Below are 92,217 nucleotides of genomic sequence, written 5' to 3' on the forward strand. Positions count from 1 at the left end.
TCAGGGAGCGGCGTCTGGTGCCGTGGATCGCAAGGCGGAGGAGGGAGTCCATGCGGAGCATCGGCGACCGACGACAACGCGGCGAGGCGCGGTGCCAGGCGTCGCGAGCCCGGCATGATCGGCGAGACACCCCCTAGGGCCGAGGGGCCCGGGGCCTCGGATCTCCCGGCAGGCCGGCCTCAGGTTTCCGGCTGGCCTCGTTCCGGCCGGCTCGGGTTTCCCGGCCGGCGTCCAGGGTCCCGTCAGGAGGCGTCCAGGACCCCGGTCCGGTAGATCGTGCCCGCGCAGGCGCGCGGGATGGTCGCCGTCGCCACCGGGCCGCCCGGGTCGGCGGTGTGGGTCACCTCGACGCTGCCGTCCGCCGGGGTGCCCTCGCTCGCGAGCTGGGGGGACACGCCGTCCGGGCTGGTGCCGGTCGAGCCGGTGGCGCCGCCGCTGGACGGCGAGCCGCCGTCCGGTGTCGGGGTCGGGGTCGGCGTCGGGTCGGGGCCCGTCGTGGGGCAGGTCTCGCTGGGGACCCAGGCGAAGCGCACCTCGTACGCGTTGTCCGGGGTGAGCAGCAGCGAGGACGATTCCTGCGAGGGGTCGGGCAGACCGCTCGCCGCGTCGCCGGCGGCGTGCTCGACGACCGTGATCTTCGACTGGTCGGCCGCACCGCGCGCCTCGAAGCCGACCAGGCCGTCGCCGCCGACGAGACACTCGCGTCCGGAGACGTTGGCGATGCGGAAGGTGCCGTAGACCTTGCCCGTGGCGTCGGGCGCGCCCGTCTGCACGGCGCTGACGGCGAGCTGGTCGGCCGCGCAGACCGGCCGGGCGTCCAGCGAGCCGGACGGAGCCGTGCTGCCCCCGTCACCGCCGTCGGGGCCCTCGGCGGAGGCGGTCGGCCTGCCGGCCCCCTCGGCCTCGCCCTCGCGGGGCTCGGCCGTGCCGGACGGCGGGGTGGCGCTCTGCCGGCCGCCCTCGATGCCGGTCTCGGTGCCCGTGCCGCCCTGGGCCTGCTCGCCGTGGCCGGCGTTGACCGGCTGGTCGGCGGAGATCCCGCCGGACGAGGCGACGTGCACCAGGGCCGGGACGGCCGTGCCGACGAGGACGATCGCGGCCGCCATGCCGACCACCGCCTGCCGCTTGCGGGCCCGGCGGGCGGGCACGGCGCGGCGGAGGTGGTCGAGCGCGCCCTCGGAGGGCTCGAGACCGGCCACCGCGCCCTGGAGCAGCCGCCGCAGCGCCAGCTCGTCCGGCGTGCCGTTCTCCGGCGCTTCGTTCACCATCCCGCGTCCACTCAGGTCGTCCAGGTCGTCGCCGTGCCGATCGCGCTGGTCGCGCCGATCGCCCCGGCCGTGCTCGTTCCGCGCGTCGCGCGCGGCAGGCCCCTCGTGCGCGGAGCGCTCGCCGGTCCCGTCGTTCACCGCGTACGCGTCGCGCGCGGCAGCGCCGTCGTGCGCGTCGGGCCCGTCCTGCGCGGCGTACGCACCGCGCGCGGCCGGCGGCCCCTCACGCCCCTCGCGCACGCCGTGCACACCGCGCACCGCAGCCCCATCCTGCACCACGAGCCCCTCGTGCCCGTCGCGCGCACCGCCCACGCCAGGCCCCTCGTGCCCGTCGCGCGCACCGCCCACGCCAGGCCCCTCGCGCCCCTCGTGCCCGTCGCGCGCACCGCCCACGCCAGGCCCCTCGTGCCCGTCGTGCCCGTCGCGCGCACCGCCCACGGCAGGCCCCTCGTGCCGGCGGTCCTGCCCGTCCCGTTCGGCGGGTCTTTCGTGACCGCCCAGTGGCCCGCTCATGAGGTGGCCTCCATGGCGATGCGGAGTGCCGCGATGCCGCGGGAGCCGTACGCCTTGACGGAACCGAGCGAGATCCCGAGGGTCTCGGCGACCTGCGCCTCGGTCATGTCCGCGAAGTAGCGCAGCACCAGCACCTCGCGCTGGCGTCGCTGGAGCCCGCGCATGGCCTTGATCAGCGCGTCCCGCTCCAGTTGGTCGTAGGCGCCCTCTTCGGCACTGGCCATGTCGGGCATGGGCTTGGAGAGCAGCTTGAGGCCGAGGATGCGCCGGCGCAGGGCGGAGCGCGAGAGGTTGACGACGGTCTGCCGCAGGTAGGCCAGGGTCTTCTCGGGGTCGCGCACGCGGTTGCGCGCCGAGTGGACGCGGATGAACGCCTCCTGCACGACGTCCTCGCAGGAGGCCGTGTCGTCGAGGAGCAGCGCGGCGAGTCCGAGCAGCGAGCGGTAGTGGGCGCGGTAGGTCTCGGTGAGGTGGTCGACGGTGGTGCCGGCAGCCATCGTGCCGTCAGCGCCGTCGCGCGGCGCCGGGATGCCGCTCACGGCGGCCGGTCGGGTCCTGAGGGGCATGGGCGCGATCACCGGCATGCCACTGACCGGGCGCGGCCGCCTGAGCGGTCGCACCGCGGTGCCGTGCAACGGGATGACCGCCGCGATGTCGAGTACCTCTGCCACGCCTGTTGGACACGCTTCCCCCCGTCAGGGTTGTACGCGTACGCCACCGTTTTCGACGGTGCGTGGTTTGCCCTCATGCGTACCCGTTCTCCCCCGATGCCCCGGTTGTGCGGCGTGCTCCGCGTCGCCTGCTCCTGGGTGCACGCGAAGACGCTCCCGCCCGACCACTGGTTGCAGAGGGAGGGAAGAGCATCGTCGTCCAGGACATCTGACCTGATCAAGAGGCATTCGACGCCGATTTGCTCACAGGGCCTTCACAGAGCCTACAAAGCCGGCCGGTGAGGCGATGCCGATTTCCGGACACCCGCGGGCGGAATCGCGGCCACCACCGCCTCGGCGATCTGTACGGCGTTCAGCGCGGCGCCCTTGCGCAGGTTGTCCGCGCACACGAAGAACTCCAGGGCCCGCTCGTCGTCCATCGACCGCCGCACGCGCCCCACCCACGTCGGGTCGGTGCCCGCCACGTCCGCCGGCGTCGGGAAGTCGCCCGTGCCGGGATCGTCGTAGAGCACCACGCCGGGCGAGGTCGCCAGGATCTCGTGGGCGCGGGCCACGGTGAGCGGCCGCTCGAAGCGGGCGTGCACGGAGACCGAGTGCCCGGTCAGGACGGGCACCCGGACACAGGTGGCCGCGACCCGCAGCCCCGGCAGGTCCAGGATCTTGCGGGTCTCCTCGCGGATGCCCAGCTCCTCCGAGGACCAGCCGTCCGCCCCGGGAGCGCCCGACCAGGGCAGCACGTTGAGGGCGAGCGGGCCGGGGAAGGGGCCGGTGTCGTCGCCGACCGCCCGCCGCACGTCTCCGGGGTGGGTGCCGAGGGTGCCGAGGACGCCGTGCTCGCCGCCGGCGACCAGGGCCAACTGCCGCCGCAGGGCCTCCGTGCCCGGGCCTCCGGCGGCGCTGGCGGCCTGCTGGGCGGTGACGACGAGCTCGGTGAGCCCGAACTCGGCGTGCAGGGCGCCCACGGCGACGATCAGCGTCAGCGTGGAGCAGCCGGGGCTCGCGAGGATGCCGCTCGGCCGGAGCCGTACGGCGTGCGGATTGATCTCGGGCACGACCAGCGGCACGTCCGGGTCGGCCCGGAACGCCGCCGAGGTGTCCACGACCACCGCGCCCTTGGCGGCCGCGATCGGCGCCCAGCGCGCCGCCACGGCCTCGGGCACGAGGAAGAGGGCCAGGTCGACGCCCTCCAGGGCCTCCTCGTCCAGGGCGAGGACCTCGCACTCCTCCCCCCGTACGGCCAGCTTGCGGCCGGCCGAGCGGGGGGAGGCGAGCAGACGGATCTCGCCCCAGACGTCCGCGTGGTGCGTGAGCGTCTGGAGCAGCACCGCGCCGACGGCCCCGGTCGCTCCCACGACCGCGAGCGTCGGCCCGCGGCTCGTCAAGATGTCACCACGAGGTCACCACGAGGATGCGGCCACGAGGATGCGGCCACGAGGTCAGCGGCCGGTGCCGCCGTAGACGACGGCCTCGTCGGAGTCGCTGTCCAGACCGAAGGCGGTGTGGACGGCGCGCACCGCCTCGTTGACGTCGTCGGCGCGGGTGACCACCGAGATGCGGATCTCGGAGGTGGAGATCAGCTCGATGTTGACGCCCGCGTCGGACAGCGCGCGGAAGAAGTCCGCGGTGACGCCCGGGTTGGTCTTCATGCCGGCGCCGACGAGCGAGATCTTGCCGATCTGGTCGTCGTAGCGCAGCGAGTCGAAGCCGATCGCGCCCTTCGCCTTCTCCAGGGCGTCGATGGCCTTGTGGCCCTCGGCCTTGGGGAGGGTGAAGGAGATGTCCGTCAGACCGGTGGAGGCCGCCGACACGTTCTGCACGATCATGTCGATGTTGATCTCGGCGTCCGCGACGGCCCGGAAGATCGCCGCGGCCTCGCCCGGCTTGTCCGGCACGCCGACGACGGTGATCTTCGCCTCGGAGGTGTCGTGGGCGACACCGGAGATGATGGCCTGCTCCACCTTGGAGTCCCCTGTCGGTTCGTTGCTGACCCACGTGCCCTGCAGCCCCGAGAAGGAGGAGCGGACGTGGATCGGGATGTTGTAGCGGCGTGCGTACTCGACGCACCGGTGCAGCAGCACCTTGGAGCCGGAGGCGGCGAGCTCCAGCATGTCCTCGAAGGAGATCCAGTCGATCTTCTTCGCCTTCTTCACCACGCGCGGGTCGGCGGTGAAGACGCCGTCGACGTCCGTGTAGATCTCGCAGACCTCGGCGTCGAGCGCGGCGGCCAGGGCGACGGCGGTCGTGTCGGAGCCGCCGCGGCCCAGCGTGGTGATGTCCTTCTTGTCCTGGGACACGCCCTGGAAGCCGGCGACGATGGCGATGTTGCCCTCGTCGAGCGCGGTGCGGATGCGGCCCGGCGTGACATCGATGATGCGCGCTTTGTTGTGGACCGAGTCGGTGATGACTCCCGCCTGGCTGCCCGTGAACGACTGGGCCTCGTGGCCCAGGTTTTTGATCGCCATGGCCAGCAGGGCCATGGCGATCCGCTCTCCCGCGGTCAGCAGCATGTCGAATTCACGCCCGGCAGGGATCGGGGATACCTGCTCGGCGAGATCGATCAACTCGTCCGTCGTGTCGCCCATCGCGGAAACCACGACGACCACCTGGTGGCCGTTCTTCTTGGCGTCCACGATCCGCTTGGCGACGCGCTTGATGCCTTCGGCATCGGCAACGGAGGAGCCTCCGTACTTCTGCACGACAAGGCCCACGTGCGCTCCTCGCTCAGTCCTTCGCCACAGTCGGCACTGCGGTCGGTTCAGTCTAACGAGGGACCGGAAAACGCCACCGTGATATCGCATCGTGAGATTCGCCGCTCAAAGACCGGATGCGAGCGGATACGGGAGCGAGCCGGCGACCCGCGTCTGCCCGAGCCCCGCACCCCCGCCGACCAGCGGCGGAGGCCCGGCAACACGCCCTTCACAAACGTCCGCCATACGAGACCACATGCGCGTGACCTGGACACCTTCCCGCCCCGGGTGCGAATCTCCCGCCATGCGTCATCCGTCTCCCCTCGCCGCCCTCGCCGCGGCCTCCGCGCTCGTCGCCCTCGCCGTGTCCGGCTGCGCGCCGCAGCCCGAGAACGGCGGCGGCTCCGGCCCGTCCGGGGCCGCGTCCGGATCCGCCACGGCCGCCGGCACGCCCGCGTCCTGCGCCGCGGACACGCTCGCCACCAAGGCGAAGGGGAAGCTGACCGTCGGCACCGACACGCCCGCCTACGCGCCCTGGTTCCAGGACGACGACCCGGCCAACGGCAAGGGCTACGAGTCCGCCGTCGCGTACGCGGTCGCCCGGAAGCTCGGCTTCGCGAAGGAGGACGTCGTCTGGCAGAAGGTCGCCTTCAACAACGCCTTCGCGCCCGGCGAGAAGACCTTCGACTTCGACATCAACCAGGTCTCCATCAACGAGGACCGCCGCAAGGCCGTGGATCTGTCCACCGGCTACTACGACGTCCGCCAGGCCGTCATCGCGCTCAAGGACTCCCCGGCCGCCAAGGCGACCACCCTCGCCGAGCTCAAGGGCGCCAAGCTCGGCGCCCAGGTCGGCACGACCAGCCTCGACGTGATCGACGAGCAGATCAAGCCGCGGCAGCGGCCCTCCGTCTTCCAGAAGAACGACCTCGCCAAGGCCGCCCTCAAGAACGGCCAGGTCGACGCGATCGTCGTGGACCTGCCCACCGCGTTCTACATCACCGGCGCCGAGGTGCCCGAGGCCAAGGTCGTCGGCCAGTTCGCGACCACGCCCGGCGCCGGCGCCAAGGAGCAGTTCGGCCTCGTCCTCGACAAGGGCTCCGCCCTGACCTCCTGCGTCTCCCAGGCCGTGGACGCCCTGCGCGCGGACGGCACCCTCGCCGCCATCGAGAAGCAGTGGCTGTCCGACGCGGCGGGCGCGCCGGTGCTGAAGTGACGACCCTCGCCAAGGAGGCCACGCCCGGCGGGGACGACGCCGCCGAATCCGCCGACGCCGCCTACCGGCCGTCCGCGCGGCGGATCGCCCGGGAGCGCTACAAGCGCTCCCGCACCCGCCGCGCGACGGCCGTCGCCGCGCTCAGCACCGCCGTCACCCTGGCCGTCCTCTACGTCGTCGTCACGGGCTCGCCCGGCTGGCCGCGCACCAAGGAGACCTTCTTCGACGGGGAGTACGCGCGCCAGGCGCTCCCCCTGGTCCTCGACGGCCTGTGGCTCAACCTCCGCCTGCTGCTCGTCTGCGGCGCCGTCACCCTCGTCCTCGGGCTGCTCCTCGCCGTCGCCCGCACCCTGCGCGGCCCGGCGCTCTTCCCGCTGCGCGCCCTGGCCACCGCGTACGTCGACTTCTTCCGCGGCCTGCCGCTCATCATCTGCCTGCTCGCGGTGATCTTCGGCCTGCCCGCGCTGCGCCTCCAGGGCGTCCCCACCGACCCGGTCGTGCTCGGCGGCATCGCGCTGTCGCTGACCTACTCGGCGTACATGGCCGAGGTGTTCCGGGCCGGCATCGAGAGCGTCCACCCCAGCCAGCGGGCCGCCGCCCGCTCGCTCGGCCTGTCCAGCGCGCAGACCATGCGCTTCGTGGTGCTGCCGCAGGCCGTACGGCGCGTGGTGCCGCCGCTCCTCAACGACCTGGTATCGCTCCAGAAGGACACCGGCCTGGTCTCCATCGCGGGCGCGGTCGACGCCGTCTACGCGGCGCAGATCCTGTCCAGCAAGACCTTCAACTACACGCCGTACGTCGTCGCGGGCCTGGTGTTCGTCGTGCTCACCATCCCCATGACCCGGTTCACCGACTGGGTGACGGCGCGCATGAACCGGCGCCAGTCGCAGGGAGGCACCGTATGAGGGAGAACCCCGCCCCCGTCCTCCGGCTGGAATCGGTCCGCAAGACGTACGGCTCCGGTGCGGGCGCCACCGTCGTCCTGCGGGACGTCGACCTGGAGGTCCCGCAGCACACCGTCACCGTGCTCATCGGCGCCTCCGGCTCCGGCAAGTCGACGCTGCTGCGCTGCTCGAACCTCCTGGAGGAGATCGACGACGGCGCGATCTTCCTGGACGGCGAGGAGATCACCGACCCGCGCACGGACCCCGATGCCGTACGGCGCCGGATCGGCGTCGTCTTCCAGGCGTACAACCTGTTCCCGCACATGAGCGTGCTCGACAACATCACGCTCGCCCCGCGCCGCGTCCACCGGACCGAGCGCCGGGAGGCCGAGGAGCGGGCCCGCGAGCTGCTCGACCGGCTCGGGCTCGCGGGCAAGGCCGGCGAGTACCCGGACCGGCTCAGCGGCGGCCAGCAGCAGCGCGTGGCCATCGCGCGCGCCCTCGCGAACCGGCCGCGGCTGCTGCTGCTCGACGAGGTGACGGCGGCCCTCGACCCGGAGCTCGTCGGCGAGGTCCTGAACGTGGTGCGGGACCTCAAGGAGGAGGGCATGACGATGGTCATCGCCACCCACGAGATGGGCTTCGCCCGGGAGGTCGCCGACCAGGTCTGCTTCCTGGAGAACGGCGTGATCCTGGAGCGCGGCACCTCCGCCGACGTCTTCGGCGCGCCCGCCCACGAGCGCACGCGGCAGTTCCTCAGCCGCATCGTGCAGGCGGGCCGGCTGTAGGGGCGCGTCGGCCCCGGGCCCGGACCGGCCCGGACCCGGCCGGAGCTAGACCTTGCGGCGCACGAGCCCCAGCGGTCCCGCGATCTCCTGGACCATCACGCGCCCCGCCTCCTCCGCGAGGTCCTCCTCCGCGAGGTCCTCGTCCGTGTCCAGACCGTCGAGCTCGGCGAGCGGCTGGTCGAGGCGGATGTGGGCGATCAGGGACTGCAGGGCCCGCAGGGTGGCGGAGGCGGTCGGCCCCCAGTTGGAGAAGTACGAGAACTGCCACCACCACAGCGCCTCGCTGGTCCGGCCCGCCCGGTAGTGCGCGAGGCCGTGCCGCAGGTCCGTGATGACGTCGGCGAGGTTGTCGGAGATCCGGGCCGGGACCGGCGCCTTGCGCGGCTCGTACGGGTCGAAGACCTCCGAGAAGACGTCCACCGGCTCCAGGAGCGCCGCGAACCGCTCGCGCAGCTCGTCCACGTCCATGTCGGGCCCGGTGTCCGTCTCGTACTGCTCCTCCGGGACGAAGTCCTCGTGCGCGCCGAGCCGCCCGCCCGCCAGCAGGAGCTGGGAGAGCTCCAGGAGCAGGAAGGGCACGGCGCTGCCCGGCTCGTCGCCCCTGGCGACCTCGGTCGTGGCGACGATGAAGCTCTCGATCGAGTCCGCGACCTGGACGGCGAAGTCGTCCGGGTCCTGCGTGATGGAGTGCAGTGTGGGATCAGACATCGAGGAGCCTCCCTGCGAGTGCGCCGTCGCGCGCACGGACCCGGTCGTCGTCATACATCTAGCAGCCGCCGCCCCTCGAAGGCACGCCCCAGGGTGACCTCGTCGGCGTATTCCAGGTCACCGCCGACCGGCAGACCGCTGGCCAGACGGGTCACCCTCAGCCCCATGGGCTTGATCATCCGCGCCAGGTACGTCGCGGTGGCCTCGCCCTCCAGGTTGGGGTCGGTGGCCAGGATCAGCTCCGTGACCGTGCCGTCCGCGAGGCGCGCGAGGAGCTCGCGGATGCGCAGGTCGTCCGGGCCGACGCCCTCGATGGGACTGATCGCGCCGCCGAGCACGTGGTAGCGCCCGCGGAACTCCCGGGTCCGCTCGATCGCCACGACGTCCTTCGGCTCCTCGACCACACAGATGACGGTCTGGTCCCGGCGCGGGTCGCGGCAGATGTTGCACTGCTCCTGCTGCGCCACGTTGCCGCAGACCGCGCAGAACCTGACCTTCTCCTTGACCTCCAGGAGCGCCTGGGCGAGCCGCCGCACATCGGTCGGCTCGGCCTGGAGGACGTGGAAGGCGATCCGCTGGGCGCTCTTGGGACCGACGCCGGGCAGCCTGCCCAGTTCGTCGATGAGGTCCTGAACCACGCCTTCGTACAACGGAACGCCCTTCGGGAGTGCTTGATTCTTACGGTAATGGCTGGAAACCGGCCGCAGAAGCCGTACGGGTCAGAAGACGGCGTACGGGTCAGAAGCCCAGGCCCGGCATGCCGCCGAGGCCCTGCGCCAGCGGGCCCAGCTTGGCCTGCTGGAGCTGCTGCGCGTTGTCGTTGGCGGCCTGGACCGCCGCCAGGATCAGATCGGCGAGCGTCTCGGTGTCCTCCGGGTCGACCGCCTTGGGGTCGATCACCAGGCCGCGCAGCTCGCCCGAGCCGGTCACGGTCGCCTTGACCAGACCGCCGCCCGCCTGACCCTCGACCTCGGTCGCCGCGAGCTCCTCCTGGGCGCGGGCGAGGTCCTGCTGCATCTTCTGGGCCTGCTGGAGGAGCTGCTGCATGTTGGGCTGGCCACCACCGGGGATCACGGTCACTCCAAACGTTCGACGTCTCGGGGTCTCGGTGAACCGAGCCTACGTGCTCACGGACCGGGGTGCCGACACAACTCTTTCGAGTGAGAAACTGCGTGCTCCTCTACCTGATCAACACCCTCTTGCGGGCGGAAATCCCGGGATTCCGGGCCCACAGCCCACCATTCGGCGGTAGGAAGGGCAGGCACCACGTGCACCGCACGTCCCAGAAGGACACGAGCGCTGAGCTGAACAGAGGAGTTCCCCGGTGAGCCAGCAGCCGGACATGCAGCCGCAGCCGGGGAACCCCGAAGGCCCGGGGACGCCCGGCGGCCCGGGGAAGCCCGGACGTCCGGCCGCCCACCGCGATCTGACCGGGTCGCCCTTCCCGCTCGGCGACTGGGGCGAGCCCGCCGAACGCCTCGACGAGCTCTACCGCTGGGTCGAGTCGAACGCCCTGCGCACCGCCGAGTGGTATCTCTCCGACCGGGTCCGGAAGCGCCGCTGCGCCCGCGCGCTGCGCGTCGGCACGGCCCTCGGCGTGATCGCCGGCGCCGCCCTGCCGCTCCTGGACCTCACCGGGGCCGCCGAGGGGACGGCCGGCTGGGGCTATCTCTCCCTGCTCCTCGGCGCCGCCTGCCTGGCCTGCGACCGCTACTTCGGTCTGACCTCCGGCTGGATCAGGGACATGGCCACCGCGCAGGCGGTCCAGCGGCGACTGCAGGCGCTCCAGTTCGACTGGGCGTCGGAGAGCGTGCGCGAGGTCCTCGGCCCCACGGAGGGCACGGCGAGCGAGGCCGCCGAACGCTGTCTGGGCGTGCTGCGCCGCTTCTCGGAGGACGTGACCGAGCTCGTACGGGCGGAGACCGCGGACTGGATGGTCGAGTTCCGCTCGGGCCCCGCGCCGCTGGCCCTGCAGTCGGTCGGCACGGCTCCGGCCCGGCCGGAGCCCAGCCACCCCTCGGGCCGGTTCCCGCTGCCGCCGGGCACCCGGCCCAACATGCCGCGCCAGCGCCCGCCGGAGCCGCGCTGACGGCCGGCCAGGGCCGGCCGGCTACGGCTACGGCTACGGCTAGCTCAGGATGATCATGGAGCCCTGGCCGAGGCTCCGGGTCGCCGCCGCGTGCAGGCCGAGCCACACGTGGCGCTCACGGGCGAAGGGACTGTCGTCCTGGTACGGGACCGGGGCGGCGGGCTCCTCCAGGGCGGTGGGCCGGTCGGGGGGCCGCGGTGCGGCGGGCGGGTTGGCCGGGTCGATGCCGATCGCGGGCGCCACGAACTCCAGCTCGCGCAGCAGTCCGTGCGAGGAGCCGAGCGGACCGCCGCCCTCCAGGAGCCGGTCGTTGGACAGCGGCACCGGGAAGTCGACCGGCACGTAGGCACCGGCGTGGTCGTAGTGCCACACCAGGTGGGACTGCTGGGCGGTCGCCTCGAACATCTCCAGGAGCTGCTCGTAGTCCCCGCCGAGCTCGCCGACCGGCTCCACCGGCAGGCCGCACATCTGGAGCAGGTAGGCGCGGCGCAGGAAGTGCAGGGCCTCGTAGTCGAAGCCGGCGACGGGGGCGACGTCCCCGGAGAGCCCCGGCATGTACGCGTAGACGGGCACGGTGGGCAGACCGGCCGCGGTCAGGGCGTGGTCGTAGGAGGCGATCTCTTCGGCGAAGGGGTTGTCGGGGCTGTGGCACAGCACGTCGACGAGGGGGACCAGCCACAGGTCACAGGCCAAGGGACGCTCGCTCTCCGTCAGTTGCGCGGGTCGGCCGCGCGGGTCCTTCGCGGGATCCCTGTGCGGGATCGTTCGTGGGGACGGCCAGCGTAGTCCGGCCGTGTCGTACGGGGGGACTGCCCCCGGAAGGGCCGCCTCAACCCGCGCGGGCGTCCAGCCGGTCCGCCCATTCCAGGGACCGCGTGTTGTACTCCCGTACGACCGCGACGGCCCCCTCCGCGTCGCCGCGCGTGATCGCGTCCACCAGGTCGACGTGGCCGCTCCACAGCCAGCCGAGCAGCTCGCGGTCGGAGCGCAGGTAGGGCACGGAGAACACCCATGCCTGGACGCGCAGCCGGTGCAGGAAGTCGGCGATGTAGTCGTTGGCGGAGACCAGCCGGCCGAGCTCGCGCCAGTAGCGGATGTCGTAGCCGATGAGGACGTCCAGGTCACCGGCGCGGGCCGCGCGGGCGGCCGCCTCGCCCCGGCGCCGTATCGACACCAGCGCGACCCCCACGGAGACGTCGGGGTCGGCGGGAGGGGCGGGCTGGGCGGGATCGGCGCCCGGCGGGGCCTGCCGGGGCGGCGGCGTGGTGCGCGGGGCGTGGCGGCGGAAGATGCCGTCGACGACGAGCATGCGGGCCTCCACCATGCCGCGGTAGTCGTCGACCGAGAACTGGTGGACGCGGAAGCCGCGGTGCTGGTCGGAGTCGAGGAGTCCTTGGGCGCAGAGGTCGACGAGGGCCTCGCGGACGGGGGTCGCCGACACCCCGTACTGCTCGGCGATCTGCTTGACGGTGAACTCCTCGCCGGGCTGGAGACGCCCTGCGAGGACCTCGTCACGGAGCGCGTCCGCGATCTGCCGCCGCAGGGTGTTGCGGGTGACAGCTCCGCTCGCGGGCATGTGTGCGGCCCCCTCCGTCCGGTTCCCGGACACCCTAGTCGAGACCACGGAGGGGGCCGATCACGTCACCCGCCGTGCGGGGAGGGTGGTGACGGCGGGCGTCAGACCGTGTGCCGGTCCGCCACGGTCAGCGCCGCGTCGAGGGCGGCGAGGCCCTCCTTGGCCTCCGCCTCGCTGATGTTGCAGGCGGGGACGGCGTGGGTGCGGTTCATGTTCACGAAGGGCCACAGGCCGTTCTTCTTGGCCTCGGCGGCGAAGGCGGCCATCGGCGCGTTGGCCTCGCCGGCCGCGTTGTACGGGACGAGCGGCTCGCGGGTCTCCTTGTTCCTGACCAGGTCGAGCGCCCAGAAGACGCCGAGTCCGCGCACCTCGCCGACGGAGGGGTGGCGCTCGGCGAGCTCGCGCAGGCCGGGCCCGAGGACGGTCTCGCCGATGCGGGCGGCGTGCTCGACGACCTTCTCGTCCTCCATCACCTGGATGGTGGCGACGGCGGCGGCGCAGGCCAGCGGGTGACCGGAGTAGGTCAGGCCGCCCGGGTAGGGCCGCTTGTCGAAGGTGGCGGCGATCTCCTCGCTGATGGCGACGCCGCCGAGCGGCACGTAACCGGAGTTGACGCCCTTGGCGAAGGTCAGCAGGTCGGGCACGACGTCGAAGTGCTCGGCGGCGAACCACTTTCCGGTGCGGCCGAAGCCGGCCATGACCTCGTCGAGGATGAGGACGATGCCGTACCTGTCGCAGATCTCGCGCACGCCGGCGAGGTAGCCGGGCGGCGGGGTCATGATGCCGGCGGTGCCCGGGACCGTCTCCAGGATGATCGCGGCGACGGTCTGCGGGCCCTCGAAGGCGAGGGTGTCCTCGAGGTGCTGGAGGGCGCGGGCGCACTCCTCCGCCTCGGTGGTGGCGTAGAAGGGCGAGCGGTAGAGGAACGGCGCCCAGAAGTGCACGACGCCGGCGGAGGCGGTGTCGGAGGCCCAGCGGCGCGGGTCGCCGGTCAGGTTGATCGCGGTGGAGGTGGCGCCGTGGTACGAGCGGTAGGCGGAGAGCAGCTTGGGACGGCCCGTGTGCAGCCGGGCCATGCGGACGGCGTTCTCGACGGCCTCGGCGCCGCCGTTGGTGAAGAAGATCTTGTTCAGGTCGCCGGGGGTGCGCTCGGCGATGAGGCGTGCGGCCTCGGAGCGGACGTCCACGGCGAAGGCGGGCGCGAAGGTCGCGAGCTTCCCGGCCTGCTCCTGGATGGCGGCGACGACGGTGGGGTGCTGGTAGCCGATGTTGGTGTAGACGAGGCCGCTGGTGAAGTCGAGGTAGCGGTTCCCGTCGTAGTCCCAGAAGTACGAACCCTCGGCGCCGGCGACGGCGAGCGGGTCGATCAGGCCCTGGGCGGACCAGGAGTGGAAGACGTGCGCGCGGTCGGCGGCTTTGACGGCCGCACCGGCCTGGGGGTCGGGTTCGACATGAGGGGTCATGCGTCGAGCGTAGGTATGCGCAGGTGGGAGGGGCCATGACCATCTTGTCCACCGAGACGGGGGCGGACCCGACACGTTGACTCCCCCGCCGGATCCCGAGAACCATGGACAGCGGACATTGACAGCATGCTGTCGAAATGACAGCCTGCTGTCACAGGGATTCGTCCCACGGAGCCAGGGAGGCCGCCATGACCAGCACCGCCCGCACGACCGACGCCCGCACCACCGTCCATCTCGCCGTCTACGACACGCTCGCCGACTGGGAGACGGGCCACGCCACCGCCTGGCTCGCCCGCGCCGGCTACACGGTCCGGACCGTGGGCCCGGTCGCCGGGGAGCCCGTGACGACGATCGCCGGCATGCGGATCGTCCCGGACCTCTCCCTCGCCGAGCTCGACCCCGAGGACAGCGCGCTGCTGATCCTCCCCGGCGCCGAGAAGTACGACGAGGGCGACGAGCTCGCCCCCTTCACCGCCAAGGCCCGCGCCTTCCTCGACGCCGGCGTGCCCGTCGCCGCGATCTGCGGCGCCACCGCCGGGCTCGCCAAGGAGGGCCTGCTCGACGACCGCCCGCACACCAGCGCCGCCTCCTTCTACCTGGCCGCCACCGGCTACCGGGGCGGCGAGCGGTACGTGGAGGCGGACGCCGTCCGGGACGGGGACCTGATCACCGCCGGCCCGACCGAGCCGGTCGCCTTCGCCCGCGAGATCTTCGCCCGCCTCGGCGCGTACGAGGGCAAGCGGGACGCCTGGTACCGGCTCTTCCACCACTCCGACCCGGCGGCCTTCGCCGAGCTGAACGCGGACGAGGACTGACCGCGTGAGCCGCGAGCAGCAGGAGGCCCTGTCCCGGACCGCGCTGGGCGTCTTCCGGCTCAACGGCCAGTTCCTGGCCGCCTCCGAGCGCCTCGCCGGACCGGCCGGCCTGACCGCCGCGCGGTGGCAGGTCCTCGGGGCGGTGCTGCGCGCGCCGCTGCCGGTCGCCGGGATCGCCCGCGCCATGGGCATCACCCGCCAGAGCGTCCAGCGCGTCGCCGACCTGCTCGTACGGGACGGCCTGGCCGCCTACGAGCCGAACCCGGCCCACCGCCGCGCCAAGCTCCTCGCCCCGACGGAGGCCGGGCTCGCCGCGATCCGGCGGATCGACCCGGGCCACGCGGAACTGGCCGCCCGCCTCACGCGGGAGCTCGGCGGCCAGGAGGCGTTCGACGAGACCGTACGGGTCCTGGAACGGCTCTCGAAGGCGATGGAGGCGCTGGAGGCGGGCGAGGAGGACTGACCCCTCCTCGAGCCGGCCGCCGGCGAGGGGCTTTGGCCAAAGCTTGGCCGGTTCCGTCGCTGTCGGAGGGACGGTTGGCGCCTAGTCTGCCCGTCTGTCCTACGACCGTACGGACACCGCGGGGGAGACCGGATGGCAGGCGACGACGGCGCCACGGCACGGTACGAGCGGACCTGCGTGGGCTTCGCGGTGGACGAGGCGTACGCGCTGCCGATGGCCGTCGCGGGGCGCTCGCTCATCGACCACTACGCCGGCGCCGCGCCCCTGGAGATCGTGGTCCTCGACCTCGGCATCACCGCGCCCACCCGCGCCCGCGTCCTCGCCTCCTGGCCGCCGGGCACGCGGGTCCGCTTCGTCCCGCTCCCCCGCGAGAACCTCGACGGACTCCCGCTCTCGGACCACGCGTTCGTGCTCCACCTCAACCGCAACGTCTACGGCCGCTGGTTCCTCCCCGAGCTCCTCCCCGCCGCCTACCGGCGCCTGATCTACCTCGACGCCGACATCCTGGTGCTCCGCGACCTGTCCCCGCTGTGGCGGATCGGCCTCGGCGGGAAACCGTTCGCCGTCGCGCAGGACAAGGGCATCCCGTACGTCTCCTCGGAGCTGGGCGTGCCGGACTACCGCGAGCTCGGACTCCCGGCGCGCACCAAGTACTTCAACGCCGGCGTCATGGTCATCGACCTCGACCGCTGGCGGACCGCACGCATCCGCGAACGCGCCCTGCACTACGCGCGGAGCCACCCGGACATGCGCTTCGCCGACCAGGAAGCGCTCAACGCCGTGAGCGGCGGCGCGTGGACCGAGCTCCCGCCGGAATGGAACTGCCCGGTCGACGAGGAACTCCTCGGCCCCCGCCACGACGCCGCCCCCAGGATCATCCACTTCCTCGGCCCCGACAAACCCTGGCTCACCGACGTCACCTGGGCCCCCCACTGCCAGGCCGCCTACACGACGTACCTGCGCCGGACGGCCTGGGCGCGGCAGCTCCCGGCCTGACGACCGTCAAGGCAGCAGCTCCCTCACGGCACTGCGCAGCAGCAGCGGGTGGACGAAGCGGTCCGGGGCGGTCGGGGGGAAGCGCCAGGCGAGCGGCCAGGTCCTGCCCGTCAGCGCGGGCACCGGCACGTAACTCACATGGGCGGGCCCGGCGTTGAACCGCGTCACCCCACGCGGCCACGACCGGTGCGCCGTCGTACCGGGCGGAAGGAGGAAGTAGACCCCGCGCCGCCCGTTCTCCTCCACGACGACCGGCCCGGGCTCCCCTCCGGTGAGGACCGCCATCCACTCGGCGAGGCGGCGCCCGTCGTCCCCGTCGACGCGGATGGCGTCGAATTGCACACCGGCCTTGCGGAGCTGGAAACCGGAATGGGGAATCCAATCACACGGGACCGAATCCCGCTCAGATTTCGAGGCATTCACAGGGACATGTTCCCGCGCCGACGCTAGCGTTTTCCACGACTGCGAGGGCGCGTCGGCAACCCGTTGACCTGCGCCAACGCGCCTTGCAGGCAGTCGAATTCGGCGGGGAGCAGTTGAGACCGGTTGAGATCGGTCGAGACCGAATGGGGACGCGAATGGCGCGATCGGAAAACAAGGAAACGGCGGGCCCGGCGGCACGCATGGCCGCGGTGCTGGCCAAGCGAATGCGCCAGCGCGCAGGACTGACGCAGGAGCAGTTGGGGGCGCGCATGGGGTACAGCGGCGCGGCGGTGAGCGCGATGGAGACGCTGGCGCAGCCGGTGAGCGACGAGATGCTGGTGAAGCTGGAGGAGGTGCTGGGAGACGGGACGGGGGTGTTCGAGGAGCTGCGAGAGCTCGTGCGGCTGGAGAGGTTGCCGGAGCAGTTCCGGAGGTACGCCCCGATCGAGCAGAAGGCGGTGGCGCTGTGGTTGTACGCGAACCACGTCGTACACGGCCTCTTCCAGACGGAGGAGTACGCGCGAGCGCTCATCGCGGGCGGCTATCCCGAGCCGACGCCGGAGCGGGTCGAGGAGCTGGTGACTGCCCGGATGGCACGGAAGGCCCTGTTCGACCGGAGGCCGACATGCGAGATCGAACTCGTACTCGACGAGTCCGTTCTCCTGCGTCCGATCGGAAGCGAAGAGATCATGCGTGAGCAGTTGCGGCACTTGGCAGAGTGCGCGCGGCGGAGGAACGTGAACCTGCAAGTGCTCCCTCTGAGCGCCGCTTTGGGCGGTGAGTACGCGGGTGACCGGGGTGACTTGAACGTGGTCGAGACCCCGGACGACGGCCTGGTGACGTTCCTGGAGATCCAGGGCGAGAGTCTGCTGGTCACCGACCGAGTTAAGGTGCGGACGCACATGCAGCGGTATGCGAAGATCCGGGCACAGGCCCTGGACCCGCGCGAGTCGCTGGGCCTCATCGAACGGTTGGCGGGAGTACAGAGATGAGCGACACCCTGCACTGGTTCAAGTCCAGCTACAGCGACAGCGGTGGCGGCAACTGCGTCGAGGTCGCCTTCGACCGGCACCGGTCCTCGCACGGCAGCGACGCCGTCCACGTCCGTGACTCCAAGGTGCAGGACGGCCCGACGTTCGCCGTCGAGCCGTCCGCGTGGTCCTCGTTCGTCGCCTGGCAGGGCTGACCGGCCCGGCCTAGCAGTAGAGGTTGGAACCGGTCGGGACGCCCAGGATCTGGGTGAACTGCTGGTACTTGGTGACCCGGCTCTGCACCTGGGCCGGGCTGCCGCCGTTGCATTCCAGGGCGCCGTTGATGGAGCGGATGGTCTCGCCGAAGCCGGCGCCGTTGACCATGGCGTGGTGGGCGGTCATGGTGCCGGGGCCGTTCTGGGTGTTCCAGTACCAGAGGCCGGTCTTCCAGGCGACGGCCGGCTCGCGCTCGACGCGGTAGGGGTCGCTCAGCAGGTTGATGCCGAGGGCGTCGCCGGCCGCCTTGTAGTTGAAGTTCCAGGAGAGCTGGATGGGGCCGCGGCCGTAGTACGCGGCCTGGCCGGCGGGGCAGCCGTAGGGCTGGGTGGCGTCGCAGTAGTGCGGGTAGTTGGCGGTGTTCTGCTCGACGACGTGGACCAGGCCGCCGGTCTCGTGGTGGACGTTGGCGAGGAAGGCGGCGGCCTCCTGCTTCTTCACGGTGTCGCTGCCGGTGGTGGCGAAGCCCGGGTACGCGCCGAGGGCGGCGGTGAGGCCGGCGTACGTGTAGAACGGGTTCCGGCTCGGGAACATCTGGTTGAACTGGGCCTCGGAGACGACGAATCCGGACGGGGTGGGCGGCGGAGTGGTGCCACCGCCGCCGCAGGCGCCCTCGTCGCGCCAGACGTCGGCGGAGCCGGGACGCTCGTTCTGGGTCCACCACTTGGCGTACCAGTTGCGGCCGTTGTACGAGGCGGTCATGCCGCCGGTGTAGACGCTGGAGGAGTTCCAGGCGGCGACACACGCGGGGGCCGCGCCGGCCTGGGCGGCGGGGAGGAGTACGGCGAGGCCGACGACCGTACAGATCGCGGCGAGGACAGTGAGCAGACGTCGCAGCATGCGCTCGTCCTTCCGGTGGGGGAAGGCCAGCGAAGCGCGATTGGTCTGAACCTGTCAATGGTCTGGACCGGACCGAACCGGTCCGCACGCGGCCGCACTTTTCCACTCAGCGCCGACGCGGAACACAGGGGCCATGAAGAAGCCGCCCGCACCGGCCGTACGAGCCGGAGCGGGCGGCGAAGCGCCCGGTGCGTGGGTGCCGGGTCAGATCAGCAGGACGATCCGGCCCGGCCGGCGGCCCGCCTCCGCGCGGCGGTGGGCCTCGGCGACCTCTTCCAGGGGCATGACGTCGGCCACCCGGGTGATGAGCTCGCGGTCCGCGACCTGCCGGAGGATGGTCGTCAGCGCGCGGGGGTCGGGCTCGGCGAGGACGGTCTCCACGCGGATGTCCCGCTCCGGGTGCGGGGCGCGGTCGGGGGCGAGGGCGGCGAAGACGCCGCCGTCCTTGACCGCGGCGAGCATCGGCGGGCCGACCAGGGCGCCGTCGAAGACGCCGTCCACCCGGTCCGGGACGTGGTCGAGGAGCTGCCTGAGCACGTCGGCCGGTTCGCCGCGGGTGACGCAGTGCTTCGCGCCCAGGACCTTCAGCTCGCTCTCGTCGCCCTCGTAGCCGACGGCCACCACCTCCAGGCCGGCCGTCGCCGCCATCTGGACCGCGAAGCGGCCGACGACACCGCTGGCGCCGGTGACGAGCAGCGTCGCCCCGGGGGTCAGCAGGAGCCGGTCCAGGGCCTGGCGGGCGGTGACGGCGGCGAGGGGGACGGAGGCGGCCGCCGTGAAGTCGACGTCGTCCGGGACCGGTGCCAGCCATTCCGGGTCGACCTGGACGACCTCGGCGTAGGTGCCGTGGCCGGTCAGCTCCCGGAGCCAGGGGATGAAGCCCGCCACCCGGGTGCCGGCCGGAAGGCTGCCCTCGGGGCCGGGGGCGGGATCGAGGAGCTTGCCCGCGAAGTCCGTGCCCAGGACGAAGGGGGGCCGGAGATCACCGGTCTCGTGGACGTAGAGGCCAGCCCGGATGCGGAGGTCCGCGACGGTCACACCGGCCGCGTTCAGCCTCACCCGGACCTTGCCCGGGGCCTCCCCGGCCTCGGGCTCGGGGCGGCGGGCCATCCTCAGCACCTCGGGTCCGCCGTAGGCGGTCACTTCGACGACACGCATGGGGTTCTCCTCCTGCGGCAGCCCCCTCGTCGCCATTACACCCAGGCCCGCCACCCCCGGCAACAGATGACGGCAGCCCGCACTCCAGGTGGCGGTGTGCCACCCACGGCCGTCTGCCCTGCTCCGCCCCCCGGGGCCGGCGGATCCGCGGCGAGGGACGAGCCGCCGGCCGGCGGCCGGGCGCCGGACGGCCGATCCCCCCGGGAAGCGCGTCTGGCATCCTCTTTCGACGTGGATCCCTTGAACGCGGAAGACCCGGTCACCATCGGACCGTTCCGGCTGCTCGGCCGGCTCGGCGTGGGCGGCATGGGCCGGGTGTATCTGGCCCGGTCGGCGGGCGGCCGTGCCGTCGCCGTGAAGGTCGTGCACCCGGAGCTGGCCGCCCAGGACGAGTTCCGGCGCCGCTTCGCCCGCGAGGTGTCCGCACTGGAACGGGTCGGCGGCACCGGCACCGCGCCCGTGCTCGGCGCGGACACCGACGCCGAACTCCCCTGGGTCGCCGTCGGATACGTCCCCGGCCCCTCGCTGCGCACGGTGGTCAACGACGAGTACGGGCCGCTGCCGCCCGCCAGCGTCCGCACCCTCGCCGCCGGCCTCGCCCGCGCGCTCACCCACATCCACGCCTCCGGCCTGGTCCACCGCGACCTGAAGCCGTCCAACGTGCTGCTGACCGTCGACGGCCCGCAGATCATCGACTTCGGCATCGCCCGCGCCGTCGACACCGTCACCGACGGCGGCCTCACCAGCACCGGCGCGGTCGTCGGCTCGCCCGGCTTCATGTCCCCCGAACAGGTGCGCGGCGAGAAGCTGACGCCCGCCTCGGACATCTTCTGCCTGGGTTCGGTCCTGGCGTACGCGGCGACCGGCCGTTCCCCGTTCGGCGGGTCCGACAGCGGCGTCCACGCGACGATGTTCCGCATCGCCCACGACGAGCCCGACCTGACCGGGCTCGCCCCCGAACTGGCCGGTCTCATCCGGGCCTGCCTCGCCAAGGACCCGGCGGCGCGCCCCTCGGCCACCGAGCTGGTCGACACCCTCCAGGTCACCGACCCCTGGCTGCCCGCCGACGTCCTCGCCCGGCTCGGCCGCCATGCCGCCCGGCTCCTGGAGGCCGAGAACGGCGCACCCGACGAGGCCGGCGACCCCACCCCGGCGCCGCCCCTGCCGCAGACCCCCGAGACCGGCCCGCGCCGCCGCCGCACGGGCCTGGTGGCCGTCGTCACGGCCCTCGCCGTGGCCGCGGCGGCCGGTTTCGCGTACGTCGGGTGGCCCGGCTGGTCCGGCGGCTCCGGCGGCGGTGCCGACGGGCAGGAGGGCAAGGGGCGCGGCACCACCGGCTCGGCCTCGGCCCGGCCGGCTCCCGGGATCGTCCCGAACGCCTTCCTCGGCGCCTGGGAGGGCGTCCTGCGGGGCACGGCGAACAACCCGTACGAGACCAGCCGGATCGAGATCTCCCAGGGCCCCGCGGGCGCCAGGACGGCCGTCTACACCCATGTCACCGGCGAGCGGCTGTGCATCGGCCGGGCGGTGCTGCTGTCCGCCACCGACAGCGAACTCGTCCTCGGCGAGGCCGAGATCACCGAGAGCGTCCCTGCCCAGCGCTGCACCCCGGCCGCCCGGCAGACGCTCCGGCTGCGGTCCACCGATGTCGTCGAGTGGACCTCCGGCGTCGCCAAGAGCACCTTCCAGCGGGTCAAGGCCGGCGCGGACGTCGTCCCCGCCGCCCTCGTCGGCTCCTGGAAGCAGACCCCGCTGCACGCGATCCCGCCGGACATGGTCGACCGCTACGTCTACCGGGTCACCATCAACCAGGGCCCGGTCGGCGCGCCCCTGGTGCGCTTCGAGCAGTCCTATCCGCGCACCGACAACGAGGGCAACCCGACGTCCGAGGACATCACCTGCGCCACCACGGCCGTCGTCGCCGGCGCCGGCTCCCTCCTCGTCATCGGCCCGGAGACCCGCGACCCGGACGTCTGGGACCCGGACTGCGTCGAGAACGGCTCCGGCAACTTCCGCATCGTCCGCTACCAGGGCAAGGAGCTGCTCCACCTCTACGGGATGTCGGCGGACGGGGAGCCGGGCGAGTACGTGCGCGACTAGTCGGGGTCTCGCCGGGCTCCCCGCCCGCGGGGTCAGCCCTCGTCGCGCAGCCGGGCCGCGAGCGCGGTCAGCGGCTCGGTCTCCTCGGTGCGGCCCAGGGCGGTCAGGCGGGAGACCGCCGCGTCGAGGCGGGTGAGGGCGGCGGTGGGGCGTTCCAGGTAGATGCCCTCCACGGCGGCCGCGAGGCGGACGCACTCGGCCCACTCGCCGGCGCGGTCGGGGTCCTCCGGTCCCGGCTCGCCGAGCAGGGCGAGGGCCTTCTCCAGCGCGGCCAGGGCGTCCTCGTACGCGCCGGCGTGGGCGTTCACCCGCCCGTACTCGTAGGCCAGGGCGGTGTCCAGGGAGCGGCCGTGGGCCTCGTACCCGGCGGCGCGGGCCTCGTCGGCGACCGTGCCGGCGTCGGTGAGGAAGGCGAGGGCGGACGGCAGGCCGTCGGAGCCCTGCTGCTGGGCCTGGAGGCGGGCGAGTTCGCGCAGGCAGCCGCTGAGCTGCTCGTAGCGCGGGGAGCGGGCGTGGGCGGCGATCGCCTGGTCGGCGGCCTCGCGGGCCCGGTCGAAGTCGCCGGACTCCCCGAGGAGTACGGCCGTCTCCGCGGCGATCATGGCGTGGCTGCCCGGGTCGTCGTCCCAGCCGGCCGACTCGGCGGCGAGGGCGACGAACTCCGCCGTGGCGGCCTTGAGGTCGTCGCCGGCGTGCAGCGCGCGGGCGCGGATCAGGCGCAGTTGGGCGACGAGCCGGTCGTCGAGCTCTCCGGCGGCGACGTCCGGTTCGGCCAGCAGGGAGTCGAGCAGGGCGATGCAGTCCTCGACGCGGCCGAGGTCCAGGCTGAGCTGGGCCGCGTTGCTGTAGGCGCAGAACGCGTCCGTACGGCTGCCGTGGCGCAGGTCCGCCTCCGCCGAGCGCGTCAGGTGCCGCAGCGCCTCCTCGGGGCGGCCCAGGTGCATGCACGCCTCGGCCAGATCGCCGTGGAGGCGGCCGGTGTCCATGGTGTCGGCCGGCCAGTCGGCGGCCAGGCGCAGGCCCTCGGCCAGATCCGCGTACGCGGCCTGCGCGTCCCGCAGGCCGAGCCGGAGCCTGCCCCGCAGGCCCAGCGCGTGGGGCAGGTGCCAGGCGGGGCCGTGGGCCTTCAGCCGGTCGAGGAGGGCGTCGAGCTCGGTGACCGCGGCGGGCAGGTCGCCGGAGAGGGCGTACGCGCTGGCGCGCATCCGCAGGGCGCTGGAGATCTGCCCGGTGAGGTCGTGCCGGGTGGCGAAGGCGTGCATCAGGTCGACCTCGGCGAAGACCGGCGCGATGTGCTCCTCGCGGCGCGAGGTCTGCAGGCGCAGGGCGAGCGCGGTCACCCGCAGCCGGAGCAGGCGGGCCTGCTGGTACGGGGCGAGGCCGGGGGTCTCCTCGTGGAGGCGGACGAGGGCCGCGTGGGCGGCGGTCAGGGCGGCGACCTTGGCGTCCTCGGGCCCGCGCGCGCCGTCTCCGGTGCCGTCCGCGCCGTCTCCCGTCCCGTCCGCGCCGGCTCCGGTCCCGTCCGCGCCGGCTCCGGTCCCGTCCGCGCCGTCTCCGGTCCCGTCCGCGCCCTCTCGTCCCTCTGCCGTCTCTCCGGTCTCAGCGGCCTCGCCGGCCTCCCGGGCCTCTCCCGCCTCGCCCGGGAGCTCGACGGCGGCCAGCAGGGCGCAGGCGCGGGCGAGCGCCGCGTGGCCCGGCAGGCCGGCGTCGTCGTACAGGCCCGCCGCCTCCTCGTGGAGGGCGAAGGCATCCGCGTACTCCTCCTTCCCCGCGGCCTCGCCGGCCTCGTCGTCCAGCAGGTCGGCGCGCAGCCGTACGAGCGGGCCGACGGCCGGGTCGTCGGGGTGGGCGTAGTCGCGCGCGGCGACGAGGGTGCGCAGGCGCGCCCAGCACGCCTGCGCCTCCGGGTGGCCCTGCTCCTCCAGGTCCCGTGCGCGGATGATGAGTTCGGGCAGCGACTCGGGGACGGCGGCGGCCGTACGGGACGGGGGCGCCGTGACCGGGGCGGCGGGGGCGGCCGGGGCCACCTCGTCGAGGCGCCGGGGGCGCAGGGTGAGTTCCAGCGCGTCCAGGATCGGGGCGCGGTCCAGGCGGGCCGCACGGCGGTCGGCGAGGGCCGTGGTGCCGTTGCGGGCGTCGAAGCGGGCGGCGAGGTCGTCGGCGCGGCGGCGCACCTCGGCGCGCAGGCCGGCCACCGTCCAGGCGCGGCCCGCGAACCCGGCGGCGGGCAGGTCGCCGTGGCCGAGGAGCTCGACGCGCTGGAGGAGCACCTCCACGCCGGTGAGGAAGGTGAGCTGGTCCAGCGGCGAGTCGACCTCGTCGAACAGGCCGCGGTTCTCGGCGAGCAGCTCCAGGCCGCGGGCCTCGTTGCCGGTCAGGGCGCAGAACTCCAGGTGCCGGCCGACCTCCCCGGACATCGAGGGGTTGCGGCGGCAGGCGCGGTAGCCGGCGAGGTGCGCCTCGCGGGCCTCGTCGACGCGGCCCGTGCGCAGCAGCGGCAGCAGCGCGTACGAGACGGAGCGGGCGGGCTCCTCCTTGCAGGACTCCTGGCCGGCGAGGACGGGCGCCCAGGTGCGCAGGGCCCGCTCGTCGTCGCCCGCCGCGAGGTGGTGGCGGGCGCGCCGGCAGGTCTCGCACGCCTCGCAGTCGCTCAGCCGGGTGCGGGTGCGGGCCGCCCACAGCTCGTAGGGGACCGTGGTGTCCTCGCCGACGTGGGCGGCGAGGACGTACGCCTGGGCGTAGTAGGGCTGGAGGCCGAGTCCGGCCTTCTCGTACCGGTCGCGCATCTCCGTCAGCCACTGGCGCAGGCTGGTCAGCGGGACCTCGGGCAGGGCGAGGAGCGCGCTCGCCACCCACTTGAACCGCCAGAACAACTGGTGGCGCAGCCGCTCGTCGAAGACGTCGGGCTGCTCGTCGAAGAGGGTGAGCAGGCGGGCGAAGACGACGGGCGACTTCCGGGGCTCGGAGCCGTAGGTGTACGCCTCCTGGAGGGCGAGGAGCGCGTGGACGAGCGGGACGGGCTGCTCGAACTGCTCGGCGGCGTCGACGAGTTCCTCGGCGGTGACGGTGCGGGCGCGGCCGTAGGGGCGCTCGTCGTTCTCCTGGAGCGCCTGGTACAGCTCGTCCGTGCTCTGGGGAAGGGGTGCGGTGGGCATCGTCAGCGGTCCTTGCGGAGGGCGTGGGCGAGGAGGTCGAGGAAGGAGCGGTTGATGAGGCTCGACTCGGCGGGCCTGAGCGGGCGCCGGGACAGCAGCGCGGCCTGGCCGTAGAGGGCTTCGGCGCTGGTGCGGGCCAGTTCGGGCTCGTCGATGGCGACGGCGGTGCGGACCAGCGGGTTGAGCTGGTTGAGGATGAGCTGGGCCCGGGGGGCCTCCTGGCGCAGGGCGCCGAGGATGTCGCCCCACAGGCCGCCCTCCTGCTCGCGGGCGAGCTGGGAGCGGGTGCGCTCGTGCCGGGCCTCGCGGCTGTCGACGAGGAGGGCGGGGGCGGAGGCCGGCTGGAAGGTGCGCAGGGCGACGTCGCAGTCGAAGACGGCGAGGGCGTCGCGGGCCTGGGCGAGATAGGCCGCGGCGGCGAGTTCCGTCTCCCGGTCGACGGGGTCGAGGTGGGCGGTGAGGGTGGCCGGGTCGAGGTCGGCGACGGCGGCCTCGGGCCTGATCTCGGGCAGCCGGTGGACCAGTTCGCGGTCGTAGGTGTAGCCGCCGTTGACGACGCCGAGTCCGGCGGCGGAGGCGATCGCCGCGACCTGCCGGAACTCCTCCACGCTCGACGTGACGAGGACGGTGCGGTGGGTGCGGGCCAACTCGTCGAGGGTGGTGTGCCCGTCGGTGGTCTCGAACGGCAGCCAGGGCAGCAGCATCCGCAGGATCTCGTCGTCGTGCACGGCGAGCGACTTCACGGCCAGGTGGTGCGTCTGGAGGAAGCGGGCGAGCAGATCGGGGTCGCTGGCGGCGGCCCGGGCGATCCAGGCGCGCAGCCGCTCGGCGAGGGCCTCGCGGACGGCGGCGAGGGTGTCGTCCTCGTACAGCGACTCGCGGGAGGCGGTCGGGCGCAGGCTCTCGGCGTCGACGACGCAGCGCACGAAGAACGCCCACTCGGGCAGGATCTCCTCCGCCTGCTCCGACAGCAGCATGCCCTTGACGTGCACGCGGTGGCCGTGGCGGCGCCCGGCCGGGACCGCCTCGGGCAGGACGCACGCGATGCCCTTGAGGCCGACGGCCGGCAGGTCCAGCTCGATGGTGTCCAGCGGGGTGAAGCCGAAGACCTCCTCGCCGTACGCGGCCAGGGCGCGGGCGCGGGTGCCCGGCGTCGGGTACGTACGGGCCCAGGGGGCGGGCTCGGGGTTGACGGCCACGCCCGGGCCGGCCGTGCCGTCGGAGAAGGTCACGGGGTGGCGCAGCAGGGACCCGAAGTGCCGGGCGAGCGCGTGCACCCGCGCCGGGCGGGTCCACTCGCCCGCGTCGACGCGCGGCGTCAGCGTGACGGTGGTGCCGGGGCGGGGGCGGGCGGAGGCGGGCAGGGTGCGGACGGTGTAGCTGCCGTCGCCGCGGCCCCGCCACTCCACGGCGGGCGCGTCGGGGGTGCGGGCGGAGCGGCTCAGGACGTGGATCTCGTCCGCGACCAGGAAGCAGGAGAGCAGGCCGATGCCGAACTGGCCGATGAAGTCGCCGCGCTGCTCGGCGATCCGGTCGGCGCGCTTGCTGCTGCGGCCGATGGTGGCGAGGAAGGTGTGCACGTCGGCCTCGGTCAGACCGACGCCGTCGTCCTCGACGCGGACGACGGAGCCGTCGGCGAAGAGGCGGATGCCGAAGGCGTCGGCGGAGGCGCCGGCGGAGGTGCCTGCGGGGGCGTCCGGCTCCAGGGCGTGCCGGGCGGTCAGCGCGTCCACCGCGTTCTGGAGGAGTTCGCGCAGGTAGACGCGGGGGCTGGAGTAGAGGTGGTGGGAGAGGAGGTCGACGAGGCCGCGCAGATCCACCTGGAAGGTGCGGTCGGCGCCGGCCGGGTTCGCGGCGGTGTCGGGCTGAGTCATCGGGCTGTCCGGGGTGGGAAGGGCGGCGGGTGGACGGGCGAGCCGGGCCGGGGCCGGGTCCGGCGTCGGGGCCGGGGCTCGGGTGCCTGGAGTGGCGACGGCGTCGGGGGCCGGGGGCCAGGGCGGCTCGGGCGCGGCGGTGGTGGTGCTGGTGCTGGTGCCGGCGGCTCGGGCGCGGTGGTGCCGGCGGTTCAGGCGCGGCGGTGGCGGCGGGCGAACTCCTGCTCGGGCTCCGCGAAGTAGGTCCACGGCCACCTGGTGTAGGCGCCGTCGAGGGCCTGGAACACCCGCCGGACCGTGTGCCGCTCATCCGCGAGCGACAGGGCCATGGCGAACATGTTGAAGTCGTTCTGCCAGCCCAGGCGCCGCACATAGGCGGGGTGGAGGATGCTGTGGTCGGCCGCGGCCCGCAGCTCGGCCTGGATCGCCGGATCCACGAGGCAGTCCTCGTCGTCCGACTCCACCCAGTTCTCGATGTGCGCCATGGCGACCACACAGCCGAGCCGGTGACCCTGCGGGGCGCGGGCGAGCGCCTCACGGGCGAACGCCATGGCCTCGCCGGGCTCGCCGCCCCAGCGGGGCTGGAGCTGCGAGAGCCACTCCAGGTGGGTCTCCACGTCCAGCGGGTCGCGGCGCAGGGCGGCGTCGAGCCGGGTCTCGTTGACGGCGGCGCCCAGCGACATGCCGCGCCCGGAGGTGAGGAGACGGCGCCAGGGCGTGACCCACTCCGGCCGCAGCTCGGCGGCCTCCAGGAGCTGCTCCTCGGCGATGTGCAGCCGCTCGTGGAAGATCCGCCACTGCTCCTGCGTGACGTCGACGGCCCGCGCGGAGGTACGCGCCTCCCAGCCCCACATGATGTGGCGCGCCCCGGATATCAGCAGCGCGGTCGCCCGGTGCTCCTTGTCCTCCTCGACGGCCCGGCCGATCCACTCCTCCACGCCGTCCACGTCCGCGACCACACCGAGGACATCGTGCTCGCGGCCGAGGTCGAAGGGTGCGAGGGCCGCCTTGACGGCCTCCCAGTCCCCCGCGTCGGCCGCCTCCACGAGCGCGAGCACCCGCGTGTCCCCGAGGGCCCGCAGGACGTACATCCCGTTCTTGCGCCTGCGCGGGACGGGAAGGGCGTACGGATCCGCCGCCGGTCCCTCCGTATCCCTGCCGAACAGCCTGCCGAACATGGCCGCGCCCTCCCCTGGTCCGCGTGTGAGTCCGGTGCAGCATAGGCGGGACCACCGACACCGCTGCCACCGGGTTTCCGCCGGTGCCTCACCCGACGGGCCCCGCCCGTCCGGGCGCCGGGGCGCGCGTCACGCGGGCCGCCGCGCGGGCGTAGTCGCGGACCTCCGGACGGGTGTCGCCGGCGCGCCAGGCGAGGGCGAAGCGGGACGGCGGGACGCCGTCGACCGGGCGGGTGACGACGCCGCCGCGGGTGAGGAGCGGGGCGTTGCCGGTGGCGACCAGGCAGATGCCGAGACCGTCGACGAGCGCCTCGTAGGTCTCGTCGGCGGAGGCGATCTCCGCGCCGATACGGGGCGGGCGGCCGTCGCGCGCGTCCAGAGCGAGCCAGTGGTCGCGGAGTTCGGGGGCGGCGGCGGGCAGCGCGAGGAAGGATTCGTCGAGGAGTTCGGCGAAGGCGATCCGGTCCCGGCCGGCCAGCGGGTGGGTCTCGGGCAGGGCGATCAGCCGGGGCTCGGTGGCGACCACGACCCAGCGGTAGCGCTCGGCGCCGGCCAGCGGCAGCCAGACGAAGGCGAGGTCGCTGGCCCCGTCGGCGAGTCCGGCGGTCGGGTCCTCCCAGCCGACCTGGCGCAGCCGGAGCCGGACGCCGGGGTGGTGCTCGGTGAAGCGGGAGCGGATCGCGGGGAGCAGGCCGCCGCGGCCGGGGCTGGTGGACATGCCGATGACGAGGGTGGCGTCCTGCGCGGAGCGGGCGGCCCGGACCGCGCCCGCCGCCTCCGCCCACGCGGCGAGCACGGCGCGGGCGTGCGGGACCAGGGCGGTGCCGACGGGGGTGAGGCGGACGCCGTGGCGGTCCCGGTCGAAGAGGGGGGCGCCGAGCTGCCGTTCCAGGGCCCGTATCCGCTTGCTGAGCGCGGGCTGCGAGACGTACAGCCGCTCGGCGGCGCGGGTGAAGTGCAGTTCCTCGGCGACGGCGAGGAAGTAGCGGAGGTCCCGGCCGTGCACATCCGTGACTGTCATGCCCTTTGGTTATCACGACGGATCTTGGACGCCCAACGGGCTTGTGCGGCAGGGTTGTTGGCACGAGGAACCGAGCGAGAAGAACGGGGACGAGAACATGGGCAAGGTCTGGCTGATCACCGGTGCCAACAGCGGCTTCGGGCGCGCCTTCACCGAGGCGGCGGTCGCCGCCGGTGACGTCGTGGTCGCCGCGGCCCGCCGCGCGGGCACCCTGGACGAGCTGGTCGCCGCCCACCCGGACCAGGTGGAGGCGGTCACGCTGGACGTCACCGACCACGCCGCCGTGGAGCGGGTGGTCGGCCAGGTCGCCGAGCGGCACGGCCGCATCGACGTCCTGGTCAACAACGCGGGCCGCACCCACGTGGGTTCGGTGGAGGAGACCGGCGACGCCGAGCTGCGCTCGCTCTTCGACGTGCACGTCTTCGGCCCGGCGGCCCTGACCCGGGCCGTGCTGCCGCACATGCGGGCCCGCCGCTCCGGCGCGATCGTCCAGCTCAGCAGTGTCGGCGGCCAGATGTCGATGGCCGGCTTCGGTGCGTACAGCGCGACGAAGTTCGCCCTGGAGGGCATGTCGGAGGCGCTGGCCGCCGAGGTGGGCCCGCTCGGCATCCGGGTCCTGATCGTGGAGCCCGGCGCCTTCCGCACCAGCCTCTTCGGCAACCACAGCCTCAGCGAGGGCACCATCGCCGACTACGCGGACACCGTGGGCGCCACCCGTGCCTACGTGGAGACCGGCGGCGGCACCCAGGCCGGCGACCCGGCGAAGGCCGCCGCCGCCGTCCTGGCCGCGCTCGACGCCGACGAGCCCCCGCTGCGGCTCGCCCTCGGCGAGGACGCCATCGACACGATCCACGGCCACCTGGACCAGGTCCGGGCGGACCTGGCCGCCTGGGACAAGGTCGGACGGGACACGAAGCTGGACGCGTAGCCCGTACGGCGAAGGGCCCGCGCCCCGGCGAACCGGGGGCGCGGGCCCTTCACACGGGTCCCGTAAGGGGGGTGCCGCCTAGAGGAAGGAGTTGATCTCGATCGTCTCGGTGCGGCCCGGGCCCACGCCGATCGCGGAGATCGGGGCGCCGGACATCTCCTCCAGGGCCTTCACGTACGCCTGGGCGTTCTTCGGGAGGTCGCCGAAGGTCTTGGCCTTGGTGATGTCCTCGGACCAGCCCGGCAGCATCTCGTAGATCGGCTTCGCGTGGTGGAAGTCGGACTGCGAGTACGGCAGCTCCTCGACGCGCTTGCCGTCGATCTCGTACGCGACGCAGACCGGGATCTGCTCCCAGCCGGTCAGCACGTCGAGCTTGGTGAGGAAGAAGTCGGTCAGGCCGTTGACGCGGGTCGCGTAGCGGGCGATGACCGCGTCGAACCAGCCGCAGCGGCGGTCACGGCCGGTGGTGACACCGCGCTCGCCGCCGATGCGGCGCAGGTCCTCGCCGTCCTGGTCGAACAGCTCGGTCGGGAACGGACCGGCGCCGACCCGGGTCGTGTACGCCTTGAGGATGCCGATGACCCGGCTGATCTTCGTCGGGCCCACGCCGGTGCCGGTGCAGGCGCCGCCGGCCGTCGGGTTCGAGGAGGTGACGAAGGGGTACGTGCCGTGGTCGACGTCCAGGAGGGTGCCCTGGCCGCCCTCGAAGAGCACGACCTTGTCCTCGTCCAGCGCGTTGTTGAGGATCAGGGTGGTGTCGGCGACGAACGGCTTGATCTGCTCCGCGTACTGGAGCATCTCCTCGACGATCTGCGCGGCGTCGATCGCGCGCCGGTTGTACAGCTTGGCGAGGAGCTGGTTCTTGCCCTCGAGCGCCGCCTCGACCTTCTGGGTGAGGATCGACTCGTCGTAGAGGTCCTGGACCCGGATGCCGACGCGGTTGATCTTGTCGGCGTAGGTGGGGCCGATGCCGCGGCCCGTGGTGCCGATCTTGCGCTTGCCGAGGAACCGTTCCGTCACCTTGTCGAGGGTGACGTTGTACGGCGTGATCAGGTGGGCGTTGCCGCTGATCAGCAGCTTCGAGGTGTCGACGCCCCGCTCGTTGAGTCCGCTCAGCTCGGAGAGCAGGACCGCCGGGTCGACGACGACGCCGTTTCCGATGACCGGGGTGCACCCCGGGGAGAGGATTCCGGAAGGGAGCAGGTGCAGTGCGTACTTCTGGTCGCCTACGACGACCGTGTGGCCGGCGTTGTTGCCGCCCTGGTAGCGCACCACATAGTCAACGGACCCACCGAGCAGGTCGGTGGCCTTTCCCTTGCCCTCGTCACCCCACTGAGCACCGAGCAGCACAAGTGCGGGCACAGGCGTACACCCCTTCCGGGTGGGGCATGTCCAAGGTCAGGGGGCCTACGCCGCCTCACCGGTGTGCCCCGGAATAGACGAAGCCCCTGGCGCAATAGCGCAAGGGGCTCTTGCACAAAGAGACTACCCGAGGAAGGACCGAGGTGTCGGATCACGACCAGCTCCTGGTCATCATCGACCCGGTCGCCCGCCGAATGGACGGCGAGTCCGTGCGAATCGCGAAAGATGTGCTGTCCGCGGGTGCGGAAACGAAGATCTGTCTTCCGGAGGGTCCCGAGGAATTCGCCCGAGCGCTGGCCCGGCGTGGCGCCCGGCGCCCCGTCGTCCTCGGGGACGACCGCGCGCTGCTGCGCGCGGTGACCTTGCTGCAGCGCGAGCGGGAGGCCGTCCGCGGCGCCCTCGCCGTCGTCCCGATCGGCGCCCCCGACCGCCTGCGGACGGCCCGCGCGCTCGGCGTGCCGCCGGGCACCGTCGCGGCGGCCCGGGCGGTCCTGGAGGGGTCGGTGCGCCGGCTCGACCTGCTGGTCGACGACAGCGACGGCGTGGTCCTCGACCGCCTCGACGTCCCCGCCTCCCGCGTCCTCGCCCCCGTCGCGCCCACCGTCTGGGACACCTGCCGCTCCCTTGTGCGCACCCTGGTCGGCCCGGCCCCGACGGCCCTGGCCGACCGCGCCCACCGGCTGCGGGTGGAGGCGGACGGGGTCCTGCTCACGGACGTGGACGCGCCGCTGGAGGGCATGACGGTCCGCGCCCTCGGCGGCGCCGCCGCCCTCACCCTCACCCCTGCGGGCGCCCCGCCCCTCCGCCTCACCGCCCAGACCCTCACCGTCACCGGCCCCGACTTCCGCTACCGCGCCGACACCACCGTCTCGGGCCCGGTCCGCCGCCGCACCTGGACGGTGCGGCCCGGCGTGTGGGGGCTGACACTGCCGGTGACCGCCCTCTAGTCTCGGCGCGGGGCATGTCGTAACGGGGGGAACCGCATGGGTTCAGTGGGGGTCGAGGGGTCCGGGGGACCCGAGGAGAACGCGGGATCCGGTGGAGCGGGAGGATCCGGGAACGGAGCCGGTCCGGGACGCGGGCCGAGCGCGCTCGCGGTGCCGGAGACGGTGGAAGCGCTGGCGCGGCACCGGCGGCGGGCCGTCGAGTGGGCGGTCGCGGGGCTGATCGGAAGCACGGCCGGCGGATGGCTCCTGGCGAGCGCGGACGAGGGGTGGGGGGAGGACCTCGCGGCGTTCCTGTTCGTCGCCGCCGTGGGCCTCGCCTTCATCGGGCTCGGCGCCGTGGCGCAGGCCCGCCGGATGCGGCGCGTCCTCGCCGCCGGTCCCTGGTCCGCGCACCCCGCCGCGCTCCTGCCGCACGGCATGAAGGCGGGGGCCGTCGTCCTGAGCGCCCCCGAGGCGGGCGAGGCATGGCCACTGACCATGAGCGCCACCTGGCAGCGCTTCCGGCTCGTCCAGCCCGGGTCCGGCAGCGTGCTGTGGTGGTGCGGGGATCCACGGACCGGCGGAGTGCTGGCACAGCCCGGCGGCGGCGAGCTCTTCTGGGCGAAGCCGGTGCGCGGCAGGGCCACGCGTGCACAGATGGTCCGGCAGGCGGTCGCCGACGGGCTGCTGAGGCGCCCCGCGCCGGCGCCGCCGCAGGGCCCCGCGGTGCCGGCCGCCGGCCGGGTGCGGGCCGTCCGGCTCCTGGGACTGTGGCGGTGGGTCGTGGTGATCGGCGCGCTCGCGACGGGGGTCGGCCACGGGTACGACCAGGCCGCGCAGAGCGACCCGCTCATCGAGGTGGTGCTGCGGAGCAAGCACGGTGACCGCGACTGCACGGTGGAGTGGCGGGACCCGTTCGACGGATCGCGGCGCACGGGCCCCTTCCGGTGCGCCGCGGACGCCGACCCGGCGGTGTACCGCTGGGACAACGCCTTCGTCGTCTCGTACGGGCCCTGGAAGGGTGAGCTGTACAACCTGGAGCGGGAGGGCACGGACGCCTTCGAGGATGTCGCCGTGCTGAGCGTGCTGGGTGCGGGTGTGCTCGTGGTGGGTCTCGTCGGCGGCACGGCCGGTTTTCTGCTGCGGCGCCGCTCCTCCGAGCCGGTACGGGTCGAGGAGACCTTCCCGTCCGAGACGCGCACCGGCCCCGGCCCCGACGTGACGTACGGCGCGCTCGCCGCCGCCGTCGCCGGAGCACGGCCCCGCCGCACGGCGAGGTCCCGGCTCCGCGAGGCCGACGTGCGGACGTCGCCGTGGTGGCGGGTGCGCGGGCTGCGGCGGATCTCCGAGCTGGAAGGGGCCGCCGTCACCACGCTCTCGACCGTCGCCCTGGTCGTGGGGTGGAGGTTCGACGAGATACCGGGGCCGGTGGTGCTGCTCGGCGTGGTGCCGGCGGCCGCGAGCGCGCTGTCCTGGTACCGGCTGCTCACCCACGGCCGCCATGTCGCCGTCCGCCTCGCCCGCGCGGCCACCGCGCCCGTACCCGTACCGAAGCGCTATGTGCTCGTGGACCGGCCCGAGGAGCCGCTCCTCGTCGTCTTCGGCGCGCACGGCGGGGACGAGGACCGGCCCGAGGGGGTGCTGCCGCTGCTCGCGAGGAGCGGTCCGGCCGAGCCCACCGGGGAGGTCGACCTGCGCGGCTGGCTGGACCGGGACCTCGACGGGCGGCCGCTCGTGGTGGCCTGGGCGGAGGGCCGGGCGCTGTGGCCGGCCGAGCCGTACCTGGAGGCGGGGACGGCGGAGTTCGCCTCCCGCATGGAGTCGGTCGCGCTCCTGGCCGCCCCGGCCTCCCGGGTCCAGGCCCTCACACCTCCACCATCAGCGCCTCGAAACCCCGGATGACATAGCCCGGCTTGCGTACCGGCTCGGTGGTGAGGCGCAGGTCGGGGGCCTGGTGGAGGAGCTCGTCGAAGAGGGTGGTCAGTTCGAGGCGGGCGAGGGGGGCGCCGAGGCAGTAGTGGATGCCGGCGCCGAAGCTGATGTGGGGGTTGTCGGCGCGGGTGAGGTCGAGCCGGTCGGCGGTGGGGCCGAAGCGGGCGGGGTCGCGGTTGGCGGAGCCGAAGAGGAGGGCGACCTCGGACCCGCGGGGGATGACGGTGCCGTCGATCTCGATGTCGTCGAGGACCCAGCGCTCGAACATCTGGAGCGGGGTGTCGTAGCGGAGGATCTCCTCCACCGCTGTGGACAGCTTCTGGGGATCGGGGCGCACCCCGTGCCGCAGGAGCGTCCACCAGCCGTTGACGGCCGTGTTCACGGTCGCCTCGTGGCCCGCGTTGAGGAGCAGCACGCAGGTGGAGATCATCTCCTGTTCGGTCAGCTCCTCGACGCCGATCAGCGCGGAGATCAGATCGGGACCGGGGTCCCGGCGGCGGCGGGCGATCAGCTCCCGCAGGTAGTCGGAGAACTCGATCGAGGCGCGGACCGCCCGGCGGGCCGTCTCCTCCGAGGGGTTCAGCTCGAACATCCCGCAGATGTCCGCCGACCAGGGCCGCAGCCGCCCGCGCTCCTCCTCGTCCGCCGGGATGCCGAGCATCTCGGCGATCACCGCGACGGGCAGGGGCGCGGCCACGGCCGCCTGCAGGTCGCCGCCGCCCGCCGCGACCAGCTCCCCCACCAGGCCGGCGGCGAGGCGCCGTACCGTCGGTGCCAGGTCCTCCACCGTGCGCGGGGTGAACGCCTTCGACACCAGCCGCCGGATCCGGGTGTGGTCGGCCGCCTCCAGGTCGAGCAGCCCGTGGTCGTTGAGGGTGTGGAAGGGCTCGTGGGCGGCCGGCGGGGCCTCCCGGCCGAACTCCTCGTGGGTGAAGCGATGGGTGTACGTACGGCCCAGGCGGCGGTCCCTGAGCAGCGCCGACACGTCCGCGTGGTGCGGGATCAGCCACTGGCGGGTCGGCGCGAACCAGTGCGCGCGGCCGGTGGCCCGCAGCCGCGCGTACGCGGGATAGGGGTCGGCGACGAACTCCGGGGACCAGGGGTCGAAGGCGGCGTCAGGGGCGTCGGCAGCGTCCATGGACGGACGCTACCCCCGCGACCGCGCCGGTGACCGGGTCATCCCCCGACCCGCACCAGCCGCGCCTCGTACGCGAAGACCGCCGCCTGCGTCCGGTCGCGCAGGCCGAGCTTCACCAGGATCCGGCTCACATGCGTCTTGATGGTCGACTCGGCGACGACGAGGTGGTCGGCGATCTCGGCGTTCGACAGGCCCTGCGCGATCAGCACGAGGACCTCCGTCTCGCGCTCGGTCAGGTCGCCGATCCGCGCCATCGCGGGCGGCCGGGGCGAGGCCGCCGACGACTTCGCGAACTCGGTGATGAGCCGCCTGGTGACGGTGGGGGCGAGCAGCGCCTCGCCGGCCGCGACCACCCGGACGCCCTCCGCGAGCTGCCGGGCCGAGGCGTCCTTGAGGAGGAAACCGGAGGCCCCGGCGCGCAGCGCCTGGTACACGTACTCGTCCAGGTCGAAGGTGGTCAGCACCAGCACCTTCGCGTCCGCGTCGGCGGCGACGATCTCGCGGGTGGCCTCGATGCCGTTCAGCTCCGGCATCCGGATGTCCATGAGGACCACGTCGGGGTGGAGGGCGGCCACCTGGGCGACGGCCTCGCGGCCGTTGACCGCCTCTCCGACGACCTCGATGTCCGGCATGGCGCCGAGGAGCACGGAGAAGCCCTCGCGGACCATCATCTGGTCGTCGACGATCAGGACCCGGATCACGGCCGCGGCTCCTCTCGCGTCTCGTCCCGCACCTCGGCGTCGCGCGGCTCGTCACGGACCTCGTCGCGGGCCACGGGGACGAAGACGGTGACCTCGTAGCCGCCGTCGGCGGACGGCTCGGCGGTCATCTCGCCGCCCAGCATCGCGACCCGCTCCCGCATGCCGGTGAGGCCGTGCCCGGCGCCCGGGGACGCCTTGACCAGGCCGCGGGCGGGGCCGTTCGCGACGCGCAGGCCGAGACCGCCGAGGACATGGCTCACCTCGACCTTCGCCGGGGCGCCGGGCGCGTGCCGCAGCACGTTCGACAGGGCCTCCTGCACGATCCGGTACGCCGACAGCTCCACGCCCTGCGGCAGCTCCCGCACCGCGCCCGTCACCGTGAGATCGACCTCCAGACCGGCCTCGCGGACGTTCCCGATCAGGCCGTCCAGATCGGCGAGCGTCGGCTGCGGCGCGTCGGGCGCCTCGTAGTCCTCGGCCCGTACGACCCCGAGGATGCGGCGCAGCTCGGTCAGCGCGGCCACCGCGTTCTCGCGGATGGTGACGAACGCCTGCTCCAGCTCCGGCGGCGGGTTCTCCACCCGGTAGGGCGCCGCCTCGGCCTGGATGGCGACCACGGACATGTGGTGGGCGACCACGTCGTGCAGCTCGCGGGCGATGGTGGTGCGCTCTTCGAGCTGGGTGCGCCGGGAGCGCTCGACGGCGGTCACCGACTGCTGGACGCTGACCTCGCGGGCGGCGTCGCGGCGGACCTGGCGCATGGCGACGACCAGCAGGAACAGCGCGGAGAAGAACATCATCTGGGGCGCGTCCGAGCCGTAGCCGCCGAAGACGACGGTGGCGAGGAGGGCGTAGCAGCCCGTGACCAGCCACATCCAGCCGGCGGTACGGGGCCGGGTGCGGGCCGCGACGACGACGAGCACCACGAGGTGGGCGCCGAAGGAGTTCGGCGACCAGGGCCAGCCGTCGCCGTATCCGCTCGCGTACGCCAGGAAGGGCGTGGTGGCCAGCGAGGCCCAGAAGGCGAGGACCGGGCGGACCAGGGTGAGCAGCACGACGACGGCCGGCACCGAGGCGTACACCAGCACCAGGGGGGCGAACTGACCGCGCACGGTCTCGTAGCCCATGAAGAAGACGATCAGCGCCAGGAAGGCGACGACGGCGTGCGGGAGCAGGCCGGCGTGCGCGCGTATCCGCCCCGGCAGGAAGCGGGTCGGGCCCTTCTCCACGTCCATGCGCGGCAGCGGGCGGTAGGCGAAGGCGTCGTCGACGAGGTCCGCGCGCAGACCGCCGAGCGCCTTCAGCGTCAGGCGGAGCTCGGGGCTGCGGCTCGATCCGGTGGTCTGGGTCTCGGTCACGTCTGCCACGGTACGGGGGACCCGGGGACGCGGTCGTCCGGCTGGATGCGGATCCTTCCGCGTCCCCCCTGAGTACTACGGGCGTCCCCGCCGGGCCCTCGCGTGCGCGCGGGGCGGGTCAGAACGCGAGCTGGGCGATCTCCTCCGCGACCACCGCGCAGGCGTCGGCCGCCGGGTCGATCAGCGGGAAGTGGCCCACGTCCTCCAGGAGCGTCAGGCCGACCGTCTCCCCCGCCTTGGCCGCCGCCTCCACATAGGCGTCGGCGATGGCGGCCGGGACGTCGATGTCCTCGCGGCCCTGGACGACGGTCGTGGCGATGCCCGTCGGCAGGAGGAGGGACGGGTCGGCGAGGAGCGAGCGGGAGGCGAACTCCTCGGCTTCTCCGAGGAGTTCGGTGACCGCGCCGCCGCAGACGCCGAGCTCCACCGCCCGCGCGAAGTGCGCGATCGGCGCCAGGGCCACCACGCCCCGCAGGGCGGGCGCGGCCGGCAGGCGCCACGGCGAGCCGGCGGGCAGGACATGGCGGGCGGCGGCCCACAGGGCGAGGTGGCCGCCGGCGGAGTGGCCGGTGAGGACCGTCCGGCGCGGGTCGGCCTGCGGGAGATGCTCGGCGGCGAGGCCGGCGACGGCGTCCAGCGCCGCCGCCACGTCGTCGAAGGTCTCGGGCCAGCGCCCGGCGACCGGGCCCTTCGCCCCCTGGCGGGGGATGTCGCCGCCGCGCCGGTACTCGACGTTCGCCACGGCGAAACCGCGCCGGGCCAGGAAGTCCACGAAAGGAGTCAGATGCCGCCGGTCGTACGGCGCCCGCCAGGCTCCGCCGTGCAGGGCGACGACCAGCGGCGCGGACGGCCGGCCGTCGCGCGGGGCGTAGAAGTCGACGACCTGGTCGGGGTGCGCGCCGTAGGCGGCGGAGGCGTCCGGGGCGACGGCCGGGTGCGAGAAGGCCGACGCTTCTTCGGCGGCGTCGCGCGCGGCGGGGTCCGGCATTCTGCTTCCAACCTCCTCGAACGGGGCCGACTTTGACGAACGCATCGGCCTGACCTGCGGGGACCGTACCAGGAGTACGGCACCCGCAGATCACGCGATCAGGAGATGATCCGACCGGCGCCCGACCGCTGCCCGGCCGGTGCCCGGCCTATGCCGGAGGGATGTCCCGCAGCACCTCGCCCAGCACCCGCGCCGCCCGCTCCGCGTCCGCGAAGCCGACGTACAGCGGGGTGAAGCCGAACCGCAGGACGTCCGGGCGGCGCAGGTCGCCCACCACCCCGCGCCGGATCAGCTCGGCCATGACCGCGGGCGCCTCGGCGCAGCGCAGGGCGACCTGGCTGCCGCGCTCCCCGTGCGCCTCGGGGGTCACGGAGACGACCCGGCCCTCGGGGGCGTAGGCCCGTACGCACTCCAGGAAGAAGTCGGTGAGGGCCAGGGACTTGGCCCGCACGTCCTCGATCCGGACCCCGTCCCAGACGTCGAGCGCCGCCTCCAGGGACAGCATCGACAGGATGTCGGGGGTGCCGACCCGGCCGCGCGCCGCGCCCTCGGCGGCCCGGTAGCCCGGGGTCATGCCGAACGGGTCGGCGTGCGAGTTCCAGCCGGGCAGCGGCGAGTCGAAGCGGGCCTGATGGCGCTCGGCGACGTACAGGTACGCGGGCGCGCCGGGCCCGCCGTTGAGGTACTTGTACGTGCAGCCGACGGCCAGGTCGACGCCGTGCGCGTCCAGGCCGACCGGCAGGGCGCCGGCGCTGTGGCACAGGTCCCAGACGGCCAGGGCGCCGGCCGCGTGGAGCGCGGCCGTGAGGCCGGGCAGGTCCTGGAGCCGGCCGGTGCGGTAGTCGACGTGGTTGACGAGGGCGAGGGCGGTGCGCCCGCTCACCGCGCCGGGCAGGTCGGCCGGGTCGAGGGGCACGATCCGGTGACCCGTCAGGCGGGCCGCGGACTCGGCGATGTACCCGTCCGTGGGAAAGGTCGTCGCGTCGACGAGGATCTCGTCGCGTCCCTCGCCCGCGAGGCGGGTGCCCGCGACGACCGCCTTGAAGACGTTCACGCTGGTCGAGTCGCCGACCACGATCTGCCCGGGGGCGGCGCCGACGAGCGGCGCGATCCGGTCGCCGATCCGCTCGGGCGCGGTCCACCAGCCGGACTCGTCCCAGGAGCGGATGCGCAGCTCGCCCCACTCGCGAGCGATGACGTCGGCCATGCGGGCGGGCACGTGGGCGGGCAGCGCGCCGAGCGAGTTCCCGTCGAGGTACGTCGTGTCGTCGAGGGCGAACTTCTCGCGGTGCTTGCCCAGTTCGTCGGCCGCGTCGAGCCGTGCGGCCTGCTCCGCGTACGTGTCAGACATGGCTGCGCGCCGTCCACAGCTCGGGGAACACGTTCTTCTGGGCCCGCTTCTCCAGCCAGGCCACGCCGGCCGAACCGCCGGTGCCGGTCTTGGCGCCCATGGCGCGGCGGGTGGCCACCAGGTGGTCGTTGCGCCAGCGCCAGACCAGCTCGGCGACATCGCTCAGGGCCTCGCCGAGGCGCACGAGTTCGCCGTTCTGGTCGGGGTCGGCGTAGATCCCGGCCCAGACCCGCTCGACCTCGGGGTGCGGCTCGTAGCGCAGGGCCAGGTCGCGGTCGAGGACCTCGGCGGGCACCGGCAGGCCGCGCCGGGCGAGCAGGCGCAGCGTCTCGTCGTAGAGGCTGGGCTCGTGGAGCGCCTTCTCCAGCTCGGCGTGGACGCGGGGCGCGCCGCGGTGCGGCACCAGCATGGACGCCGACTTCTCGCCGAGCAGGAACTCCATGCGCCGGTACATCGCCGACTGGAATCCGGAGCCCTCGCCGAGCGCGCCGCGGTAGGCGTTGAACTGGGCGGGGGTGAGCTGGGAGAGCGGCCGCCAGGAGTGGTTGAGCGCCTCCAGCTCGCGTACGGACCGCTTGAGCGCGTCCATGGCGACGGGCACGTCGTCCCGGCGCAGGGCGTGGCTCGCGGTCTCCCACTCGTGGACGATCACCGTGAACCACAGCTCCATGACCTGGGTGGTGACCAGGAAGACCATCTCGCCCGGGTCGTCCGAGCGCAGGTGCTGGAGGTGGGTGAGGACGTCCGCCTGGACATAGTCCTCGTACGGCGTGGTGCCCGCGAAGTCGAGGTTCGGCGCGTCGACCGCACCGGCTCCGGAGGCATCGGGGAAGGCTGACATTTCTGTCTCCTCGATACGTACTTCCGGGTAGCGGTCCGCTCCTTCCGTGTGACGACGGAGCCCCGGTCCCCTCGGGAGGCGGCGTCGTCGCGCGCGCTCCCACGCGCATCATGACACGATCGGCCCGGTGATGTAGATCCCTTCTTCGTCATACGGATACGCGTTCGAACGGCAGCCGTGCAGCCCCTTGATCTGCTGCATCATGACGGGCGCGAGCCGGCCGGGCCCCGGGCAGCCCATGTGCTGCCGGATGCCGATCTCGTGCCCGACCTCGTGGTTGATGATCAGGTGGCGGTACTCGTGGGCGGGGCCCGCGAAGGTCGGCGAGCCGAGCAGCCACCGCTTGAGGTTGACCACGACGCCGGAGGTGGTCTCGCAGTTCAGCTCGCCGCGGGTGTTCAGGCCGTTCGCGGCGCACAGCCGGTCCGCGGTGTCGGGGGTGGCGATCCGGATGACGAAGTCGGCGTTCTCGGTGACCAACTGGAACCGGCCGCGCCCGTGCGCGGCCCAGCCGCGCGGATGCGCGAGGATCCGCTGGATCTCCGCGGCGGCCTCGTGGGCGGAGACGTCGATGCCGTCCTCGACCTGCACGCGGTAGCGGCGCAGCGAGCCGCCGGTGCCGACGGCGTCGCCGGTGGCGCGGGCCGTGGTGAAGGTGCCCGCGCCCGAATGGGGCACGGCGGTCTTCTTCGGCGTGGGCTTCGGGGTCGGCGTGGGCCGGGGCGGGGGCGGTGGGGGCGTGGGCCTGGGTGACGGCGGCGGGGCCGCGATGGCCCCCGGGGCCGGCCCCGCGGCCGTCGGACCGGGCGCGGGCGCGGCGGCGTCGTCCGGGCCGTGGTAGTGGGCGAGCGCGGCCCCGCCGCCGAGCGAGACCAGCGCGAGGGCGAGGACCGGCAGGACGAACCGTCCCTTCCCGCCCCCCGTGCCCCGTTTCCTTCCCTTCCGGCGACGTCCCGTCGCGGCCCGCTTCCCCAAGACAGTTCCCCCCTGCGTGCGGTCCGAAGGATCGTACCGGCCGCTTCGAACACGCTCGAACAGCGCGGGGGACTCCGACCGAAACGCCCCCGCCCCGGAAAGGGGCGGGGGCATGCGGGACGGCGGGGCCGGGGCCCGAAGGGGGCCCCACGGGCCCGGAGGGCGTCAGCCCAGGGTGTCCGCCGCCGTCTGCGAGGAGTCCCGCAGGAAGGTCGTGCAGCGCTCGTACTCGTCCTTCTCGCCGATCTCGCCGGCCGCGCGGGCCAGCGCGTGCAGGGCACGCAGGAAGCCGCGGTTCGGCTCGTGCTCCCACGGCACCGGGCCGTGGCCCTTCCAGCCGTTGCGGCGCAGCGCGTCGAGGCCCCGGTGGTAGCCGGTACGGGCGTAGGCGTACGACTCGATCACGCGACCGCCCTCGTACGCGTCGTCGGCGAGCTGCGCCCAGGCGAGCGAGGAGGTCGGGTACTTCGCCGCGACCTCGGCCGGGGCGGTCCCGGCCGCCAGGAGCTCACGGGGCTCCGGGTCGTCGGGCAGGTGGGTGGGGGGAGGTCCCCCCAGCAGGTTCTCGTGGATGGCCATGCGCCCCAGTCTGCCTCAGCCCGGGCCCCCTTGACCGCCGGGCGGGCCGGGCCGCTCCCCCGGCCGCTCCCCCGCCGGTCCCGCCGGGCCGTCCGCCCCCGCACGGCCCGGGTCCAGCGGCGGGGACGTCACCCCGCAGTGCACCCGGCACTCGGGATGGCAGGCGGCCCGGGCCGGGACGCGCAGCGTGAACCAGGCGAGGACCGCGCCCGCCACGAGGACCCCGGCGCAGATCGGCATCGCCCGCCGGAACGTGGCGCCGAACTCGGCCGCCGAGCGGTACGCCTCCGGGCCCATGCCCGCGAGCAGCGGCAGCGCCGCGACCGCGATCAGGCCCGCCGCCCGCGCCGCCGCGTTGTTGATGCCGCTCGCCAGGCCGGCCCGGGAGACCTCCACGGAGCCGAGCACGGTCGCCGTCAGCGGCGCCACCAGGACGGTCATGCCGAGGCCGAGGACCAGCAGGGCGGGCAGCACGTCCGCCGCGTACGAGGCGTCCCGCCCGGCCCGCAGCATCAGCAGCATGCCCGCCGCGCACAGCAGCGGCCCCACCGTGAGCGGCAGCCGCGGCCCGGTCCGCTCGCCGAGCTCACCGGACTTCGCGGACAGCAGCAGCATCAGGACCGTCGTCGGCAGCAGGGCCGTGCCCGCGCCCAGGGCCGAATAGCCGGACACCACCTGGAGCTGGAGCGCGGCCAGGAAGAAGAAACCGCCGAACGCCGCGTACACGCACAGCGTCACCAGATTCACCGCGGTGAACAGCCGGGACCGGAAGATCGAGGGCGGCACCATCGCGTCCCGGCCACGCCGCCGCTCCACCGCCGTGAACCAGGCCCCGACCGCCACCCCGGCCACGCCCGCCCACCACGCCTCGCCGATCAGCGCGTACGTCACCAGCGCCAGCGCCGAGGCGCCGAGGGCCGCGCCCAGCACGTCGAACCGGCCGTGCGCCGCCTCGTCCCGCGACTCGGGCACGTGCCGCAGCGCCACCGGCACGCAGACGAGGGCGAGCGGCACGTTCAGGAGGAACACCCACCGCCAGCCAGGACCGTCCACCAGCCAGCCGCCGACGAACGGCCCGACCGCCGCGCCCACCCCGCCGAAGCCGGACCACAGACCGACCGCCCGCGCCCGGTCGTCCGCGTGGAAACTCGCCTGGATCAGCGCGAGCGAGCCCGGCGTGAGCAGCGCCCCGCCGACGCCCTGGAGGGCGCGGGCGGCGATCAGCACACCCGCGTTCGGGGCGAGCCCGCACAGCAGCGAGGCGGCCGCGAACCACACGGTGCCGATCACGAAGACCCGCCGCCGCCCGTACCGGTCACCGAGCGCCCCGCCGAGCAGGATGAGGCCCGCGAGGGTGAGGAGGTAGGCGTTGACCGTCCACTGCAGGGCGGCCAGGTCGGCCCCGAGGTCCTCTCCGATGTGGGGCAGCGCGACGTTGACGACGGTGGAGTCGAGCAGCGCCATCCCCGAGCCGAGGACGGTCGTGAACACGATCCACCGCCCGGTTGCCGAGGCGAGCCGGATGTCCATGCCTGCCATGGTCCCGCGCACGGCAGGGCCCCGCCCACCGGAACGGCGGACGGGGCCCCTACGACCTCACGGGGAGGTCGGCGTGATCAGCGGGTGAAGTTGAAGTACTTCCACGGCCCGTAGGCCGTGGCGTTCACGTTGTCGCCGGAGGTGCCGTCGATGTAGGCGGAGCGGATGCGGAACTTGTGGCCCGCCAGGACCGGGTCGCCGTCGAAGCGCACGTACGACTTGCCGTACCGGTCGAGCAGGAAGTACTCCGGCCCGAGGTCACGCCAGGCGCCGGCGTACCACATCTGGGCGTCCAGACGGGTGCTGCGGTTCGGGTACGCGTTGTGCCAGGTGGTGATCAGCGCGTAGTTCGACGTGCGGTACGTCTGGTACCAGGTGGTGCCGATCTTGGTCCACTTGTAGTGGCGCGACAGCGAGGTGGAGACGCCGGCCTTGGTGTAGACGCCGGACTTGGCCTGCGCCCAGGCGTAGCGGGCGTCACCGGCGAAGACCGCCGTCACCGTGGTGTCGCGGTTCATCCACATCGACGCGGACAGCTTGCCGGCCGAGTTGACGGTGCCGCGCTTCAGCAGCCGCTTCGGCTCCGGCCCCCACGGGTCGGCCCAGATCTCCACGGTCCGGTTCTTGTACGTCGGGCCGAGCGTGGCCGTGTACGTGACCGTGCTGCCGTAGTTGACGAGGGTGCCGTTGCGGTCGATCGAGATCGCGGTCTTGTTGTGCGAGACCTTGACCAGCGCGCTGCCGGACGCCGCCGCACGCTGCGTGTCGCCCGCGTACGTCACCTTGTAGGTCACGTTGCCGGCCGCGGTCGGGGTGTCGGCGAAGGAGAACGCGCCGTTCGCCGCGAGCGTCTTGGTGCCGAGCGCCTTGCCCTGCGGGTTCTCGACGTCGAAGCGGGTCACCGCGACCGGCGTACCGGCCGGAAGCGCCTCGGTGGACGTAGCAGTGCCGGTGACGGTGAGCGGCTTGAGCACCGGCGCGGTGGTCGGGGCGTTCACGACGACCGACGACGTGGCCTGCGCGGCCCGGACCACGGCGGTCCCGGTGGCGGCCGCGTGCTCGGCGTCACCCGCGTACGTCACCTTGTAGGTGATGCTGCCCGCGACGGTCGGCGTGTCCGTGAAGGAGAACGCGCCGTTGGCGCCCAGCGTCTGGCCGCCGAGGGACGTGCCCTCCGGGTTCGCGGCGTCGACGCGGGTCACCTCGACCGCTGTGCCGGCCGGCAGCGCCACGGGTGACGTCACGGTGCCGGTGACGGTGAGCGGCTTGAGCAGGACCGCGCTGTACGGGGCGTTGACGGTGACCGTCGCGCCGGCCTTGGTCGGATCGTCGAGGATGTTCAGCCGGGCCGGGCCGCCGTAGGAGCTCTGGGACACCGCGAACAGCTTGCTGTTGTCGGGCGCCCAGGCGAGCGCGCCGGCGGCGACGTTCCCTCCCGTCTCGAACTCGTGGACCGAGGTCGAGTTGCCCGGCCTGAAGACACGGACGTCCTTCTCGCTGGACGAGGCGGTGCCGGCCGCGATGGTGCCGTCGGACGCGATGGCCACGGCGTTCGGGTAGCTCGCGCTGTGGTAGCGCGTCACCTCGGACAGGTCCGTGGTGGAGTACGCCTGGTGGTAGTACGGGTACCCGCTCGACGTGATGACCTGGGTGCCGTCGGGCGTGACGTCGAGCTCGCCCAGATTGGTGCCGGCGTTGGGAAGGCTGGCCTTCACCGTGGCACTGCCCGCCGACACGTCGAAGACCCACACGCCGGCGGTGCCGCCGCCCCCGGTGCCCGCAGCCAGCACGCCGGGCGCGGCCGGGTCCGCGCCGAGCAGGGGCGCCGTGAAGAAGGTTCCGTCGGCCGCCTGGGCGAGCGCCACCTGCGGCGTCTCACCGGAGAGGTCCAGGGAACCGAGGTTGCCGGCCCCGGCCTTGCCGTAGCCGAACCAGATCTTGCCGCCCGCGATCGCGAGGTCCGCCGGGTTCTCGGCCTCACCGAGGTCGTAGCCGATCGCGTCGGTGGGCGTCTCCGTGCTGATGGAGAGGATCTCGCCCTTGCCGGCCACGGCCGCGTAGACGCGCGACGAGTCGGCGGAGATCTCCAGGCCCCGGACGCCTGGCAGGTCCGCCAGGGTCGTCAGAACGGTGCCCGCGTAGTCGGTGACGACCAGCTTGCCGTTGGTCGGGTCGCTGATGAAGATCTTCTGGTGGACGCCGTCCACCACCATGTCGCCCACGGACGACACCGGCAGGGCGACGCTGCTGTCCGCAGCAGCCGGGCCCGCCGTACCCGCGACCAGTGCCGCGGAGCTGAAGAGGACCGCGAGCGAGGTCGCGGCCGAGAGAGTGCGCTTACGCACGATGAAGAGACCCCCCAAAAATGGCCTCCGGCCCCCAGAAACGGGGCGCGGTGATGCGCAGCCTAGATCACGCCCCGGACAGCGCGCCTCCCGGTATACGTGAACGCGTCAACTTCAGGAAAGTCGATAAAACGGCCAGGTCGTCGCTTCATGTCCGCAGGCGGGTCGCCGCACGGATCAGCGCGTCCACGCCGCGCTCGGCCTTGGCGCGGGGGCAGCCGGCGTTGAGGCGGACGAAGCCCGGGGTGCCGTAGACGCCGCCCGGCATGATCGCGACCCGCTCGGTCCTCACCAGCTCCTCCTGGAGCGCGGTCTCGTCGATGCCCAGCGGGCGCAGGTCGATCCAGGCGAGGTAGCCGGCCTGCGGCGGGGACCAGTCGGTCTCCGGGAGGCCGTCGGCGAGCCGCTCGCGGATGAGGCTCATGGTGCCGGCGACGTACGCCCGCAGCGCGTCCAGCCAGGGGGCGCCGTGCCGGTAGGCGGCGATGTGGGCGGTGAGGGAGAGCACGGCCGGGGAGGCCAGGCCCTCGCCGGTCTCCATGCGGCGGACGAAGGCGGCCCGCTCCTCGGGGTCGCCGAGGAAGCCGTAGGAGCCGGAGAGCGCGGGAAAGTTGAAGGCTTTCGTGCCGGAGGTCACCAGGGCCCAGCGCCGGCCGCGTCCCGGCTCGGCGATCGCCGCCCACGGCACATGGCGGTGGCCGTCGCCGGTCAGATCGGCGTGGATCTCGTCGCTGACGACGGCGGCGCCGTGCCGCTCGGCCAGCTCGGCGAACTCCTTCAGCTCCTCCTCCCGCCACACCCGGCCGGTCGGGTTGTGCGGGGAGCAGAGCAGCAGCATGCGGCTGTCGGGCCGGGCCAGCTCCCGTTCCAGGGCCTCCGTGTCGCCGACGGGGACGCCGCGCAGCTCGCGGCCGAGGCCGGTGACCGCCTTGCGGAAGCCGTCGTAGGTGGGGGTGTGGACGACCACGCCGTCGCCGGGCCCGGTCCACATGCGCAGGAGCTGGGAGAGCTGGTTGAGCACGGACGGCGCGTAGACCATCGCCTCGGGGTCGACGGCGGTGCCGTGGCGGGTGGCGTACCAGTCCCGTACGGCCTCGCGGAACTCGCCGAGCCGCCAGTCGGTGTAGCCGAACACGCCGTGGTCGACCCGCGCCCGCAGGGCGTCGAGGACGGCCGGCGGGGAGCCGAAGTCCATGTCGGAGATGGTGAAGGGCAGCAGGTCGGGGACGCCGAAGCGGTCGGATATGCCATCCCACTGGACCGACCAGGTGCCGCGCCGGTCGATCGCGCGGTCGAAGTCGAACGCCACAGCTCATCCTCCAGGTAGCCGGATACGACGACAGGGCCCGGCACCACGTTCGTGGCGCCGGGCCCTGTCGTACAACAGCGCTTACTTCAGCTTCGTACCGGCCGAGCGCAGCGCGACGCACGCCTCGGCGACGCGCTTGGCCATGCCGGCCTCGGCGAGCTTGCCCCAGGTGCGCGGGTCGTAGGTGGACTTCTTGCCGACCTCGCCGTCGACCTTCAGGACACCGTCGTAGTTCTTGAACATGTGGTCCGCCACCGGACGCGTGAAGGCGTACTGGGTGTCGGTGTCGAGGTTCATCTTGACCACGCCGTTCTCGATGGCGGTGGCGATCTCCTCGGCGGTGGAGCCGGAGCCGCCGTGGAAGACGAAGTCGAACGGGGCGGCCTTGCCGAACTTCTCCGAGACGCCCGCCTGGAGGTCCTTCAGCAGCTCGGGGCGGAGCACGACGTTGCCCGGCTTGTAGACGCCGTGGACGTTGCCGAAGGACGCGGCCAGCAGGTAGCGGCCCTTCTCGCCCAGGCCCAGGGCCTCGGCGGTGCGGATGGCGTCGTCGACGGAGGTGTACAGCTCGTCGTTGATCTCGTGGCTGACGCCGTCCTCCTCGCCGCCGGTCGGGGTGATCTCGACCTCGAGGATGATCTTGGCGGCGGCGGCCTTGGCCAGCAGCTCCTGGCCGATGGCCAGGTTGTCGGCGAGGGTCTCGGCGGAGCCGTCCCACATGTGGGACTGGAAGAGCGGGTTCACACCGCGGGAGACGCGCTCGGCGGAGATCTCCAGGAGCGGGCGGACGTAGCCGTCCAGCTTGTCCTTCGGGCAGTGGTCGGTGTGCAGGGCGACCGTGATGTCGTACTTCGCGGCGACGATGTGCGCGAACTCGGCCAGGGCGACGGCGCCGGTGACCATGTCCTTGTTGTGCTGGCCGCCCAGGAACTCGGCACCACCGGTCGAGATCTGGATGATGCCGTCGCTCTCGGCCTCCGCGAAACCGCGCAGCGCCGCGTGGAGCGTCTGGGACGAGGTGACGTTGATGGCCGGGTAGGCGAACTTGCCTGCCTTCGCCCGGTCGAGCATCTCGTTGTAGACCTCGGGGGTTGCGATGGGCATTCGTCCGCTCCTTGTGATGTGCGGGTGTGTGCGTTGCTTGTCCCTGACCATGGGGGCGACGTCATCGTCGCCCCCATCCTTCCAGACTCTTCCGCGGGCTCCCACAGGCAGTACGCGGCGAGGGGTGGAGTGTTTCACGTGAAACACTCCACCCCTCGGCAAAACAGCAGGTCGGGACGGGTTTGACCGGGTCGGACCCGTCCGTCGCGAGGTCGCCGCGGTTACGCCAGTCCGAGATCCGACAGCTCGTAGCCGGTGAGGTACGGCAGACCCGCCTCGGCGATGGCACCGGCGGCGCCGCGGTCCACGATCGTGGCCACGGCGACGACCTCGCCGCCGGCCTCGCGGACCGCCTCGACGGCGGTCAGCGGCGAGCCTCCGGTGGTCGAGGTGTCCTCGACCACCAGGCAGCGACGGCCCTTGACGTCCGTACCCTCGATGCGGCGCTGCATGCCGTGCGCCTTCTGGGCCTTGCGGACGACGAAGGCGTCGAGGCGCTGCCCGCGCGCGGCGGAGGCGTGCAGCATCGAGGTGGCGACCGGGTCGGCGCCCAGGGTGAGGCCGCCGACGCAGTCGAAGTCCAGATCGGCGGTGAGGTCCAGCATCACCTGGCCCACCATCGGCGCGGCCTCGCCGTCCAGCGTGATCCGGCGCAGGTCGATGTAGTAGTCGGCCTCACGACCCGAGGAAAGGGTCACCTTGCCGTGCACCACGGCCTTGTCCTTGATCTGCTGGAGCAGCTCAGCGCGTACGTCAGTCATGCGCACGAGCTTAGGGCCTTCCTTTCGGATCTTGCCGGGCTCGCGACGCCTGGCACGCACGCTCGCCGCGTTGTCGTCGGTCGCCGATGCTCCGCATGGACTCCCTCCTCCGCCTTGCGATCGCACGCACCAGACGCCGCTCCCTGACCCGGCCTGATCCGAAAGAAAGGCCCTTAAAGCCGCCCGCTCACAGCCGCCGCCAGGCCCAGGTCGTCTCGACCTCCAGCGGGTCGATCGGGGTGACCAGGCGCGGCAGGGTGTTGAGGCCGTTCGGGGGGCCGGACTGCGGCTCGACGCAGACGGCGTCCGCCGGCTCGTCGTAGATCACGACCCACTCGGCCCGGCTGGTGAGCCGCAGCTCCAGCGCGCCGGGCCAGGTGAGGGTGACGTCCACGCCGCCCGGCATGCCGAAACAGTCGTCCCAGGGGCGGGGCGTCGGATCGATCCGGCGGCCGGTGGGCAGGTGGTTCTCGCCGCGCTCCTCCTGCCAGGCCGGGCTGAAGTCGAGCTCCACGTCCGGGCCGCCGAGGCTGCGGCGGAACCACGGGTGCCAGCCGGCCTGCGCGGGGAAGGACACCCCGGCCGTCTCCACGCCGAGCCGGAGGGTGAGCGCGTCCTCGGTGAGCTCGACGACCTGGGTGACCATGCCCTCGTACGGCCAGGGGTCGGTGAGCTCGGTGGTGAAGGCGGCCGTCGTCGCGGTGACCTCGGCGGTCTTCCAGGCCACGTTCCGGACGGTGCCGTGCAGGGCGTGCGGGGCGGCGTTCTCGCTGACGGGCAGTCGGTGGACGGTGGCGCCGTCGCGGAAGCGTCCGTTCTCGGTCCGGCCGGCCCAGGGGGCCATCACGAAGGACCCGTAGCGCGCTCCCTGGAGGAGCAGTTCGGTACCGCCGATGCGGAGGCTGTCGATGCGGCAGCCGTGCTCCGGGTCGATGGTCAACTCGGCGTCGCCGGCCGTCAGTCGCGTCAGATTGCTCACGCTCCGACCCTAGGCGATGCCGTGGCGGGTCGTCAGCGGCGGCGGCGCAGGGCGCGTCCGACGACGACCGCGGAGGCGAGCGCGAGCGCGGCGGCGGGGGCGATCCAGCGCAGGGTGGCCGTGGCGCTGGAGCTCTCGGCGGCCGGGACGGGGGCGTAGCGGCCGCGCGGCGGGGCGTGGTCGACCTCCTCCGCGCTCCGTCCGATCATGGTCCGGCGGGCATGCGCCGCCTCGGCGGGCTGGCCGCCGCGGCCGAGGGCGACGACGTCGTCGGCCTCGTCGGCGCCCTCGCCGTCGCCGAGGGGCCCGTCGAGCGGGCCGCCGAGGGGGGCGTCCGGGGAGCCGTCGAGAGGTTCCACGGGACCGTCCGGCGGTCCGCCGGCCGCGTCGAAGGTCTCGTCGGCGAGCGGGTCGAGGGACGGCGGCGGCACCGGGGTGTCGAAGACCGAGGGGCGGCCGGGCTCCTCCACGCCGTCGTCGACCCCGTCGTCGTCGCTCGCGGCCTCCGCGTCCGCGTCCGCCTCCGCCCGGGCCTCCGCCTCCCGCGCCTCGGCGGCGATCTCGGCCTCCACGTCGGCGACGGCCACCAGGGCCTCCGCGAACCGGTCGAGCAGCCGGGCCCCCGCGGCGGCCCGGGCCTCGGTGTCGGTGTCCGCGAGCCGCCCGGTGGCCGTCACCTCTCCGGTGAAGCCGATCGTGGTGCCCTCGGTCACCGGCGTGAGCGCGACGGTGAGCGCCAGCGCGGCCGTGCCCTTGCCGCGGACCTCGGTGCCCTCGCCCTCGACGGCGAAGCGCCCGTCCTTCTCGGCGATCCGCAGCGACCCGCGGTAGGTGATGGTGTTGCCGCCGACCCGGACCTTCAGCCGGCCCGTGAGCGGACCACCCCCGTCGGCGTCCTGCTGGAAGCCGGGGACGCAGCGCGCGGCCCGGGCGGGGTCCGTCAGGGTGGCGCGCAGGACCTCGGCCGGGATCGGGACGAACACCTCATGCTCCATGGGAGCCGAGCCTACTCAGCCGGGGGCCGCCCGTCGCCTGTTCGGGCACTCAGTACCGCGGGTGCACCAGTGTGGAGGGCGGCAGCCCGGCCGGCCCGCCCGTGCGGGTGCGCTCGACGCGGCTCGCGGCCGCGGCCAGGGCGTCGGGGGTGAGCGAGCGGAGCGGCGGGACCCGCGGGGACAGGGCGAGGGCGGGCGGCCGGGCACCGGGGACGGCGAGCAGGAAGCCCCACTCCCCCGCCGTCCGCTCCGTGCCGGTCGAGGCGCGGCCGACCCGGTCGGGTCCGGCGAATCCGGAGGTGCGGCCGTCGGCGCCGTACGGGCGGGTGGCGAAGCCCGCCGCGCGCAGGGTCGCCTCGACGGTCCAGTACGTACGCGGCCGGGCGGCGGCCGATCCGGCGTGGACCACGAGCCGTCCGCCGTCGGCGAGGGCGCCCGCGGCGAGCCCGTAGAACTCCGCCGAGTAGAGCTTGGCGCTGGAGGTGATGCCGGGGTCGGGAAGGTCGGAGATCACCACGTCGTACCGTTCCTGCACGGGCCGGGAGCCGCGCAGCCAGCGGAAGGCGTCCCCGTACGCGACGGTCACCCGGGGGTCCCGGAAGGCGTGGCCGTTGAGCGCGGCCAGGTCGGGGCCGGTGCGGGCGAGCCGGACCACGCCGGGGTCGAGTTCGACGACGGTGACCGCGCGGACGTCCGGGTAGCGCAGCACCTCGCGGGCGGCGAGCCCGTCGCCGCCGCCGAGGATCAGGACGCGGGCGTGCCGGCCGTTCATCGCGGGGTGCACCAGGGCCTCGTGGTACCGGTGCTCGTCGTGGCCGCCGACCCGCAGCCGGCCGTTCAGGAACAGGTCGGGCGGCCCGCCCCGCTCGCCGGTGACCACCACCTCCTGGAGCTCGGTCTGGACGGCGACCCGGATGCTGTCCCCGTACACCGCCCGGCGCGCGGCCCGCTCGAAGTCGTCGACGAGCACGGTCGCGGCGGCGAGGACGGCGAGCACCAGGAGGTTGGCGCCGATGAGCAGCGCCCGCGAACGGGCCGTCAGGTCGTGCCGGAAGAGCCACAGGACGAGCCCGCCGCCCGCCACCGCGTTCACCGCGCCGGTGACGAGCGCGCCGGTGAGCTGCCCGAGCCAGGGCAGCAGCAGGAACGGGAAGGCCAGCCCGCCGACGAGCGCGCCGACGTAGTCGGCGGCGAACAGGTCGGCGACCGTCCCGGCGGCGTCCTGCTGCTCCGGCCGGTGCGGGCGGCCGGAGCGGTCCGGGCGGGGCGGGTCGGCGGGGCGGGTGGACTCCGCCCGCTGGATGAGCGACATCAGGAGCGGGATCTCCGCCCCGATCAGCACGCCGATGGCCAGCGAGAACGCCACCAGCACGTACCGGGAGTCGCCCAGCCAGGCGAAGGCCGCGTACAGCACCATCGCCGAGCAGCCGCCGATCAGCGCCAGACCGCACTCGACCAGACCGAAGCCGACCGCGGCCCGGCAGCGCAGCCGCTTGGCGAGCAGCGAGCCGACACCCATCGCGAAGACCATGACGGACAGCACGACGGATGCCTGGGTGACCGAGTCGCCGATCAAGTACGAGGCGAGAGCGACCAGTTCGAGCTCGTAGACGAGACCGCAGGCGGCGCAGACGAAGACCACCGCCAGGACCGGATACCGCACCGCACCCGGCCGCACCGGCAGCCGCGCCGCCCGCTCGGTCGGCAGGGGCACGGTCACGGGCGGGTCGGTCATGCCGTAACGCTACGTCACGCGCCTGTCGCGCCCTGTCACCCGCACGAGTGCACCTGAAACACGTGACCGCACCCGCCGGAGCGGCGCAGGGTCAGAGCGTCGCCGGCATCCGCGCGCCGATCCGGGTTCTGGTCACCACCAACTGCCCTTCCTGCGGGTACGCGTGCCAGGTGCGCCAGCGCACCTGGCCCTCATGGCGCTGCGCCAGCATCGCGGTGAAGGCGTGCGGCGAGCCGGGGAACGTCCCCGCGAGCCCGTGGGGGTGGTCGGCGACGAGGGCGAGGAGTTCCTGGGCGCGGCCCGCGAAGGAGCCCTGCGTCAGATTCTCGACGCGCGCCGCGAATTCGTACTCCCACTCGCCCACCCGCTTGGACACGCCCAGCGGCAAGGGGGTGCTGCTGCCGGGCATGCAGGCGACGGTCTCCGAGCAACTGCGGTCCTCCTCCTCCAGGAGCACCTGATGGGAGGCACCGAGCAGCCGCAACTGCAGCTTCGCTCCGGCGAGTTCGAGGTCGAGCACGGCGAGCGCGGGCAGCGGGTCGCGCCCCAGCGCCCAGGCCAGATCGGCCGCGCGCGTGTCGGTGTAGGAGGTTTTCAGGGTCGTGAGCATGGGTCGGCTCCGCAAACACGGTTTGACGGGTGGGCCGGGGGCGTCCCGGTGAAGGGTTTCGACCGGGAGTGGGGATCGCCGGCTCGGGTCCACACACGGTCCGAGGGCTGGATGTTCTCGACAGCGAGGGAATCATGAACCGTGGGCAGCTCGCTGTGTTTTTACCCAACTTGACGTGGTTTCCATCCCCTAGGGGGCACTTGGGTTCAACTGTTCAGTAGGAATCGCCCGCGTGGTTCCCCCGGTGCGCCAACGGCACGCCCCTCGGGGCGTGTTGCGGGACCGGCCCCGTCAGCCGGCCCCGCCCGTCACCCCCGTCAGTCGCCGCCTCCGCCGCCACCGCAGCCCCCGCCGCCGCCCCCGCACGAGGACGAACCGCAGCCGCTCCAGGAGGAACCCCCGCCCGACGAGCCGCCCCGGTGCCGGCGGCGGCGACGGGAGCCGCCGCTCACCGCCGACGCGAAGCCGATGACCACCAGAGCGCAGATCACGACGATCACTACCGCTTCCATGTCGTCCCCCGTACGTTTCCGTCTTTCCGGTGACTTACGGAGCTTTCGCGCCCCGCGCCTGGGGGATGCCCGTCCCGCTCCGCGCCCAAAGCGCACTTGAGCAAGTCCAGAGCTTCGCCCGAGGATGACGGTCATGACACGACCGCTGCTCAATCGCCGGCTCGCGGAGTTCGGGACGACGATCTTCGCCGAGATGTCCGCGCTGGCCGTCCGGACCGGTTCGATCAACCTGGGCCAGGGCTTCCCGGACACCGACGGCCCCGAGGAGATCCGCGAGGCCGCCGTACGGGCGCTGCGCGACGGCCGGGGCAACCAGTACCCGCCGGGCCCCGGCGTCCCCGAGCTGCGCACGGCGGTCGCCGCCCACCAGCGGCGCTTCTACGGCCTCGACGTCGACCCCGACACGGAGGTCCTGGTCACGGCGGGCGCGACGGAGGCCATCGCGGCGACCCTGCTCGCCCTGCTGGAGCCCGGCGACGAGGTGATCGCCTTCGAGCCGTACTACGACTCGTACGCCGCCTGCATCGCGATGGCGGGCGGCCGGCGCGTCCCGCTGACGCTGCGCGCCCCGGACTTCCGTCCCGACCTGGACGCCCTGCGCGACGCGGTCACCGACCGCACCCGGCTGCTGCTCCTGAACTCCCCGCACAACCCCACGGGCATGGTCCTGACCCGCGAGGAGCTGACGGCGATCGCGGAGCTCGCGGTGGAGCGGGACCTGCTCGTCGTCACGGACGAGGTGTACGAACACCTGGTGTTCGACGGCGAGCACGTCCCGCTGATCTCGCTGCCCGGCATGCGCGAGCGCACGGTCTCCATCTCCTCGGCGGGCAAGACCTTCTCCTTCACCGGGTGGAAGGTCGGCTGGGTCACCGCGTCCGCGCCGCTGCTCTCGGCGGTCCGCTCGGCGAAGCAGTTCCTGACGTACGTCTCGTCCGGGCCGTTCCAGTACGCGGTGGCCGAGGCGCTGGCCCTGCCCGACGCCTACTTCACCGCCTTCCGCGCCGATCTGGCGGCGAAGCGGGAGCTCCTCTCGACCGGTCTGGCGGAGGCCGGCTTCGAGGTCTACCGGCCCCAGGGCACGTACTTCGTCACCACGGACGTCGCCGCGCTCGGCGAGAAGGACGCCCTCGCCTTCTGCCGGTCCCTGCCCGAGCGCTGCGGGATCGTCGCCGTCCCCAACTCGGTCTTCTACGACGCCGAGGACGCCGGCCGCACGCAGGTCCGCTTCGCGTTCTGCAAGCGCACCGACGTGCTCCGGGAGGCGGTGGAGCGGCTCAAGCAACTGGCCTGACGCCGCGGGCGCCGGCGGTGACGGTGTGACGGCGGTGGTGGCGGTGGCCTGGGCGGTTCCGTCGGCGGATCCGGGACCGGGGCGTCCTCAGGTCTCGTCGTCCTCGGGCCGTCCCGCCGGGAAGGTCTCCGGTGTCACCAGGCCGGAGGAGGCCAGCAGATAGCCGAGCTGGGCGCGGCTGTGGCTGCCGAGGCGCTCGGAGATCCGGCGGACGTGGTCGCCGATCGTGCGCCGGCTGACGCCGAGCCGGCGGGCGACCGTCTCGTCGGTCTGGCCGTCCACGATCGCCCGCAGAATGGTGAGCTGGACCTCGGAGAGCACGATCTCCGGCCGCGCGGCCGCGGCCGGGTCGACCGGGGTCGCCTGGGCCCAGGTCTGCTCGAAGGCCCGGGCCAGGATGCGGACCACCGCGGGGTGACGGATCTCCAGGGCGGCCCGGCCGCGGTCCTCGCCGACCGGCACGAAGGCGACGCTGCGGTCGCAGATGATGAGCCGCTCGAAGACCTCGGGGACCGTGCGCACTTCGGCGCCCAGCGCGACGACCCGCTCGATGTAGGCGAGCGTCGGCGGGTGGGTGCGGACGGCGTGCTGGTAGAGGGTGCGCTGACGGACCCCGCGGGCGAGCAGGGCGCCGTCGCGCTCCAGGGCCGCGCTGAGGGTCTCCGGGGAGCGGCGCCCGCCGGGCTGGGCGGTGATCAGCTCCGTACGGCACCGGCTCAGGGCCTCTTCGAGGGCGTTGTCGATGTTCCGCCGCCCCTGGTGCTCCGTGAAGAGCTCGCCGTGCTGACTGCGGTGCTCCGCGTAGACCGCCTCAAAGGAATTCAGGGCGGTCTGGACCACGTACTCCTTTTCCCGCGTTTCCCGGATCTGCCGCTGAAGCGGCGCGAGAACGGATGCCGCGGCGGCGGTCGGCGGGACCGGCCGCAGTCTTCCGGGGCTATCCGGATTCTCGGCGACGAGGCCGAGCCTCATCAGACACGGAAGGGCTGATTCCGGGTCCAGCCGATTCTCGACCAGGGCCTTGCGGTACTGGTCGAGTGCCGCTTCACAGGCCGAAAGCGGCTGTGTGGTGTCACAGAAGCTCCCGTCTTCGCAGGTATGTCCGCGCTTCACACTTGGGAAATGTACACCTGTGCAGGGGCGCTTCTTTGCCGAGGTGGGGACCGGCCACGCAGCATGTGTGCAAAGGTCCGTGGCGGCGACCCCGCCCTTTATGAACACCTTGTGAACCGCAGAGAAAGACAGCCGAGATGAGAAAGCCGATATCCATCGCCCAGCTCGCTCCGACGCTCCTCGCCTGCGTGACCGCGCTCGCCCTCGGCGGCGCCTCCGTGGCCGGCGCCACCGGCGCCGCCGGTTCCGAGGGATCCGGCCGGTCCGTCCTCGCCGACTCGGGCTGGGACCGCACCGAACCGGTCGTCCCCTTCGACTCCGGTTGGGACCAGCCGAAGCCGTGATCACACTGAGCGCGCTCGCGGGGGACGCGCTGCGGGCCCGACGACTCGTCCTGACGCCCGACGACCGGCGGCGCATCGCCGACGGACACGCGGCCCTCGAACGGAGACTCGCCGAGGGCGAGGCCGTCTACGGGGTCACCCGCGGTTTCGGACCCCTGGTGGCCTACGCCGCCGACCACGACGCGGCCGCCCAGGGACTCGGCCTCGTCCACCACCTGTGCACCGGCCAGGGCCGACCGCTCACCCCGGAGGCCACCCGGCTCGCGGTCTGGCTGCGGCTCCAGGGCATGCGGCACGGCTGGTCGGCCGTGTCCCCCTCCCACTGGGAAGCCGTCGCCGACCTGCTCGGCCGGGGCTTCGTGCCCGTCGTCCCCGGCGAGGGCAGCCTGAGCGCGAGCGGCGACCTCGTCCCGCTCGCCCACGCCGCCCTGGCTTTCGGCGGGGCGGGCGAGGCATGGCTCGACACGGACGACGGCCCCGTCGCCACCCCGGCCGACCAGGTCCTGCGCAAGCTGGGCGGCAGCCCCGTCGCCTGGACCGCACGCTCGGCCCTCGCCTTCGTCAACGGCACGAGTGTGTCGCTCGCGGTGGCCGTGCTCAACCATCTGGAGCTGACGGCGCAGGCCCGGGCCTGCGCCGCGCTCACCGGCCACGCCGCCGCCCTGCTCGGCTGCAACCCGCAGGCATACGCGGAACAGCTCCAGCGCGTCCGGCCGCACCCGGGCCAGCGCCGGGCCGCCGAGTGGATCCGCGCCGAACTGCCCGCCGGCGCCCGGCACCACCCGGACCGGCCGCTCCAGGAGCCGTACTCGCTGCGCTGCGCGCCGCAGGTCATCGGCGCGGTGCTCGACCAGCTCGACGCCCAGGGGGCGGTGCTCGCCACCGAGGCGGAGGGCTGCACCGACAACCCCGTCGTCGTCGACGGACAGGTCTGGCACGGCGGCAACTTCCACGCGCTGCCCGTCGCCCTCGCCTCCGACCAGCTCACCCTCTGCGCGCACCAGTTGGCCTTCCTCGCCGAACGGCAGCTCGCCCTGCTGGTGGACCCGGCGCACAACGGCGGCCTGCCGCCGATGCTGACGCCGGCGCCGGGCGCGCGGAGCGGGCTCGCCGGGGTGCAGATCGCCGCCACCTCGATGGTGGCCAAGTGCCGGCAGCTCGGCCTGCCCGCGACGCTCACCCCGCTGCCCACCAACCTGGGAAACCAGGACCACGTGCCCATGGCGCTCAACGGCGCCCTGGCCGGCGAGGAGGCGATCCGGCTCGGCTGGCTGGTCCTCGGCTCCCTCGCCGTCGCCGTCACCCAACTCGGCCGCCTCGCCGGGCGGCCACCGGCGGACGACACGGTGTGGGCGCGGCTGCGTGACGTGATGCCGCCGCTCGACGAGGACCGACCGCTGGCCGGGACGGTGGCGGCGGCGGGCGCGGTCCTGCGGGAGCGGTGGTACGAGCCGGGGGCCGGCCCGGCGTCCGGGCCGGGCGGCGGAGCGGGGAGGGCCGCCTCGTGACGGTCGACTACGCGCTCGCGGCCGTGGCGGCGGAGCGGAGACGGGCGGACGGGGCCGGAGCCGGAACCGGAAGCGGGACGGCGGCCGGTACCGGGTCCGGTACCGGGAAGTGGGTCGGGGTCGAATCCGGGACCGGGACCGGGACCGGGTCCGGGACCGGGTCCGGGACCGGGGCCGGGGCCGAGCCGGCGCCGCTCACCCTCCGCCAGTGGCGGTACTTCGTCGCGGTCGCCACCGAGCGCAGCTTCAGCGGCGCCGCCGTGCGCTGCCGGGTGTCGCAGCCCACCCTGTCGCAGCAGATCAAGTCCCTCGAAACCCTGTTGGAGACACCGCTGTTCGTGCGCGGCCCGCGCGGCGTGCAGCTCACCCCGGCGGCCGAGCGCCTGCTGCCTCCCGTGACCCGGCTCCTGGAGCAGGCCGGCACCGTGGACCGGCTGGCCCGGGCGCTCGCCGAGCCCGTCGCCGGCGAACTGCGCCTCGGATACACGCCGTCGGTGCACTCGGCGGCCCTGCGCGCCGCGGTGTCGGCGTTCCGCGAGGCGCACCCGGAGATCCGGCTCTCGGCCGGCTCCGCGAGCACCGCGCAGCAACTGCGCCACCTGGCCGAGGGCCGCGTCGACGCGGCCTTCGTCCGGACCCCGCTGCCGACGGCGGAGGCGGGCGCGGGGACGGGAGCGGGGGTGGGCGGCTCGGAGACGGGCGGTGACCGGCACTGGAACGTGCTGCCGCTGGAGGACGAGCCGGTGCTGCTCGTGGTCCGCGAGGACCATCCGCTCGCCACCGCCGACCGGGTCGCGCCCTCGCGCCTGTGGGGCGAGCCCCTGGTCTTCGTGGCGCGGGAGCACAGCCCCGGGCTGTGGGACTCGGTGATCGGCCGTCTCTACCCGGAGCCGCCCGAGCCCTGGCGGCTCGAACCCGACGACACCCACCTGGTCGCCACGGTCGCCGAACACGGCGGGGTGTCGCTGGTGACCGCCTCCACCGCCCGGCTGCTGCGCGCCGAGGGCATCCGCTACAAACGCTTCACCGCACCGGAACCGACCGCACCGCTCGCCCTCGTCTGGTCCCCCGACGACACCCGGCCGGAGCTCCGGCTCCTCGTCGAGTTCCTCCGCCGCCGCTTCCACCCGGCCGAGCCCGCCCCGGGGAAGTGACCCCGCCGTCGCCCTCGCGGGCAGGGCCCGCGAGGGCGACGGGTTCACGGGCGTCTCACCGGGAGGGCGGCTCCGCGTCCCCCATGAGGGCCGGGCGGACGCGGCGGGGGCGTTCGGCCGGGGGGAGGAGGGTGGAGACCGCGTGGGCGACGCGGGGGACGGTGGCGGGGTCCTCGGCCAGGATCTCGTACCACTCGCCGCGGACCGGGTCGGAGACCGGTGTCCAGGACAGGCGGCAGCCGGGGACCGCGGCCCGCAGGCGGTTGAGGACGCCGTCGGCGTTGACCCGGCGGCCGTTGACCTTGACCAGGCGGGCCCGGCGGCCGACGAGGCGGTACGAGCGGGGGCCGGCCGGGACCACCAGGTCGTCCAGGACGAACGCGTCCGGCAGGGCGGCGTCCGGGGCCGTACGGGCGAGCCGGGGGCCCGACACCGACAGCCTGCGTTCCGTGCCCGGCAGCCACGGCCCGACGGGGGTGACGTCCCGGGCCAGCTCCCACGCGCCCGCGCCGCCCCGGCGGACGCCCACCAGACCGGTCTCGGTGGAACCGTGCAGTTCGGTGAGGCGCAGCCGCTCGTGGGCCGCGCACACGGCCGCGGCCCGCTCCGGCAGCGGCGCCGTGCTGTGCACGACCTCGACCCGCTCGTACCGCCCGAGCGCGCGGGCCGCGTGCCCGAGCGCCCACCAGGTCGCCGGCACGGCGGCGATCAGCGGCCGGGCGCAGTCGGCGGGCAGCCCGTCGAGGAGGTGCAGCCGGGTCGCGGGCACGCCGAGCAGCCGCGGCACGAGCACGCCCATGAGGTGCCCGAAGAGGTGCTCCGGCGGGGCGTGCGTGACGACGAGGTCCGGCCGGGCGTCCGCGAACAGCCCGGCCAGCAGCTCCGCTTCCGCGTCGAGCTGGTCCCGGCCGCGCCACCAGGTCACCGGACCGCCGGTGGTGCCGGAGGTGCGGTAGGGGGTGAACCCGGCCGCCGGAGCCTGCATCAGAACGCCGCGCCGAGAACGGCCTGGTCGTCGAGCTTGCGGCGGACCAGGGCGCTGATCGCGGCGACGCTCACGAACGTCGTCCGCAGGTCGTCGTCGACCAGGTCGACCGCTATCCCGAACTCGCGCTCCACGGCGCCGACGCAGTCGAGCACGCCCAGGCTGTCGTACGCGTCGAAGCGGGGGGCGAGCTCCAGGGCGTCGTCCGCCGGGGCGAGTTCGGAGCCGACGACGGAGCGGACGGCGGACCGGACGCGGTCCGCGATCTCCGCGTCGGACGGGGTGGCGGCGGTGTCAGACATCGGCGGTCTCCTTGTGGCCTGCGTAGTGCAGGAGCGGGTCGATGGGTTCGAACTGGACGAAGACGCGGTCCCCGGGCACCTCCGGGGCGAGGCCGCGGGCGATCTCGGCCGCCGCCTCGTCCAGGAACGCGCGGGGCCGGTCCCGGTCCACGACACAGCGGACCAGGGCGACATGGCGCGGCTCGGGCCCGCCCGCCGCCCCGGCGGAGGCGAGCGGGAAGGGGCCGCTGAAGACGGAGTCGGCGTCCAGGGTGCGGAACTCGGTCAGGACGTGGGTGATGTCCACGCCCCGGCCGCGCATCCACATGCTGATGTGCTTGGCGAACCGGCGGCGCGCCGCCGGGTCGGTGACCGTGGTGCGCACGGTGAGGGTCGGCACGGGGGCTCCTCAGAGGTTGAGCGCGGGCAGCGACGGACCGGGGACTTCCAGGAGGGCGCCCAGCGCGTCGGCGAGCGGGCCGCCGGAGCCGCGGCCCAGCGGCGACCAGGCGTGGCCCTCGCCGGGACGGCGGATCTTGGCGAGGAACCGGTCGAGCCCGTCCCCCTCCCCGTCGGTGCCGGTCGCGCCTGCCGTGCTTGCCGCGCCGGCGAGGGTCCGCGCGGTCAGCCGGGCCTGGTAGGTCGAGGCCAGGTCGGGCAGGTGCCGGGGTACGGCGGAGAAACCCCCGAGCGGGGAGCGGAACGGTTCCAGCAGCTTCGCCTCGGCGCGGGCTCCGTCCCGGTCGCCGAGCAGGTGCAGCGCGCGCACCGCCTGCGCGGTGGCCGCGCAGGTGACCGAGCCGCCCGGCGCGAAGCGGTAGCCGTCGGCGTCCCGGCAGGCGTCGAGGAACCGGCGCAGCGCGGCGGCGTCCAGCCCCTCCAGCGGGCGGCCGACGGTGGCGAGGATCTCCAGGGCCGAGACGGTGGCGACCATGTCCGAGCCGCGGCCGTGCCAGAAGCCGAAGCCGCCGTCGGAATTCTGCAGCAGCCGCAGCCACGCGACCAGCCGGTCCGCGTCGAGCGGCCGCCGTCCCGCGGCCTTCAGCGCGCTCACCGCCCACAGGGTGCAGCGCACCTCGGCGCCCCGGCCCGGCATGTACATCACCCCGCCCTCGTGGGGGAGGTGCGCGCGGTGCAGCCAGGCGGCGAGCCGGTCCGCCCGGGCGTCCCCGTCCGGTGCGGCGCCCCCGGCCCCCGCCAGGGTCGACAGGATCAGCGCCGCCGCCGTGGCCAGGCTGTCGCCCGCGGCCGGGGTCTCGCGATAGGTGAAGCCGCCCTCGGGCAGGCCGCAGGACTCCAGGGCCGCGCGGACGCCGGCCGGTGCGGGGACGGCCCGGTCCAGGGCGGTCAGGGCGCCGACGGCGCTGAAGCAGGCCCAGACGTCCCCGTGGGCGTAGCCCTCCCAGCGTTCGAAGCCGCCGTCGGGCAGCCGGCGGGCGTGGATCCAGGCGACGCAGTCCTCCTCCCGCGCGGGCCGGGCGCCGAGCGCCACGAGCGCGCGGACGGCCCGGAAGGTGGCCCACATGCAGGTCGCCGCGTCCTCGGACGTGTCGAAGACGAAGCCGCCGTCGGCGGTCTGGCGGGCACGGAGCCAGGTGGTCAGGGCCGGCAGGTCCCAGGGCACCGGTTCGTCGGCGCCGAAGGCGGCCCGGTGCGCCATCGCCCCGTAGTAGCAGGCCCGGACGTCGGACTCGGCCGCACCCGGGTTCCAGCCGAGTCCGCCGTCGGCGCGCTGGGTGCCGGCCAGCCAGGCGCGCAGCGCCCCGGGGCGCGGCACGGGCCGGCGGAGGATCTCGGCGTAGGTGCGGGTCGCGTAGTAGGTGGCCCAGATGTCGGCGCGCTGGCCGGGCGTCATGGAGAAGCCGCCGTCGGCGTCCTGCACGCCGCCCAGCCACGCGGCGAGCGCGTCCCGTTCGGGCACCTCGGCGCCCAGGTCGTTCAGGGCCTGGGTGCAGTAGTAGGTGGCCCAGATGTCCGAGGGCAGTCCCTTCTGCCAGGCGAAGCCGCCGTCGGGGTTCTGCCGGGCGAGGAGGGTGGCCACGGTGGCGTCCCGGCCGGGCAGGGTCTCGCCGAGCCAGGTCGCGGTGCGCACCGCCGCGTAGGTGCACCACAGGTCGGCGCCGCCCTGCCGGGCGCCGCCGTCCTCGGTCCACACCGTGCGGGCGAGCGCGGTCTCGGTGAGGGTGTCGGTCATCGTCAGTCCACCCACTGCACGTTGGTCCGCTTCCAGTTCTTCTGGCTGCCGCCGGCCTTGGTGGTCTGCGGCAGTTGCCCGACCAGGGCGACCGCCTTCCAGTGCACGCCCTCGGCGGCGAACCGCTCGCCGACCGCCCGGCAGATCGCGTCGGGGTCGGCGTCGACGGCCGTGTCGAAGTCGACGTCGCGTTCCAGCAGGAGGCGTCCGGCGTCCGGGTCGGAGTTCTTGAGCTGCATCAGGTAGCCGGTCACGCCGGGGGTCGTGTAGACGATCCGCTCGACGGCCTCCGCGGTCAGGCGGGTGCCGCCGAGGGCCACCCCGTCGGTGTCGCGGCCGTGCACCGTGAGGACGGGCAGGGCGACGCCGCAGGCGCAGTCGGCGCCGTCCCCGACGGTGACCAGGTCACCGGTGCCGTACCGAAGCAGCGGCCGGGCGTGGTTGTTGAGCGGGGTGACGACGAGTTCGCCGTGTGCCCCGGGCACGGCCGGCACGGCCTCGCCGCCGGGCCGCTCGACGACCTCGGCGACGTGGCTGTGCTCCAGGACGTGCAGCCGGTCGTGCTCGCAGGCCGCCGCGATGGTGCCGGTCTCGGTGCTGCCGTAGGAGGCGTCGAGGACCCGGGCGCCCCACTGCTCGGCGAGCCGGGCCCGCAGCGGCGGGGTGCTGACCTCGCCGAGCAGCATCAGGCTGCGGACGCTCGCGGCGACCTCGGCGAGACGGCCGCGGCTCTTGAGCACCCGGGTCCACTGCAGCAGCACGCCGGGCGCCGCGAAGACGTGCTCCGGCCGGTAACGGGTGAAGAGGACGTCGAGCCGGTCCCAGTCGCACATGCCCTGGCTGAACGGGTAGCACCGCAGCATCGTGCAGCCCAGGTACTCGGACACGCCGGCCACGAGGTCGCACACGGGCGCCACGTCCGAGGGCAGCAGCGAGGCGACCCGGTCGCCCGGGCGCAGGGTGCGCGACCACAGGGACGCCACCGACACGGTGTTGAGCACCGTGTCCTCGACCAGCCGCGGGGTCGGCGTCGGCGCCGACGTCGTCCCGGAGGTCTCGTAGTACTTGTGGTACGGCCCGGCGCCCTGGCGCAGGAACCGGTCCGGTTCCGCCTTGAGCGCCGCCTTCGGCGTCAACGGCGCGTCGGCGAAGGCCCGTTCGGCCACCGCGTCGACGCCCCGGTAGTAGGGCACGTCGGCGAGCCGGTCCCACAGCCGGTCGAGCTTCACCCGCTGCCGTTCGGCGACGAGCTCCCGCCCGAATCCGGCCTCGGTGACCCGCAGCCGCTCCTCGTGCCCTTCCTCGAAGGCCTTCACGGCCACGGAATCGGCGAATATCAACGCTTCCACTCCCCCTGCCGGTCCCGGACCGGCGTCGTCGAGCCTTTGCGTCAACGGCCCTTCTCGGCACCGCCGTTGACCTGGACGATCTGTCCCGTCACATGGCCCGCGGCCGGCGAGGCCAGCCAGCGGACGGTCTCCGCCACGTCGGCGGGCGCCCCGGCGCGCTTGTTCATCGCCTGCTCGACGAGCATCCGGCGGCGCGCCTCGGCCACCCCGCCGGGCCCGAAGAACTCGGTGTCCGCGATGTAGCCGGGGGCGACGGTGTTGACGGTGATGCCGCGCGGACCGAGGTCGGCGGCGAGGTCGTACATGTACGGGTGGAGCGCCGCCTTGGCGCCCGCGTACGAGCCGGAACCCGAGCCCCGGTAGGCGGCGATCGAGCTGAGCAGCACCACCCGGCCGCCGGGGGCGGCAAGCAGGTCCCGCAGGGCCTCCGTCAGCAGGACGGCGGTCAGCACGTTCGACCGGAAATTGCCGGTCCAGTGCCAGGCCGCGCCCGCGAGGCCGTCGGTGGCGCCCTCCGGCGCGCCGAACAGCACGTTGCCGCCGGCCCCGTTGACGACCACGTCCACCCGCCCGTGGGCGGCGCCCAGTTGCTCGCGGACCCGCTCCGCCTCGGCCGGCTCGGTCAGGTCGGCGGTCAGGGCGCGGACCGAGCCGCCCGCCGCCGCGTGCTCCTCGGTGAGCTCCTTCGCGGTGCGCTCCAGCGGTTCGGCGCGGCGCCCGAGGGCGACGACCTCGGCGCCCTCGGCGGCGAAGGCCGCGCAGACGGCCCTGCCGATGCCCGTACCGCCGCCGCTGACGACCACGACCCTGCGCTCAGCCGTTGCCATTCCACTTCTCCTCCGGGTCGGTGCCGCCGCGGTGGCGCAGCAGCGGCGTCTTGTTCGAGCGCGGGTTCACCCACAGCCGCTCCACCGCACGCACCTCGAAGGCGTGGGGGACGGCCGCCACCTCGAACCCCAACCTGTACACGTCGGTGAGGACGCGGTGCCGGACTTCCGCCACCGCCCCGTCCGTGTCGGTGCCGGGCGCGAGCGTGACGTACAGCTCCATGCGCTCCTCGGCCGCGCCGTGGTCGACCATGACGACCTGGACGCCGGTCACCGCGGGGACGGCGCGGGCCGCCTCGGCGACCTCCTGCGGGGTGACGAGGATGCTGAGGAACTTGAGCTGCGGGTCGTCCCGGCCGTGCACCTTCAGCGCCGGGCCGCGGCCGCACGGGCAGTCCACCCGGCTTCCGCGGTCGCCGATGCGGTAGCGCAGCACCGGGTTGAGGCAGTCGGGGTGGGTGTTCGTCACGAGGATCATGCCCTCGTCGAGCTCGATGTGCTGGTACGGCAGCAGGTGGAAGGTGTCCAGGTCGCAGCCGGGGCCGTTGTGGCCGATCACCCAGGTCTCGGTGGAGCCGTAGACGCCGTACAGGCCGGCGTCGGGCAGTTGCTCGCGGACCAGGGCAGCGGCCGAGGCGCTGAACGCCTCGCCGTTCCACAGGATCTTGCGGAAGGCCGGCGGCTTGCGGCCCGCCTCCACGCACAGCCGGACGAGCTGGGCGATCTGGCTCTGGGTGCCGTTGAAGGCGGTGACGCCGAGCGACTCGACGGTGTCCAGCCAGCGCGGGACGCGCTCGTCGTCCACCGCGCCGAGCGGGACGCTCACGGCGCCGGCGAGGTCGGCGAGCCCGTTGAAGAAGTTGTGCGCCGAGGACAGCAGGCCCGGGGTGTCGTAGTTGAGCAGGACGTCGTCGCCGGTGAGCGGGTTCCAGTGGGCGGCGACGTCGGGGACGAACATGTGGCTCGGGATCAGGCTGAGCTTGGGGCTCGCGGTGGTGCCGCCGCTGGCGTAGACGAGCGAGCCGAAGCGGGCCTCGCGGGCCCGTTCCATGGTGCCGGGGAGCGCGGCGCGGAAGTCGTCCTTGGTGAGGACGGGGACGTCCGCGAGGGCGGGCTCGGCCACGCCGTCCAGGTGGCGGTAGGCGTCGGCGAGCGGCCCGGTGGCGTACCGGTCCACCAGGGCGCGCACCCGCTCCCCGGGGAGGGTGTCGAGGGGGTTGTCCATGAAGAGGCTCCTCAGGCGTGGTCGGCGAGGCGGTCGGCGGGACCGCCGGCGAGGATGTCGGCGGGGTGGTCGGCGAGACGCTCGGCGACCCGGTCCGCGACGGCGGTCCGGATCCGCGGGTCCCAGGCGGCGAAGGTGCCGAGCCGTTCCTCGTGCCGGGCGCGCAGCTCGGCGCGGCCGGCGGCGTCCAGCGGGAGGTCGAGGAACAGGCCCCACAGCGGCTGGAGTTCCGCGCCGCGCAGCACCTTCGTCTCGTGCGAGTCGCAGCCGAGGTCGAGGGTGGTGACGCCGTGCCCGGCCGCGTACTCGATCGCGTGGTAGTAGGTCAGGTTGAAGTAGAGGGAGGCACGGCGGGCCAGCGTGTCGTCGAGCCCGTGGACCCGGCCGTACATCGTGCCGTTCCGGACGAAGAAGAGCGTGAAGCCCACCACCCGGCCGTCCCGGCGGGCGAGGACGACCTGGGTGAGGTCGTCGAGCCGCTCCGCCTGCGAGGCGAACCGGGCGGCCTCCTCCTCGGCGCTCGTCGGGTAGCCGTAGCGCAGCAGGACCTGGGCGGCCAGCGGCCCGAGCTCCTGGTGGCAGGCGGACAGCGGCAGCACCTCGCGGACGCAGCCGGCCTCCTCGAAGTTGCGCATCTCGTTGCGGATGCGGGCCCGCGTCTTGCGGCCCACCCGGGCCCGCAGCCCGTCGAGGCCGTCCGCGTCCACGTCGATGCGGGCGCGGGAGTCGACCAGCGTCAGCCGGTCCTCGGAGCCGAGTTCGGGCAGCAGCAGGGCCGCGGTCTCGTCGGTCAGATAGAGCAGGGCGGCGAGGCCGCCGTCCCGGCGCAGTTGCCGCACCCGGCCGAGTAGGGCCCGGGCGGCGGCCCGGGCCACGTCCTCGTCGAGCCCGGGGGCGAGCAGGACCTCGGTGGTGTAGCCGGCCCGGGTGCCGCCGAGGACGTACGGGCGGGCGGTCGCCCCGGTGGTCTGCGGGACGGGCAGCAGATGCGCGGGGTCGTAGAACTTCGGTACGTCGCCGGGGAACTCGTACAGCGGGAGCGCGCCGACCGTGCGGCCGGCGTGCCGGGCGAGGAGGTAGCGCGGCTCGCAGTCGCGGTACTGCTCCAGGTAGGCGAGCCAGCGGTGGCTGGAGTACAGGGAGGCGTCGGCCGCGAGCCGCTCCCACTCGGCGGCGTCCACCTCGGTCACCGAGCGGACCTCGGTGACCTCGACGGTCCCGTGCGGCCCCGGCCCGGTCGTCGCCGTCGTCGCCGCGGTCATGCCGGGGACTCCCCGGGCTCGGCGGTCCCGCCCTGCTTGCCCGCGCCCGCCGCCGCGTTGAGCCGGGCCTCCATGCCGTCGAGCACGGCGTAGGTGTCCCGCAGCAGCGTCCGGGGGTCGGGCGAGGTGAGGAAGAGCATGCCGGCGCAGTTGGTGATGCCGCGGGGCGCGTCGTACGCGGGGATGGGGGTGCCGTCCGGCACGGTCAGGCTGGTGACCGGCTCGACGTGGCTGCCCGGCGACACCAGCAGGTCCAGGTCCGCGGTCCGCGCGTCCCAGACCGGGGTGGTGGACCACGGGGTGCCGGCGGAGTCGGTGCCGATGAGGGACATCTCGGCGGCGGCGCCCCGGCCGCCCCCGACGAGCATCCGCTCGGGCAGACCGGCCGGCTCGCCGAGGAGCTCGCGGGTGAGCATGGTGACCAGGTCGGCGCCGAAGACCTCCTCGACGACGGCGGTGATGGCGGAGCCGCCGAAGCGGGCGGCCGACTCGACGATCATCAGTCCGCCGTCGCGGCACAGCTTGATCTCGGTGTGCGTGCCGCAGGTGTCGAGACCGAGGGCGTCGACGGCCGCCCGGGCGACCTCCTCCACGCGCCGCTGGAGCGGCTCGGAGAGCACACAGGGCGCGTGGCTGCTGAGCTCGGTGAACGGGGCGATGGTGGGGATGCGGCCGGTGATCGCCACCGGGTGGTACACCCCGCGCGCCACGACGCCCTCGACGCTCAGGTAGTCGCCGTAGCCCTCCTCCTCGTACCAGCCCTCGGTGGTGGCGTCGATGATCTCCTCGACGAGGAGATGGCCGGGCGCGTCCGTCTCGTACGACTCCCCGAAGCCGCGGTCGGCGAGGCCGCGCAGCGCGCCGGTCACCGACGACCAGGCGCCGGGCACGTCCTCCCGGGTGCGGAGCACCGCCTGGCCGATGGAGCCGGCCCCCCACGCGGGCTTGAGCAGCATCGGCGCGGTGAGGGCCTCGAACGCCTCGGCCAGCTCCGCCTCGGTGGCGACCCGGCGGAAGGCCGGCACCGGCACCCCGGCCTCGGCCCAGCGCTCCCGCATGAGCCGCTTGTCGCGGGAGTAGACGGCGCCCGCGCCGGGGCCCGGGAGCCCGAGCCGCTCGGCGGCGTGGGCCAGCGCGAGCAGGATGTACTCGGAGAAGCCGATGACGGCGTCCGCGCCCACGTCCTTGGCGCTGTCCACGATGAGGTTCACCAGCTCCTCGCCGACGATCCGCCGGTCGCCCGCCTCGCGCACCTCGGCGCACCAGCGGCGCCACGGCTCGGAGCGGTCGGCGGAGAGGGCGGACAGGGCCAGCATGTGCACCTCGCCGCAGGCGGCCAGCCGGGGCAGGGCGTGGTCCAGCGGAACACCGCCCCGGGCGTGGACGAACAGGATCTTCTTCACGGTGCTGTCGGTGCCTTTCCGTACAGGGTGCGAAGCGGGAGGAGGGAGAGGGGAGACCGGCGGAGAGGGGCGGTGGGGCTCACGCGGGGGCGTCGTCGGTGAGGTGGCGCCGGGCGGCCAGCCAGGACCAGGCCAGGGCCACCAGCACGACCAGGACGACGCCCCGGACGAACTCCCGGTAGCCGAAGGCCGCTCCGCCCACCCCGAGCAGCGCGGTGCCGACCGGGATGCTGGAGAAGACCGTCAGACGGCGCAGGCTGAACACGCGGACGCGGATCTCGGCGGGAGTGCGCCGCAGCCACACCGCGCCGCCGACGGCGACGAGCACGGAGAACAGCAGCCCGGTCAGGGTGAGGCCGGCCACCACCGCGCCGGGGGACGTGGTCAGCGAGACCGCGAGCACCACCCCGCAGATCGCGGCCAGCGCCCCGCTCGCGACGGCGAGCGCCCGGCGCCCCGACAGCCGCCGCCCGGCGCGCAGCAGCACCACGGTGCCGACCAGCATGCCCAGGCCGTAGGCCGCGGCCGCCTGCCCGTACACGGTGGCGTTCTCGCGCGGCGAGGACACGTACGCGGTGAGGAAGGCGGGCAGGACGGCGTAGAAGGGGAAGACGATCAGATTGCCGAGGACGCCGAGCCGAACCAGGAACACCAGGTCGCGGTGGGCCCGGATGAGGGCGACGGCGGAGGCGGCGTCCCGCAGCCAGGTGCGCAGCGGGTTGCCCGCGGCCGGGGCCGCCGGGTCCGCCTCGGCCCGCAGCCGGGCGGTCACCGCGTCCAGCGGGCGCCTGCCCCAGCGCAGCACGAGCAGCATCGCGAGGAGCACGGCGAGCGCGGTGACGGGGACGGAGCGCAGCGCGCCCGCGGCGATCACGGCGCCGGCGGCGGCGGGCGCCACGACCCGGTCGACCTGCGAGTGGATCTGGGTGAGCAGCGCGGTCCGGGTCTCCGGCCAGGACGCCGGCGCGAGATCGGCCGTCACCGTCTCGGTCGCCGCGAGATAGAGGGTCTCCGTCGTGCTGATCGCCGTGTAGCAGACGGCGGCCGCGATCAGCGCCGCCGTGCCGTGTCCGGTCCCGCCGAACAGCACCACGAGCGCGGCGACCGGAAGCGCGAGGACGAGCAGCAGGACCGTCAGGGCGCGCAGCCGGTCGGCCCGGTCGAGCACCCCGGACAGCACGGTGGTGACGGTGAGGGACACGACGCTCGACCCGCCGATGACCAGGCCGAGCGACGCTCCGCCGCCCGGCGCGCCGTTGATCCACCAGCTCAGCGAGAACAGGCAGCCGCCGGTCGCGATGACGACGAGGAGGCTGGGCAGCCAGGCCACCATGAAGGCGCGGAAGCCACCGGGCGGCGGGGGCGGGGCGCCGGGGTCGGCCGGGTGCCCGGCGGCCGCGGGGAGCGTGCTCATCGGCCCTCCGCCCCGGCCCACTTGGACGGGCGGTCGAGGGTGTGGACGGTGGTGCCGGCCACGTCCGTCAGGAGCGCGGCGAGCGCGATCAGGGCGGGCTCGGCGCCGGGCGGGCCGATCATCTGCATGCCGAGCGGGGCCTCGTGCCCGGCGTCGTACGCGAGCGGGAAGTTGAGGGCCGGCAGGCCGCAGAAGGCCGCGATGGTGGCGTAGTTGACGCCGTCGTAGCCGTCGTCCTCCCCCGCCGCCTCGTCGTCGGCACCGCTGCCGCGGATGGTGGTCTCGGGGGCCGCCTCGGTGTGGAGGTTGCGGGGCAGCAGCGTCCCGGCGGGCATCAGCCAGGCGTCGACCCGGTCCTCGGCGAACCGGCGCCGGGCGAGCGCGCGGTGGCGTTCGTGGATCGCGATCAGCTCGGCGTGCCGGTCCGGTCCGACGGCCGCGCCCATCTCCAGGGCGCGGCGGGTGGACGGGGCGGGTTCGTCCGCTCCGCCGTGCCCCGCGGCCCGCCACACCGTGTACGCGTCGAACGCGTCCTTGGCGCACAGCTCGTAGGCCAGGGCGCGCAGCCGGAAGAGTTCGCCGAGCCGTACGGGCACCAGTTCCGCGCCGGCCGCGGCGGCCGCCGCGCGGACCCGGTCGTAGTCCGCCCGCACCTCGGGCAGCATCCGGTCGGCGAGGACCTCCTCCGGCACCCCGATCCGCCAGGCGTGCGCGGGCCGGGAGTCGCCGGCCGCGAGCCGCGGGCCGAGGGCGCCGGCGCGGCAGAGCACGTCGAGGTCGTCCACGGTGCGGGTGAGCCAGCCGGGCGCGTCGAGCCGGTCGGACAGCCGGTACAGACCGCCGAGGCGGCGCGGGTCGTGGGTCAGGCGCAGGCCGACGACGCCGCAGGCGGCGGCCGGCAGCCGGACCGAGGCCACCGAGTCGGTGCCCATGGCGAGGTCGCTGATGCCGGCCGCGACGGCGACCGCGCAGCCGGTGCTGGATCCGGCGGGGTCGAGATGGGGGAAGTACGGGTTCACGCAGCCGTGTTCGAGGCCGAGGCTCAGCTCGGTGGTGACCAGCTTGGCGTTGACCACCGCGCCCGTGACCCCGTCCAGCGCGGCGGCGGAGCGGTCCGGGTAGCTGCGGTGCCGGCGCAGGCCGAGCCGGGTCGGCAGCCGGGCGACGTCCACGGTGTCCTTGACGCCGAGCCGGACCGGCGGGTCGTCGGGCTCGACGGCGCACAGCAGCGCGGTCGCCCGGTAGCGCTCGTCGGCGGCGAAGCTCCAGTCGTTCGCCTGCTCCGCCCAGGCGACGGGATCCACGTCGCCCCGCGCGACAGCGGCCAGCCGTTCCCCGAGCGGCAGCCGGACGAGTTCCGGCGGCGTCTGCCGTACCGCGTTGTTCACCGTCGAATTCCCCCCGACGCGCCGACTGCCGAACGTGTTGCCCGAGGCATCAAGTCACAGGTCCACGGGAGCCGTCAAATACCCGGCACCAATACCTCCATAGGCGCCCTCAATAATGAACTCCGCATGACCGGCCTTGCCTGGACGATCGCCGCCGTGCCACGATCCTGGCGCCGATAGCCGCACTCCAGGGGGAGGGTTAATGAGTATCGTCGACGAGCTCGAATCGGAAGTACGGAGCTATTGCCGGGCCTGGCCGACCACATTCCAAGAGGCCCAGGGAGCCGTTCTCACCGACATTTCCGGGAAGGAATACACGGATTTCTTCTCCGGGGCCGGAACCCTGAATTACGGGCACAACAACGAGCTGCTCAAGAAGCCGCTGATCGACTATCTGACCAGCAACGGCGTGACGCACGGCCTCGATATGACCACCGCCGCGAAGACGGAGTTCCTGGAGGTCTTCCGCAGCCGGATCCTCGCCCCGCGCGGCCTGCCCTACAAGGTGCAGTTCCCCGGGCCGACGGGCACGAACGCCGTCGAGGCGGCGCTGAAGCTCGTCCGCAAGGTCTCCGGCCGGCCGAACGTCGTGGCGTTCACCAACGCCTTCCACGGCATGAGCCTGGGCTCCCTCGCCCTCACCGGCAACGAGGACAAGCGGGCCGGCGCGGGCGTGCCGCTCGGCCACGTCCTGCGGGTGCCGTACGACGGCTTCGCGGAGGGCGTCGACGGACTGGCCCTGCTCGACCGCACGCTGAGCGACGGGGGCGGCGGCTGCGACCGGCCCGGCGCGGTGGTCGTGGAGACGGTCCAGGGCGAGGGCGGCGTCAACGTGGCCCGCGTGGAGTGGCTGCGGGAGCTGTCCGACCTGTGCCGGCGGCACGAACTGCTGCTCGTCGTCGACGACATCCAGATGGGCTGCGGGCGCACCGGCGCCTTCTTCAGCTTCGAGGAGGCGGGGATCGTCCCCGACGTGGTCTGCCTCTCCAAGTCGATCAGCGGATACGGGCTGCCGATGGCGCTGGTGCTGCTCCGCCCCGAGCTCGACGTGTGGCGCCCGGGCGAGCACAACGGCACCTTCCGCGGGAACAACCTGGCGTTCGTGACGGGTGCGGCAGCGCTGCGGGAGTACTGGAGCGACAGCACGCTGGAGAAGTCCACGGGCGACCTCGCCGAGGAGGTCCACGAGCGCCTGACCGGCCTGGCGGCCTCCCTGCGCACCGAGGTCTCGGTCCGGGGCCGCGGCCTGGTCCAGGGCCTGCGCTTCGCCCACGCCCCGACCGCCGCCGCGGTCGGCCGCCGCGCCTTCGAGCTCGGTCTCCTCGTCGAGACCTCCGGCCCCCGGGACGAGGTCCTCAAACTCCTCCCCCCGCTCACCATCCCCCCGGCGACCCTGGACGCGGGGCTCGCCACCCTGGAGCGCGCGGTCCGGGAGCTGGCCTAGTGGAGACCGCGGAGCGCACGGAGCGCGGCGAGCACGCGGGCCTCGCCCCCGCCACGGGGACCGGCCGTCCCGGCCCGGCCGACGGCGGCGCCGAGGACAGCCGCGAGCGGCTCGGGGAGCTGGACGCGCAGATCATCGAGCTGGTGAAGCGGCGCGCCCTGGAACAGCGCCGGTTCGCCGCGGCCCGCCGGGCGGCCGGCCGCCCGGCCACGGAACTGGCCTGGGAGAACGCGGTCGTCCTGCGCTACGAACGGGAACTGCGCCGCCCGGGCGTCACCCTGGCCCTGACGCTCCTGGAGATGGGCCGGAGCTGACGGGGGGCGCCGCCACGGCCGGAGGGCGGGAGGGCCGGGGGGCCCGGGGGCCGGGGGGCCGATGGCCGGGGCCCGATGGCCGGCGGGCTACGGGCCGGGGGGCCGGAGCTGACGGGGAACGGCCGCAGCCCCGACGGCCTGGGCCGGAGTCCCCTCCCCCCGGAGCTGACGGCGCACCGCCCCGGCCGGACGGCCAGAGGGCCGGAAGGCCGGTGTCCCCTCTCACCGGAACTGACGGCGCCCCGCCACGGCCGACGGCCGGGGGCCGGGGGCCGGGGGCCGGAAGGCCAGGGGGCCGGGGGGCCGGGGGCCGGGGGGCCGGGGGCCGGACGGCCGGTGCCCCCGCCCCGGCCCTCGGGGGCGGGCAGCGGGGGCCGATAGGGTCCCCCTCGCCCCGGCTGCTCGGCCGGGGCGCGTTCTTCGCTCATGGGGGGTTCCACATGTCCGCACCGCTGTCCCGGCCCAGTCGCCGCACGGCCCTGTTCGCCCTCGCCGGTGCGGCGGCGGGCGGGGCGCTGCCGGTGGCCGCCGCCGCGCCGAGTGCCGCCGCGATGGCGGCCACCGCCGGGACGAGCGCGGTGCCGCCCGGCCCCGGCACCCGGCTGCCGATGATGGTGGACCCGACCGACGCCTGGCACTTCGCCCCGCACCCGGCCGGCGCCCTGACCACCCGTACCGTCCCCGGCGGTCTGGAGGTCTCCGACGACCGGGGCGTGCTGGCCACCCTCACCACCGGGGCGCGGACGGTGACGCTGCGCGGCCCGAAGCGCTGGTTCACGGAGCAGAAGAAGCCGGTCCAGGACGCCTTCGACCGGGTCCCGCCCACCGGCGGCTGGGGCATGTCGCCCGGCGGCGGCACCTGGTCGCACCACAACGGCGTCGCCGGGGACTACTTCCTGGAGAGCGGCCGGGCCGTCATCACCCTCGCCGCCGGAAAGAGCCGCTACTCCCTGCTGCCCGACGAGGCGATCGGCGACGTGTACGCGTCCGCCCGCTTCTCCTTCGACCGGCTGCCCGCCGGGGCCCCCGCCTCGCTCGCCCTGGTCTTCGCCGCGCAGGACGTCAACAACCACTACCGGGCCCGGCTGATCGTCACCCCCGCCGGAGAGGTCCAGCTCGCGCTGGAGAAGGAGCTGGCCGACACACCCGTCACCCTGAGCCCGCCCGTCACGGTCGGCACCGGCTTCGCGGCCTACGACCACTGGTGGGTCCGGGTCGAGAAGACGGGCGACCTGCTGCGCGCCCGCGCCTGGAAGCACGGCACCGGCGTGGAGGAGCCCGGCACCTGGACCCACAGCGTGTACGACCCCGAGAAGGACCCGGCCAAGGTCTTCCGTACGGGCGCGGTCGGCGTCCGGGGGCTCGCCTCCACCGGCGCCACCGTGATCCCGCAGGCCCGGATCTACGACGTGACGATCGACGCGGCCACCTGGGCCGAGCCGCCGCTGATCACCCACGACACCTGGGTACGGGTCCTGCCGGAGCCCTTCGCCGGCACCTGGACGCCCGAGGCCGAGCAGCGGATCCGCGCCTGGGCGGGCGACACCTCCCCCGACGTCCTCGCGTACTCCTCCATGTACCGGCCCTTCGCGCCCGCCGTCGCCGACCCGGCCCGGCCGGGCGTCCGGCTCCTCGGCCAGTCCGGCTACAGCAAGCCCGACCCGGTGACCGGCCTGCGCAAGGTCGGGGCGGACTTCCACCAGTACCTGGGGCTCGACTGGGACTTCACCGCGAGCGGCGAGCAGGCGGCGGCCAACCCGGACTTCAAGGGCCACCTGGACTGCTCGGGCTTCGTCCGGATGGTCTACGGCCACCACATGGGCATCCCGATGGTCCGCTACCGGCAGTTCGACGGCCGCACCCTGCCCCGCGAGTCCAAGGACCTCGCGGCCTCCGGCCCCGGTGTGAAGATCGCCGACGGCGGCCCCGGCCAGGTCCCGCCGCTGGACGGCCTGCGCATCGGCGACACGGTCTTCTTCGACACCGACGAGGACTCGGACCTCGGCGGCCACATCGGCATCTACATGGGCCGGGACCAGCACGGCAAGCGGCGCTTCGTCTCCAGCCGCAAGACCCCGGACGGGCCGACCCTCGCGGACCTCGGCGGCCGGTCGATCCTCGACGGCGCGCCGAGGACCGAGACGAGCAACGGCGACCTGTACACGAACACGCTGCGGGTGATCCGCCGCTTCTGATCCGCGCGCCCCCTCCGCGCCCCGCCTCTTGTCCGGTAAACCGATTTGTCGGATAGATCCGGATTACCGCGCGCACGGAGGTGCCCCCTGTCCGCCGAGACGCTCGACCGCCCGGCGTCCGCCGCCGCCCCGCCCCGGCGACTGCCCCGCTGGCGGGCCTCGCTGCTCCGGGCGGCGCCCGCCCTCGGGCTGTTCGCCGCCGCGCGGGTCACCGGGATGCTGGTGCTCGCGCTGTGGGCGTGGCACACCGGGCGGTCGCCGCGCGCGCTGCTCGCGAAGTCCTGGGACTCGGACTGGTACCTCCGGATCGCCGCCCACGGCTACGGCCGCACGCTGACCTGGCCCGACGGGGCGGTCCAGTCGGACCTGGCGTTCTTCCCCCTGTATCCGGGGCTCATCCGGGCCGTCACCACCGTGCTGCCCGTCGCGGGCGGCACGGCCGGGCTGCTGCTGTCCTGGCTCGCCGCCGGGGCCGCCGCCTGGGGGATCTATCTGGTCGCGGAGCGGCTGGCCGGGCGGCCGGTCGCCGTCCTGACGGTGCTGCTGTGGGGGCTGCTCCCGCACGCGATCGTGCTGTCGATGGCATACACCGAGCCGCTGATGACCGCCTTCGCCGCCTGGGCCCTGTACGCGGTGCTGACCCGCCGCTGGCTGTGGGCGGGCACCCTGGCCGCACTCGCCGGGCTCTCCCGCCCCAACGGGATCGCCGTCGCCGCGGCCGTCCTCGCCGCCGTCGCCGTCGAGCTGTGGCGGCGGCGCGGGCGGATCGGGTGGCGGGAGGGGGCGGGGGCCGTGCTCGCGCCCACGGGCTGGCTCGCGTACGTGCTGTGGGTCGGCGCCCGCCGCGGCGACCTCCTCGGCGGCTACTTCGCCGTGCAGGACGGCTGGACCTCCCGCTTCGACTTCGGGAGGGGCGCGCTCCTCTTCGTACGGGACATGCTGAAGGGGCCGACCCAGTTCGGCTACGCGATGGCCCTGCTCGTCACGGCGGCCGGCGTGCTGCTCTTCGCCCTGCTCGCGCTGTGCGAGCGCCCGCCGCTGCCGGTGCTCGTCCACACGGGCGTGCTCGTGCTCATCACGGTCGGCGGCTCGGGCTTCTTCGAGTCGAAGCCGCGCTTCCTGCTGCCGGCCTTCCCGCTGCTGCTGCCGCTGGCCCGGGCCATGACGAGAGCCCGGCCGGGCGCGGCGATCGTGGTGATCGCGGGCCTGGCCGGGCTCTCGTTCGCCTACGGGGTCTATCTGCTGGCGTTCGCCCGCATGGCCCTGTGAGACGGGGTGGGGTCGGCGAGGACTACTCGGCGGAGCCGGGCTCCTTGTCCTCCGGGGACTCCAGGCCGAACTGCTCGACGATCCACTTGTCGAACTCGATCGACGCGCGGACCCAGCTCACGGTGGAGGACACGAAGTGCTCGAGGGCCACGCCGGTGCCGATCAGCATCTGGGCCTCACCGATGAGCCGGAGAGTGGCGGAGCCGTCCTCCTCCTCGTGCAGGTGGGTGTAGACCTTGGGCCACAGGGTGCGCCGGTTCCAGTCGTCGATCGCGTCGAGGATCTTCGCGCGGTCGTCCGCCGCGTGCGGGCGGTCGTAGAACGTGCGGACGGAGAAGACCTGCTGCTCGTCCTCGCCGCGGAACATGAAGTACGTGCGGAATTCCTCCCACGGCGCCGCGAGGTCACCCTCGTCGTCGACGACGTACTTCAGCTCCATCTGGTCGAGGAGCTGCTTGACCAGGTCCTGGTCGGGGACGACGGGGCCCGCCGGTCCTGCTGCCTGAGGCTGGGGCTGGGCCCCGAAATTCGGAATCGAGGACGGGTCGATGCTCACCGGGTTCTTCCCTTCGTACGGATGCCCGCCATCCTCCCCCATGCCAGGCGGTATGTGGCAAGTCCCCACGGCGCTATCCGCTGCGGGCTGACATGATCTCGCCCCGTGAGGGCCAAGTGGAAGCGTTCTCGACGGTGGGTCCTCCTGGCGGCGGTCCTTCTGACGACGTGCGGCCTGCCGGTCTCGTGCGCGGCGTCCTCGCTGTGGGGGACGGGCGAGCCGAGGCCCGTGGACTGCGCGGAGGCGCTGGCCTACGCCCATGCCACGCTCCCGGACCGCGCCGAGGACGTGCACTGCACCGAGCTGCGGTGGCGGGACACCTTCGTCGAGGCCGAGTTCCGTCTTCCCCGCCCCGAGGCGACGGCCTGGCTGGCCGAAACCTTTCCCTCGGCCGAGGTGTCGGAGGGCGGCCTGCGCTACCACGCGACCTTCGGTCCCGAGGAGGGGAAGGCGCACGAGGTCGGCGTCACCCTCCGGTACGAGGGCGGGGACACCGCCCTCGTCCGGGTCGTCGGCCACGACTCCTGAGCCGGGGCCGGGCCTGGGGCCCGGCGCCCGGTCGGGTTACTCGGCCCGGCCCACCAGCAGGCCGTCGTCCGCGCGGTCCACGCGGACCGTGTCGCCGTCGCGGACCTCGCCCGCCAGGATCTCCTTGGCGAGGCGGTCGCCGATGGAGGTCTGGATCAGGCGGCGCAGCGGCCGGGCGCCGTAGGCCGGGTCGTTGCCCCGGTCCGCGAGCCAGGCCAGGGCCTCGGGGGTGACGTCCAGGGTGAGCCGGCGGTCGGCGAGGCGGCGGGCCAGGCGGTCGATCTGGAGCCGCGCGATGCGGGCCAGCTCGTCCCGGGCCAGGGCGGAGAAGACCACGATCTCGTCGAGCCGGTTCAGGAACTCCGGCTTGAAGCTGGCGCGGACGACCTCCAGGACCTGCTCCCGCTTCTGCTCCGGGCTCGTCAGCGGCTCCATCAGGAACTGGCTGCCCAGGTTGGAGGTGAGGATCAGGATCGTGTTGCGGAAGTCCACCGTGCGGCCCTGGCCGTCGGTGAGCCGGCCGTCGTCGAGGACCTGGAGCAGGATGTCGAAGACCTCCGGGTGGGCCTTCTCCACCTCGTCCAGGAGGACGACGCTGTACGGGCGGCGGCGGACGGCCTCGGTGAGCTGGCCGCCCTCCTCGTAGCCGACGTAGCCGGGGGGCGCGCCGACGAGCCGGGCCACGGAGTGCTTCTCGCCGTACTCCGACATGTCGATGCGGACCATGGCCCGCTCGTCGTCGAAGAGGAAGTCGGCGAGCGCCTTCGCCAGCTCGGTCTTGCCGACGCCGGTCGGGCCGAGGAAGAGGAAGGAGCCGGTGGGCCGGTCGGGGTCGGCGATCCCGGCCCGGGTGCGCCGCACGGCGTCGGAGACGGCCCGCACGGCCTCGCTCTGGCCGATCAGCCGCCGGCCGAGCTCCTCCTCCATGCGGAGCAGCTTCTGCGTCTCGCCCTCCAGGAGGCGGCCGGCGGGGATGCCGGTCCAGGCGCCGACCACGTCGGCGATGTCGTCGGGGCCCACCTCCTCCTTGACCATGGTGTCCTTGGCGGCCTCCTGCTGGGCCTCGGCCTCGCTGGCCGCCGCCAGCTCCCGCTCCAGGGCCGGGATCTCCCCGTACAGCAGCTTGGAGGCGGTGTCGAAGTCGCCGTCGCGCTGGGCGCGCTCGGCCCGGCCGCGCAGCTCGTCGAGCTGTTCCTTGAGCTCGCCGACCCGGTTGAGGGACTGCTTCTCCTTCTCCCAGCGGGCGGTCAGGCCGCGCAGCTCCTCCTCGCGGTCGGCGAGGTCGCGGCGCAGCTTCTCCAGGCGCTGCTTGCTGGCCTCGTCGGTCTCGTTCTTGAGCGCGAGCTCCTCCATGCGCAGCCGGTCGACGGAGCGCTGGAGCTCGTCGATCTCGACCGGGGAGGAGTCGATCTCCATGCGGAGCCGGGAGGCGGCCTCGTCGACGAGGTCGATGGCCTTGTCGGGCAGGAAGCGGGAGGTGATGTAGCGGTCGGAGAGGGTCGCGGCGGCCACCAGGGCGGAGTCGTTGATCTGCACCTTGTGGTGGGCCTCGTAGCGCCCCTTGAGGCCGCGCAGGATGGCGACGGTGTCCTCGACGCTGGGCTCGGCGACCAGGACCTGCTGGAAGCGGCGCTCCAGGGCGGGGTCCTTCTCGATCCGCTCGCGGTACTCGTCGAGGGTGGTGGCGCCGACCATCCGCAGCTCGCCGCGGGCCAGCATCGGCTTGAGCATGTTGCCGGCGTCCATGGCGGAGTCGCCTCCGGCGCCCGCGCCGACGACGGTGTGCAGCTCGTCGATGAAGGTGATGATCTTCCCGTCGCTCTCCTTGATCTCGGACAGGACGGTCTTCAGGCGCTCCTCGAACTCGCCGCGGTACTTGGCTCCGGCGACCATGGCGCCGAGGTCGAGCGCGACCAGGCGCTTGTCGCGCAGCGACTCGGGGACGTCGCCCTTCACGATCCGCTGGGCCAGGCCCTCGACGACGGCGGTCTTGCCGACGCCGGGCTCGCCGATGAGCACCGGGTTGTTCTTCGTGCGCCGGGAGAGGACCTGCACGACGCGGCGGATCTCGTGGTCGCGGCCGATGACCGGGTCGAGCTTGCCCTCGCGGGCGGCGGCGGTGAAGTCGGTGCCGAACTTCTCCAGGGCCTTGTACGAGCCCTCGGGGTCGGGGTTGGTCACCCGGCGGGTGCCCCGGCTCCGCTCGAAGGCGTCCTGGAGGCGGCGGGCGGTGGCGCCCTGTCCGTCGAGGACCTCGCCGGCCCGGCCGCCCTTGGCGGCGATGCCGATGAGGAGGTGCTCGGTGGACAGGTACTCGTCACCGAGCTTCTTGGCGCGCTCGGCGGCGTCGGCGATGACGGCGAGCAGTTCGCGGTTGGGCTGCGGCGGCGCGACCGTGGACCCCGTGACGCTGGGCAGGGCGGCGAGCAGCCGCTCCGCACCGCCCCGGACGGCGGCCTGGTCGGCCTCGACGGCGGCGAGCAGGTCCGTGATGTTCTCGTTCTCCTGACCCTCCAGCAGCGCGAGCAGCAGATGCGCGGGGGTCAGATCGGCGTGCCCCTGGGACACGGCGCGGCTGCTGGCCGCGTTCAGCGCGTCCCGGCTCCTGTTGGTCAGTTCGGCGTCCACGACCGGGGTCTCCTCCTGAAGCTCGACTCTCTGACTCTTTCGGACTCTCTGACTCTTCCAGCGTACACAAAGTTGAGTCTATTCCGCTCAAGGTATCGGAGGGGGTGGTCCCGGGAGTAGTTTCCGGGGCATGGCCATCGACCCGAGCAAGCCGAGCGACTCGTATCTCGCCTTCTGGCGCGAGTACCACATGTGCACGCTGACGACACCACGCCCCGACGGCACGCCGCACGTGGTGGCGGTCGGCGTGACGTACGACCCGGAGGGCGGCGAGCGCGGCATCGCCCGCGTCATCACCAACAAGCACAGCCGCAAGGTGGCCAACGTCCTGGCGGCGGGCGCGGACGGCGCGCGGGTCGCGGTCTGCCAGGTGGACAAGGGGCGCTGGGCCACGCTGGAGGGCGTGGCGCGGATCCGTACGGAGGCGGAGGTCGTCGCGGACGCGGTGGACCGCTACGCGGCCCGCTACAACCGGGTCCCGGCGCCGAATCCGGACCGGGTGGTGATCGAGATCGCGCTCACCCGCGCGATGGGCCGGGCCTGAGCCGGCGGGAGCAGCACAGCGGCGCCATCGCGTTTCAGGTCCGCGATGGCGCCGCTGTGTGGGGGAAGCACCTGAACGATCTACAACGACGGGGGAATCGTTCAGGCACTGCGGGGGGTGGCGGTGATGGTCTCGGGCTCGACCAGGTGGGGTTCGACCAGTTGGTGGTCGCGCTGGTCGAGATTGACGAAGATCATGCCGTACCGGATGGCACAGCGGACGGGTTGCGGGGCGCCGCGCGGGCGGCGAAGGCACCGGTAGGCGCGAATGTCCTCGTCGTCTTCGCGGACGACGACGATCGGCTCCCCGAAGAGGGTGACCATCAACGACTCGCCACGGCGCGGCACCGCGGTGACGAGATCGATGAAGTGCCACCCGGACCGGTAGGCGCTCGCCATCTCGCGTCGGAAACGAGGATCTTCGGGAACCGTCATGCCCCCTCGGACTCCCATCCAGGGTCGGAGGCGGGTCCGACCTCCCAGCCGGGGTCACCGACCGCCGCCGGAGCCACGCCCCAGCCCGGGTCGCCGTTGAGCGCCGGTGACAGTCCCCAGCCCGGGTCGGCGTTCACGACCCTCGTCTGCGAACCCCACCCCGGGTCCTCGGTTGCCGTGACCGCTCCCACAGCGGCAGCAGCCATCAGTGCGACACCGGCTACGGTGCGTATGAGCTTCTTGGACATGACCGAGCAACCTCACTTGAAGGTGTGTAACAACCTGCTCCCCCGCAAGTCACGACGATGGCTCACTCATCCCGTTTCCACCACTCGCTCAATGCATCATGTTCCTGTAATGCAAAAGCCTGGGGGTGTACGTATGCGGATAGAACCTGAAGAAACAGGACATTCTCACACGCACGCAGACCTGTGCGAAGCGGGCACTCGGCTCTACACCGAGGCGCTTCGCTCCGGTCGGATCGCCCGTTCCGAGATCGGGCCCGCCCCCTGCCTCATGGACCTCGACCTGCTGCGTCCCGACCCCGACGACGCCGAATGGCTCCGCCCGGTCGCCCCTTCGGCCGCGCTCGCCCGGCTGCTCCTCCCCATCGAGAAGGAGATACAGGAGCGCCGCCGGCTCACCCTGACCCTTTCCGACGCGTTCGAGCCGTTCATGACCCTCGGCGCACGCGACCCCTCGATGACCCACGCCATCACCGTCCTCGAGGGCCTGGAGCGGATCAACGCCAACCTGGACCGCGCCGTCGCCGAGTGCACCTCCGAACTCCTCACCGTACAACCGGGGAAGGGCCGCAGCGCCCACACCTTCGGCGAAGCACTGCGCCGGGTCCGCCCCCTGCTCGGCAGGGGCATCAAGATGCGCACCCTCTACCAGCACACCGCCCGCCACCAGCCCATCACCCTGGCCTATCTGGAGCGCATAGGGCCCGAGGTCGAGGTCCGCACCCTCGAAGAGATCATCGACCGGCTCATCATCGTCGACCGCAAGGTCGCCTTCGTACCCGCCAGCCGCGACCGCACGATCGCCCTCGAACTGCGCCACCAGGGACTCGTCGAGTATCTCGGCGGCGTCTTCGACCAGTTCTGGCTCCAGGCCACCCCCCTCGACGCCCCCGTCGCCTACGAACCCCTCCAGAACGGCATCAGCGGCGTCCAGCGCTCCATCGCCAAACTCCTCGTCGAAGGCCACGTCGACGAGGCCATCGCCCGCCGCCTCGGCATGAACGTCCGCACCTGCCGCGCCCACATCGCCAAACTCGCCGCCGCCCTCGGCAGTGGCAGCCGCGCCCAGTTGGGCTACCTCATCGCCCGGTCCGGCATTCTCGAACGGGACAACTGACCCGCGTGTACGTCCAGATCGACCTCGACGGCCCCGCCGGCACCCTGCGCGTCTCCGGTCACGGCCTGCCCACCGTGGAGCTCCTGCGGTCCCCCGGCGCCGCCCCCGACCCGCTCGTCCCCCTCGGCACCCGCGACCCCGCGCGGCTCACCCTCACCGTCGACGGCGCCCCCGCCCGGATCCGGCCCGCCAAGGGCCGCCTCTCCCGCCGCTCCTACCGCGTCGACGCGATCGTCTCCGGGACCCGCTACCGGCTCGTGCCCTGCTCGTACGGAGAGAGCCGGCTCACCCGCGACGGGCGGCCGCTGGGCACCCTGGAATCGACCGGAGACGGGCGCGTGGACGCCGACTGGGCCCCCGGAGCCACCCCGCTGGACCAGGCCCTCGGCACGGCCCTCGCCGCCGCGTTCGGCACCGGCGCGCAGCCCTGGTGGCAGACCGCCGCCGACCTCGCGGCCGAGCTCATCCCGTGACGCCGGCCCCGCACCCGTACGCGCGGAAGGCCCCCTCCGCCGGAGCGGAAGGGGCCTTCCGGAGCCTGCTGAGAGCCCGTCAGTCGCCGCGCTGGTGACCCGGCCGCCACACCACCAGGGCACTCGCCTGCTGCACGTCCTGGTACGGGACCAGATCGCGCCGGTACGAGGCGTGCACCTGGGCCTCGCGCTGCCGCATCGCCGCCGCCGCGCCCTCGACCGCCGACGAGAGCTCCGCGACCCGCTGCTGCAGCGCGGCGACCTGGTTCTCCAGCTCGATGATGCGCTTGATGCCGGCCAGGTTGATGCCCTCGTCCTGCGACAACTGCTGCACCTGACGGAGCAGCTCGATGTCACGGGCCGAATAGCGGCGCCCGCGGCCCGCCGTGCGGTCCGGGGACACCAGGCCGAGACGGTCGTACTGACGCAGGGTCTGCGGATGCAGACCGGAGAGCTGGGCCGCCACCGAGATGACGTACACCGGCGTCTCGTCGGTCAGTTCATACGGATTGCGGCGACGGCCGTCCATCTCCTCAAGCTCCCTTCGCGGCCTGGAACAGCTCTGCCCTGGGGTCCTCGCCCGCCGTGGCCTCGCGGTACGTCTCCAGGGCCTCACGGGCCTTGTCGTCCAGCTCCTTCGGCACCGCGACCTCCACCGTCACCAGTAGATCGCCGCGCGTGCCGTCCTTGCGGACCGCGCCCTTGCCCCGGGCGCGCATGGTACGACCGTTGGGGGTGCCCGCGGGCAGCTTCAGCGTGACCGCGGGGCCGCCCAGGGTCGGCACCTTGATCTCCCCGCCGAGCGCCGCCTCGACGAACGAGACGGGCACCGTGACGGTGAGGTTGTCGTCCTTGCGGCCGAACACCGGATGGGTGTCGACGTGCACGACCACGTACAGGTCGCCGTTCGGGCCGCCGCGCTCGCCCGGCGCGCCCTTGCCCCGCAGCCGGATCCGCTGGCCGTCGGAGACGCCCGCCGGGATCCGGACCTGCATGGTGCGGGAGGACTTGGCCCGCCCGCTGCCCTTGCAGACCTCGCAGGGCGTCTCGGCGATCAGGCCGCGCCCCTTGCAGTCCACGCACGGGTCGGTCAGCGAGAAGCCGCCGCCGCTGCCGCGCGAGATCTGCCCGGTGCCGACACAGGTCGGGCACACCCGCGGCGTGCCGTTCTTGTCGCCGGTGCCCGAACACGCCTTGCAGGGCTGCTGGCTGGACATCCGCAGCGGCACGGTCGCGCCCTCGATGGCCTCGGTGAAGCTGAGCGTCACCTCGGACTCGATGTCCTGGCCGCGGCGCGGCTGCGTGCGGGTGCCCGCACCGCCGCCCCGGTTGAACAGGCCGCCGAAGACGTCCCCGAGACCGCCGCCGAAGCCGCCGGCCCCGCCGGGACCGCCCTGGGCACCACCGAAGAGGTCGCCCAGGTCGAAGTTGAACGAACCGCCGCCCGGCCCGCCGGCCCGGAAGCCTCCGTTGCCGAACAGGGCGCGGGCCTCGTCGTACTCCTTGCGCTTCTTCGGGTCGCCGAGGACGTCGTTCGCCTCGGAGATCTCCTTGAAGCGCGCCTCGGCGCCCGCGTCGTTCTTGTTGGCGTCCGGGTGGTACTCGCGGGCGAGCTTCCGGTACGCCTTCTTGATCTCCGCGTCGGTGGCGTCCTTGGGGACGCCGAGAACCTTGTAGTAGTCCTTCTCGACGAAGTCCTTCGTGCTCATCGACGTCCCTCCTCTCGGACGATCACAGCGCTAGCCCTCCTCGGGGCCACCGCTCTCCTCGTCGGCCTTCTGGTCTTCCTTGCCGGCCGGGGCCGCGCCCGGCTGGGGCTCGGCGACGGCCACGCGGGCGGGCCTGATGGTCCGCTCGCCGATCCGGTACCCCGGCTGCAGGATCGCCACGCAGGTCGTCTCGGTGACGTCCGGCGCGTAACTGTGCATCAGGGCCTCGTGCACGGTCGGGTCGAAGGGCTCGCCCTCCTTGCCGAACTGCTGCAGACCCATCTTGGCGACGACCGTCTCCAGCGACTCGGCGACCGACTTGAAGCCGCCCACGAGCTCACCGTGCTCCCGGGCGCGGCCGATGTCGTCGAGCACGGGAAGCAGCTCGGTCAGGAGGCTCGCGACGGCGATCTCCTTGACCGTGACCCGGTCGCGCTCCACCCGGCGGCGGTAGTTCTGGTACTCGGCCTGGAGCCGCTGGAGGTCCGCGGTGCGCTCGGTGAGCGCGGTGCGGGCCTGGTCCAACTGCGCCAGCAGGGCTACGTCCGTAGCGTCCCCGGCCGGGGCCGCCCCCTCCGCCTGGTCGGCGGAGTCGGCGGCCTTCGGCTCCTCGGGCGTGCCGTCGGCGGGGACGTCGGGCTTCTCCTCGAAGCCCGGGGTCTCCTCCGACATCAGGCAGCGCCACCCTTCGGCTTGTCCTCGTCGACGATCTCGGCGTCGACGACGTCGTCGTCGTGACCGGCCTGGGCCTGGCCGGCGTCGCCGCCGGCGGCCTGGGCGCCCTGGGCGTCGGCGTACAGCGCCTGGCCGAGCTTCTGGGAGACGGCCGCGACCTTCTCGGTGGCGGTGCGGATCTCCGCGGTGTCCTCGCCCTTGAGCTTCTCCTTCAGCTCCGTGAGCGCGGTCTCGACCTCGGTCTTGACGTCACCGGGGACCTTGTCCTCGTTGTCCTTGAGGAACTTCTCCGTCTGGTAGACGAGCTGCTCGCCCTGGTTGCGGGTCTCGGCGGCCTCGCGGCGGCGGTGGTCCTCCTCCGCGTACTGCTCGGCCTCCTGGCGCATCCGGTCGACCTCGTCCTTCGGCAGCGAGGAGCCGCCGGTGACGGTCATCTTCTGCTCCTTGCCCGTGCCCAGGTCCTTCGCGGTCACGTGCATGATGCCGTTGGCGTCGATGTCGAAGGCGACCTCGATCTGCGGGACGCCGCGCGGGGCCGGCGGGAGGCCGGTCAGCTCGAACATGCCGAGCTTCTTGTTGTACGCGGCGATCTCGCGCTCGCCCTGGTAGACCTGGATCTGGACGGACGGCTGGTTGTCCTCGGCCGTCGTGAAGATCTCGGACCGCTTGGTCGGGATCGTGGTGTTGCGCTCGATCAGCTTGGTCATGATGCCGCCCTTGGTCTCGATGCCGAGGGACAGCGGGGTGACGTCGAGCAGCAGGACGTCCTTGACCTCGCCCTTGAGGACACCGGCCTGCAGGGCGGCGCCGATGGCGACGACCTCGTCCGGGTTCACGCCCTTGTTGGCCTCGTTGCCGCCGGTCAGCTCCTTGACGAGCTCGGCGACGGCCGGCATGCGGGTCGAGCCGCCGACGAGGACGACGTGGTCGATCTCGGAGAGCTGGATGCCCGCGTCCTTGATGACGTTGTGGAACGGGGTCTTGCAGCGCTCGAGCAGGTCCGCGGTGAGCTGCTGGAACTGGGCGCGGGTGAGCTTCTCGTCCAGGTGCAGCGGGCCCTCGGCGGAGGCCGTGATGTACGGAAGGTTGATCGTGGTCTCCGTGGAGGAGGACAGCTCGATCTTGGCCTTCTCGGCGGCCTCGCGCAGACGCTGCAGGGCCATCTTGTCCTTGGACAGGTCGACGCCGTGGCCGTTGGCGAACTGCTTCACCAGGTAGTCGACGACGCGCTGGTCCCAGTCGTCACCACCGAGGTGGTTGTCACCGTTGGTGGCCTTCACCTCGACGACGCCGTCGCCGATCTCCAGGAGGGACACGTCGAAGGTGCCGCCACCGAGGTCGAAGACGAGGATGGTCTGGTCGTCCTTGTCGAGGCCGTACGCCAGGGCGGCGGCGGTCGGCTCGTTGACGATGCGCAGGACGTTGAGGCCCGCGATCTCGCCGGCCTCCTTGGTGGCCTGACGCTCGGAGTCGTTGAAGTACGCCGGGACGGTGATGACCGCGTCGGTCACCTTCTCGCCCAGGTATGCCTCGGCGTCGCGCTTCAGCTTCTGGAGGATGAAGGCGGAGATCTGCTGCGGGTTGAAGTTCTTCCCGTCGAGCTCGATCTTCCAGTCGGTGCCCATGTGACGCTTCACGGACCGGATGGTCCGGTCGACGTTGGTGACCGCCTGACGCTTGGCGACCTCGCCGACGAGCACCTCGCCGTTCTTCGCGAAGGCGACGACGGACGGCGTGGTCCTGGCGCCCTCGGCGTTGGTGATGACGGTGGGCTCGCCGCCTTCCAGAACGCTGACGACGGAGTTAGTCGTGCCCAGGTCGATGCCGACCGCACGTGCCATTTCGATTCCTCCAGTGACTTGAGTGGAACTGACTCAAGGATGCACGAGGGTCGGGTCAGAGTCAACAGACCTGAGTCGGGGCGACTCAACTCTTCGCCGCCCGCCCAGCTCAAAGAGCGCGTTCACCCGCGTCGTTCCCGGGCAGGACGCGCCCTGCGTGAGAAGGTCCGGACATATCCCATGATTCCCGCCGGAAGGTGTGCACGCATGACGGCCAAGCGCGCGCTGGACGTGGTGGGCGGCCTCGCGCTCCTCGTCCTGCTCTCCCCGCTGATCGCCGCCGTCGCCCTGCGGGGCCCGGGCGGCGTGGGCGGGGGGCGGGGCGCGGGCAGGACGCCGGGCTCCGGCGGGGTGCTGCGGCGCCGGCCGGTCGCGGGGATGGGCGGCCGGACCTTCGCGATGCTGTCCTTCCGTACGAAGAGCCCGCTGGCCGCCCTGCCGCAGCTTCTGCACGTCGTACGGGGCGAGATGTCCCTGGTCGGGCCGTGCCCGCTGGCCCCCGGCCACCGGGAGTCCACCGGGGACGGACGGCGCCGGCTCTCCGTGCGGCCGGGGATGACGGGTCCGTGGCAGATCAGCGGGCGTTCGGAGCTTCCGTGGGAGGAGCGCCAGCTCCTCGACCTCCACTATGTGGACCACCACTGGCTCGGCATGGATCTGGCGATCCTGGCGCGTACGCTTCCAGCAGTCCGTAAACGTCGCCAGGCGGCCCGCACGGCAGGCCGGACTCCGGACAGGCGGGTGACGCAGGCCGTGCGGCAAGGGTTGCCTGAGCGACACAGATCACCGTGAGCTCCGCTACAAGAGCGGCGCTCGCACCGGTAATCTCGGCACGGACTGAATAAGTTACCGCTTAGTAGGCGTCCAGCTTAGTAGGCCCGCCCGAGGAGCCCCTCATGCAACTCGCCGCGATCATTGTGTCGCTGACCCTGACCGTGGTCGGCGTTGCGCTGCTCGCCCGCGCCATCGGCCAGTTCGTCCGGTACTTCAAGCTCGGCCAGCCGGTCCCCGCCGGCACCCGCACCGACAACCCGTACCAGCGCAGCGTCACCCTGGTGCGGGAATTCCTCGGCCACACCCGGATGAACCGGTGGGGCATCGTCGGTTTCGCGCACTGGTTCGTGGCCATCGGCTTCCTGACCCTGCCGCCGACGATCGTCACGGCCTACGGCCAGTTGTTCCAGGCCGACTGGACGCTGCCGGTCATCGGCGGCTTCCTGCCGTACGAGCTGTACATCGAGTTCATCGGCTCGATGACCGTCCTCGGCATCGCCACCCTGATGGTCATCCGCCTGCTGAACCTGCCGTCGCGCCCCGGCCGCAAGTCCCGCTTCGCCGGCTCCAAGGCCGGCCAGGCGTACTTCGTCGAATGGGTCATCCTCACGATCGGCCTGGCGATCTACGTGCTGCGCGGCCTCGAGGGCGCGATCCACCACGTCGAGCACTACGAGGCCGCGTACTTCGCCTCGTACCCGCTGGTCCTGGCCTTCAAGGGCCTGAGCGTCGCGACCCTCCAGAACCTGGTCTACCTCTTCGCCATGATCAAGCTGAGCACCACCATGATCTGGATGATCACGGTGTCGCTCAACACCAACATGGGCGTGGCCTGGCACCGCTTCCTCGGCTTCCCGAACATCTGGTTCAAGCGCAACGCGACCGGCGAGACCGCCCTCGGCGCGCTCCAGCCGATGACCTCCGGCGGCAAGCCGATCGACTTCGAGGACCCGGGCGAGGACGACGTCTACGGCGTCTCCCAGGTCGAGCAGTTCTCCTGGAAGGGCCTCCTCGACTTCTCCACCTGCACCGAGTGCGGCCGCTGCCAGTCGCAGTGCCCCGCCTGGAACACCGGCAAGCCGCTCTCGCCGAAGCTCCTCATCATGTCGCTGCGCGACCACGCGCACGCCAAGGCGCCGTACCTGCTCGCCGGCGGCGGCAAGACGATGGAGGGCGAGGAGAAGGCGTCCGCCGAGGCCCTGAAGGACGTCCCGGCGGCCGCCCTGGCCGAGGCCGAGCGCCCGCTCATCGGCACCGTCGAGGAGAACGGCGTCATCGACCCGGACGTCCTGTGGTCCTGCACCACCTGCGGCGCCTGCGTCGAGCAGTGCCCGGTCGACATCGAGCACATCGACCACATCGTCGACATGCGCCGCTACCAGGTGATGATCGAGAGCGCGTTCCCGTCCGAGGCGGGCACGATGCTCAAGAACCTGGAGAAGAAGGGCAACCCCTGGGGCCTGGCCAAGAAGCAGCGCGTCGAGTGGACCAAGGAGGTCGACTTCGAGGTCCCGATCGTCGGCAAGGACGTCGAGGACCTCACCGAGGTCGACTACCTCTACTGGGTCGGCTGCGCCGGCGCCCTGGAGGACCGCGCCAAGAAGACCACCAAGGCGTTCGCCGAGCTGCTGCACATCGCGGGCGTCAAGTTCGCGATCATGGGCGGCGAGGAGAAGTGCACCGGTGACTCCCCGCGCCGCCTGGGCAACGAGCCGCTGTTCCAGCAGCTCGGCCAGGAGAACGTCGCGATGCTGAACATGGCGTTCGGCGAGGACGATGAGGACCCGGAGACGAAGAAGCCGAAGTCGGCGAAGAAGATCGTCTCGACCTGCCCGCACTGCTTCAACACGATCGCCAACGAGTACCCGCAGCTCGGCGGCGAGTACGAAGTCATCCACCACACCCAGCTTCTCCAGCACCTCATCGACGAGGGCAAGCTGATCCCGGTGACCCCGGTCGACGGCCTCATCACCTACCACGACCCCTGCTACCTGGGCCGCCACAACAAGGTCTACACGCCGCCGCGCGAGATCATGTCGGCCGTCCCGGGCCTGCGCCAGCAGGAGATGCACCGCCACAAGGAGCGCGGCTTCTGCTGCGGCGCCGGTGGCGCTCGGATGTGGATGGAGGAGCGGATCGGCAAGCGCATCAACACCGAGCGCGTCGACGAGGCCCTCTCCCTCAACCCGGACATCGTCTCCACCGCCTGCCCGTTCTGCCTCGTCATGCTGACCGACTCGGTCAACGGCAAGAAGAACGACGGCAAGGCGAAGGAGAGCCTGCAGGTCGTGGACGTGGCCCAGCTCCTGCTCGACTCGGTGAAGACGCCGATCGACCCGGAGCCGGAGGAGCCGGCCGAGGCGCCGGCGCCGCAGCCGGCGTCGTAAGGCCGACGCGTACGTGACGGAGGGCCGCCCCGCGTGATGCGGGGCGGCCCTTTGCGTACCGCCGTACCGCCGGCGCGCCGTACCGCCGTACCGCCGGCGCGCCGCAGCAGCGTCGCGCGCCCCCGACGCGGGCCCCCTACCCGCCCCTCCCCACCCCCCTCCCGCCCCCTAGGGGATGTCACAGCTCTGCCGCACTCTGCCTCCGGGGCGCGAGCGCACCGCAGGACCGGGTACGTTCATTGACGTGGCTGGATTCAGGAACGGACGCGGCCGGGCCGGCGGCCCCCCGCGACAACAACCGCAGCAGGCGCCGTACGGGTACAACGCGCCCCCGCCGGCATACCCGCAACAGCAGCAGCAGTGGTCGCAGCAGCAACATCAGCAACCCCCACAGCAGCCACCGCAGCCGCACGGGGAGCCGGAGTACTTCGGCGACCCCTACGCCCCGCAGGCGCCGCACCCGCAGCAGCACTACGCGGCCAACAACCCGGGCCACACCCAGGTCTTCAGCGTCCACGACGACCCCTACGGCGACGGCGCCACGTACCAGGCCGGGGCCGCCGCCGTCCCCACGGGCCCGCGCCTGCCCTGGAAGGCCCTCCTGAGCGGCATCGTGCTGCGCCCGGCGGACACGTTCCTGCGGATGCGGGACCACGCCGTGTGGGGCCCGGCGCTGATCGTCACGTTCCTCTACGGACTGCTCGCGATCTTCGGCTTCGACAAGGCGCGCGAGGAGGCGATCAACGCCACCCTGTCCAACGCCGTCCCGTACGTCCTGCTGACCGGCGTCGGCTTCGTCATCGGCGGCCTGGTCCTGGGCGCCGTCACGCACACGCTGGCCCGCCAGCTCGGCGGCGACGGCTCGTGGCAGCCCACGGTGGGCCTGTCGATGCTGATCATGTCCCTCACGGACGCCCCGCGCCTGATCTTCGCCGTCTTCCTGGGCGGCGAGAACGGCCTGGTCCAGGTCGTCGGCTGGCTCACCTGGCTGGCCGCCGGAGCGCTCTTCACCGTGATGGTGAGCCGCTCGCACGACCTGCCGTGGCCGAAGGCGCTGGGCGCGTCGGCGATCCAGTTGGTGGCGCTGCTGAGCCTGATCAAGCTGGGCACGCTGTAGTCACCCCGTACGGGAAGGGGCCCCCGCCGACATGGGTCGGCGGGCCCGCTCCTGGTCCGACGGCTTCGCCGAGGCGCTCAACTCCGAGCTGGGCGAGGAGCGCGCCTCCGAGCTGCTGCGCCGCT

83 protein-coding genes are annotated in these 92,217 nt (G+C 73.5%); 28 read left to right on the forward strand and 55 right to left on the reverse strand.

What is annotated here, in order from left to right; all coding sequences use genetic code 11:
- Positions 1-242: 242 nt before the first annotated feature.
- The 4 genes from ABZ135_RS24775 to ABZ135_RS24790 all read right to left on the reverse strand — a co-directional run bounded on the left by ABZ135_RS24775 (position 243) and on the right by ABZ135_RS24790 (position 5,160).
- Entirely contained in the window at positions 243-1,580 is a 1,338-nt protein-coding gene (locus tag ABZ135_RS24775) for a hypothetical protein (protein ID WP_356698438.1), read from the reverse strand.
- Positions 1,581-1,777: 197 nt separating this feature from the next.
- Positions 1,778-2,452: a SigE family RNA polymerase sigma factor gene (locus tag ABZ135_RS24780; protein ID WP_356698439.1), complete on the reverse strand. Its 675-nt coding sequence runs from the start codon at positions 2,450-2,452 to the stop codon at positions 1,778-1,780.
- 263 nt (positions 2,453-2,715) lie between these two features.
- A complete protein-coding gene (locus tag ABZ135_RS24785; RefSeq protein ID WP_356698440.1) occupies positions 2,716-3,834 on the reverse strand; it encodes an aspartate-semialdehyde dehydrogenase in 1,119 nt (372 codons plus the stop codon).
- 54 nt (positions 3,835-3,888) lie between these two features.
- On the reverse strand, positions 3,889-5,160 hold the full coding sequence (locus tag ABZ135_RS24790; RefSeq protein WP_356698441.1) for an aspartate kinase: 1,272 nt from the start codon (positions 5,158-5,160) through the stop codon (positions 3,889-3,891).
- Between the two features lie 283 nt (positions 5,161-5,443).
- On the opposite strand from ABZ135_RS24790, the gene ABZ135_RS24795 reads away from it, so the two are divergent.
- The 3 genes from ABZ135_RS24795 to ABZ135_RS24805 all read left to right on the forward strand — a co-directional run bounded on the left by ABZ135_RS24795 (position 5,444) and on the right by ABZ135_RS24805 (position 8,027).
- Complete coding sequence (locus ABZ135_RS24795; RefSeq protein ID WP_356698442.1) at positions 5,444-6,355, forward strand: ABC transporter substrate-binding protein; 912 nt, start codon at positions 5,444-5,446, stop codon at positions 6,353-6,355.
- An 83-nt stretch (positions 6,356-6,438) separates the two neighbouring features.
- The gene (locus tag ABZ135_RS24800; RefSeq protein ID WP_356698516.1) at positions 6,439-7,260 is read left to right on the forward strand and encodes an amino acid ABC transporter permease; all 822 of its coding nucleotides are present in this window, start codon (positions 6,439-6,441) and stop codon (positions 7,258-7,260) included.
- Complete coding sequence (locus ABZ135_RS24805; protein ID WP_356698443.1) at positions 7,257-8,027, forward strand: amino acid ABC transporter ATP-binding protein; 771 nt, start codon at positions 7,257-7,259, stop codon at positions 8,025-8,027. The genes ABZ135_RS24800 and ABZ135_RS24805 overlap by 4 nt, the downstream gene beginning before the upstream one ends.
- A gap of 45 nt (positions 8,028-8,072) precedes the next feature.
- Here the strand turns inward: ABZ135_RS24805 and ABZ135_RS24810 are convergent, their stop codons facing one another.
- The 3 genes from ABZ135_RS24810 to ABZ135_RS24820 form a co-directional block, all read right to left on the reverse strand.
- Positions 8,073-8,735 (reverse strand): DUF5063 domain-containing protein, encoded by a 663-nt coding sequence (locus ABZ135_RS24810; RefSeq protein WP_356698444.1) that lies wholly within the window; start codon positions 8,733-8,735, stop codon positions 8,073-8,075.
- A 50-nt stretch (positions 8,736-8,785) separates the two neighbouring features.
- Positions 8,786-9,385, reverse strand: coding sequence for a recombination mediator RecR (recR, locus tag ABZ135_RS24815; RefSeq protein WP_356698445.1), 600 nt, complete (start codon positions 9,383-9,385; stop codon positions 8,786-8,788).
- Between the two features lie 88 nt (positions 9,386-9,473).
- The gene (locus ABZ135_RS24820; RefSeq protein WP_345492266.1) at positions 9,474-9,809 is read right to left on the reverse strand and encodes a YbaB/EbfC family nucleoid-associated protein; all 336 of its coding nucleotides are present in this window, start codon (positions 9,807-9,809) and stop codon (positions 9,474-9,476) included.
- A gap of 250 nt (positions 9,810-10,059) precedes the next feature.
- On the opposite strand from ABZ135_RS24820, the gene ABZ135_RS24825 reads away from it, so the two are divergent.
- Complete coding sequence (locus ABZ135_RS24825; RefSeq protein WP_356698446.1) at positions 10,060-10,824, forward strand: SLATT domain-containing protein; 765 nt, start codon at positions 10,060-10,062, stop codon at positions 10,822-10,824.
- Between the two features lie 39 nt (positions 10,825-10,863).
- Here the strand turns inward: ABZ135_RS24825 and ABZ135_RS24830 are convergent, their stop codons facing one another.
- The 3 genes from ABZ135_RS24830 to ABZ135_RS24840 all read right to left on the reverse strand — a co-directional run bounded on the left by ABZ135_RS24830 (position 10,864) and on the right by ABZ135_RS24840 (position 13,863).
- A complete protein-coding gene (locus tag ABZ135_RS24830) occupies positions 10,864-11,517 on the reverse strand; it encodes a hypothetical protein (protein WP_356698447.1) in 654 nt (217 codons plus the stop codon).
- A 136-nt stretch (positions 11,518-11,653) separates the two neighbouring features.
- On the reverse strand, positions 11,654-12,400 hold the full coding sequence (locus tag ABZ135_RS24835; protein WP_356698448.1) for a GntR family transcriptional regulator: 747 nt from the start codon (positions 12,398-12,400) through the stop codon (positions 11,654-11,656).
- 101 nt (positions 12,401-12,501) lie between these two features.
- Positions 12,502-13,863, reverse strand: coding sequence for an aspartate aminotransferase family protein (locus ABZ135_RS24840; RefSeq protein WP_356698449.1), 1,362 nt, complete (start codon positions 13,861-13,863; stop codon positions 12,502-12,504).
- 188 nt (positions 13,864-14,051) lie between these two features.
- On the opposite strand from ABZ135_RS24840, the gene ABZ135_RS24845 reads away from it, so the two are divergent.
- The 3 genes from ABZ135_RS24845 (at position 14,052) to ABZ135_RS24855 (ending at position 16,137) form a co-directional block, all read left to right on the forward strand.
- Positions 14,052-14,678, forward strand: a complete 627-nt coding sequence (locus tag ABZ135_RS24845) for a DJ-1/PfpI family protein (protein WP_356698450.1) — start codon at positions 14,052-14,054, stop codon at positions 14,676-14,678.
- Between the two features lie 4 nt (positions 14,679-14,682).
- Positions 14,683-15,141, forward strand: coding sequence for a MarR family transcriptional regulator (locus ABZ135_RS24850; RefSeq protein ID WP_356698451.1), 459 nt, complete (start codon positions 14,683-14,685; stop codon positions 15,139-15,141).
- A 132-nt stretch (positions 15,142-15,273) separates the two neighbouring features.
- Entirely contained in the window at positions 15,274-16,137 is an 864-nt protein-coding gene (locus ABZ135_RS24855) for a glycosyltransferase family 8 protein (protein WP_356698452.1), read from the forward strand.
- Between the two features lie 6 nt (positions 16,138-16,143).
- Here ABZ135_RS24855 and ABZ135_RS24860 read toward each other — a convergent pair whose 3' ends face one another.
- Positions 16,144-16,479, reverse strand: a complete 336-nt coding sequence (locus ABZ135_RS24860; RefSeq protein ID WP_356698453.1) for a hypothetical protein — start codon at positions 16,477-16,479, stop codon at positions 16,144-16,146.
- Between the two features lie 236 nt (positions 16,480-16,715).
- Here ABZ135_RS24860 and ABZ135_RS24865 point away from each other — a divergent pair, with 236 nt between their 5' ends.
- Entirely contained in the window at positions 16,716-17,552 is an 837-nt protein-coding gene (locus ABZ135_RS24865) for a helix-turn-helix transcriptional regulator (RefSeq protein ID WP_356698454.1), read from the forward strand.
- On the forward strand, positions 17,549-17,746 hold the full coding sequence (locus ABZ135_RS24870; RefSeq protein ID WP_356698455.1) for a DUF397 domain-containing protein: 198 nt from the start codon (positions 17,549-17,551) through the stop codon (positions 17,744-17,746). Before ABZ135_RS24865 ends, ABZ135_RS24870 begins: the two co-directional genes overlap by 4 nt.
- Before the next feature lie 10 nt (positions 17,747-17,756).
- On the opposite strand, the gene ABZ135_RS24875 is transcribed toward ABZ135_RS24870, so the two are convergent.
- Together ABZ135_RS24875 and ABZ135_RS24880 are read right to left on the reverse strand one after the other, a co-directional pair.
- Complete coding sequence (locus ABZ135_RS24875; protein WP_356698456.1) at positions 17,757-18,647, reverse strand: glycoside hydrolase family 19 protein; 891 nt, start codon at positions 18,645-18,647, stop codon at positions 17,757-17,759.
- A 204-nt stretch (positions 18,648-18,851) separates the two neighbouring features.
- Positions 18,852-19,805 carry an NADP-dependent oxidoreductase gene (locus ABZ135_RS24880; RefSeq protein ID WP_356698457.1) on the reverse strand — a complete coding sequence of 318 codons (954 nt, stop codon included), beginning with the start codon at positions 19,803-19,805 and terminating at the stop codon, positions 18,852-18,854.
- Between the two features lie 231 nt (positions 19,806-20,036).
- Between ABZ135_RS24880 and ABZ135_RS24885 the strand changes: the two genes are divergently transcribed.
- Positions 20,037-21,905, forward strand: a complete 1,869-nt coding sequence (locus ABZ135_RS24885; protein WP_356698458.1) for a serine/threonine-protein kinase — start codon at positions 20,037-20,039, stop codon at positions 21,903-21,905.
- Between the two features lie 32 nt (positions 21,906-21,937).
- Here ABZ135_RS24885 and ABZ135_RS24890 read toward each other — a convergent pair whose 3' ends face one another.
- The 4 genes from ABZ135_RS24890 to ABZ135_RS24905 form a co-directional block, all read right to left on the reverse strand.
- Positions 21,938-25,060: a hypothetical protein gene (locus ABZ135_RS24890; RefSeq protein WP_356698459.1), complete on the reverse strand. Its 3,123-nt coding sequence runs from the start codon at positions 25,058-25,060 to the stop codon at positions 21,938-21,940.
- Between the two features lie 2 nt (positions 25,061-25,062).
- Positions 25,063-26,934 carry an HSP90 family protein gene (locus ABZ135_RS24895; protein WP_356698460.1) on the reverse strand — a complete coding sequence of 624 codons (1,872 nt, stop codon included), beginning with the start codon at positions 26,932-26,934 and terminating at the stop codon, positions 25,063-25,065.
- Between the two features lie 191 nt (positions 26,935-27,125).
- Complete coding sequence (locus ABZ135_RS24900; RefSeq protein WP_356698461.1) at positions 27,126-28,112, reverse strand: hypothetical protein; 987 nt, start codon at positions 28,110-28,112, stop codon at positions 27,126-27,128.
- 88 nt (positions 28,113-28,200) lie between these two features.
- Entirely contained in the window at positions 28,201-29,133 is a 933-nt protein-coding gene (locus ABZ135_RS24905) for a LysR family transcriptional regulator (RefSeq protein WP_356698462.1), read from the reverse strand.
- 97 nt (positions 29,134-29,230) lie between these two features.
- On the opposite strand from ABZ135_RS24905, the gene ABZ135_RS24910 reads away from it, so the two are divergent.
- A complete protein-coding gene (locus ABZ135_RS24910) occupies positions 29,231-30,061 on the forward strand; it encodes an oxidoreductase (protein WP_356698517.1) in 831 nt (276 codons plus the stop codon).
- Between the two features lie 78 nt (positions 30,062-30,139).
- On the opposite strand, the gene ABZ135_RS24915 is transcribed toward ABZ135_RS24910, so the two are convergent.
- The gene (locus ABZ135_RS24915; RefSeq protein ID WP_356698463.1) at positions 30,140-31,423 is read right to left on the reverse strand and encodes an adenylosuccinate synthase; all 1,284 of its coding nucleotides are present in this window, start codon (positions 31,421-31,423) and stop codon (positions 30,140-30,142) included.
- Between the two features lie 143 nt (positions 31,424-31,566).
- Here ABZ135_RS24915 and ABZ135_RS24920 point away from each other — a divergent pair, with 143 nt between their 5' ends.
- On the forward strand, positions 31,567-32,370 hold the full coding sequence (locus ABZ135_RS24920; RefSeq protein ID WP_356698464.1) for a diacylglycerol kinase: 804 nt from the start codon (positions 31,567-31,569) through the stop codon (positions 32,368-32,370).
- A 150-nt stretch (positions 32,371-32,520) separates the two neighbouring features.
- Positions 32,521-34,251, forward strand: a complete 1,731-nt coding sequence (locus ABZ135_RS24925) for a hypothetical protein (protein WP_356698465.1) — start codon at positions 32,521-32,523, stop codon at positions 34,249-34,251.
- Here the strand turns inward: ABZ135_RS24925 and ABZ135_RS24930 are convergent.
- The 18 genes from ABZ135_RS24930 to ABZ135_RS25015 form a co-directional block, all read right to left on the reverse strand.
- Positions 34,214-35,419, reverse strand: a complete 1,206-nt coding sequence (locus ABZ135_RS24930) for a cytochrome P450 (RefSeq protein WP_356698466.1) — start codon at positions 35,417-35,419, stop codon at positions 34,214-34,216. The two genes, ABZ135_RS24925 and ABZ135_RS24930, sit on opposite strands and share 38 nt — an antisense overlap.
- 38 nt (positions 35,420-35,457) lie before the next feature.
- Positions 35,458-36,120, reverse strand: coding sequence for a response regulator transcription factor (locus ABZ135_RS24935; protein ID WP_356698467.1), 663 nt, complete (start codon positions 36,118-36,120; stop codon positions 35,458-35,460).
- Positions 36,117-37,487, reverse strand: a complete 1,371-nt coding sequence (locus ABZ135_RS24940; protein ID WP_356698468.1) for a histidine kinase — start codon at positions 37,485-37,487, stop codon at positions 36,117-36,119. Before ABZ135_RS24940 ends, ABZ135_RS24935 begins: the two co-directional genes overlap by 4 nt.
- 109 nt (positions 37,488-37,596) lie before the next feature.
- Positions 37,597-38,466, reverse strand: coding sequence for an alpha/beta hydrolase (locus tag ABZ135_RS24945; protein ID WP_356698469.1), 870 nt, complete (start codon positions 38,464-38,466; stop codon positions 37,597-37,599).
- Between the two features lie 148 nt (positions 38,467-38,614).
- Positions 38,615-39,817, reverse strand: coding sequence for a kynureninase (kynU, locus tag ABZ135_RS24950; protein ID WP_356698470.1), 1,203 nt, complete (start codon positions 39,815-39,817; stop codon positions 38,615-38,617).
- Positions 39,810-40,658: a tryptophan 2,3-dioxygenase gene (locus ABZ135_RS24955; protein ID WP_356698471.1), complete on the reverse strand. Its 849-nt coding sequence runs from the start codon at positions 40,656-40,658 to the stop codon at positions 39,810-39,812. Before ABZ135_RS24955 ends, kynU begins: the two co-directional genes overlap by 8 nt.
- Positions 40,659-40,766: 108 nt before the next feature.
- Entirely contained in the window at positions 40,767-41,633 is an 867-nt protein-coding gene (locus tag ABZ135_RS24960; RefSeq protein WP_356698472.1) for a DUF3152 domain-containing protein, read from the reverse strand.
- 165 nt (positions 41,634-41,798) lie between these two features.
- Positions 41,799-42,212, reverse strand: a complete 414-nt coding sequence (locus ABZ135_RS24965) for a DUF3151 domain-containing protein (protein ID WP_356698473.1) — start codon at positions 42,210-42,212, stop codon at positions 41,799-41,801.
- A gap of 15 nt (positions 42,213-42,227) precedes the next feature.
- Entirely contained in the window at positions 42,228-43,742 is a 1,515-nt protein-coding gene (locus ABZ135_RS24970) for an MFS transporter (protein ID WP_356698474.1), read from the reverse strand.
- 86 nt (positions 43,743-43,828) lie between these two features.
- Complete coding sequence (locus ABZ135_RS24975) at positions 43,829-46,096, reverse strand: Ig-like domain repeat protein (RefSeq protein ID WP_356698475.1); 2,268 nt, start codon at positions 46,094-46,096, stop codon at positions 43,829-43,831.
- Between the two features lie 148 nt (positions 46,097-46,244).
- On the reverse strand, positions 46,245-47,405 hold the full coding sequence (locus ABZ135_RS24980; RefSeq protein ID WP_356698476.1) for a MalY/PatB family protein: 1,161 nt from the start codon (positions 47,403-47,405) through the stop codon (positions 46,245-46,247).
- 81 nt (positions 47,406-47,486) lie between these two features.
- The gene (gene fbaA / locus ABZ135_RS24985; RefSeq protein WP_356698477.1) at positions 47,487-48,509 is read right to left on the reverse strand and encodes a class II fructose-bisphosphate aldolase; all 1,023 of its coding nucleotides are present in this window, start codon (positions 48,507-48,509) and stop codon (positions 47,487-47,489) included.
- Between the two features lie 221 nt (positions 48,510-48,730).
- Positions 48,731-49,270: an orotate phosphoribosyltransferase gene (pyrE, locus tag ABZ135_RS24990; RefSeq protein WP_345487061.1), complete on the reverse strand. Its 540-nt coding sequence runs from the start codon at positions 49,268-49,270 to the stop codon at positions 48,731-48,733.
- A gap of 187 nt (positions 49,271-49,457) precedes the next feature.
- On the reverse strand, positions 49,458-50,249 hold the full coding sequence (locus ABZ135_RS24995; RefSeq protein WP_356698478.1) for an aldose 1-epimerase: 792 nt from the start codon (positions 50,247-50,249) through the stop codon (positions 49,458-49,460).
- Between the two features lie 32 nt (positions 50,250-50,281).
- Complete coding sequence (locus ABZ135_RS25000; RefSeq protein ID WP_356698479.1) at positions 50,282-51,244, reverse strand: SRPBCC family protein; 963 nt, start codon at positions 51,242-51,244, stop codon at positions 50,282-50,284.
- Between the two features lie 49 nt (positions 51,245-51,293).
- Positions 51,294-52,979: a polyamine aminopropyltransferase gene (locus tag ABZ135_RS25005; protein WP_356698480.1), complete on the reverse strand. Its 1,686-nt coding sequence runs from the start codon at positions 52,977-52,979 to the stop codon at positions 51,294-51,296.
- A 91-nt stretch (positions 52,980-53,070) separates the two neighbouring features.
- Positions 53,071-53,589, reverse strand: coding sequence for a DUF2617 family protein (locus ABZ135_RS25010; RefSeq protein WP_356698481.1), 519 nt, complete (start codon positions 53,587-53,589; stop codon positions 53,071-53,073).
- A 317-nt stretch (positions 53,590-53,906) separates the two neighbouring features.
- Entirely contained in the window at positions 53,907-54,101 is a 195-nt protein-coding gene (locus ABZ135_RS25015) for a hypothetical protein (RefSeq protein WP_356698482.1), read from the reverse strand.
- A gap of 124 nt (positions 54,102-54,225) precedes the next feature.
- Here ABZ135_RS25015 and ABZ135_RS25020 point away from each other — a divergent pair, with 124 nt between their 5' ends.
- Complete coding sequence (locus ABZ135_RS25020; protein ID WP_356698483.1) at positions 54,226-55,395, forward strand: pyridoxal phosphate-dependent aminotransferase; 1,170 nt, start codon at positions 54,226-54,228, stop codon at positions 55,393-55,395.
- An 87-nt stretch (positions 55,396-55,482) separates the two neighbouring features.
- Here the strand turns inward: ABZ135_RS25020 and ABZ135_RS25025 are convergent, their stop codons facing one another.
- Entirely contained in the window at positions 55,483-56,235 is a 753-nt protein-coding gene (locus ABZ135_RS25025) for a LuxR C-terminal-related transcriptional regulator (RefSeq protein WP_356698484.1), read from the reverse strand.
- A gap of 410 nt (positions 56,236-56,645) precedes the next feature.
- Here ABZ135_RS25025 and ABZ135_RS25030 point away from each other — a divergent pair, with 410 nt between their 5' ends.
- The 3 genes from ABZ135_RS25030 to ABZ135_RS25040 are packed head-to-tail and all read left to right on the forward strand — an operon-like array spanning position 56,646 to position 59,514.
- A complete protein-coding gene (locus ABZ135_RS25030) occupies positions 56,646-56,852 on the forward strand; it encodes a hypothetical protein (protein ID WP_356698485.1) in 207 nt (68 codons plus the stop codon).
- Positions 56,849-58,360, forward strand: coding sequence for an aromatic amino acid ammonia-lyase (locus ABZ135_RS25035; protein ID WP_356698486.1), 1,512 nt, complete (start codon positions 56,849-56,851; stop codon positions 58,358-58,360). Before ABZ135_RS25030 ends, ABZ135_RS25035 begins: the two co-directional genes overlap by 4 nt.
- Positions 58,357-59,514: a LysR family transcriptional regulator gene (locus ABZ135_RS25040; protein ID WP_356698487.1), complete on the forward strand. Its 1,158-nt coding sequence runs from the start codon at positions 58,357-58,359 to the stop codon at positions 59,512-59,514. The genes ABZ135_RS25035 and ABZ135_RS25040 overlap by 4 nt, the downstream gene beginning before the upstream one ends.
- Positions 59,515-59,569: 55 nt before the next feature.
- Here the strand turns inward: ABZ135_RS25040 and ABZ135_RS25045 are convergent, their stop codons facing one another.
- The 11 genes from ABZ135_RS25045 to ABZ135_RS25095 form a co-directional block, all read right to left on the reverse strand.
- Positions 59,570-60,499, reverse strand: coding sequence for an acyl-CoA synthetase (locus ABZ135_RS25045; RefSeq protein ID WP_356698488.1), 930 nt, complete (start codon positions 60,497-60,499; stop codon positions 59,570-59,572).
- Positions 60,499-60,801: an acyl carrier protein gene (locus tag ABZ135_RS25050; RefSeq protein ID WP_356698489.1), complete on the reverse strand. Its 303-nt coding sequence runs from the start codon at positions 60,799-60,801 to the stop codon at positions 60,499-60,501. Before ABZ135_RS25050 ends, ABZ135_RS25045 begins: the two co-directional genes overlap by 1 nt.
- Positions 60,794-61,180 (reverse strand): hypothetical protein, encoded by a 387-nt coding sequence (locus ABZ135_RS25055; protein WP_356698490.1) that lies wholly within the window; start codon positions 61,178-61,180, stop codon positions 60,794-60,796. Before ABZ135_RS25055 ends, ABZ135_RS25050 begins: the two co-directional genes overlap by 8 nt.
- A 9-nt stretch (positions 61,181-61,189) precedes the next feature.
- A complete protein-coding gene (locus tag ABZ135_RS25060; protein WP_356698491.1) occupies positions 61,190-62,974 on the reverse strand; it encodes a prenyltransferase/squalene oxidase repeat-containing protein in 1,785 nt (594 codons plus the stop codon).
- A gap of 2 nt (positions 62,975-62,976) precedes the next feature.
- Complete coding sequence (locus ABZ135_RS25065; RefSeq protein WP_356698492.1) at positions 62,977-64,296, reverse strand: AMP-binding protein; 1,320 nt, start codon at positions 64,294-64,296, stop codon at positions 62,977-62,979.
- Between the two features lie 68 nt (positions 64,297-64,364).
- Positions 64,365-65,150, reverse strand: a complete 786-nt coding sequence (locus ABZ135_RS25070; RefSeq protein WP_356698493.1) for an SDR family oxidoreductase — start codon at positions 65,148-65,150, stop codon at positions 64,365-64,367.
- Positions 65,137-66,375: an AMP-binding protein gene (locus ABZ135_RS25075; RefSeq protein WP_356698494.1), complete on the reverse strand. Its 1,239-nt coding sequence runs from the start codon at positions 66,373-66,375 to the stop codon at positions 65,137-65,139. Before ABZ135_RS25075 ends, ABZ135_RS25070 begins: the two co-directional genes overlap by 14 nt.
- A gap of 11 nt (positions 66,376-66,386) precedes the next feature.
- The gene (locus ABZ135_RS25080; RefSeq protein ID WP_356698495.1) at positions 66,387-67,637 is read right to left on the reverse strand and encodes a GNAT family N-acetyltransferase; all 1,251 of its coding nucleotides are present in this window, start codon (positions 67,635-67,637) and stop codon (positions 66,387-66,389) included.
- On the reverse strand, positions 67,634-69,040 hold the full coding sequence (locus tag ABZ135_RS25085) for an ATP-grasp domain-containing protein (protein WP_356698496.1): 1,407 nt from the start codon (positions 69,038-69,040) through the stop codon (positions 67,634-67,636). Before ABZ135_RS25085 ends, ABZ135_RS25080 begins: the two co-directional genes overlap by 4 nt.
- 79 nt (positions 69,041-69,119) lie before the next feature.
- Complete coding sequence (locus ABZ135_RS25090) at positions 69,120-70,454, reverse strand: hypothetical protein (protein ID WP_356698497.1); 1,335 nt, start codon at positions 70,452-70,454, stop codon at positions 69,120-69,122.
- A complete protein-coding gene (locus ABZ135_RS25095) occupies positions 70,451-71,842 on the reverse strand; it encodes an amidase (protein WP_356698498.1) in 1,392 nt (463 codons plus the stop codon). Before ABZ135_RS25095 ends, ABZ135_RS25090 begins: the two co-directional genes overlap by 4 nt.
- Before the next feature lie 202 nt (positions 71,843-72,044).
- On the opposite strand from ABZ135_RS25095, the gene ectB reads away from it, so the two are divergent.
- From ectB to ABZ135_RS25115, 4 genes are all read left to right on the forward strand, one after another.
- A complete protein-coding gene (ectB, locus tag ABZ135_RS25100; protein WP_356698499.1) occupies positions 72,045-73,286 on the forward strand; it encodes a diaminobutyrate--2-oxoglutarate transaminase in 1,242 nt (413 codons plus the stop codon).
- Positions 73,286-73,600 (forward strand): hypothetical protein, encoded by a 315-nt coding sequence (locus tag ABZ135_RS25105; RefSeq protein WP_356698500.1) that lies wholly within the window; start codon positions 73,286-73,288, stop codon positions 73,598-73,600. Before ectB ends, ABZ135_RS25105 begins: the two co-directional genes overlap by 1 nt.
- Positions 73,601-74,040: 440 nt before the next feature.
- The gene (locus tag ABZ135_RS25110; protein ID WP_356698501.1) at positions 74,041-75,795 is read left to right on the forward strand and encodes an NlpC/P60 family protein; all 1,755 of its coding nucleotides are present in this window, start codon (positions 74,041-74,043) and stop codon (positions 75,793-75,795) included.
- 141 nt (positions 75,796-75,936) lie between these two features.
- Complete coding sequence (locus ABZ135_RS25115) at positions 75,937-77,064, forward strand: glycosyltransferase family 39 protein (RefSeq protein ID WP_356698518.1); 1,128 nt, start codon at positions 75,937-75,939, stop codon at positions 77,062-77,064.
- A gap of 22 nt (positions 77,065-77,086) precedes the next feature.
- On the opposite strand, the gene ABZ135_RS25120 is transcribed toward ABZ135_RS25115, so the two are convergent.
- Complete coding sequence (locus tag ABZ135_RS25120) at positions 77,087-77,620, reverse strand: YbjN domain-containing protein (protein WP_356698502.1); 534 nt, start codon at positions 77,618-77,620, stop codon at positions 77,087-77,089.
- A 105-nt stretch (positions 77,621-77,725) separates the two neighbouring features.
- On the opposite strand from ABZ135_RS25120, the gene ABZ135_RS25125 reads away from it, so the two are divergent.
- On the forward strand, positions 77,726-78,148 hold the full coding sequence (locus ABZ135_RS25125) for a hypothetical protein (RefSeq protein WP_356698503.1): 423 nt from the start codon (positions 77,726-77,728) through the stop codon (positions 78,146-78,148).
- A gap of 36 nt (positions 78,149-78,184) precedes the next feature.
- Here ABZ135_RS25125 and clpB read toward each other — a convergent pair whose 3' ends face one another.
- Positions 78,185-80,776 (reverse strand): ATP-dependent chaperone ClpB, encoded by a 2,592-nt coding sequence (gene clpB / locus ABZ135_RS25130; protein WP_356698504.1) that lies wholly within the window; start codon positions 80,774-80,776, stop codon positions 78,185-78,187.
- Positions 80,777-80,906: 130 nt separating this feature from the next.
- On the opposite strand from clpB, the gene ABZ135_RS25135 reads away from it, so the two are divergent.
- Positions 80,907-81,320: a pyridoxamine 5'-phosphate oxidase family protein gene (locus tag ABZ135_RS25135; RefSeq protein ID WP_356698505.1), complete on the forward strand. Its 414-nt coding sequence runs from the start codon at positions 80,907-80,909 to the stop codon at positions 81,318-81,320.
- A 101-nt stretch (positions 81,321-81,421) separates the two neighbouring features.
- Here the strand turns inward: ABZ135_RS25135 and ABZ135_RS25140 are convergent, their stop codons facing one another.
- Entirely contained in the window at positions 81,422-81,754 is a 333-nt protein-coding gene (locus ABZ135_RS25140) for a (2Fe-2S)-binding protein (RefSeq protein WP_356698506.1), read from the reverse strand.
- Positions 81,755-82,135: 381 nt separating this feature from the next.
- On the opposite strand from ABZ135_RS25140, the gene ABZ135_RS25145 reads away from it, so the two are divergent.
- Together ABZ135_RS25145 and ABZ135_RS25150 are read left to right on the forward strand one after the other, a co-directional pair.
- Positions 82,136-83,116: a helix-turn-helix transcriptional regulator gene (locus ABZ135_RS25145; RefSeq protein ID WP_356698507.1), complete on the forward strand. Its 981-nt coding sequence runs from the start codon at positions 82,136-82,138 to the stop codon at positions 83,114-83,116.
- A gap of 5 nt (positions 83,117-83,121) precedes the next feature.
- The gene (locus ABZ135_RS25150; RefSeq protein WP_356698508.1) at positions 83,122-83,589 is read left to right on the forward strand and encodes a hypothetical protein; all 468 of its coding nucleotides are present in this window, start codon (positions 83,122-83,124) and stop codon (positions 83,587-83,589) included.
- 79 nt (positions 83,590-83,668) lie between these two features.
- Here the strand turns inward: ABZ135_RS25150 and ABZ135_RS25155 are convergent, their stop codons facing one another.
- From ABZ135_RS25155 to dnaK, 4 genes are read right to left on the reverse strand one after another with little or no spacing between them, the layout of a single operon-like run.
- The gene (locus tag ABZ135_RS25155) at positions 83,669-84,118 is read right to left on the reverse strand and encodes a helix-turn-helix domain-containing protein (RefSeq protein ID WP_356698509.1); all 450 of its coding nucleotides are present in this window, start codon (positions 84,116-84,118) and stop codon (positions 83,669-83,671) included.
- A gap of 4 nt (positions 84,119-84,122) precedes the next feature.
- A complete protein-coding gene (gene dnaJ / locus ABZ135_RS25160) occupies positions 84,123-85,298 on the reverse strand; it encodes a molecular chaperone DnaJ (protein WP_356698510.1) in 1,176 nt (391 codons plus the stop codon).
- 30 nt (positions 85,299-85,328) lie between these two features.
- Positions 85,329-85,970: a nucleotide exchange factor GrpE gene (gene grpE / locus ABZ135_RS25165; RefSeq protein ID WP_356698511.1), complete on the reverse strand. Its 642-nt coding sequence runs from the start codon at positions 85,968-85,970 to the stop codon at positions 85,329-85,331.
- A complete protein-coding gene (gene dnaK / locus ABZ135_RS25170; RefSeq protein WP_356698512.1) occupies positions 85,970-87,814 on the reverse strand; it encodes a molecular chaperone DnaK in 1,845 nt (614 codons plus the stop codon). The genes grpE and dnaK overlap by 1 nt, the downstream gene beginning before the upstream one ends.
- Positions 87,815-88,021: 207 nt before the next feature.
- Here dnaK and ABZ135_RS25175 point away from each other — a divergent pair, with 207 nt between their 5' ends.
- From ABZ135_RS25175 to ABZ135_RS25185, 3 genes are all read left to right on the forward strand, one after another.
- The gene (locus tag ABZ135_RS25175) at positions 88,022-88,606 is read left to right on the forward strand and encodes a sugar transferase (protein ID WP_356698513.1); all 585 of its coding nucleotides are present in this window, start codon (positions 88,022-88,024) and stop codon (positions 88,604-88,606) included.
- 104 nt (positions 88,607-88,710) lie between these two features.
- On the forward strand, positions 88,711-90,975 hold the full coding sequence (locus ABZ135_RS25180) for a (Fe-S)-binding protein (RefSeq protein WP_356698514.1): 2,265 nt from the start codon (positions 88,711-88,713) through the stop codon (positions 90,973-90,975).
- Between the two features lie 244 nt (positions 90,976-91,219).
- The gene (locus ABZ135_RS25185; protein ID WP_356698515.1) at positions 91,220-92,092 is read left to right on the forward strand and encodes a Yip1 family protein; all 873 of its coding nucleotides are present in this window, start codon (positions 91,220-91,222) and stop codon (positions 92,090-92,092) included.
- Positions 92,093-92,217 lie beyond the last annotated feature (125 nt).

Origin of the sequence: Streptomyces sp. NPDC006339 (genome assembly GCF_040612775.1) — a bacterium.
Taxonomy (GTDB): domain Bacteria; phylum Actinomycetota; class Actinomycetes; order Streptomycetales; family Streptomycetaceae; genus Streptomyces.

Coding starts and splice junctions, on each gene's coding strand:
- ABZ135_RS24840 (WP_356698449.1), bottom strand. CDS start 13,863: ATGACCCCTCATGTCGAACCCGACCCCCAGGCCGGTGCGGCCGTCAAA.
- ABZ135_RS25030 (WP_356698485.1), top strand. CDS start 56,646: ATGAGAAAGCCGATATCCATCGCCCAGCTCGCTCCGACGCTCCTCGCC.
- kynU (WP_356698470.1), bottom strand. CDS start 39,817: ATGTCTGACACGTACGCGGAGCAGGCCGCACGGCTCGACGCGGCCGAC.
- ABZ135_RS25050 (WP_356698489.1), bottom strand. CDS start 60,801: ATGTCTGACACCGCCGCCACCCCGTCCGACGCGGAGATCGCGGACCGC.
- ABZ135_RS25155 (WP_356698509.1), bottom strand. CDS start 84,118: ATGGACGGCCGTCGCCGCAATCCGTATGAACTGACCGACGAGACGCCG.
- ABZ135_RS24965 (WP_356698473.1), bottom strand. CDS start 42,212: ATGGCCATCCACGAGAACCTGCTGGGGGGACCTCCCCCCACCCACCTG.
- ABZ135_RS24890 (WP_356698459.1), bottom strand. CDS start 25,060: ATGCCCACCGCACCCCTTCCCCAGAGCACGGACGAGCTGTACCAGGCG.
- ABZ135_RS25015 (WP_356698482.1), bottom strand. CDS start 54,101: ATGGAAGCGGTAGTGATCGTCGTGATCTGCGCTCTGGTGGTCATCGGC.
- ABZ135_RS25180 (WP_356698514.1), top strand. CDS start 88,711: ATGCAACTCGCCGCGATCATTGTGTCGCTGACCCTGACCGTGGTCGGC.
- ABZ135_RS24970 (WP_356698474.1), bottom strand. CDS start 43,742: ATGGACATCCGGCTCGCCTCGGCAACCGGGCGGTGGATCGTGTTCACG.
- ABZ135_RS25075 (WP_356698494.1), bottom strand. CDS start 66,375: ATGGACAACCCCCTCGACACCCTCCCCGGGGAGCGGGTGCGCGCCCTG.
- ABZ135_RS25060 (WP_356698491.1), bottom strand. CDS start 62,974: ATGACCGACACCCTCACCGAGACCGCGCTCGCCCGCACGGTGTGGACC.
- ABZ135_RS25145 (WP_356698507.1), top strand. CDS start 82,136: ATGCGGATAGAACCTGAAGAAACAGGACATTCTCACACGCACGCAGAC.
- ectB (WP_356698499.1), top strand. CDS start 72,045: ATGAGTATCGTCGACGAGCTCGAATCGGAAGTACGGAGCTATTGCCGG.
- ABZ135_RS24870 (WP_356698455.1), top strand. CDS start 17,549: ATGAGCGACACCCTGCACTGGTTCAAGTCCAGCTACAGCGACAGCGGT.
- ABZ135_RS25045 (WP_356698488.1), bottom strand. CDS start 60,499: ATGCAGGCTCCGGCGGCCGGGTTCACCCCCTACCGCACCTCCGGCACC.
- ABZ135_RS25135 (WP_356698505.1), top strand. CDS start 80,907: ATGGCCATCGACCCGAGCAAGCCGAGCGACTCGTATCTCGCCTTCTGG.
- pyrE (WP_345487061.1), bottom strand. CDS start 49,270: ATGACTGACGTACGCGCTGAGCTGCTCCAGCAGATCAAGGACAAGGCC.
- ABZ135_RS24875 (WP_356698456.1), bottom strand. CDS start 18,647: ATGCTGCGACGTCTGCTCACTGTCCTCGCCGCGATCTGTACGGTCGTC.
- ABZ135_RS24895 (WP_356698460.1), bottom strand. CDS start 26,934: ATGACTCAGCCCGACACCGCCGCGAACCCGGCCGGCGCCGACCGCACC.
- grpE (WP_356698511.1), bottom strand. CDS start 85,970: ATGTCGGAGGAGACCCCGGGCTTCGAGGAGAAGCCCGACGTCCCCGCC.
- ABZ135_RS24945 (WP_356698469.1), bottom strand. CDS start 38,466: ATGCCGGACCCCGCCGCGCGCGACGCCGCCGAAGAAGCGTCGGCCTTC.
- ABZ135_RS24900 (WP_356698461.1), bottom strand. CDS start 28,112: ATGTTCGGCAGGCTGTTCGGCAGGGATACGGAGGGACCGGCGGCGGAT.
- ABZ135_RS25000 (WP_356698479.1), bottom strand. CDS start 51,244: ATGGAGCATGAGGTGTTCGTCCCGATCCCGGCCGAGGTCCTGCGCGCC.
- ABZ135_RS25080 (WP_356698495.1), bottom strand. CDS start 67,637: ATGACCGCGGCGACGACGGCGACGACCGGGCCGGGGCCGCACGGGACC.
- ABZ135_RS24930 (WP_356698466.1), bottom strand. CDS start 35,419: ATGGACGCTGCCGACGCCCCTGACGCCGCCTTCGACCCCTGGTCCCCG.
- ABZ135_RS24880 (WP_356698457.1), bottom strand. CDS start 19,805: ATGCGTGTCGTCGAAGTGACCGCCTACGGCGGACCCGAGGTGCTGAGG.
- ABZ135_RS24810 (WP_356698444.1), bottom strand. CDS start 8,735: ATGTCTGATCCCACACTGCACTCCATCACGCAGGACCCGGACGACTTC.
- ABZ135_RS24955 (WP_356698471.1), bottom strand. CDS start 40,658: ATGTCAGCCTTCCCCGATGCCTCCGGAGCCGGTGCGGTCGACGCGCCG.
- ABZ135_RS24855 (WP_356698452.1), top strand. CDS start 15,274: ATGGCAGGCGACGACGGCGCCACGGCACGGTACGAGCGGACCTGCGTG.
- ABZ135_RS25010 (WP_356698481.1), bottom strand. CDS start 53,589: ATGCTCACGACCCTGAAAACCTCCTACACCGACACGCGCGCGGCCGAT.
- ABZ135_RS24795 (WP_356698442.1), top strand. CDS start 5,444: ATGCGTCATCCGTCTCCCCTCGCCGCCCTCGCCGCGGCCTCCGCGCTC.
- ABZ135_RS25070 (WP_356698493.1), bottom strand. CDS start 65,150: ATGGCAACGGCTGAGCGCAGGGTCGTGGTCGTCAGCGGCGGCGGTACG.
- dnaJ (WP_356698510.1), bottom strand. CDS start 85,298: ATGAGCACGAAGGACTTCGTCGAGAAGGACTACTACAAGGTTCTCGGC.
- ABZ135_RS24865 (WP_356698454.1), top strand. CDS start 16,716: ATGGCGCGATCGGAAAACAAGGAAACGGCGGGCCCGGCGGCACGCATG.
- ABZ135_RS25110 (WP_356698501.1), top strand. CDS start 74,041: ATGTCCGCACCGCTGTCCCGGCCCAGTCGCCGCACGGCCCTGTTCGCC.
- ABZ135_RS25005 (WP_356698480.1), bottom strand. CDS start 52,979: ATGACCGACCCGCCCGTGACCGTGCCCCTGCCGACCGAGCGGGCGGCG.
- ABZ135_RS25140 (WP_356698506.1), bottom strand. CDS start 81,754: ATGACGGTTCCCGAAGATCCTCGTTTCCGACGCGAGATGGCGAGCGCC.
- ABZ135_RS25020 (WP_356698483.1), top strand. CDS start 54,226: ATGACGGTCATGACACGACCGCTGCTCAATCGCCGGCTCGCGGAGTTC.
- ABZ135_RS24805 (WP_356698443.1), top strand. CDS start 7,257: ATGAGGGAGAACCCCGCCCCCGTCCTCCGGCTGGAATCGGTCCGCAAG.
- ABZ135_RS25090 (WP_356698497.1), bottom strand. CDS start 70,454: ATGAGCACGCTCCCCGCGGCCGCCGGGCACCCGGCCGACCCCGGCGCC.
- ABZ135_RS24905 (WP_356698462.1), bottom strand. CDS start 29,133: ATGACAGTCACGGATGTGCACGGCCGGGACCTCCGCTACTTCCTCGCC.
- ABZ135_RS24835 (WP_356698448.1), bottom strand. CDS start 12,400: ATGCCCGCGAGCGGAGCTGTCACCCGCAACACCCTGCGGCGGCAGATC.
- fbaA (WP_356698477.1), bottom strand. CDS start 48,509: ATGCCCATCGCAACCCCCGAGGTCTACAACGAGATGCTCGACCGGGCG.
- ABZ135_RS24845 (WP_356698450.1), top strand. CDS start 14,052: ATGACCAGCACCGCCCGCACGACCGACGCCCGCACCACCGTCCATCTC.
- dnaK (WP_356698512.1), bottom strand. CDS start 87,814: ATGGCACGTGCGGTCGGCATCGACCTGGGCACGACTAACTCCGTCGTC.
- ABZ135_RS24910 (WP_356698517.1), top strand. CDS start 29,231: ATGGGCAAGGTCTGGCTGATCACCGGTGCCAACAGCGGCTTCGGGCGC.
- ABZ135_RS25175 (WP_356698513.1), top strand. CDS start 88,022: ATGACGGCCAAGCGCGCGCTGGACGTGGTGGGCGGCCTCGCGCTCCTC.